This window comes from Streptomyces sp. YIM 121038, assembly GCF_006088715.1.
In the GTDB taxonomy this organism is placed as follows: domain Bacteria; phylum Actinomycetota; class Actinomycetes; order Streptomycetales; family Streptomycetaceae; genus Streptomyces.
Map to the genome: position 1 here is coordinate 4946285 of NZ_CP030771.1, position 113452 is coordinate 5059736.

The window sequence follows — 113452 nt, forward strand, 5'->3', positions numbered from 1 at the left end:
GAACGGGCGGCGCGGGGGCGCGAGGGCTGCTCCTCCTGCGGCGCCTCCGCCGACTCCGCGCGCCCTGGCGACAGCAGGGCTTCAACCGGTGCGAGAGGTCCCGGAATCGGGGTGCTCGGGTGGGGAACCTGCGGCGGGTGAGCGGTGTGGGGAGAAGTAGGCGCGTAAGCGTAGGCGCGCTGCGCCGAGGAGCCCGTGACCTGTGAGAGGCCGCCCTCCGCCGGTGCGGTCGGGCGGGGGGATGCCGCATGGTCGGGTTCGGAGGGGAGCGGGGTGTGCGCAGGGGGAGTGGGCGGCTGCGGGGGCGCCTGCGTCGGCGGGGGCAGATGGAAGCTGCCGGTCTCCGACATGGGGGGATGCGGAGGGAGCGACGGCGGTGGCGCGAGTGGTTGAGACGCGGGGGGTGCGGAGGGCGTGGAGGGTGTGGCGGGCTGAGGTACGGGTGGGGGTGGTGTGGCGGGGCGCTGCGGTGTGGACGGCTCCGTCATGGGGAGCTGGGGCAGGGGCGGGTGGCCCACGGGCGGTTGGCCGGTGTCCGGTTGGCCCGTAGCGGGCTCGGCCATGGCCGGCTGGCCCACGGACGGTTGCCCCGTGGGCGGTCGCGGTACGGACGGTGGCGTGCGCGGCTGGGAGACGGACTGCTGGGCGCCGAGCGGGTGGGCCGGTGGCTGGTGAGGCGGCGCCTGATGGCCTGCGGGCAGCTGAGCCGAGGGCAGTTGAGGCGCGGCGTGCTGCGAGGCGGCGTACTGAGAGGCGGACGGCTGAGACGAGGTGTGCCGAGAAGCGGACGGTGGAGCGGCGGTGTGCTGGGAGGCTGGGTGCTGAACGGCGGAGTGCTGGGCGGCAGGGTGCTGAACGGCGGCATGCTGCGAGGAGGCATGTTGAGCGGCGGCATGCTGCGAGGCTGCGTGCTGGGCGGCGGCGTGCTGAGCGGCGGCGTGGTGCGAGGCAGCCTGCTGGGACGAAGGCGGCTGGGGCGGTGGCGGCTGGGGCGGTGGTGGCTTGGGCGCGGGAGTGAGAGGACCGTCGGGGCCGAACCCTTCGGGCAGCGGCCCCAGTTGGTCGAAGATCTCGACGAGCTCGTCGTCGGGCCCGGGCTCCGGCAGCACCTCGGTGGCGGAGGCGAGCGCCTTGCGCGCCCCCGCGGCGGTGCGGAAGCGTGCCTGCGGATCGGGTTGCAGCAGCGTCGCGATGACCTGCCACAGCGGCTCGGGCACGCCCCGGGGAGCTCCCGGGGTGCCGTGTGCCGCGAAGTGCTCGATGAGGGCCTTGGCGTCCGGCTTGGCGCCCTGCAGCAGATAGAGGGCGACGAGGCCGACGGCGAAGAGGTCGGCGGTGAAGTCCGGCTCGGCGCCCAGCATTTGCTCGGGCGCGAAATATCCGGGCGTGCCCACCACGTAGTCCGTCTCGGTCAGCCGTGGCTCGCCCTTGCGCATCGAGATGCCGAAGTCGGACAGGCGCAGATGCGGGCGTCCCGTCCCGGTGGCCTCGAGGAGTATGTTGGCGGGCTTGATGTCGCGGTGCACGACGCCTTCCGCGTGCACCGCGGCGAGACCGGCGAGGAGCTGATCGAGGAGCGTGCAGCAGAAGCGGGGCGGCAGCGCTCCGTAGTCACCGATGACATGGGCGAGCGAGCCGCCGGTGACCAGGTCCATGGTGAACAGGACCTGGTCGTCGTCGGCGGCCCAGCTGGCGGGGGCGAGCACATGCGGGTGGTCGATCCGCAGTGCCTGCTCCCGTACGAAGCGGAGCAGCGTATGGGCGTTTCTCTGCTGCAGGACCTTGGCGGCCACATACCGGCGCCGCCGCTGGTCCCAGGCACGCCACACGGCGCCTACTCCCCCGCGGCCGATCGGGTCGACGAGTTCGTACCGGCCGGCGAAGACCTCACCCATGGTCGTGCCCCGCTCCCCTTCCGGGCCGCCCGGCAGCGGCCCGGCCGACGGCTCAGCTCTGGTGCGCCTCGTAGTGGGCGACGGCGTCCGCGGTGCGGCCCGCCCCGTACACCCGGAGGAACTCTGCCAGTTCCGGGTGGGTCGGGGCGAGGGAGTCCGCGGCATCGATGATGTCGCCCGCCGCCGCGACGGAGCGCAGCAGCGACTGGATCTCGCGCACCACGCGCTTCACCGTGGGGGCGCCCGAACTCGACGTGGTCTGGGTGGTGTTGGTCAGTACGGAACCCCCCTGGGACTTCTTGATCTCGTCCATGCGGTCGGTTGCCTCGGCGGCGCTCACGCTGCCGTCCGCGACCTGCCCGGCCAGCTCCTGGAGCAGCTGGACACGCTGGACCACGGCCGGATTGCCGATCTTGGCGCGCTGGCCGCTCATGAGCTGGGACAGCATGGGCGCGGACAGGCCGAGCACCCCGGCCAGCCGCGCCTGGTTCAGGCCCAGGTCGTCAATGAGGCGACGGAAGAGTGCCCCCAGCGGCTCCCCGTACCAATTCCGCTGGAGTTCCCGTGCTCTTGCGGTTGATTCTTGCTGTGCAGCGTCCATGTTGCGTCTCCCCATCGCTTCCCCATTGGACTGCGGTTCGCTGCCGCGAACCACGTCGAGCATCTTACGGAGAGTGGTCGCGCACGGGGACCCCCAATCCTTTTGCGAGATCCCCGGTGGGACCCGGTACTCTGGTCTGCGACGCTCCCCGGGCCGTGATCTTCACGTACCGGTGTCGTTGTCCGGGGCCTTAGCTCAGTTGGTAGAGCGCTGTCTTTGCATGGCAGATGTCAGGGGTTCGACTCTCCTAGGCTCCACAGAAGGTAAGCCCTTCCGACCTGCGGAAACGTAGGTCGGAAGGGCTCTTTTGTTGCTCCTGGTGGGCACGAGGTGGGCACATCACTTCGATTACGGTCTTCCGCATGGCCTACATCGAGACCAAGGAACGCAAGGACGGGGACTCCACCTACGTCGTCCGCTGGCGTGCAGGTGGAGCCCGGACCGGAAAGCGGGAGTCAGAGCCTTTCGACGACCTGACCTCGGCTGAGCGGTTCCGCGACCTCGTGAAGGGCCACGGCGAGCACTGGCCGCCGGGCTGGATCAAAGGTCACGGTTTTGTTGCGGATCGACGCCGTCAGGAGACGATGTTCGAGCCGTTCGCCCTCGCCTACGTGGACCGGCTCACAGGTATCCAGGGCGACACCCGCAGTAAGTACAAGAAGGAAATATCCGAGAACATGGCGCCCTGGTTCGGGCCGTACTCGGTGGAGGACGGCGAGGGCAGCCTCGTCCGGACGATGGTGCAGGACTGGGTGAACGACCTGGAGGCGGGACGGCTCGCACCGCTCGACCCCCGCGACAGGAAGCCCCGAACCGCGTACGCACCGAAGACCGTCCAGAACAAGCACGGTCTGCTCTCCGCGATCTTGCAGTCCGCTGTCGATGCAGAACCGTCGCTACGTGCGTCCAACCCGTGTGCGAAGACCCGCCTCCCCCGCCTCGACGGCGCCGAGGACGAGGAGGAGATGGTCTTCCTCGAACGCGAAGAATGGGCCTGGATTCACGAGTGCCTCAAGGACGACGCCAAGGAACTCGGCGAGACCATCGCAGAGACCGGCTTCCGCTGGGGCGAGGCCACGGCGCTCCAGCCCCGGGACCTCCGGCGCCGGAACGGCAGACCCGCCATCCGCGTCCAGAGGGCCTGGAAGAAGGACGAGGACGGCAAGTCCATCCTCGGTCCGCCCAAGACCCGGAAGTCCCGCCGGACGGTCGTCATCACCCACAAGCTGGACCGGATGCTCCGGCGCCGCGCCAAGGGCCTGGCTCCGGACGCCCTCCTGTTCACCGGCCCGGAAGGCGGCAAGTGGGACCCCGGCACCTTCCGCCGGCTGCGGTGGGTGCCCGCGATCAAGCTGGCCGCAGAGAAGTACGGGCTCATCAAGCGACCGCGCATCCATGACCTTCGCCACTCCCACGCGTCGTGGCTCATCGCTGCAAAGGTGCCCCTGCCCGCCATCCAAGGACGGCTTGGCCACGAGTCCATCACCACCACAGTGGACCGCTACGGCCACCTCCTGGACGCCCTGGACGACGAGGTCATGGCCGCCGTCGAATGGGCCATGGACCCGACCGCCCCGCTGCCCGGCTTCCTTGCGCACTCCGGGCTCGCGGCCGCGACGGACGGGCTCCCCCAGGTACCTCGCCAGCACTCCGGCTTGGCCCCGCAGACCTGGAAGGACGCGAGCGCCATGGCACAGGACGGTACGGAGTACGACATCGAGCCCGTCTTCGTCGTCACGCTGGATGGCCGCGAGGTGCCCTTCGCCGACCGTCAGCACGCCCAAGACGTCGCCGACCAATGGAACGACGACCACGCGGAGACGACCGAAGCCATGCGGGCAGAGGACTGGCCCGAGGACAAGATCATCAGGCGCGGCGCCGTGGGCCCGGAGGAACGCGACCGATGGACTGGGGGCGGGGGCGTCTGGACCCGGATGCCGGACCGCGAGTTCGTACACTCCGCCCTGGCGTCGTACGGCCCAGACGGAGACCTCTCGTACGAACCCCTCCCCGTAATCAGCCGATGGGCGTGGGAGTTCGAGCCCGACAGCTTCACCACCAGGGCCGCCGAATTCCGCACCGAGTTCAGACCTGACGGGAGCACCGAGGCTCACGCTCGTGGAGTGAACAAGCTCGCCGTGAAGAGGGCGTTCGAGCAGGCCCGCATGGACGCCCTGAAGGTTTGCTCGCAGAACCCAAACCTGGACTCAGCGGACGTCACGGCATGACGGGGCTGTCGTAGGCTGAAGCCGACATCACGAAGCCGATGTATGGGTCAGGCCCGCTCCGAGGAGCGGGCCTTTCTCATGGCGCAGCCGATCAGATGGCGGATGCCGGCCAGTCGAGCCGCATGGCGCTCGGGCCTGGCGGCGCAGACTTTGATCGGAGCCTCAGCGGTGCTGGTAGGCCGTCGCGCGGAGTTTGTTCCTGGGAGCGCGGCGGCCACAGTCTCGGCCTGACTGTCCAGGCCGACGCGAAGCCGCCGGGGGAGATTCAGGGTGCTTCATGTCTATATGAGCGTTCATGCCACAATTCAGTTCATGGACGCGAACGAATGGAAGAGGAGCGTCACTGGCGGCCACTGCCCGTCGTGGTGCGTGTGTCGGCATGATGACGAGGACCCCGAGATCGATTCGATCGTGCATGAGTCGAAGCCGTCCACGATGCAGCTGCCGCCGCTGGTTAACGGGACGGTCTACACAGTCTCCTTGTCGCCCTCGGCAAGTGAGAACTTTCAGGACCAGCAGCGGAGCACCCAGCTCGACCTTGCGGTGATCGACGACGGAGGGCGAGGCCAGCTTGGTGACTATGTTCCGGTGACCAGCCGGCACCAGGCGGATGCGCTGGCGGATGGTCTAGAGGCCATGGCGGCGCAGATCCGTGCCTGGCGTGATCTCTTGCCTGACTAGTACCACCGCCTGGCCCCTCTTGGATCACTCGCGTTGGCCCGTGGTTCCGTTGGTGGTTTCGGCGGCTCACCGGCAACCGTTCAGCTCGCGAAGCTAAACAAGGCTGTGAGTCCGATCATCAGCCCGGCGTAAGCCAGAACGATGAGCAGGACGCAGAGCAGCAGCAGCCACCCGGTCACGATGGCGAGCAGGGCCAGGCCGCGGTCACGGCCGCCCAGGCGCTTGCCCCGGATACGCCCGAGGTGGCCGGCTGGGATGGCGACGATGCCGAACACGGCCATGAAGAACGTGTAGTACTGCCCGTACATCAGCCAGAACATCGGCGTCATGAAGACCGCGACGATCAGGCCGACGCCCATGGCCGCCGACCAGAAGGCGACTCGGGCCGGGGTGTTGCGTACTTCAGTGGTCGGAGCGTCTGCCTGCTGTGTGCTGCTGGTCATGATGGATCTCCCCCGCTTCGTCCAGTCACCTTACGGTCGGGCAGGCCGTCAGCTTCGGTCGTGTGCCACCCGGTGATCCGGTAGGGCCGGAGGTAGTGCTGCACTGTGAATCCCATCGTCCACTTCACCCCGGCCGAGTCGATGACGACCAGGCGCGGGTCGGTGTTCTCCTTCGGCCGGAACAGCCCCATCGGCACCGGGACGGGGCATTCGCCCAGCGTCGCGGACTCCGCGCGGAAGACCCGCTCGGTGAGCATCCGCCCGGTCAGTAGACCGGTGCGGTGGTACTGCGCCTCAACCATCCGGAGGATGCCGTCCAGCTCGATCGCCACCGTGCGGGGCACCGGCTCAGCGGCGGCTTGCTCGCACGGACACGGCTTCTCGTACGGGGTTCCGTCCGAGTAGGTCGGGCGCTTGGCCCGGAGCCACTGGAACTCGGCGCACACGCGCTTGGTGTGGCACGGGCAGTTCGGGCAGTCGGCAGACCGCGGGCGTACGTACTCGGGGCCGAAGGGCTCAGGGAAGGGGTAGTCGTCCATCATGCCTTCGCCGCCGTCGCGCTCTCGGCGGGGTAGCAGACGGTCCTCCACCGGTCCGGCAGAACGCCCTTGGACCAGCCGTTGACGGTGTCCGGCTTCGTCAGCTCAGCCGAGTCGATGGTGTACCCGGCTTCGATAAGCCGGTGCTCGAACAGGGCGGGGATGAAGGGCTCCTCCGCTGGTCCAAGGTTGCGGTGGACGAGGAACCGTACGGGGTTCCAGTCGGGTTCCCCCGAGGTGTTGCCAGCCTCCGCGTCGAGCGGAGTCACCATGAGGAACAGGCGTTCCTTGTTCACGTACACCAGGGCGCGATGCGGGCCGGTGCTCTTCAACGTTCTCTCCCGGTCATAGGGGTGGTTGGTGGTGTCCGTGTGGGTCACCACAGGCTCAGGGGGCGGCCTGCCGTCGCCGCCGAGCGGATACGGAGGGCGATCTCCGCCTCGGACTCGCCGTTGGCCCGTCCAGCCCGGATGGCCTCAGCGATGGCCCGTGAACGGCTGGCCGGGCCGCGCAGATCAGCCAGCGGGCTCCCCGGGTTGCCGCGTCTGCTCACCCACTCGGCCCGGTTCTCGGCCGGGGTCCCGAGCCGTAGGTGCTGCGGCTGCTGGCACGAATGGCTGTCGCACGTATGGCAAACGGTCGGGCTGTCGTTGTCCCAGCCCAGCCGGGGGATCACACCGTGCGCGAGCTGATAGCCGTACAGATGTCCCGGAACAGTGCCCCGTCGAGTCCGGCCCGGCAGCGATGCCGCCCGGAAGGACGCGTGACCCGTGCTGGAGACCCCCGCCGTCCAAAACCAACAGTCCGACGGCGAGGCCGTTCGGTGGACCTTCGCCCAGTAGCGGGCCCGGACCGACTCATCGGCCAGCCACGCCGTCCACTCAACGGCCGGGATGCGAACCGGCGACGGCTCCCCGATCAGCGCGAGCTGCTCGGGCAGGTCCTCGACCGGCACCGGCCCGGACCGGTCCACCGTAGAAAGGGGGAACAGTCCGGGCTCGGAGTCATCCTCACGCCGCATCGGCGCGGCTGGCATCAGGGGCGACAGCCGACGGGGAAGTAGCGGTCAACGGCGCTGATTCCTGTGTTTCCGCCGCACGGGCCGGTTGCGCACGGCGGCTCCGCGGACGTCCCGCGCGAGCGCGCAGCGACTCGATGACCTCCTTGGCCCGAGCGGCGGTAACAGGCTTCGCCTCCCGCTCCAGCTCCTCCGCCGGCACACCGAGCAGCTCGGCGACCAACTCGACGTCGTTGCCGAACAGCCGCAGGGCCGCCGCAGCTGCCTCGCGCGCCGCTACGTCGGCCTCGTCCTTGGCCGCCGCCGCCTTCGCTACCGCCTCCCGTGTTGTCAGGACGTTCTTCGCGGCCAGCTCGCGCGTCTTCGCCTGGAGCGCCTCTATCTCCCGCACGCGGCGCCGCAGCTCCGCCGCGCTCACCCCCGCCGTGGCCGTCATCGGTCTTCCCCAACGAAGTGCTGCGGGGCCGCCGCGGTTGCCACGAGTACCTTGTTGGCCGCGTTCACCAGGCGCCCGGCGAACGCCTCCGCCGCTTCCTTCAGCTCGTCGTCCGTGACCTCCCCCATCTCCTTGTACGACGGGTGCCACATGCCGTCGGCAACCTGGTGGTGGACGATGTCCTCCATCTCGCCCACCAGGCCCTGGACGGCTTCCTCTATCTCTGCACGCTGCTGCTCGGAGTACCTGCTCATGGCGCGCACCGTAGGCATGGGTCCGGGAAGTTCTCGAACCTGAGTGGGTACGCCGGCGTTAGAGCTTGATGCCTCCGGCGGGTCCTCCTCGGAGGGGGAGGGGGCCGGTCGGTTGGGTGCGGCGTCGTTGTGGTTGAGGTGGTGGGGGCGGGGTTCCCTCCTCGATCGGCCGTCCCAGCTTCGCGCACCGCGCCGCAGGGGTGTGCAGTCGTTCGTCCGGGTCCGGGACTTTCCTCGTACCTCAGAAAGTCCCGGCTTCCGGGCGCTCCACCGCACACCCCTGCACCACGGCACGCCGGGGCAGTGCCGTCCGACCGAGGAGGGAACCCCGCCCCGGGCCCCGTTGTGGCCGAGGCCCCAGCCCAGCCGGACCCGGAGCGCGCGGAAAAGTCCAGGTCAGAGCCCCTGTCCAGCTTGATCCGAACCTCAAAACATGGTTTAATTAGTGATGTCGGAAGGGGAGGGCAACACCCCAGCCGACACCCCGCAGGGCCGACCGGCCCGGCGGAACTCTCACCAGGAACAGGGCCATGAGCACCGAGAAGAAGAACCCCAAGCTGGACACCATCCGCGCCCTGCTGGCCAGGGCCGAGGACCCCTCGACCACCGAGGCGGAAGCCGAACTGGCCCGGAAGCGGGCGTTCGAGATGATGGCCAAGTACGGAGTGGAAGAGGCCATGCTGAGCGACGGTGAACCCTCCCGCGACGCCATCAGCGACCGGTACGTTGACCTCCCCAATCCCTGGTCCATGTCCCGCGTCCGCCTCATGGGCTTCATTGCCAAATCTGTTGGATGCGAGGCCGTCTCTGTCCGCCCGAAGGGCGCAGGCGGCGCCCGCCGACTTCACATCGTCGGGTACGAGTCCGACATCCAGCGTGCCGAAGTCCTGTACGCCTCACTCGTGCTTCAGATGTTCAGCGGGCTTGCCGCGCAGACCGTCCCGTGGGACGTCAGCAACGCCCGAGCGTGGCGCAATTCCTGGCAACTGGGCTTTATCGAGCGGGTCATTGAGCGGATCAAGGCGACCGAGCAGGCCGCCCGCACCGCAGCCGAGGGCGAGACATCAGTTACCGGCCGCAGCGGCGCGCTCGTACTGGCCGACCGTGCCGCCGTTGTCCAAGCCGCCTACAAGAAGGCGCACCCGCGCATCCGAACCTCTCGCGGCTCGTACAGCGGCAGCGGGTACGGCGACGGAGCCGCCGCAGGCAGCCGCGCCGACATCGGCGGCACCCGCCGCATCGGCGCCGCGACCGCCGGAGCGCTCGCAGCCTGACCGCCGCCCCTCCGCCGGGGCGGCAACCCGCCGCCCCGGCCCCTGCCCGCCGACACCAGGAGCAACGCGCCGTGCCCATGGACTGGATCAGATTCCCCAAGGCCGACGAGACCGGCCGCCACTACTTCCAGAACTACAGCGTCCCCCAGCGCTGGAACGCCGCCACCCCGAAGGAGTACGGCACCGGCCGGATCTCGGAGGCCGCCGCCCTTGCCTACTCGATCATCAGCCCGGCCGGATTCCAGTGGCGGACCGAATGCCACTGCTGTGACTGCACCATCGCGGCCCGGTCCGCCGACTCCGCCCGCCCTTGACCCCCGCCCCGCAGGAGGAAGCGCGATGCGCATCGGCAACCACGAGGTACTGACCCTTCACACCGACCCCCGCAACGGCCAGCGCACGGCAGTGCTCCACAACGGAGAAGAGTGGGTCACCGTCGTCGTCCCGAAGTCCTTCGGGCCCACCCCCACCGAATGGTGGCACGGCCACTACCACGGCGAGAGCCACGGCGACGCGCTCCAGGACTTCCTAGCCCGATCCAAACTCACCACCAGGCACCAGGAGTTGGCCCGACAGGCTCAGTCCCTGATCACCGAATGGGAAGCCGACGCCGACCCCGACATGGAGCCGGACGAGCGCGACCAGGAGGACGAGGAGGCCGCCGCCAACTCCTTTGAAGACAGGGTGATCACGCTCCTGTACGAACTCGCCGACACCCTGTGACCCCGCCCAGCGAACCGACCGCAGCCGCCCAGGAGAGCACCATGCCGCCCCGCAAGACCCCTGCCACCCCCGCCCACATCCTGAACGCCGCCGCCGACCACATCGAACGCGTCGGCCTGTACCAGGGCGAACACCTCTGGCAGCCGGGCAAGATGGGCGACACCGCCCCGTGCAACGTGCTGCACGCATGGGACCAGGGCGTCAGCGCGGCCAGGCCCCACCGGTCCGTGCCCGCCGGTCTGGCGTGGGACATCTTCCACAGCGCGCTCCGGGACTCCCTGATTATGGCCAGCGACCACGTTGCGGGGGGACCCATCCCGCCCGCACGGTGGCAGGCCCTTGAGATGGTCGAATGGGCCTACCGCCGCACCACGCTGTGGAGTTGGGGCGACGAGCCCGGCCGCACCGCCGTGGAGGCCGCCGCCATGTTCCGCGCCGTCGCAGCCCCGGTCACGAGTGACCGCGATCACATATGGCGTTCTTGATCGCCACCCCAAAACATGGTTTAATTAATGGTGTCGGAAGGGGGAGGGCAACACCCCCGACCGACACCCCCCGCAGGGCCGACCGGCCCGGCGGAACCTCTCACCAAGGAAGAGCAAGCACGATGAGCAATGCCACGGCCCAGGCCGGCGTCCAGGTCACCCCTGCCCAGTGGGACACCCTTCCCGTCGCCCAGCTGACCGCCCACCCCGGCAACGTCCGCGACATCAAGGTCCCCGCCAAGTTCCAGGCCGACATCAAGGCCAACGGCGTGCAGGAGCCGCTGTACGTGGTCCGTACCCACGGCGACGTGCCGCAGGTGATAGACGGCTTCCGGCGGCTGGCCGCCGCCGTCGCCGCCGGACTGGAGACCGTGCCGTTCACGGCCCGCCCGGTCATCCGTATCGACGCGCTCACCCCGCACCCCCAGAACGCCCGCGAGGAACTCGACATCAACGCCGCGTTCGTCGAGTCGCTCCGCTCCGAGGGGTGCCGCGTCCCGGTCAAGGTCCAGAGGCTGGACGGGGGAGTCGTCCAGGTCAACGACGGGAACCGGCGGTTCTTCGGGGCCCAGGAGGCAGGACTTACCCACCTCCCGTACGAGTGGGACGACGACGACCGCGACGCGGCCGGGCAGTTCCTCGACATGATCACCACAGCCCAGCACCGCAAGGCGCTCAGCCACGGCGAGATGACCGCCGCCATGTTCAGCGCGTCCGAGGCGGGCGCCCAGGTGGGCCGCATCGCCAAGGCGGCCGGGGTCCGGCAGAAGGACGTCAAGGCCGTCGTCAAGGTCAAGGGCGACAAGGCTCTGAGCGACGCCGTCGCCAGCGGCACCTACGCGTGGACGTTCGATCAGCTTGCCGCCCTGTCGGAGTTCGCGGACGACGCCGAGGCGCTCGCGACGATCACCGAGGCCGCCGAGGAGGCCGAGGACGACGACGCCGACGAAGTCGATTGGGCAATCCGGATCGAGCGGACCAAGCGCGAGAAGCGCGCGAAGGCCGGGGCTCACCGCGCCGAGCTGGAGAAGGCCGGGCAGAAGGTCCGGGACATGGCGGAACTGTCCGACCGGGCTACCCCGGTATGGCGGCTCAAGACCCCGGACGGGGGGCGCATCACGGCCGAGGGGCACGCGGAGTGCAAGGGGCAGGTGTGGGTACTGGAGGACGCCGAGGACGAGCAGCTCAAGCCGTACTGCACCTCCCCCGCCCTGTACGGCCACGCCGAGCCCGGCAGCCCCATGGGCGGCAGCGGCAAGAGCACCGCCCAGAAGGAGGCGGAGAAGGTGGCCCGCGCCGCCGTCAAGAAGGGCAACCTTGAATGGGACGCCGCCGAGACCCGCCGCCGCGAGTGGCTCACGGATCTGATCAAGCGCCGCAACCTCCCCAAGGACACCACCAACACCTTGATCGGCCACGTCAACGCGGCATTGCTCGGAGGGACTTGGGGAATCTGCGACGATCTCAACAAGGAGCCCACCACCAACATCCTGGCGGGTCTGCTCGGCCTCACCGGCGACAAGGCGAAGCACCGCACGGACTTCCCCGAGCACGTCGCAAAGGACCCCCGCCGGGCCCCTCAGCTCCAGTTCGCCGCCGTCGCCGCCGTCCGCGAGAAGAACGCCCCCCGGGCGGCATGGCGCACCGACGACCAGCGTGCCCCCTGGTACAGGACCCCCACCGGCAAGTGGTTCGCGATCCTCGAAGCACTCGGGTACCAGCTCACCCCGATTGAGCAGTCCGTGAAGGACAACGAGCCGTACGACCCGAACAAGAAGAAGCGCGCCGCGATCACCGCCGCCGAGCCCGAGCAGGCCGACCAGGCGCCCGCCGACGACGCAGCCGCCGCCTAAGACCCTCAGCCGCACGACGCCGGGGCGGGATGACCCGCCCGCCCCGGCCGCCCCAGGAGCCCCACAGTGACCCGTACAGCCCCGTTCGAGACCCTCACCGACGACCACGGTTGTGGCTGCATCCCCGCCCCCGCCGAGCCCGACCCGAGCACCACGGCCGACATCATGCAGGCCCGCGCGATTGCGGCCGGTCTCGCGGAGTTCGGTATCGGGCCCGCCCGCTGGAGCGCCGCCTACGACCACGAGGCCGCCGCCGTCGTCCTACGGGTGGACACCCCGCGCGGGCTGTACGCACTCGCCATCCCCGCCCCCGGCCAGCCGTTCCCCGTCCGCCACCGGGGCGAGCGCATCGGAGCCCTTGACTGCCGCCGCACCTACGGCACCGCCGACAGCTACACCGCCGCCCTGTTCGCCGCGTTCCTCCGGGACCGCGCCGCACTGGAAATCCCCGGCCGCGACGCTTTCCCTTTGCCTCGAAACATGGTTTAATTAATGGTGTCGGAGGGGGAGGGCAACACCCCCTCCGACCACCGGGCCGCACGCGGCCCGCCAGGTCCGGCCGAACGCGGAGGGCAACCCGCCCGGCCGGGCGCTCAACTTCTCTCACCAGATGGAGCACCCACGATGATCAGCGCAGCCATGCGTTTCGACGTGCCCGCCACGTCCGCCAACCACGTCCGTCAGCTTGTCGAGGCCACCAACACCCGCGCCGCCGTCCACGGGCTCACGGCCTACTCGCTCGATATCTCCGCGCCGTTCCTCGCGGACTACAAGGACCCGTTCGACGGCCGGGTTGTCGGCCAGCGTTCCATGGTCACCGTGACGGTCTTCGGGGAGATCCCGCGTCACAGCGGCTGGACCGTCGTGGCCCGGCTGGACCACGACGAGGAGGGCGAGACGCTCCTCAGCCTCTTCCCCGGACTGCCCGAGCAGCTTGCCGCCGAGGCGAGCGCACAGCGCGTGATCGCGAACTTCTGCCACGGCTGCAAGGTCGCCCGCCACCGGACCGCGACCTACCTTGCCCGCCACGACAGCGGCGAGTACCGGCAGTTGGGCACCACGTGCGTGGAGCCGTACACCGGACTGCCCATCAAGGGCCTTGAGGCACTGTGGCGCTTCGGCAAGCTGAAGGACTCCGATTGGGACGACGACAGCGGCGAGCAGGGATACCCCGCCGACCTCCGGATCCCGGTGGCCGAGGTACTCCGGGTGACCGCCGCCATCGTCGCCCAGGACGGCCGTTACTACAGCCGCGCCGAGGAGTGGAAGAAGACCCAGCCGACCGCCGACGGCGTCGAGGCGTATTTCTTCAGCCGCAAGGCCCCGGCCGAGTGGCGAGCCGGAATCGACGCCGAGCCCGACGCGACCGCCACGGCCGCCGCCGTCCGCGAGTGGGCCGTCCAGGGGTACGGCAGCCTGAACGACTACCGCCACAAGGTGGGTCAGTTGGCCAAGGTGGAGACGGTCGCGCCCCGCCACCTCCCCACCCTCGTCTCCGCGATCGCGGGTTGGCACCGCGACCAGGAGAAGGCCGCCGCCGAGCGCGCCGCCCAGAACTCCCAGCCGCAGGGCACCAAAGGGGAGCGGCTCACCGTCACCGCCACCGTGACGACCGTGATCGAGCTGGAGGAGCGGTTCTACGGCTACCACGCCCAGCGCCGCCGCCTGATCAAGTTCCAGGACACCAGCGGCAACGTGTACGTCTGGTTCAGCAGCGCGGCCACCGTCCCCGACAAGGGCGACGAAGTCGAGTTGACCGGCACGGTCAAGGACCACAGCACCTACGGCGAGGTCACGCAGACCGTACTCACCCGGTGCCGCATCAAGGAGCGCGAGCTAGCCGCAGCGTGAGCAGTCCGGCCGGGCGGGGGAAACCGCCGCCCGGCCGGACCCCGGCCGCCGGGGCCGTGGCGTGGGCGGCATCGAGCCGCCCCCACCACGCACGCCAACCGCCGGCGAACCCACAGAGCCAGTGGCGGCCGTCGCACCGGAACGCAAGAAGGACGTCCCGCGGGGACGGCTCAGCGCGGCCCGGCTCGCGTCCGGCCGGAGCGTCCAGGCCGCAGGCGGCCCTCCCGCCCCGTCCGGACGCCGGGCCAAGGGCGTGCCCTGCGGGCACGACGGCACTGTCCGTCGCGCTCCGCGCGACCAAGGCGGCATCCCCAGGTCGGAGTGCGGCGCGCTCCCCGACCGCACCACCCAGACACCAACGAGGAACACCCCATGTCCGAGAACGCGTGCGCCGCACGCCCGCAGGAACCGGGCGCCCCGTCGGGGGCGCCGTCCCCGCAGACCTGCCTCCAGGTCGCCAGGCAAGCCGCGATCCTGGCCGTCACCGCCGCCGACGACGCTATGACCGCCGTGTGCCACAGCCGATCCGGTGCCGCCGCCCGTCTGGAGGCGGTCATGCAAGCAGCTCACCAGGCAGCGGTCGAGGCCGAAAGCTGGGCCGACCGTGCCGAGGAGTACGCCGCCGATCCCGCCATGCCGAGCAGCTCGCTGGCGTACTGCGCCCGAGAGGCTGTCGCCCACGCCGTCCGCGCCCAGTCGGCGGCCGGGGTCGCGGAGACGGCCGCCGACCTGCGGGCCGAGCTGGAGCGGAAGTTGACGGCGGCCGAGTACGCCGAGCGGGAGAGCGCCCGCCGCCGGGAAGAGGCTCAACAGGAAGCCGAGGAGCGGACCGCTACTGGCATGGACCGCGAGAACCGCGACCGGGCGGCGCTGAACCGGCATCTTGCGGAACGGCACGTTGCCGAACTCGGCTGGACGGCCGGGCACGTCCGCGTGCTGGAGGCCGCCGAGACCGGCCGTCTGTACTGGCGAGGCGGGCGAGCCCGGCAGGCAGCACGACGCGGTGCTTGGGCCGGAGGCCGCAGGGTCAGCCGCGAGCGGACGCAGGCGCTGTACGCAGCACGGTTCCTTGTCGCCGTCCGCCAGGACGACGACACCCGCGTGCTCACCCCCAGCCCGATGGGCCAGGCCGCACTGGAACTTGCGCGGCTGCACCCGGCCGGACTGCACGCCGCCGACCAGGCCGCCTACGAAGCTCGATTCGCCAAGGTCCGCCGACACCACAAGCGCCGCGACGACCAGAAGGCCGCCGCCCGCCGCCTGCCGCCGCTGGAATCCAGCGCACGGCGGCTGTACCAGCGGCCGGTCACGCTCGCCGAGCAAGAAGTGCTTGCCGAGCGCGCAGCGGCCGACCAGTGGGAGGACGAAGGCGGCCACTGCCCGGGTGCAGGCACCCCCCGCCCCGCGTCCAGGACTATCAAGTCCGCTCCAGAATCATGGAGTTGGGCGGAGATAGGTCCCGCGGTGCAGCCCGCCTTGTGGTGATGCCGGGCGCCGGCGTTAGAGCTTGATGCCTCCGGCGGGTCCTCCTCGGAGGGGGAGGGGGCCGGTCGGTTGGGTGCGGCGTCGTTGTGGTTGAGGTGGTGGGGGCGGGGTTCCCTCCTCGATCGGCCGTCCCAGCTTCGCGCACCGCGCCGCAGGGGTGTGCAGTCGTTCGTCCGGGTCCGGGACTTTCCTCGTACCTCAGAAAGTCCCGGCTTCCGGGCGCTCCACCGCACACCCCTGCACCACGGCACGCCGGGGCAGTGCCGTCCGACCGAGGAGGGAACCCCGCCCCGGGCCCCGTTGTGGCCGAGGCCCCAGCCCAGCCGGACCCGGAGCGCGCGGAAAAGTCCAGGTCAGAGCCCATATCCAGGTTGACCCGGACCCTGAAACATGGTTTAATTAGTGATGCCGGAAGGGGAGGGCAACACCCCAGCCGGCCCCGGAGCCGCGCCATCCCGGCACGGCCAACTCTCACCAGGAGAACCGTCATGGAGCAGAAGCCTTCCGTCGTCGCGCTCGCGCACACCATCGCCCTCGCACTGAACGGCGACTGGCGACCCGAGCAGGTCGGGTACGGGGCGGAGAGCTATACGCACGCCGCAGCGCTCATCCACCCCGACGGCCCGGTACTCCACCTCTCCGAGCGGTGGGACGAGCCCGGTTACCTCCAGGTCCGAGGGGCGTTCCCCGTCACCTCCTACCCGTTCCGGCGCGGCGACCGCGACAGCCTCAAGGTCACCATGGAGGACACCCCCCAAGCCGTCGCCGCCCTCATTGAGGAACGCCTCATGCCCGGCTACCGCGACGCGTTCGGCAGGGTCGAGGAGTACAACGCCGAGGAAGCCGAGATGCGCGAGCAGGTCGAGGGAATGGCCCGCGACTTCTCCGACCGGCTCCCCGGAGCCCGCACCAGGGTGGACGGCACCAACGCCATGGTCACCCTTGAACTGGAGCCCGGAGACATCCGCATCGGTATCGAAGGGGGCAAGGTAGACATCCTCCTGAGTGACGCCCCGGCGATCATCGCCGACGCCGTTGTATTCGCGATCAGCCGATTCCTGCCCCATGTCCAGACCCCCGCCGACGAGCACGGGCGCCCCGTCGGGTACTGCGCGCACTGACCAGCGAGCGGGGGCGCTCCGGCGTCCCCGTCCTCCCCCTGCACCAGAAAGACCGCCATGAGCGCAGACCTCTACGTCATCACGCCCGGATGGACCGTCCAGGCCCCCTACGTCCGCACAACGCTCCGCCGAGCCCTTGAACTCCAGTCCGCACAGAACGTGTGGAGCGGCACCGAGCACATCAGCAACGCGCGCGGCCTACTCCACGGCGACGAACTCCCCGACTCCGGCCGGTGGGCGCTCAACCGATCCCAACTCACCACCCTTGTCATCGCGCTGAAGTGGCGCCGGGCCAAGCGAGGCACATGGGAGGCGACCACCCCGCCCGACGTCATCGCCCATTACGAGGAGATCGAGGACGCCGTAACCCAGGCGTACCGGGCAGCCTGCCACGCCGAAGGCCGTTACTGGATCTAGAGGCTTGATCAAACCCTAGAAACATGGTTTAATTAATGGTGTCGGAGGGGGAGGGCAACACCTCCTCCGACACCACGGGGCCGGTCGGCCCCGGTGCTCAGTCGATCTCACCAGGAGGAAACTGCCATGGCCCGCAAGCCCAAGATGAGCCAGGACGAACGACGCGCCTACTCCGCGCAGATGCGCGCCGATCTCGAAGCCGTCATGGACCGCGCATACGTCGGCATGGTCGCCAGCGAGCAACTGTGGGCCGAGGTCATGCGCACCGCCGCCGTCCTCCCTGACCGCAGCCCGACCAACGTCGTCGCCATCGCAGCCCAGTGCCCCGGAACCACGCGCGTGCTCAGTGCCGGAGACTGGCGTAAGGCCGGTCGCCACCCCGCCAAGGGCTCCACCTCCCTCCGCATCTGGACCCCGATCAAGCGCCGGTCGGCCGAGGCCGCCGAGGCGCCCGAAGGGCCCGGCGACGCCCAGCAGGCGCCCGCCGAGGGCGCCGCCGAGGACGGCCCCCGCAAGGTCTCCGGCTACAAGGCCGGACCCGTATTCGACATCACCCAGACCGAGGGCGACGACTACACGCACCCCGCACCCGCCGCACTCCCCGCCCCGGCCGTCCGCGATGTCCTGATCACGCAGTACCGCGAGACCTACGGCGAGGACCCCGAGACCGCCGGGGGATTCGACTTCACCCAGCACGCCCCGGACAACGCCGCCCGCATCCTCCTGTACGGCCACGCGTTCCGCCGCATCAACCCGGCCGATGCCCTGGTGCCGGACCAGCACGCCGCCGAAGTCGCGTCCGCCGCCCACGTCTCCGCCCTCATGCTCGGCATAGCCCCCGGACCGGCCGTCATGCCCCCGCTCGCGGGCATCATCACCGGCGACAAGAAGCCCCCCGTGCACGGGGCCGCAGTCCGCGCCATCGAGACCGGCCGCGCCATCGCGGACGCCGTCCGCCCGGCCGTCGAATCCGGCACCCGCGAACTTGCCATGATCGGTTGACCGACCCCCTAAAACATGGTTTAATTAGTGGTGTCGGAAGGGGAGGGCAACACCCCGACCGACACCACACCGGGGCCAACCAGCCCCGCCCCTCTCACCAAAAGGAACACGCGATGACCACCGCCACGCAGACCACGAAGCCCACCGTCCAGGACTTCCCCACCGCCACGCTCGTACTGGCCGGACCCTGGTTCCAGGGCCATCAGCTCGACGCCCGCCCCGCCATCGTCGTCGGCCCCTTCGGCGAGCCGGAGACCACGACGACCGTCCTGGTCTGGTACTTCACTATCGGCGCCCCCGAGCCCGGCGACAGCGTCCAGGCCATGTTCCCCAACGAACTTGTGCCGCTGGACGACACCTTGACCACGATGCACGCGGGCACGTTCAAGGACCTCATGGTCAGTCTGCGGCGGGGCCGGTTTGCCTACGACCACGGAGACGCGCTCCGCGCCGCAGTGCTCCAGGCATGGCGCGAGCGGGCCGGTCTGGCCGACGCCGCCCCGGAAACGGGCTACACGCTCCACCGCAGCTGACCACCGCCCCGCCGGTCCGGGGGAGGGCAACACCTCCGGACCGGCGGCCCCGAAAGGGGAAGCGGACACCCCCTTCGGGGGCGACAGCAACAAGGCCCGGTGCGTTCACCGCCGCTGACCGACTCCGCCGCAGGCGGCTCCGCCGGCCACCGACGGGCACCGGGACGGACGCGCCCCGCGGGGGCGCGGCTGCCTCTGCCGTCGCGCAGGGCGCGACGGCCCGCGAGCCGCTCGTCCCTCCCGGCCCGCGCCTGTGGCACAGGCCGCATTGCAAGGCAACGTTCCGCCCTTCGGCCGGAACGAACTCTCTCACCAGAAACGACAGTTCAATGTCTCTTGAGATCAAGCACTCACGCCGCGAAGGAACCCTCATCGAGGGCACGAGCCGGAATGACGGCTCGAAGGAAGTCCTCCGCACCCGCCACTACGCATCCGGCTACACCACGCTCGCCAAGTGGTCGCGCAACCTCGGGTGCTGGTACCTCCCCTACAGCCGAGACAAGCGCACCTCCCGGCCGATGCTGGAGGCACTCGCCGAGCGCCTCCGCGCCGAAGGCTTCGAGGTCACCGTCACCATCGACGAGACCGACCGCCGCACCTTCGCCGAGGCGGAGCAAGACCGTGTTGAGCGGGCCGAGGACCGCGCCGAACGCTTCGGCCAGTACGCGGACAACGCCGCCACCAGGTCCGAGTCCGCGTGGAAGCGCAGTCACGAAATCTCCGAGCGCTTCCACATGGGCCAGCCGATATTGGTCGGCCATCACTCCGAGCGTGGCGCCCGCCGCGACCACGAGCGCATGGACACCGCCATGCGGACCAGCATCGGCGAGCGGGAGAAGGCCGGTTACTGGGCCGACCGGGAGAAGGCCGCAGCCGGATACGAAGCCTTCCGCAAGAACCCCGGCCGTACCCTGCGCCGGATCGACAAGCTGAACGCCGAACTCCGCGCGGTGGAGAAGTGGCAGCGCGGCGAGTCCGCTTGCGGCCAGTTCAGGAACATCGACAACCCCGACATCCGCCAGGAACTAGAGCTCCGGCACCAGGAGCTGACCGAGGAAATCGCCTACTGGCAGGACGTGATCAAGGAAGCCGAAGCTCAGGGCTTCAAGGTCTGGTCACGAGCCGACTTCCAGCGCGGGGACTACGTTCGCGCGCGCGGTACCTGGTACGCCGTCCTGCGCGTCAACCCGAAGTCCGTCACGGTGCCGCACATCTTCAACAGCACCGGCCGCAACGTCGTCCACGCCGAGGGCAACCACTACCAGGGGACGACGACCGTGCCCTACGACAACGTCACCGGGCGCAAGAGCGCCGCCGAGATGCAGCAGCCGCCCCAGGTCGAGGCCGACGAACACCAGGAGCAGGCCGAGCAGTCCCCGCCGATCGAGGAGCCGGAACCGGCGGCCGAGACCTCCCCCATGTCCCACTCCAGCCAGTGGCCCGCGGAAGTACGCCGCTGGGCTCACGGTCACCACGCCCCCGAAGGGAAGCCGACGCCTGCCGAAGGAGCGAACTGGCAGGAGGGCATGGCGCTGGTGCTCATCGCCTCGAAGAACACCCGCCGCTCCCGCAAGCGCGCTCTGTGGGCGATGACCCGCCGCGAGGCACAGGCCGTGTGCGGCGACCCCCGCACCTCCGGCCGCTCCTACATGCTCACCTGGACCGAGCGGCCCGGCACCGAAGGCGCCGACTGGGAATGGGTCCCGGACAACGGCAGCCACGCCCCGGTCCTTTCGGACCTGGGCATCACCCCGCGCCGTGCATGGACCGCCGCCCCGCAGGCCCCGGCCGCCGCGTAGCGCCCCGCCCGCCCCGGCGGCTGAGTACGCCGGGGCGGGCTCCCACTCTCACCAGAACAGGGCACCATCATGACCACTCAACTCCTCGACCGGCCCGCAACCGCCACGGTCCCCGGCCAGCTCGACCACCCGACGACCAACCAGGGGGCAGACGTCACCACGGCCGCCGTGCCGTACCGCATCGGAACCCCGGACGCTGCGAGCCGCTACCCCGTGATCGTCGGCGAAGACTGGGTGATCGGACAGGCCCACCGCTGGCACCGGGATTGGTGGACCGACTCCAGCGCGGGGGAGCACAACCTCCGCCGCCCGCCCAAGGGCACCCCGGGCATCGACATGGCCGCCGCCTACCTCGCCGAGGAGTACGCCGCCGGTCGCATCACAGCCGTTCCGCTGGACCTGGTACGCGCCGAGGCGCCCAAGCCGGTGTGCGGCCCGGTGCCGCTGCTGCACCCGCGGATGCCCGTCACGGACCGCAACATCAAGAGCGCCCTCACCGCGTTCGCCGGGCTCGCGGCCCACCACTGGCGGGCGGTCCTGACGGGATTCCCCGGAAGCGATAACCACTGGTACCTCTCCTGCCTGCTCTGCGGCTGGGAAGGCCCGAAGTTCTGGAGCCACTTGCGGGGCCGCAACGGCGCCCCGCCCAGCGCCCACCGCCACGAGGGCGGGTGCGTCGGCGAGGAAAAGGTCCGCGAGCTGATCACCGCCTACCAGCAGTAGCCCGACCTCCCCGGGGGCGGCGCGACGCCGCCCCCGGGTCTCTCCCCGAACGGACTTCCTCATGCCGATCCGCTACAGCCCCGAAAGCGTCCTCATCCCCACGGACCCCGTCGAGATCCTCCAATGGGCCGCCTGCCACATCGAGAAGGTCGGTCTCCACCAGGGCCGCGACATCTTCGCCGGCGCCGGACGCACCGTCACCCTCGCGTGCTCACCCCGCGGAGCCATCGACGTCGCCGCCGGGGACGCACGCCGCAGCAGCAACCGCTACTACGACACCGACGCCATCCGACGAGGACGCGCCCGCGCCCTCCGGATCTTCGCCGAGCATCTCGCGGGACACCCGCTCGAAGCCCGCGACCCCCACGACGCCGAGTACCTCCACCGTGGCGTGATCGACCAGTGGAGCAACGCGCCCGGCCGCACCACAGCAGAAGCCGCCCAAGCTCTCCGCACCGCCGCCGACCCCGCCGCACACCTCTTCTGACCGGGCCCGCCGGGGGCGGGCACAGCCCCGTCCCCGGCGCCGCCAACCACTCACGACCACAAGGCCAGCACCATGCACGCGACGAAGGAACCCGCCACCACCGCACCGGCACCGCGCACGCCGGCCCGGCGCGGCGCCGCTCAGCCCAGCCGGGACGGCATCGCCCGGATCGGAGTCCCTCTCCAACCCCGGCTCAGTGCATCCGAACTCACCCGCGTACTCACCGCCGCACCCGCCGAACACGACCTTGCGACCCTCGACCCCGTCGCGGTCCGTGCCCTTGTCGCCGACGTGCTCACCCAGCACGGCTACGACGTACTCACCCGGACCACGTACGACCGCAACGACGACCGCCACCAGGACGCCCGCCGCGCGATCCGCCGAGCCTACGGCCACCGCTTCACCTACGCCCCGGACGAACAAGCCTTCCTCGCGGACCCCCTCCTTGACGTCATTCGTGCCGACCTCTTGGACCAGCCGTGACACTCCCCGAAATCCTCGGCGCCCGCGCCCGTCAGACCTACTACTGGCAAGTGCGCAACCAGCGCAGCCGCAGGCGCTCCGTACACGGCGTGCACGCGTGCGAGACATGGCACATCCGCCACGGACACCCGGGCGGTGCCTACTCCGACTTCGGCCACGACCTCACCCCGCCCGACCACCACAGCCCCACCCTCCTCACGCGGCGTACTTACGGGCGGGACGACGACCAGTACCGAGGAGGCTGCCTCTCCTGCGACTGGGAGGGGAACGTCGCCGTCGGCCCGGAGCACGAGGCGTTCAACACCGCCATCGAGGACGCCCACGATCACGCGTTCCCCGACTGGCGATCGCTCCCGATCACCACCCACCGCGCCGAGCTATGGGACCTGCCCCACAACCAACTCCGGTGGGCACAGATAGCCAGCGGGTACCCCCGCGGATGGGCCGAAGCAGGGGCCCCGCTGGTCGTCTGGCGACACCGCCGAAACGACCTCCACCAGCCGCCGCACCGGCGCCGGCCCCGGTACGAACTCCAGGTCGCCAAGCCCCCTCGGCAGCTCTCCGCCACCGCAGCCGGGCAAGCAGAGCTGTTCTGAATCTTTCGGCACGGCGCCGAAGGCGACGACTCACCGGCGACCGTCGCCGTCCCCCGCCTCACCCCGTCACCGCCCGACGCCGGGCGACGGCCGCTTTCCCCAGCCCCGCCCCGGCGCGCAGCGCCACCGGAACCCCGCCCATGGCGGGCACCACCGTCATGGACAACCAGTCACGAGCCCCACCACCGCAAAGGTGGTTTAATTTCCTCCCTGGTGCCGGGGAGGGCAACACCCCGACCACCACACCGACCGACGGCGCCTGAAAAGACCGCCAAAAGGCGACGGCCAGCGCACGAGTGGCAACAAGGCGCTGGCCGTCAGTGTTCTCTCACCAAGAAAGAACCCCACCATGCTAAGCGACCAGCACCCCGACCGTCCCCGCCCCGGCGACTTCGCCCAGCTCACGACGGGTAACAGCATCGGGGCAGACCCCGGCCGCACCTTCGTCATAGTCGAGGACCTCCCGCCCCACCAGGAGCACATCGTCCTCAACCTCCCCGCCGGTCATCCGGAGCGCGACGACTGGGCCGCCGCCATCGACCTGGACGACATCGCCACGCTGACGCGCGTCACTCCCGAAGGCGCCCGCACCTGGGCACCGAACCCCGATCCCGAGGCCCGCGCGTGACCGCGCCGACCACCTCCCCGCCCGACCATGAACAGGAGAGCACCGTGCACCGCGACACCGGCGGCACGCTCTACTCGCGCGCCGAACTCAAGAAGATCCACGGCATCAGCGAGCCCACCCTCCAGAACCTCTGGAGCGACCGTGCCAACAACGGTCACCCCGAGGCCGTGGTCATCGACGGAGTCATGCACTGGTACGGGGGGAAGTGGATCACCTGGTACCACGAGCTTCAGCGGCAGCGTGCTGAGGCTGTCACCACAAATTCCCCCAACCTCTCCGGCGACCCCGAGGACGAAGTCGGCCCCGCGGAGGCCGCCCGCATCTGCGGGTTCGCTGACACCACGACCATCTCCCACTATGTGAAGAACCCGCCCGAGGGCTGGCCCGAGCCGTCCACCCACGACGTGTTGCCGAGCGGACGCAAGCGGCCGAAGTGGAAGCGGTGGCAGATGTGGGAGTACGTCGCCGAACGTAAGGGACGCGGGCACGCCGGCGGACGGCCCAAGGGCCGCCGCGGACTGGCGTACCCCTACCAGGGGGACGAGCGGCTCACCCTCGCCCGGCAGGCCGTTGCTGCCAACCCCGGTGCGACGAACGCCGAGCTGATCCCGGACCTCCAGACCCAGACGGAGAAGCTCTACTCCCGCCCGACCTGGAATCTGATTCTGAAGTCCGCCCGCGAGAACCCCGAGGACTAGTCGTGACCGCCGTCCCCTGTCCGCGATGCGCCGGGCCGCTCGGCGAGCGGCCCGCCCGATCCCGCCTCACGGCCGACCGTGACGTGTGGATCTGCACCCTGTGCGGCACCGACGAAGCCGTACGTGAAGCCACTGGCCGGACGCCCGTTCCCTTCGGTGACTGGCCCGTGCGTCCGTAGTACCTACCGCTTGCCGGCCCCGACCCCCGCTCCCTCGGAGCGGGGGCCGTTCGCGTACCCGGAGCCGGAGGGGCAGCGCTCAGACGTTTCGGTCGTGATGCCGCTGGGCCATCCCCTGAACGAACGCGGCGGCCAGACCGGTGGCCAGCCCGATCCCAAGTGCCGTCCCCCACCGGGCCCCGTCCGGATCGGAGAGCAACGGGTGCACGGCGAGGGTGACCACGACCAGGGTGATGAGTGAGACGGCGAGCGGCGGAACGCGGTACCACCACGGCGTACGTCGGCCAGTGCTCATAAGCCCTCCCCAGCGATCCCAGCGTCCTGGTGATCACCCTAGTGATCACCAGGACGACCAGGCCCGGATCTTGCCGAACGTCACCAGCGCCCCAGGCTCCCCACTCAGCGATTCCCGAGAGCCACCGAGGTAACAGCGTCCCCGCAGACCCAGCGGGCCCAAGTCAAAGCCGCAGCCAGGAATCACCCTCCGAAGCAGGAGCGACTACCCGCTCCCCATGACCGATCTTGAAATTTGAGGACCAAGGTATCGTCGGTTCCCGACGATACAATGATCAAAGACGACCGGATCTGACCGAGCTGACCGGAGGGGGTGGGCGGGCCGGTGGGGTGGGTGACGATGATCGGCCCGTCTGACGGACAGGTCGAGTACCGCCTGACCGGAGGCCACGGCTGCGGCAAGGCCACCACCGTCGATGCGGCCCCGCTCGTTGCCGCCATCGAGGCCAGGGCCGAAGAAACCGGGACCACCGTTCCCGCGCTGCTCGGCTCCACCGAGGCGAAGAAGGCGTTCTACCGCGCCCGCACCCAGCTGCGGAACTCCAAGAACGCCCGGTTCACCGGGTTCGACGCCGTCGAAGTCGCGGCAGCAGCAGGGCTGGAGGCCCACGAGCTGTACGGGGAGAACGTCCTTCCCGCCCCGGCCGCCGACGGCCAGGTTGACTACCACCTGGACGCCAGCGAGCGCCCCCTGATGTGGATCGGAGGCGGCCTCAGCGAGTTCGGCATTACCCCCGGCAGCGTGCTCGACCCGGCCCAGTTCCCGGCCGCCCGCCGCCTCACGCGCGGCGAGGACCCGTACTCCGGCAAGACGCTCGTGGAACCGAAGCTCGCCATCGCGCCCACGGCCAAACTGCCCGCCGCCCCTCTCGTCCGGGCCATCCGCCGAAGCGCCGCCGAGCGCGGCGTGAAGCCGGAGGCGCTGCTCAACTCGAAGACCAAGAAGGCCGAGTTCGGGCGCATGGAAAGGCAGCTCACCCGGTTCGGCGAAGCTCACCGTGTCCCCGCGTCCACCCTCCTCAAGTTGGCCGGCGCCGTTGGCGTCGAAGCCGCCGAGCTGTACGGCGAAGAGGCTCTGGAGAAGGCGCTCGCTGCCGAGTCCGGTGGGCACCTCGATGCCCGCGTGCTTCTGCGCGCGGTCGAGGACAAGGCCCGCCAGGCCGGACAGCAACCCGCCGACCTGTTCACCGCAGAGAAGATGAAACGGCGCTACGCACAGACCGAGGTCGAGGGCGGCCGACGTCTGCGCGATCTTCCCATGGCCGTGCGCGAGGCGGTCGCCATGGCCAAGGCCGCCGGGCTCGCCCCCGATCAGGTGTGGGACGCCGAAGAGATCAAGGCCGCCATGCGGGAAGGCCGCGTCGAAGTCGGCAACCGCGCCGCGGACGTCACCTTGGACCTTCCCAAGTCGCAGTCTGTGTTCCTGGCCTACGCGCCGGACGAGATGGCCGCCGAGATCGAGTCCATTTTCACGTCCGCCGGCCGCGAGTCCATCCAGGCCCTGGAGGACTGGACCGCGTACGCGATGCGCGGCCGTCACGGCGACGGGGAGGAAGCCGACACGATCAAGACGAGCGGGTTCTCTGGGTGGATGATGATCCACCGCGCGGCCCGCCCCGTCGGCGGCGCCCCGTACGGTGACCCTCACTTTCACCTGCACTTCACGCTGGCCAACATGGTCAAGGCCACCGACGGCAAGTGGTCCACCGTGGCCGCAGGCGGCCGTGACCTGCACCGTCACGCCCGCGCCACGCAGTCCCTGATGAACGCCCGCGTCCGCCGCGAACTCGCCGACCGCTACGGCATCCGCTTCCGCCGCGAGGAGCGCACCGGGGCCTGGGAGATCGCCGCGATCCCCGAGGCCACTATCCGGTTGTTCAGTAAGCGCGACAGCCAGGTCCGCCAGATGCTCACCAAGCTGGGACTCGACTACGACAGCGCCACCCTGCGCGAGCGCACCGCCGCGTCCGCCGTCTCCAAGTCGGCCAAGAACGGCGAGGCCGCAGGCGTCGCGGACGATGTCCTACGCGGGTACTGGCAGGCCGAAGGCCAGGCGGCCGGGGACGACCCCGAAGCGATCGCCACCGGCGCCATCCACAACGACGGCCAGGAGCCGAACCCGGACCTGGACGAGCTGTGCGGCATCGTTTTCGACCCGAAGACCGGCCTCACCAGCCACTCCAAGGAGTTCACGCACGCCGCCGCCATCGCGGCCGTACTCGACGCCCTCCCGTACGGGATTGGCACCGCCGCCGAAGCCGAGCGGCTCACCAAGTCGGTACTCCGGCACGCCGGTTACGCGGTCGAGCTGAACCCCAAGGGCGCGCAGCACTACGCACACGCCGCCCGGTACACGACCGCGGACGTCGTCGCCGCAGAAACGCTGATCGTCTCCGAGACCACCCGCCGCCTTGGCGAACAGACGGCGGTCGTCAGCGGCGACACGGTCGCGATGACCCTGTCCACCGTCGAGGCCCAGCACGGCGGGGACTTCGCGTTTTCCACCGAACAGCGCGCCGTACTGGAACGGCTTCTCACCGCCGGACACGGTATTGACGCCGTTGTCGGCGTCGCAGGCGCGGGCAAGACGACCATCATGGACGCCGCCCGCCAGGCGTGGGAGGCCCAAGGACTCGTCATCGCGGGCGCGAGCACGGCGGCCGTCGCCGCCGCCAACCTCAAGGCGGAGGCCGGGATCACCTCCCGCACCGTCGCCTCCTGGCTCACGGGCATCCGCAAGGGCAGACGCGGGCTCATCGGTGTGGACGTTCTTGTCGTGGACGAAGCCGCCATGTGCGACGACCGCGACGTTGCCGAGCTCCTCGCGCACGCCGCGAAGACCGGCACGAAGGTCGTCGGCATCGGTGACCCGAAGCAGCTGCACTCGCCGGGCGTCGGCGGCCACTTCGCTGCCGTCCACCACCTGGTGGGCGGGCTGGAGCTGACGGAGAACTTCCGGCAGAAGGACCCTGTCGAACGCCGCGCACTCCAGTTCTGGCGCGACAACCAGCGCGTGGAATCGCTGCGGACCTTCGCCGGCACCGGCCGTGTCCACGCGCTCGCCAACAAGGACGAGACACTCGCCGCGATGCTCACCGTGTGGGCGGACAAGCGCGCCGCGCACAGTGACGACCACACCGCTGTACAGCAGCTCCTCATGCTGGCCGCCACCAACGAGGTCGTCGAGGAACTCAATCTCGGCGCCCGCGCGCTGCGCAAGGCGAACGGCGATCTCGACGGCCCGGAGCACACCTACGCACTCGCCGGGGGCAAGGAACTCACCCTGTCCGTCGGCGAGCAGGTCCTTCTTCGCACCAACGACTACCGGGGCAAGCGGAGCCGGGGCGAGCACGAAGACGTCCTCAACGGATACCGCGGAATCGTCCGCGCCGTGGACGACGAGCGCCGCGTCCTGATCGAGTGGCGCGAGAAGACCCCCGATGGCCACAAGGACCACACCGAGTGGGTCGATACCGACTACATCGCCCAGGGCGGCCTGAGCCTCGGATACGCGATCACCGGCCACAAGAGCCAGGGCCTCAGCGTCCAGGAAGCCCTGGTCTACGGCCCCGGCGCACAAGCCAACGCCCTCTACACGATGATGAGCCGCGACAAGAAGGAGAGCCACCTCTTCCTCCCGCTGTCCACCTACGAGACGGACGCCGACCGGGCCCGCGCGGGCGAGCCGGAAACCGAGCAGGAACAGCTTGACCGCGCCGTCGCCGGGCTCATCCGCGAGATCGAGAACGGGACCGAGGAGGGGATGATCCTCACCGAACTCCCGCAGAATGCCGTGCCCGCACACATCCGCGAGGCCGTGGCCGACCTGCCCATCCCCCGCGCGCCCGGCTCCGCCGAACCGCAGTACGACGAGGTCCCGGAGACGGTCACCGAGCCCGCCGACCGAGGAACCCGCACCACGCCGAACCGCCCCGCGGAACCCGCTCCACAAACGCCCACGCCGAGGAGCGACCGCCAATACGCGCACCTCAGCAACGAGGCCCTGCGCGACGCCGTCCGGAAGGCCGCCACCGCCACCCGGACGACCCGAGCAGCAGCCGAGAAGGCCGAGGCGAAAGCCGACCGAGCCGAACAGCAGGCCGCAGCAGGCACCGGCCCGAACGTCCTCGCGCTCCACCGCCGGGACCAGGACCTCACCCACCGGGCAGAGGCGATTCACGAGGTCCGGACCCTGACCAACACCATCACTCAGCACACCCAAGTGCAGCGCGGCACGGACGAGCGGCTGCACCAGCTTGAACAGCAACTGACCGCCACCAGCCGGTTCGGACGCCCCGCACTGCGCGGTGACGACCGTGCCCGTGCCGAAGCCGAGCGCGACACCCTCCACCAGCACCGTGCCGACGGCGTCCGTGAGCTGGAGGCCCTGCACGCGGGGCTCCGCGAGGTCTCGGCCATCGCGGGCCCCGTCGAAGAACACGACGACGTCCTGACCGAAACAGCGACGCTCAAACGCGACAAGACCGCTCTGCTCCGCCGCGCTCACGAACAGGACAACAAGGCCGCCAAGTCGCTTCGTACCGAAGCGACTAAGGCCCGGAGCACTGCTCGCGGTGCTGCTCACCGAGAAGCCGGCCTCCGGGCCGAGCACTCGCGGCGCGTACAGCCCGGTGCTCAGGCAAGCCCCGAAACAGAAGAGACCCCTAGGCCCTCAAGGGCACCGCAGGCCAAGTCCCCGTACGCCAACCGAAACGCGATGGACTTCGTACAGCCCAGCCCGCCGCCGGACAGCGCGCAGGACGCACCGCCCGCATAGAAGGTGCCAGCCCCGGGCTCGCCTCATACTCCGGAGGCGGCGGACCTGCGCCGGATGTGCTTGCACCGGACACCGCGCTCGATGTCCTGAAGCGAGGGTCTGCGACGTGCCCCGCAATCGATGCATTCGCTGTCCCAGGGCATCGAACGTGCGCCGGGGTACGGCACCTTCGGGTTGTAGCGGGCCTCACGCATCAGCTTCTCGGCGTCCTCCGCATCGACTTCATAGACGGGCGACACGGGGGCACGTGGGGGCTCTGATGCCGACGGTGGGACCTCGAAGACCGGGGAATGGCCCCCGAACACCAACCCGAGGCTTACCCATCGTCTCGGCTGCGAAGGGGTTCCCATGGCATGTCCCGTCTCGTCTGTCCTGGTCAGGACGACCAGGGGGCGTTAGCGTCATCGTGGTGCGGCTGGCCGGTCGGCTCATCTGCCAAGGACGGCCTCCCGCGCTGCACGGGACCAGATGGACTGTTGGCGGAGAGTGAAGCCCATTCGGTTCCAGTGGAAGAGGACATGACGTGCGAGGATGCCGCGCTTACCGAGGCTGAGCGCTCCGCTCTCTGCGGCTTCTTCCAGGGCTCGCCCGCTGCGTGCCAGTCCTTCGGCCCAGCCGCGTACATGGGCAAGGGGGCCGGAGTCGAGCGGGTGGACATCGGTCAACAGGAGACGGCGCATGGGTTCGACCATGGCGCTCACCTGCTCTGGGGTCACGTCTTCGGCAAGTGGGCGGCGTTCTTCGATCCGCCCCCACACGTCACCCTGTTCGCCGTACTCCAGCCGTGCGGCGCGCATCAACAGGGACATAGCCAGGAGAGACGTTGTCTTGGCGTCGGGCCTTCCGGGAAGGTTCTGGGTCGCGGCTCGGAAGTAGTCGAGCACGCCGACGCTGTCGGTGTGGAACAGCTCGTGCGCGAGCGTCATCCCGGCCGCCCCGCCGAAGGCGACGGTCTCTGGTTCGTATGGTGCGGGTCTCCAGTCCACGGTCACCCCCCAGGAGACGGAACTGTCGAGTGCTTCGGTGACGTGGGTGACGGCTTTCTCGGGGTCGGTGTCCGGGGCGGGGAAGTAGCGCAGGCGCCAGTGTGGGTGCTTGCGCACGAACCACCAGGTGCCGACTGACCCGGTGTGCAGGGCGGGCGCGAGGTAGGCGCGGAAGGCGCGTTCCGCGGTGGGGTAGTCGGCGAAGCGAATGTTGACCTGGTGCCAGCCGGAGGGCTGGGCGTCGAGTACGGCCCGGCCGGCAGCCCGGTATCTCTCGATCGCCTCGACGAGGCGGGCAGGCGAGGTGTCGGCGGCACGGGCGGCTTCTTCGACGGCCGCGCCGCCGAGGACGGCCAGGACAGCGTCCTCGATGCGGTCGGCGTCGTACGGCACGGATGTTCCTTTCACGTCAGCAGGAGGCAGGTGTCCCACTGCCCCTGGGGCTCAGTGCTCGATTCGGCGTCCTGGAAGGCGAGGGCGGCGCCGACTTTCCCGGTGAGGAACCCCGTCTCGTCCGGGGCATCCACGGTCAGGACCCTGCCGGTAATGAGGCTGATCCGGTCCCCGAAGATGGCGGGGGCTTCGGCGTCTTGGGCGACGCGCTGCGCGGTACGGAGGAGACCGCCGAACCCGTGGCACAGACCACGGTCGGCAACCTTGTCGAGCTGGCCCGGGTCGCTCAGGCAGTGCAGAAGAGCACGTTCAGCCATCCGCTTGCGATCGCCGTCTTCGAGAACGATGCCGACGAGCTGTTGGGCACGGGCCAGGCCCGGGGTGCCGTAACACCACGAAGGGGTGGTCGGTTGCGCGGGCGCGGGTCCGCGATGGCTGATCCAGCGTGGCCAGCGGGTTCCGTGGTAGTCGCTCTGCCGTATCTGGTCGAGCCACCGGCAGATGCGGAGCATGGTGGTCTGGTGGCCGTCCACGCTGACGCCCGCGCGAAGGGCGAGAGCGAGAAGGGCGAGAGGGCCGGTGATGCCGTGCGCCAGCCCCGCGTTCGCGTGTCCGCCAGGGGTAGCTGTCGTGTCACTGGCCGGGGCGTGGCCGACCCACCAGCCGGGCAGTGTCTCGCCCGCCGCGGTGATGGGCTCGGTCAGGCGCACCAGGTACTCCAGGATGCCTTTCAGCTCCGCACCGTGGGGATCGCGGCGCAGTAGCAGCGCGCCGATCCCGGTCAGGCCACGGAACAGGTCGTATTCGGCGAAGGTGGGGCGGCGCCCGGCGTCGATGCGTGCGTGCGCGGCGGTGAGTCGCTGCCGGGCGTGCGCGGCCACGACACCGTCGAGCGTGTGCAGAGCGCCCGCGTAGCGATCGGTGCCGTCGGCGGCCAGGTGGAGCACGAGGGTCATCGCGGGGGCGCCAAGAAAGAGGTTGGCGTCCCTGCCGTCAATCAGCGGCCCGATCTCCGAGAGGGCACGGTGCACCTCGATCCAGTCTCCGGTGCCGCGGCGGGCCCGCTCGACATGCAGCAGAGCGGAGCCCAGGGCACCGTGGGCGAGCGACTGCCGGGAGGACAGGGTGGCGTCGGGGGACGGTGGGGCGGTGGTCATCGCGCGACTCCTTGGGGGCGGACGGTCCAGGCCAGGGCTGCGGCACGGGCCATGCGCCGGCAGAGGGCTTCGGCGTCGGAGTCGATACCCGCGACGCGGTTGTGGTGCATGTGCAGCAGGGATGGCAGGACGCCGGACGGATCGAGCCCGGCGGTGTCGAGCGACTGGCGGTAGTGGACGAGGGCTTCTCGCCGGTGCTGCCAGGCGTCTAGGACGGCGTCGCCCCTGGGGAAGTCGGCCAGGGCCGGGCCTGCGTCGTCGCTGTCGGTGAGCCGGAGCACGAGGGCCTGCGTGGGGCGGGGGGCCGTCGCGCCGTCGCCGCGTAGAAGGTGCTGGGTCAGCCAGGTGTGCCCTTTGCCGGGGGAGCCGAGGAAGCCGGTGGCGATGTCCACGTACGACGCGGCAGTGACCCCCGGGCGGAGGTCAGCCGGAAGGCCGAGCCCTATCTGGGCCAGGGCCGCAGTGGTGTCGGCGGCGAAGTACCGCTCCGCGGCGGCCAGCACCGCGCCGGTACCGTAGCGGCCGGTCTCCGGCTGGTCGGTGTCCCACTGCACGCGCTGGATCAGGCCCTCCTCGCGCAGTTCGTCCGCCCATTCAGCAACCGTGCCCGCTGCGGCGCCGAACGCGTCCGGGGACAGCAGACGCAGCCGGACGCGCAGGTGCGCCTCGGGGTCCGCGTACCGGATGAACCACGCCTCCGACGACGTCGCCAGTTCGTTCAGCAGACGGGGTAGATGGCTGGTCAGGACTTCGGTGGCGCGGGCCTCGCTGCCGTAGACCTTCAGGTAAGTCCAGTCCGTGGCGCCCGGCAGGCGCCCAGCGGTGCGCCGGGCCACCGCCCGGCGGGCTGGGGCCGGTACGGGTTGCTGATCGGCGGCGAAGGACATGGTCACCTCGTGGGCCCGCCCGATCCAGCCGTAGGCGCTCTCTTCTGGCGCCTCGTGTACGGCGAGGACGAAATGACGATCCAGCTCGGCTCGAAGCAGGTCGAGGTGACTGGGCAGGTCGAGGTCAAGGCGAAGCTGCTGGTCGGCGGAGCCGACGTACACGGCGCGCGGGACGCCGTACCGGACGCGCCAGTTGGTGAAGTCCTCCGCCCAACGTTCGGGGTCGGGGAGGTCGCGGGCACGCAGCCGCCAGCACGCCGCCGACAGGACGGTGCGGCCGTAGCGGACTTCCGGGAGGAACGGCAGCCGGCCCGCGGCGCCCCAGGCGAACGGGGCAAGGATGGCGGCATGGGAGCGGTGCACCTCGGTTAGGAACCTCACCAGGGGATGAGTCGCCGTGCTTAGTTCGACGGCGCTCATCACGGACGGTTCGAGGCAACGACCGGAGGAGAGGGACACGAGGTAGAGGCGCCCGGAATCGGCGACGACGCCCAGGTCGTTCAGGTCGAGGGTGGCGTCCGGGTTGTGCTCTCCGACGGCCAGCGCCTCGGGAACGACGAGGGGTGCTCGCCCGACGTTGTAGGTCTTGTGCCGCAGCGGGGGCGCGGAGATTTGAGTGCGCGCCGCGCCTTCGGTCAGGGTGGGCAGGGTGGCGTACTCGGCCGCCATCCGGGCTTGGTCAGCGGGTTCCATCATCGGCAGGAAGCGGCCGGCGAGCGTGCCAGCGGCGAGGGACAGGCCGACGGTGGAGAGGGTGAAGCGGCCTTCCGTCAGCGCACGGGTGGACTGCGCGAACACGCTGAAGCACAGCTCGACGTGAGCGGGGACCGCCGTTGGTTCTCCGAGGGACAGGGCCTCGATGTCCTCCTCGGTGAGGACGATCTCTCGCCTGTCGGTGAGGGCTGCGTCCTGTGCGAGGGCGAGGAGGTGTTCGTCGCGGGGCGTCGTGGCGAGGATCGGCCGGGGCAGTACCGTGCCGCGGTAGCCGACGGGGAATCCCAGGCCGGTGTCCGGATCGGTGAGTTCGAGGACGGGGACGACGGTGCCCATGCTGTAGCGCTCCAGAAACCGCGTCCGGTAGTCCTTCCAGGCGGCGGAACCGTGCGGGTAGGGCGTGATCCTGGCCATCAGACGCAGGGCCTTCTCCGCCTCACGGACGACCGAGTGAGGCAGGGTGATGTCGCAGTCCGGGCGGACGTTAACCACGAGGGTGCACTCGGTGACCCCGGTCAGTGCGGTCATCACCTCGGTGGCCTTCTCCCGCAGGTCCCGTTGCCCCTCGGGCAGAGCGCGGTCGTGATTGTCCAGAAGGCCGTGGACGGTGCGGAGTCGAGCCGCCCTCGGTACGTCGGCGCCGGTCTCATCGAGCCGGGCGACGAGGTGGCCCAGAGCATCCGGGCAGGTCATCGGTGACTGGAGTTCGGTCAGCAGGACCCGGTGCGCGACGAGGTTGCGCACCATCTCCTCGATGGCGGCCTTCGAGGCGTCGGGGTACTCGATACCGAGCTTCGCCACCAGGACGTGAGCCGGAATCGGTGAACGGGCCAGCTTCAGCGCGTCCTCGGCGGGCCGGGTACGCCGGAGGCTGGTGTCGGTGGGACCTTCCTTGCCAGGCTGGTTCATGACGAAGATGCGGGAGCCCCGCACGACGTGGGCGGGGTCGGCGAGCACCGTCAGGTACCGCAGGACGGCGAGGTCGCGTTCCAGAGCGGTGGTGATGTCGTGCAGCCATGAGGCATCAGCGCGCGCGAAGGCCCGGTTTAAGGGGCCCCAGTGGACGTGCGTCTCCTGTCCGGTGTGCGCGGTGTTCGGGCCGGCGAACAGCCCGAACGGCGTCGCGCGGAATCGCATCCTCAGTAGGTAGCGGGCCAGGGCCCGACCGGTCCGGCGGATGCGGGACGGCTTGGCGGACCCCTCCACCACATCCCGGACCGCGGAGGCGAGGAGCGGGGAGGCATGGCCGATCGCCTCGGCCCGGGGGGCGTCCGCCCAGACCTGCTCCACCCACGCGCGGAGTTGCGCTACGTCGGCGCTCTCCCCCGGCCATACGGGAATGGGGGAGGCGAGCGGGAAGAGAGAGGTTCTAATCATGCTCGCGTCAATGTGGCGGTACATCCGTACTCCTTCAGATCGCGGCGCCCCCAGGGGTGGGCGGTCCCCCGCCCACCCCCGAGTCCCGGCAACTACGGGTGGTGGTGCCGCGGGTCAGCCACCGATGCAGGTGCTGTTCGAGCAGGCCGACGCGCAGGTGGACGTGCAGTTGTCGCTGGTGTCGTTCAGCAGTGCCCCGAGAACGGGGGCCGAGGAGACCGTCTCGATGTTCAGGTCGAAGTCCCCGCCGTCGGAACGGAAGTCCGTTGCCGCCTTCAGCGCGGTGCCGGACTTGGAGCTGATCTGCTGTGCCATCTCGCTCTCCTCCAGGGAGGTTGTAGGGATGTGCTGTGCTACCTGCCCGTGGTCCTTCTGGTGGCTACGGCCAGGTGATCGTGACCCGCGAGTGCCGTCGCTCGATGCGCCGTCCGTCAGCGGGAAGGCGGTCGTCCGGCGTGCCCGCCGGATAGACCTCGATGTGCGCCCGATCACCGCGGTGGTCGCGGTCCCAGGTGCGGATCTCCTCGACCAGGCGCTCGGCGAGCTGCTGCCCGCTAGGGCCGTGCCCGATGGCGCCCAGCTCGTAACGGTCCTCCTGGTCAGTGGCCCGTACGGTGCGGTAGGCGAAGCTGTCGCCGTCCACGAGCGTGGGGATGCCGAGCGGCGAGGCTGAGGCCACCAGCCCGCGCGAGCGCGCACCGGGCTTCGCAGCCAGCAGCGGGAGGTTGTCCAGCGCGGTGGTCAGCCACATGTCGAGGTGTTCGTTGGACTCGCTGCCTCCGAGCGTCACACCGGACCACTGCTCGTTCCGCGACATCGCCAGGGCCTTAGTGAGGGCGGCGGTGTCCGGCTCGGGGTGCCCATCCACGCGCAGGCCAACCTCCGCACCCTCCTCGTCGTGCAGGACCACCAGGCGCACCCGGTTCTCTCCGATGCCCTGCATGGGCACGAAGCCGCACAGCTCGAACCCGTCGCTGACGAGCCGGTCGCCGTCACGGACGAAGGCCACTGTGCGCGTCAGGCCGCGCATCCGAAGCGGAACGACGAGGCGTCCTCCGTCCTTGAGTTGGGCGATCCAGGCCGGCGGGATGTCGGCGGCCTGGACGGTGACGATGATCCGGTCGAACGGCGCGTGGTCGGGGGCGCCGTGCTCCGCGTCGGCGGTGAGCACGGTGACGTTGCGGTAGTCGGTCTCCTTCAGGAAGGCCGTGGCGCGGCTGGTCACCTCCGGGTCGATGTCCATGGTGACCACGCGACCTTCTGCGCCGACGACTTCGGCGAGGTTGGCGGCGTTGGGGCCGCTGGAACCGATCTCCAGCACGGACATCCCGGGCGCGATGTCGCCCTGCTCCATCTGCATGGCTTGGACGCGGGGCGCGGAGACGGAGCTGATGTCCACCCCGTGCTCGTCGGTCTTGGTGATCGTCGCGACCTCGGCGTTGTACGTCGAGGCCATGTCGGCCTCGGGCGTGGCCAGGTGCCGGCGGACGGTACGGAACGCAGCCACGACACGGGGGCTGCGGGCCGCTCCGATTTCGATGAGTTTTGCCGCCAAGGCGTCGCGCAACTGCTGTTCCGTCGGGGCCTCTTGGCCATCGGTGTTGGTCGTCATGTCGGGGACGTTATCCACGCGTGTTCTCCTCCTCGGCGAGTTTGCGCCGAGCTGGTTGAGCGGATCTACGGACCGGCGCGGGGCCACCACGCCGGGGTGGTTAACCGCCCGGCGGACCGGCCCGTCACATCCGGTCCGCCGGGCGGTCGTCTAGGCGGCGCGGGACGATATCGCCCCGACGGGCCGATGCGGTTCGATGACCTGCCCGTCCGGCAGCAACTCCCCGGTGTCCTCGAAGAGGACGACCCCGTTGCACAAGAGCCCCCAGCCTTGAACGGGCCAATGCACCACAAGCGTGGCAGCCTCCCGGTCGGCGGAATCGGCCGTCGGGCAAGGTGGCTGATGTCGGCACGACAGGTGCGCGGATTTCATGACAACTTCCTCTGAACAGTGGTGAGTTCCAGCTCCAGATCCACGGTGGTGCACTCGTTCAAGGTGATGACCGAACGGGCCGCGAGGGTCCACCGGATCAGCGGGTCATCGAACCCGACCAAGGTGAGACCGTCTCGTTCGTCGCTGAGTATGGGAGTGAGGGTGATCGGGTCGTACACGATGCCCGCGACACCCCAGTACGGGGTATAACCCACCAGCGCCGCCGTGGCGCCCTTGCGCAGATGCGGGCAGGAACGAAGGGACTCATGTGCGCAGGGCTCACAAATGGGGGGCGACGTCGTCTTCTCGCCCTCTGCGATCGGCCCCTCCTCACCTTGGACTAGGAAGAGATGACGCTCGTCGTCGCGACCGAACGTGGAGGTTCCGCAGACCTGGCACAGCAGATGGGCCATCGCCTGTCGCTGTCGCAGAGCGTGCACCTCCGCGAAGAAGGGCTTCCCCCTTCCGCGCGTGACGCCGGCCCTGAGCCACAGGACGCCGTGTCTGCGGTCAGCCCGGCCGTACTCGTCGGCGTAGGCGATCCCGTCGCCCTCGGGGCCGGGCCGCCGCACGATGGTGCCGAGAGGCATCGACTCACCCGACCACGGCGCGATGAACGGCACGTGCAGGCCGCGCCAGTAGTGCTGGCGCGGGGCCCCACCCTCCTTCGCGCCAGGGGCCTTGGACGCTGCGGCGACGGACATGGTCTCGCTCACCCCCTCGCTGTTACCTCTGCAACGGAAGCCGTATCGGCGGGCCGATTCGTGGCTGACTGCAACTTGTCCTGGTCGAACAGCGCGATCTCGGGACGATGGTCGGAGATCCGTTCCAGCTCATCGCTCTTGCAGACCTCGTAACCGGTGAGGGCCTCCGCGATGAGGCGTGACGCGTATCCCCGGTCGATGGCCTGTTCCCCGCCCTGGAGATGCTTGGGCCGTCCGTACCCGGCCGTAGGCGCAAGAGCCTCCAGTTCTCCACGCTCGGCGGCGTACCTGGCCAGGTCGAGGTAACCGGCCGCCAGCATCTCGCGGTCGGGGCGGTCGTCGGTGTGCCTCTTGCCGTCCTGAAGGTAGGTGCGGTTCGCGTAGTACGCGGCGTCGCCGACGTGTCGCCAGTTGATCGTCGTGTCCGTACGGACGGAGTTCCAATCCCCGAAGATCACGGCCAGCCAGCCCGGTTTCGCGAGTGTCGAACACCAGTGAGCCTCGATCAGGCGGACATCGGCGGACCAGTAGCAGGTATGGATGCTCACCAGGCTGATGGGGTGCTGACCGACTATCCCGTCCGGGCCGCGGTGCCAGACGGTGATGTTCGCGGGCGCGTGCCATGGCGCCCAGGTCTGGAAGTGCTCCTCGTGGAAGAGGAACGGCCCGTTGGGCCTCACGAAGATCGCGTTCTCGTTGGGTGAGCGTCCGACCTGCGCGGCGAGATATCCCTCCATGCCCAGACGCTTGCTGATCTTGTCCAGCTGCTCGGCCTGGACCTCCTGAGCGAAGAAGAGGTCCGGCTCCTGGCTACGCACCCAGTCGGCAGCGTCCTGCCAGCGACTCCAGTGCTCGACATTCCAATTGATGATCTTCACGGGATGGGTCATGGTGTCGGCTCCTGGGGAGGAGGGGCCATCCGGGATGGCGCGGACGAAGACGAGGGGAGGAAAGGCCGGCCGCCGCAAGCACCCCTGCTGCGACGGCCGGGGCCTCTGCGTGTCCCTGCGATCGGCTGGACGCAGGACACGCACGCTGGCCGCCCTCCGCTAGCCGTTCGGCAGAAGCGCGGCCGGGGGGATGTGAAGCTCGCGCGGCTGCCGGAGCAGAAGGCCCGGCTGGTTGGTCGTCTCCACGGAAGGCTCGGGGGACACCGCCGTGGAGACGACCGGCACTAGGTCTCGGGCGAATCCCGAGTAGGGGGCGCCTTGCGGCGTTTGTCGTCCACGATGATCAGTAGCGCCATGGCGCCGGTGATCAGCACTGTGATCACGAAGCCGCCCATGCGGAGACCCCCTTCCCGAACGTCACGCGAAGGGGATCATCCGGGGTGAGTAGGCCCGCCTGGTGTCCCCGGTACACGGCATTCGCCGGGCCACTTGCGCTGAGGCGGGAGCAAAGGAGAACGAGCAACTCCTTCACCTCCATCAGGATCATGTCGTCGCTCTTGTCGGCGTACTCCGCGAGCCGGAGCCCGGCCGCCAGGGCGCGGAGAAGGTCGAGCTGGAACTCGGGCAGAATCACCGACTTGGTCCGGCGGACAGTGACCACGTTGTGGATGACGGCCAAGTGCACGATGCGGGACCAACGAACGATCTCCCCGCCACTCAGAGCACCACCAAGCTCTGTCACTCCCCGCCAAACGGCACGCTCGCTCGGGTATAACCCCTGTCTGACCAACCCCTGAACGTCGAGACCCTGTGCCATGAAGTCGAGCACTTTTCGTTCATGGGCGGTGAACATGAGCGTCGTCGGAGTCATCGCTGCGCCTCCTCGACCAGCGCGTCCGTGAGGAAGACGAGGCGGACATTCCGCTGTCTGAACCAGGAGGCCATGTAGCTCTGAGCCTGCTCGTACTCCACTTGCTTCGTGTACGAGCTGGGCGAGAGCAGTTCCTCGGGAGACGAGACCACCAGGAGTCGGACGAACCCACCCTCAATTCGAGCAACGATCTTCTGCCAGTTGGGGCGCTGACCGAGCGGGACATCATGAGATCCCACGTCATGGGCGTCAACGACGACCTCGCCACCGACGCGGGCGCACTTGATCCACAGGCGGCTCAGCCAAGTTCGGACCACACGGTGATCGGCCGGCGTGAAGTTGGCGTAGACCGCAGCGGGCTCCAAGGCCACGGAGGCGCCGATCGCGGCGGCCCCCAGCTCGCCCAGCCCCTGGGCCGGAACGTACTCGGGGTCAACAACGAAGGGCTGGAGCCTCTCCGCCGCGTGCGTCAAGGAACCCAACTGCCGCTCCAACAACGGGACTGTCAGAATCTCTCTCGCCGAAGCAACGGCCACTGCCGCCGCCTGCGTTGCGGGAGCCCCAACCTGGTCGATCGCGGCAGCAAGAAGATCACTCAGTTCGGAAACGAGGTCGCTGGTAGTCGCATCGTCGCTCAGCCCCGCGAGCACACGGCGTAACAGCGTGGTGGACCGATCCGGGGTCCATCTCCTTCCGACCTCGGGCTTGGATGCACCGGGGTAGCGGATGTCCATGGGGAGAGCAGGGGAGGGCAGCATCGGCGAAGTCCTTGTCGAGGGGGCGACAGCACTCACAGAGTGATCACGCAGGGCGTGGAACTGGGTGCCCTCGGTGGCGATCGGGTAGGAGTATGGCGCTGGGATCTCCCCTGGCGTAACGCTCGCGGCGGAAGTGTCCGCATGAGCGTTGCGGGCCGAACTCCGGCCGTAACTCTAGGAGTGTTCCGCCGTGTAACTTCCTTGTGGCTGCTACGCGTTAGCCACGAAACTGGCCGCACTCGCCGAAAGGGAGCGCCAGCATGACGGACACTCCGACAACACCGGATGCAACGAGCGTCACGGCTGACACGGGGCCAACGGCCCGCCGTCGCCAGCTCGGGTTTCGGCTGCTCGCCCTGCGACGGGAACGCGGTCTGTCAGCCGAGGAGGCTGGAGAGCAGGCCGGCATGTCGAAGGCCAACGTCAGCCGGTACGAGCAGTCCAAGGGCAACGTGCGATGGAACCAGGTTGATGCACTCTGCCGGGTGTACGGCGTATCGGACACCGAGCGGCAAGAACTGATCGACTTGGCGAAGAACAGCAAGGTCAAGGAAGGCTGGTGGGTCCCGTATCACGGGCGGCTCTCCGCTCCGATGCAGATGCTGCTTCCCATCGAGAACGAATCGTCGCGCATTCGCCAGCTCGCCACCAACGTTGTGCCCGGCCTCTTGCAGACCCTGCTGTACGCGCAGGCGATCAAGACAACCCCGGGGAAGACGTTGGAGCCGGAGGACGCCGGTGAGTTCCTGGACATGCGCATGTACAGGCAGAAGATCCTTGACCGTGCATCGCCACCGGACTATCACGTGCTGCTTGATGAATCCGTGCTCCGGAGGGCTGTCGGCGGTCCGGCTGTGATGGCTGAACAGCTCGATCTCCTGCTGGAGCGAGGCCAAGACAGCAACGTTCAGATCCAAGTGCTCCCGTTCGGCGCGGGAGCATACAGCGCAGCGCTGAGCAGCTTCATCGTGTACGGAGGGCCCGATCCCCTGCTTGATGTCATCTTCATCGAGAACACCGTTGGCTCCCTGTTCCTGGAGGAAGAGGGCGCTCGCGAAGCCCATGTGGGCGGATTCGACTTCCTGTGCCGGGAGGCACTGGACCCCGACTCCTCGGCCGAACTGATTGCCGAGGCCCGTAAGACGCACCTGCGAAACCGCAACTAGCGAGGACTATCCCGTGGCCGAACAGCCCCAACATGACTGGTTCAAGAGCAGCTACAGCGCAAATCCAGACGCCGAGTGCGTGGAGTGCCTCCGAACGCCGAAGGTTCTCTGGGTGCGAGACTCCAAGCGGCCCCATGCCCAGTGCATTGCCTTCTCGAACGCAGCGTGGGGCACCTTCGCGGGGAACCTCAAGGATGGCGGCACCTTCGTGAAGAGTTGACTCCACCGTCGCCCCGACGCCTTACCCGGCCCGGACTTCAAGGAGGCTCCGGGCCGGCGGGCAGGCGGCGCACCACCCGCGGATGGGTAGAGGGGCGTGCTCGCCACCTCCTGTAACACCGCATGGAGTGGACGACCGGTCAAATCTGCAAGAAAAGTCTGTGCAAGCGCCTAGCCATGCGGACAATCAGAAGCCACAGGCGTTGTCCGCATGAGGGTGCCGAGGGGAAGGCCATGTCACAGAAACCGAAGCCCCTGGACGAGACCGAGTCAGCACGAGCTTGGTGGGGCAAGGAACTCCGCAACTGGCGAAACGTCCGGCGTCTATCCACACGGGCGTTAGGCGAAAAGGTGCACCTCAGCGCCACCGCCATCGAGCGCATTGAGAAGAACGAGCGCTCCTGTAACGCCGCTCTCGCTGGCCTGCTGGACGACGCGTTGATGGCCGGAGGGGCCCTACGACGGCTGTGGCGATTCGTCGAGGAAGAAGCCGACAGGGACTCCAACCATGCGGACAACCGCGCTGCACATCCTGACGAAGACCGCTTCACTGCACAGGCAACGGGCATGCTGGCTACGAACCCGCTCGTACATTCGGATCGGAGTCTGTCACCTGTGGAGCGCCGCGCCTTCCTCAACCTCGGTCTCGGCGGTTTAGCCGCACTCGCCCCCGGAACATTCACCGACCTCCTTCCCCGGCTCGGCCAGCCTCCGCTCCCCAAGGTCGTTCGGCCCGACGACATCGAGCAGGTACGCGCCGCCTCCGCCACCCTTGCCAGCTGGGACAACCTGTACGGCGGAGGTGGCATCGTCCGCAGTTCGTCAGCCGGGCAGCTGATCTGGGCAAAGGGGCTACTAGGAGTCAACTGCCCGACGGAACTGGAGTCCGAACTGCTGACCGCGGTCGGCCGTCTGGCCATCGTGATGGGAGCAAGCGCGTTCGACGCTTTCGAGCACGATGACGCAACCGGCCTGCTCACGTTCGGGACCTGGTGCGCGGAGCAGGCGTCGAACTGGCATCTGCGTGCTACGGCGTACAACTGGCGGGCTCGACACGCAATTTGGTGCGGAGCCCCCGACGCGGGACTGACCCACGCGGGTAACGGACTGGTGCGGGCCGATCTACTCAGCGCCCGTGAACAGTCCATGCTGCACAACGCCAGGGCCAGGGCCTGGGCAAGGATGCAGAACCCCCGGGAGGTGCTCGCCGCGATCGGCCAGTCCGATGACGCGTTCTCCAAAGCCAAGGCAGGCGAGGACGTGGTCTGGATGAACTACTACGACGAGGCACAGCACTACGGCGACACCGGGCACGCCGCGTTCGACATCGCACTCCTGCCCGGCCAGTCGTCCAGGATGGCAACGGACAGGCTACAAAAGGCTGTTGATGGTCACACGGAGGCGTATGTGCGCTCCCGCGCCCTTTCCCGTACCAAGCTCGCCACGCTGACCATGGCCACTGGAGATCCCCAGCAAGCGGCTGCCGTCGCCCACCGCGCCTTGGACGAAGTGGGTCGGCTGCGCTCGAAGCGGGCCCTGGAGGACGTGAAGGACCTCCGCAAGGCATCTGCGAAGTACGCCCGGAAGGCCGAGGTGGCCGAACTCCGTAGGCGGATCTCCACTACCGTCCTCGCATGACGGCAACCCGTACCGAAGAGTCCTTCGGCCTCCTCCAGGAGGTGACGGCTCTCGTCGATTGGTCGCCCGCGGGGGCCGAACCCATCCGGCTTGCCGAGAACGATCTGTGGCGTCTACAGAACGACACGGTGGTCCGCATCGCTCGCGCCGGCCAGCGGATGGCTGCGGCTCGTGAGGTTGCTGTGGCCCGGTGGCTGGCGGACAACGACGTTCCCGCAGTACGGCCGCTTCCCATCGAGCAGCCGGTCTGCGTACGAGATAGGGCAGCAACCTTCTGGGAGCTACTCCCCCCTCACGTTCACGGCACCGAAGCCGATCTTGCGCCACTCCTCCGCCGCCTGCACTCGCTGTCGAAGCCCCTGTTCCCCATCGGTCGGCTACAGCCCTTCGTGCGCATCGCCGAGCGGCTCACTGCGTCGGAGTCCCTTCAGGGTGATGATCGGCAGTGGTTGTTTTCTCGGCTTGAGGAACTTCAACAGGACTGGGATGACCTCCCCGCAGGCCGTCCCGAGTGTGTGATTCATGGCGACGCGTGGGGCGGAAACTGCGCGGTCACCGCTGAGGGCGCCCGGCTTATGGACTTCGAGCGAACGTCGGTAGGACCGCCCGAGTGGGACCTGACATCCACTGCGGTCGCGTACGACACGTTCGGGAAGCTCACCGCAGCCCAGTACAAGACGTACTGCGACTTGTACGGCTACGACGTGAGGAGCTGGGCGGGCTACCCGACGCTGCGAGGCATTCGCGAACTCCGACTCGTGACCTTCGCTTTCCAGATTGCTGATCACGACGCGAACGCATTCGGTCAGGCGCAGTACCGCGTGCAGTGCCTACGCGGACTTCGGGGCCCGCGCCCGTGGAACTGGGAGGCCGTCGGCGGATGATGCCGTCAGGCGCGAGGAACGTCGTCAGGGACTGGCTCATCATGTCCGTCGTGCCTGCCGTATCGGTGTGCGTACGGCGGGCGTGGTGATCCTTCGCTCTCTTTGATCGCATCGGGTGTGGATGCAGTCGGCTGTTCAGGGGCTGATGACTTGCCCGCGGTCATCCGCGTGAAGACCTGGTCTGCTTCGGCCAGCCGGAGCCGCATCGTGCCGTACGGTCCCCGTAGGTAGCCTGCTTGGTGCCCGTGCCGGTGGAGTTCTAGTACCGCCTGCGCTCCCGCGTCGGACGGGTCTGTGTCGTCCGGCGGGGTCATTGCGTGGAGGTGTTCCTCCCACTGCCAGCCGAGATCACGGAGCACCGTCGGTGCCTCGGATTGCCCCCGCCCGCTCCGTGCCACCAGGCCGTGGGCGGGGTCCGCGTCGAAGACGATGTCTGGCTGTGGGCGCATCACACCAGCTCCTCAACAGGCTCGACGGACAGCTGTTCGTCAGCCTCAGCCGGAGGCCGCGGGGGCCAGGCGTCCAGCTGGAAGCGTGCCGGGCGAGCGTCGTGCTTGCCCACCCGGCAGTCGTCGCCGGCCTTGCCGAGCATGTTGTTCATCCGGGTGACGAAGCGGTCGTACTGCTCGTGCCAAACGACCACGGACCCGGCGTCGTCGTAGGCGTCGAGGCGGGCGAAGGCGAAGGCCGCGATCTCGTAGGGAAGGTGCTCGTGCTCGATCCAGCACGGCGGGATGACGTACTGGGGTTGCCAGGCGTAGGTCTGGTTCAACCAGCGGCACACCGCGTCGAGCCACTCAGGAAGCGGCTCGATCAGTTCCTCGGTGAGGGCGCCGATGTCCCACGGTGCCGGGCCGTCCACCACAGCGTCCTCCGCGCTTCTCGCCGCGATGTAGTCGGCGATGAGGGCGGGCGGCTCAGGGAAGGGCGCGAAGCGAGCGAAAGGGTTCATCATGCGGCAGCAGCTCCCTGACGGCTCGCCCAAGCGGCAGCATGGGCTTCGGCCTGGCGCCTCTTCTCGGCATCCTGCCGGAGCCGTTCCTTCTCGTTCGCCCGGCGGAGGTCGTGAACGTGGCCTTCGATCTCAGACCATGAGTCCCAGGTCCACATGCCGTCGAGGCGTGTGATCACCGGAGGCAGGTTGTCTGCCAGGACGAGCGCGTGGCCCGCGTCCAGGGCCTTGATCTCGTCACTGCGTAGAACGGGTTCGAGGGCCACGTGCGTCGCGGTGGATTCGCCCCCGCGGTCGCCGCTGGTAGTCGTCTTGGTCGTTCGGACGCGTTCGACCTGACCGCAGAGGTCGGACATGTCGCGCAGGAAGACGGGGTCCTTCGCGCCGCCGAAGACGACGACATGGTTCGTGAAGGAGGCCAGCTCGTTCGCGGTGTCCTCGCCGAAGCGGGCGCGGGCGGAGGCCCAGCCCTGGAGTCCGTAGATCACGGTGATGCCGCGACCGCGTCCGTCCGCGACACGCTGTCGCAGCGACGGAATGGGCGCGATGTTCGGTGCTTCATCGAGCGCGGCCAAGAGGGCAGGGTCCAGACGCCCGGCGGGAGAGGCGATGGCGTGCGCCTCCGCGATGTCCAGGAGGTCTTCCGTCACGGCCGTGGTCAACGGCGCGATGGAGTTGACCTCGGAGTCCTTGCCCAGGAGGTAGATGGTGCCGCCCGCGTCGAGGAACTCGTGGAAATCGGTGGGCTCCTCGCCCTTGCCCTGGAGGGCTCGGACCACCGACTCGTGCATGAGCGGCTCCAGGGCCGCGTCCAGCGTGACCGCCGTGTTGCCAACGGTCCTGCTGTCGCCCGTGGTCGAGGTGCGGAGCATGTCCGCCCAACCGGGGCCGGCGCCGGGGTGAGCGGTCAGGATGCTGAGCGGAGCTGGGTCGGTGAACTTGCGGGCCCACTTCAGGAATTGGTCGAGGCTGGCTCCGTCGAGAGCGGCAGCATGTAGGAGCGCGGCCAGGACCTTCGCCGCCTGCCCCTTGTAGAAGGAGCTTCCCTCGGAGGACTGGGCTGCGGACCCCGGGGTGCGCGAACCAGCGACGAGTGCCTTGGCCCGCATCATGGCGATCTCGGTTCCCGCCGCTCCGGTGATCGGCGACCAGCGGAGCCGGGGCAGAGATGGCGCGATGTTCTGCGGGTCGAAGACCAACACCGGGCGCCCGTCACGCTTTCGCGCGTCCAGGGTCAGTTCGACAAGGTCCGGCTTCGTTGAGGTGGCGAGGACGGGGCCCGCCCACCGGCGGATGGTCGGGGCGAAGAAGCGCAGCGTCTTTCCGCTGCCCATGGGGCCGATGACTCGGCAAGCCTTGTCGGCGCGTGACCACAGGGGTACGCCCTTCGGGCGCTGGGAGACGCCCAGCGAGTAGCCGAAGTCGAGCGGGTCGAGCGTGTGGTTCATGTGGTGCTCCGGAACGAGGTGCTGGAGGAGGTGCGCGTGTCAGGAGGCGCAGGACCGACGAGGCTTGGAGAGGTCAGCGGCCGAGGTCTGGGCGGAGGTGCGGCCCTGATCGGTCAGGGAAGGGCGGATCTCGGAGGCCCGCAGGACGGCCTTGGCTGACAGCTGGCGCTTGAGGTGTGCCTTGGAGGCGAACCCGGCGTTGCGCCGACTGCGGTTCGAGACGAGCCACAGAGCCAGCAGGCCCAGGCCGCAGACGGCGACGACGGCGTACAGGGCGACGGACAGGCCGCCGGGCAGGAGGTCCATTACTCGCCCTTCTTCGCAACGCGAGCGGCGAGGTAGCGCATCCGCCGGCCGCACAGGCGGGCGAGTGAGGCGTCCGGTCCGGCACAGCGTGGCGGCGCGTGGTGGAAGGCGGTGTGGAGGTCCTCCGCTGCCCGCCAGACGTGGCCGACTGCGGCGCGGACACGTCCGCCAGCTGCGGAGTAGTCGCCGCGGTCCAGTACCGCGGCGAGCCGGGCAGTGCGCTGGGCGAGGTCGAGGAAGTCGGCGTGAAGCTGGTCGATGTCGTCCCGAACGGTGTGTCCGTACGTCGGGAGCGCGGCGGGGTCGAGGGCCAGAGCAGTCATGGGGAGGGGTTCCGTCTCGGGGTGATCGCTGGAGTCGGGGCGGGGGCGTGGAGCCGCGCTCATTCCGGGTCCGGGGAGGTGCTGGCCAGGTCCGACATGGAGCCGGAGGAGAAGCACAGGTGCTGTTCGGCCTCGGTGAGGAGGTGCTGCACGCCGGGGTAGATCACTTCGCCGACGACCCAGAGCGCGATGCCGCGACGCAGGCGCGTGATGTGCTCGGCGGTCCAGGCGGGCAGGCCGAGGCGCCGGACGGTGTCCTCGGCTTCGGATTTCTTCATCGAGTAGACGACGATGGTGTCCGCCATCTTCAGCGCGGCCTGTGTTTCCGGGCTGTCGTCGATGTCGCTCAGGTGGTGGACGATGAAGATGCAGCTCAGCCCGTAGCCGCGTGCGAACTTGAGGAACTTCTCCAGCAGCGCGGCGAGTTGGGGTGTTCCGAGGATGTGCCAGGCTTCCTCGCACACGAGGATGCGCTTGCGCTGCGTGTAGCGGCGGCAGCCCGATTCCGGGTTGGGGCCGAGTTCCCAGGCGCCGGAGTTGGCGTCCACGATCCGGCGTTCGTGCTGACTCGGTTCGGTGCCGCACTCGCACACCGGCCGCAGCCAGACTTCCTCAAGGAACACGGCGATCACCGCGACGAGGATGGTCATGGCGACGCCGCCGGACGGGACCTTGGTCAGGTCGAAGACAACCATGTCCGCGTCGAGATCGACGCCCAGGCTGGTCGGGCCGTCGAGCATCCCGATCAGGTCCCCGGTCGCGTCCTGATCAGTGCCGCACAGACGGTCCAGGACGTAGGAGGCTTCGAGCCCGTCGTTGAGGAGTTCGTCCCGGGTGCGCTGCTTGGCGGTGGCGTCCGACTCTTCGGGAGCCCGCAGTGCGGCGGCGACGTCCGCCAGGACCGGGGTACGCCCGGCGTCGTTGGCGCGCTGGTGGGCTCGGCGGATCGCCAGGCGCAGGGCGGAGCCGGCGAACTCGTCCAGGGCACGCCCCAGGCCGAGTTCCACGATGGTCCGCACGAGTTCGATCTGTCGCTTGCCCGCGATGGCGGGGTCCATCGGGTTGATGCAGGAGGCATCCCGGCCACCGCCGGGCGTGAACTTGATCGGCGCTTTGCCGGTCAGGGACCGGCCCAGCGCCGCCCACTCGCCTTCCTCGCGCTCCTTCTGTTCCTTCGTGTCGAGGACGATCACCTTCCTGCCCAAGCGGATCTGCCGGGCGGTGTAGGTCTTGGTGAGCGAACTCTTGCCACGGCCGGTGTCGCCCATGACGATCATGTTGCCGCCGGGCAGGCCGTCCCCGAATGCCGAGAAGGGGCAGTAGATGAATGCCTTGCCCGAGTACAGCTCACGGCCGATGACCGCTCCCGCTGTGCCCAGGGTGGGCGGCGCGATGGGCAGGTAGAGGGCCTGGCTGGTTGTGGTCTCGGTGTAGAGCGGTCGCCGGACGGTTTCGTGCAGCGGGGTCAGCGGGTTGAGGGTGAGAAGGTCACTCACTTGATGCCTCCGGCGAACGGCAGGGTCGTGGCGAACGCGCGGGCGTGCTCAAGGTCGAGCCACTCGATCCGCAGGTGGGCATTACGGGCGCGGGAGGCCGTCGTCCTCTTCGTCTTCTCCAGTTCCTCGCTGCTGCGCGCGGAGATGGTGATGTAGCCGACGACCGCGGAACCGGCCGCGCCGGAGGAGGCCAGCGCCATGCCGCGCGAGCCCGTGGCGTTGGCGGCGATCAGGTCGCGGGGGTCCAGGTTCTTGCCACGCTGGCGGTCCCGGTGCATCTCGGCCTGATTGTTGGTGTCCTCCGCGAGCATCCGCTCCACGGCCTTGTCGTTCGGCTCCAGGTTCTGGGTGATGCTCATCGTGCGGATCACGTCGGGCATCCCGATCAACAGGGGTGACAGGAAGTCAGGCCCCACAGGCGTGGTGGGCCAGGAGACGACGGCGGCCGTCGCGTGGAACCACTGGTCCGTTGACCCGGCGGCCCGCGTCGCGACGTGCGCGCCGTCGCGGACATCGACGTTCCGGGGGAACGCGTGGGCCTGGGGCAGGTCGGTGTCCCAGATAGCGTGATCGGGGTCGTAGCTGTTGCGGATGAACGCGGTCATCCGGCCCTCATCGAGCGGCGCGATCACCGAGAGGTCGGCGTCCTCGCACCGGGACCACAGTTCTTCCAGGTACGCGGCCATCGCGGCGGCGACACCTTCGTCACCGGTGCCCCGGGCGGCGCCGTCAGCCGCCAGGTCGCGGGTGAACTTCGCGTGGGCGGTGATGTAGTAGCGGTGTTCCTCCGCCGAGGTGGACACGGCGTTGGCCAACGTGTCGTACGAGTCCTTCAACCACTGCGGCACCTCGTGCGTCGCGGCGGACTCGTCGCGCTGGGCGACGAACCGGCGGTGCGCGTGCGGGTCCGACTTCATCTGACGGGCGAGGACCTGAATGCGCTTGACCGGGTGTTCCTCGGTGTTGCCGAACGCGTCGAGCAGCTCTCCCCACCGCTCCAGGGCGACGACTTGTTCGCCGACCTCCTTGCCGCCCAGGCCGGGCGAGGCGACTTCCAGCGTCGCGGTGACGCAGCCCGCTTCGGGCTGGAGGACAACGACCGCTTGCTGACCGCGGACCGTCACCGGCACCCAGGTCATCCCGGCGACGCCCTCCGGCTCGGTGAGCGCAGCGTCCGGCGGCGTGCCGTCACGGCGCACGCCGGCCTCGACCGCAGGGGAGACCCACACACCGCCGGTCCGGGCCAGGGCCTTGCGGTGGTACCGCTTGATCCGCCACCAGCGGTAGAGCGTGCGGCGCTGTGCGGTCCCCTTCGGCCGGTAGGGCGCGTACACCACGACCAGCGCGACCACGATGGGCAGCGCCAGGCCAAGACCGGCCAGCACCGGGACACCGCTGAAGAGGAAGCCGGACATGATGCCGAGCCCCGCTCCGCAGCCCAGGACGACCTGTTCGCCGAGGTCCCGGCGGCCCACCAGGCCCGTCGGCCGGTGCTTTCCGAACTGATACGTACGAGTAGACATGGATCACTTGTCCTTGCTGGTGGGCGGCTTGATGGGCGCCCCGCCACCAGTCGGCTTCGCTGGCGGGTTGGGAGTGGTGGACGGGCCGGTGCCCGCAGTAGTGCCCGAGGTGAAGGAGGGAGCCGGAGGCCGGGGGGCCGACGGTGCGGGCCGGTTCCCGGACTGCCCAGGAGGAGCAGGCACAGGAGACGGCCCCCGGCTGGGGGCTCCTGCGTTCGGGGTGACGACGGGGTTCGTCGTCCCGCCGTGGCTTCGGGCGGAGTCCGGTACGTGGTCGGCCGGTGCCCCGTTGCCGTCGCCGGCCGGAGGCGTCGGAGAGCCGGAGCCGACGCTCGGGTCCGACTGCGCGCCGGAGGTGCGTGCCGAGGGCGGAGGACTCGGAGCCTGCGAGTCCTGGTTCCCGTGGTCCTGCTGGGACTCGCCGCCGTTCCCGGCGTCGGTCCCCTGCGCACCCGGCGAACTCATGGCCTTGCCCTTCACCGCATCGGTACCGGCCTTCGCCAGGGCGATTCCGGCACCGACCGGCCCGGCCGCTGTGCCCATCGCCGCGCCGCCACCCTTGCCGCCGCCGACCAATGCGCTCTGGATATGGGAGTTGAGAGCGCGGTTCGCGTGCTGCCCCGGTCCGTCCACAGCGGCAGCGGGGCCCGAGGACTGGGCCGTCTTCCGCCCGTGGTGCAGCTGGGCCATCTCGTCGCCGAAGGCCGGAACCCACTTGTAGAGGGTGGCGGAGGCGAACACGGCGAGAAGGAGGATGAGGGCGCCGACGAGGATCTTGGAGACCGCGTCGGACATGCTGCCCGTCGAGTCGCTCAGGATCGCTCCGCCGAGCCCGAGAAGCGCGAACAGCACCGGCTTGGACAGGCCGATCGCGAAGATCGCGCCGATCCACTTCTTGGACTTGCCCCACAGGTCCCGGTCCACCAGGCCCGCGTTCACGACCGGCCCGAGCGCCACCGCAACGTAGATCGCCGCGCCGCGGATGAGCATCTCGACCCACATCAGCAGGGCACCGCACATCATGATCAGGTTGACGACCAGGAGCTGACCCACGCCCTCGGAGGGGTTCGCGGCCATGATCTTGAGGAGGTTCTCCAGGAAGGGTTTGAAGTTCTCCGTGGCGTATGGCTCGAAGACCTTCGTGACCTCGTCAATGGCCCGCATCAGCAGCGCGATAGCGCCGGGGGTCAGGGCGTTGACGAGGAACTGGAGCAGCAGGAAGCCGATGGCCTCGCTGATGGCTTCGGTCAGGCCGACCCCGCGTACCGCGCGCTTGGCAACGGCGATGAACCACAGGGCCGCTGTGATCAGCGACGAGGCCGCGAAGATGATCGCGTACTGCTTCAGGAAGCCCTGGCTCGTCAGATCGACCTTGGTGGTGTTCTGGATCAGCTCCAGCATCTTGCGGAGGAACCAGATGTTGGCCTCCGCGAGTTTCTGCAGCAGGAAGCCCAACGGGTCCTTGACGAAGTCGATCGCCGCTTTGGCCTCGCAGACCATCGGGATGTAGCAGAACGGGTTGGCGACCGCCGACGGGACGAAGATGAACCCGACGACGACGTTGACCCACACCAGGGCCTGAACCCGGCGGCCCCAGCCCCGGCCGGGCCCGCTCCGCTCGATGGCGAGCAGGCCCGGGGCGTCCTCACGCAAGCGAAGGCGCATCGGTGACACCCCCCACGTCCGCGAAGCTGCTGGCCGGCGCGGCCTGCTCAGCGGCGGGCGGGGACGGCACCAGAGGCTCCGACGGGGTGACCGCCGTCGTCTTCCAGGTGCCGTCAGCCCAGGTGAGATCGACCGTCATCCGCAGGAAGCCGACCTGCGGGCGCTGCGTCTCGTCCTTACCGGCGATCCCGCCCATGGACGCGGTCCACAGCTCGATGCTCGCGCTCTGGTCGGTGTAGGACACCGCGCGGGTGGCCAGGGCTGCCGTCCTGGTGACCAGGAGCCCGCCGTCCGCCGTCTTTCCGTCGTCCCCCAGGGCACGGTTCTCGACGACCAGCCTCGCCGTCGAGTCCGTCTCCGACTTCACCCGCTCCAGGACGCTCGGCGCTGCTGTGGAGGCCAGCATCTTGTGCCGCCAGTCGGTGCTGGTGAAGAACCGCGGATCGCCGTACAACATCACCGCGCTGGTCGCGGCGGCGCGTGCGCCGTCCTCGTTGTGTTCGTAGGCGGCAGGGAAGCCGCCCGCGCCGGTGCTGCCGCTCAGGACCGGATCGGAGGCCCCGGCGGGTATGTAGTCGGTGAAGTCGCCGGTGACGTTGGTTGCCTGCCGGACGTCGATCGGCGCCACCAGGCCGCTGCTGTCCGAACTCCCGGACAGCTTCCAGTCGTTGTTCTCCCAGACCAGGTTGACCGTCACCGAGCGGAATGCGGCCTTCGGAGTCGCGTGGCCCGTCGCGCTGCCGCGCACGGTCGTTGTCCACAGCCGGACCGTGGCCTTGTGGATATCGAAGCCGAGAGTGTGAGCGGAGAGGACACCGGTGCGGGCGATGGCCTGCTTCGGGTCGAGCTTGGCGTTGTCTCCCTTGAGGTCATGCGCGGCCTGACCGGCCGCACGGTCGGCCTGCTGGACGGCCGTCGAGGCGGAGCTGTGCGTGGCCATGACGGACACGGCACGGTGTCGCACGTCCTTGTTCGTCAGGTAGGCGGAACTTCCGGCAACGGTCGTGTAGTTGGCGGCAGCGGCTTTAGCGCCGGCCTCGGTGTGGGGGTAGCCGACGGGTACCCCGTTGTTGGCCCGGCTGCGGGGCTCGCTCGCCTTGGGCGCCGCGTCCGCCGGAGAGGAGGCGGCCGGTTTCGGGGCGGTGTCGTTGCCCGTGGTCAGGCTCACGACCAGTCCGGCGACGGTGACCACGGCGACCGCCCCGGCGGCGATGCCCCAGAGCTTGGCTCCGGACTGCGCCGGTGCGCGGCCGGTGGTGGAGGAATCCTTCCTCCGCTGTGTTCGGGCAGCCATGGGTCACACACCCATGCCGTAGGTGATCGTGAAGATCGTGCCGAACGAGGCGACGAGGAAGACGACCACCAGGCCGCCGACCATCATGCCCTTGCCGCGCGAGCTGTCCATGGTCGAGTGGCCGTCGCCCACCCAGCCCTTGGACTTGGCGAGACCGGCGAAGAAGGCACCGGCGCCGACCACCAGGACGAGGGCGGCGAGCACGCCGAGCAGGACCTTGGCGGTCCCGCCGAGCTTGCCGAACGGGCCCCAGTCCGGCTTCACGCCGGACACCACGTCGGCACCCGCCGCAAGGGTCGTGTGCAGGGTCGGGTCGGCAGCAGCAGAGAGAAGGTTGTGCATGGTATTTCCTTTTGTGCAGAGTGAGTTGATATGCGGTGTTTTGATCGGATTTAGCCGACGTGGCGCATCGCGATGAGCTGAGGCGTCCAGTAGCTGAGGGGCTTGATCCGTACCTGGGCCCCGGTGTGCGGGGCGTCGATGACCTCGTTGTTGCCGATGTACATCCCGACGTGCTCCGGTCCGGCGGAGCCAGGGACGGTGAACAGCAGGTCACCGGGCTGGAGTTGGGACACGCTCTTGACGGCGGTCCCGGCGTGCACCTGGTCGTAGGTGACGCGGGGAAGGTTCACCCCGGCTGAGGCCCAGGCCATCTTGGTGAGCGAGGAGCAGTCGCATCCGCCTTGCCCCTTGTAGGGCGAGACGCAGTCGCCGCCCCACTGGTACCAAGTCCCCAGGGCCGTCTTCGCGGCGGAGATGGCGCGAGCGGCACCCTTGCCCGCGGGAGCGTCGGGGCTGACCGCCGCCGCCCACTTCGCGGCCAGGTCCCGGATCTCCTTCACGTAGCCGCGCGTCTCGGGGTACGGGGGAATGCCGCCGTACTTGATCACGGCCCCGCCGCCCGCGTTGTAGGCGGCCAGCATGTTGTCCGTGCTGTCGCCCGGGACGTTCTTGACCTCCTTGGCCAGGACGCAGTCGTAGTTGGCCTGCGCGGCGATGGCGTCGGCCGGGTTGAAGATGTCTTTGATGCCGTCGCCGTCGCCGTCCATGCCGTACTGGGCCCAGGTGCCGGGCATGAACTGGGCGATGCCCAGGGCCCCCACCGGACTCTTGGCCTTCGGGTCGAAATGCGACTCCGTGTAGAGCTGCGCGGCCAGCAGCGATGCGGTGACCTGCGGGCACTTCCCCGCGTGCTTGTCGATGATCGTTCGCACCCAGCCGGGCACCGGTGAGTCCGGCGTGAGACCGCCGCCGGGACCGTTCTCCTGGGCGGAGGCGCTGTCGGCCCCGCCGAAGGTCGTCAGCAGCGCGACGCCGCTGATGACCATGGCAGCCAGCAGGCCGAGGATGATCTGTACGGACTTCTTCATCGCGGCCGCCGTCAGCCCACCGGCAGCGCGGTGACGCGCCAGCCGTCGGCGGTGTGCTCCAGGCGCAGGGCGAGCTGTTCGCTGCTGTGCCGCGCCGGCCCGGACTTCGGGGTCGTGGTGAGGGTGTAGGCGACCCGCACGAGCGCGGACGAGGGCGTCGCGGCCGGGGCGCCGTCCGGCACCACAGCGGACGTGATCTTCGCGGTCTGCCTGGCCTGCTCGGAGCGCAGTTCCGCCCACGGCGCTTCCTGGCCAGGGCGCTTCTGGGCCAGGACATCCACCAGCTCGCCGCTGGCGAGCTTCGCCGCGCGAGCGCCCGCGTCGGCGTACGACCGGTCGCCGCCGTTGGTGGCGTCGTGCTGGGCGTAGGCCACCGTGAAGGCCCGTGCGACCTTCTCCACGCCGGCGGGCAGGGTCTTGCCCGGCGCGGAGTCGGAGGCCCTGGTGGTCGGCGTGGCCGATGCGGTGATGCCCGCCGAAACGGAGTGGGGGCGAGCGTTCTTCGATGCCGAGTCGTCGCCGGTCGAGCTGGAGCAGCCGGACGCCAGAGCGGCCACGGAAACCGCAGCACATATTGCGGCCGATATCGGTATGAATCGGGTGGAGCGAGGCATGACGAAACCACGACCTTGGTGCAGGAAGTTCAAGTGAGAGAGCGGGTGTTGCGGCCCGGGGGGCGAGTTGGGCCGCAACACCCCTTCGCAGGAGCGAGCTGGGGGAACTACTCCTGCGGGCTGTTACCGGCGTTGGCCGGGGACTGCTGGCGACGGCGGGTCATCCACACCGTTCCGCCACCCACCGCGAGTAGGGCGGCAGCGCCACCCGCGGCCCACGGCGCCATCTCGGCGCCAGTCTTGGCCAGGGAACCCGAGCTGGGGGTCTCCGGCGGCGTGCCGCCGCCCTTGGCCGGCGGAGGAGTCGAGCCCGGCGTGGACGGGGTCGGCGTCGGCGGCGTGGGTGGGGTCGGGAGCTTGCTGTCCTGGGCCCGGACGGTCACCTCGGAGTCCGCCCGCGCGGTGAAGCTGATCGGCCGGGCCAACTTGTCGTAGCCGTCCGGCGCCTTGGTCTCGGTGAGGAGGTACTCGATGCCGTCCTCGACCGTGGCGTCCAGCTTGATCGGCTGGGACTTGCCGTCAGCGCCAGTGGTACCCGACGCGACCTTCGTTCCGGGCACCTTGTTGCCGGACGGATCGACCCTGACCGTGGCGATGTCGAAGCCCATGCCGCCCAGGACCTTGCCGGACTCCTTGTCGGTCTTCAGCACGCGCATGGTCGCCGGGATCGGGTCGTTGGTCAGCGTCAGGTTGACCACCGCACCGGCCTTCGCCAGGAAGCGTTCCGGGGTGCTGTTCAGCTGGTAGTGCGCCGGGGCCTTGACCTCCTTGGCCCAGTACGCGGACCCGGCCTTCACATCCACGCCGAGCTTGAGCTTGGCCAGGCCATCCTTGCCGGTGGTCACATCCGTGATCTTCTTGCCGGGCTTGTGCTTCCCGGCGCCGTCCACGTCGTCCGCGTCGATCTCGATGACCGCGTTGGCCAGCGGCTTGCCCGTGGCCTTGTCCACCTTCTTCAGGACGAGTTCAGCGTCCTTGAACGGGTCGATCACCGTGATCGGCTTCGCCGACCCGGACTGCCCGGCGACGATCAACACATCCTGGTCGGGCACGAGTTCGTGGATGTCGTCGCCCGTCGAAGACTCGTGCAGCCGGTACTTCCCCGGAGCCACGCCCTCGAACGTGAGGACACCGTCCTTGCCGGTCTTGCCCTCCTTCACCACCTTCCCCGCGGAGTCCAGGAGCTGGAAGCTCACGCCGACCAGGCGGGAGCCCTCCGGGTCCTTCTTGTGGATCTCCACGCCGCCGGTGGCGGGCTTCACGGTGACATCCGCAGAGTCCTGCGCTGTGGTCGTGTCTCCGGCCAGCAGCATCCGCTGTGCCCGCTTGTCGTGCGGGTCCAGGGTCTTGAGCTGCGAGCCGGGCAGGCCCGTTGCCGTTCCCTTGACGGCGGTCGTGCCGGTCTTCGAGGCCGTGAAGGTCCACGAGGCTCGTCCGTCGCCGCCGGTGGTGACGCTGCCCTTGGAGGAGTCTGCGCCGAGGTCCACCTTGACCCCCGGGATGTGCTCGCCCGACAGCTTGGACGTGACGTCCACGTCCACCGTGACCTTCGTGCCCTCGGTGGTCTCCTTCACCTTCGGGCGGACGTGCAGCTCATACGGTCCGGCCAGCTTCTTGGCTTCGGCGAGATAACCCATCGCCATCGACCGGGAGTTGGCGGAGACATTCGGGTAGGAGAGGCGTTGCTTTCCGCGTGAGCCGTTGATCCCGTACGTGCCTCCCGCGAGGAGTTCGTACGTGGCCGCATCGACCGCTGCGGCCTGAGCGTCGGAATGCGTCTGGCCGTACTTGCCGATGATGTACGACGCGTACGCCACATTCGCGTCAGGGACCTTCTGACCGGTCTCCGAAGAGGTCCATTGCGAGACCGGCTTGGGCCCGAAGTACCCGCCGGCCGCGTCCGGTCCGCGCCGCGACGGGTCAGCACAGTACGTTTCGTTGTCGCCCCAGACGCGGAGTCCGGGCGGCCCGTAGGCGCCGATGTGGCTGGAGGCGGCGTGCCCCTCGGAGTCTGGAATCTGGAACCCCGGCCCGTACTTGTCGGCCGCTACCGCAGTGGGGACCCAGGCCAGGGTGCCCACCACCCCGGCGGCCACAGCGACGGCGGCCAGCCGGGAGGGGGTGGGTATGCGTGAACGCATGAAGTCGTGCTCCTGCTTACGGAAGCCCCCGGTATGCCGGAGAGCTTCAGAGTCGGGAGCCGGACTGCATGGTGCCTTGAGTCGGGACCGGCTCCCCTTGCGGTGCGCGTCCTCGGACATCTCGTGTCCGAGGGCGACTTCTGAAATGCGGCCGGGTCTCAAATTCAGACGAGTTCCTGTCGGCCGCCTCGCGTCATATCAAGGTGAATCAGCCCCTCCCTGTGCAGGGCAGATTCCGGGTATACGGAATCTGCACGGCCGCAGAACGCCTTTGGCGTTGGGCCGTGCAGAGAGCCTGACAGGGGTGTGGGAAGAACTCGAATCTGAATTAATGTAGGAAGTTTCTTCTAGGAATTAACTTCCTAGTTATTTCCGTATTCCTCGACGGGGGTTCCCGGAGAAAGGTGGCGGATAGCCGTGCTCAGCCAGGGCGCCGCAGGCCCGGCGATGAGGAGCGGGGCGCACACGCTGTACGACAGCACCAGCTCATGGCGGGCAGGGGTGACCGTGATGCCGGTCAGGAGCGCGTGGTCGAAGGGGAGCCAGGTCGTGGGCATCCCGGCGGGGTTGATCCGGAGACCGGAGGAGGTGAGGACTACGCGAGCCGGGGTGCGGTCGCGCCACTGCGCTTGCGCCTCGGCTTCCGCCTGCTGGCGGCGCCGGGCGTCGAGCTTGTGGTTGGGGACCCATTGGCGGCCGAAGGTGGGGTGATCCTCGTAGTACCCCGCCCCCTGCTGATAGGGGATATCGGTGGCGTAGAAGCGGGCCGTCGCACACATGACGTCCGCGTACGCGGTCTCCTCCGCATCGAGGACCAGTCCGGGCACCGGAACCGGGGTGAGTGTGCCGCCGGCCTGAAGGTGCAAGGCAAGAGCGGACGCTGCTTGGTCCGCTTCGTATCGGGCAGCCGCGTCCGCTGTGTTGTCTCGGCGTCGTCGCACGGCCGTTCCTTTCTGAGCACCAGGGCCTGACGGCTGCTGCGACGGGGAAGGCCCGCCGCAGCAGCCGTCAGGGACTTACCTATGGAATGAGATCACCAGAGCGAGCTGGAGCCGCCAGCGGGAGCAGGCTGCCGGGCCATCTCCTCTTCTTTCCGCAGCACCGCGAGCAGTTCGCCGAGCCGGTCGTTCCCGATCGGCTGGCGGGCCCGGACGGCCTGCCCGACGACGTCCCGGCTGATCCGTCCGGCCTGCCGGGAAGCCTCCCGCGCGATCGGGAGCAAGTCCGTCAACCACTCGTCCACAGCCTCCCGGTCCTCGGGCGCTTCGTGTTCGTCCGGGACGGAGGCCGGTTGCTCGTCCGAGAGGTCGTCCGCTTCCCGCGGACCGGGTGAATCTTCCCCCGCCGGGCGGTCAGAATCCGGGTTACCGTCCGGGAAGGTTTCACCGTCCGGACGGAGCAGTCCGTGCTGTCCGTCCGGGTGGTCCTGGCCGTCCGTGCCGGTCGTCCAGTCGCGGAGGTGGACATCGTCCGCGGCGTCCTCGGTCTGGAGCACGACCGGGGTAAGGGCCTTGTCCAGACTGAGCTGGGGCCCGTCCGCCGGGCTCCCATCCCGTCCGTCCGCCGTGGACGGACCGGGGACGGCGACCAGTTCACGAGCCGTTGCAGGCCCGGCCGATTCACGTTCGAGCCGTGCGGTTGCCGCACTCGGACGGTCATCTCCGGCGCCGTCCGGGAGCGGTCCCGGACGGCTCACGGGGCGGTCCGGGACGGACGACTCGGCCGTCCGCGCCATGATGATGTAGAGGTGCACCGAACCCGCCAGGGCAAGCGGTGCGAGCGTCGAAAGGACGCCGACGACGTTGTCCCCCAGGTGCAGCGGGGACTGTCCGGACTGCGGTCCGTGGTTGAGCGTGATCGCGTGCAACGCGTTGGCCCACAGGCTCGATCCCGTGGCCGCCAGGAAGAGGAACCAGGCGTACAGACGGGCGCCGAAGTCGCGGTGGCGCAGCAGGACCAGCGCCCTGACCCCGTACGCAATGAAGCCGTCGATGAAGACCGGGAAGAGGTACGAAAGCTCCGGCCGGGCGTGAATGGCGATGGCCACCTGACGAAGCGCGTCGTAGGAGAACGCGAAGCCGGCCGCGCCGAGCGCCATGATCGCCGCGCGGTCCCCGAAGGCCATCCGACGCAGCTTGTAGGAGGTCTGTACGGGCGCCGAGGACGGCGGGTCTATGTGCGTGCTGGTCATCCCTGAGCACCGCCGTCCCGCGGGTTGATGGCCTGCCAGGCGGGGGTCTGGGCAAGCAGCCGACCAAGGTGTTCGAGCGAGGTCACCTCGTCCACCTGCTGACTCGGGCACGAGATGCACGAACGCCTCAGCACGAGCCGTTCCGCGTCTTCCCCGTCCCCGCTGTAGTAGAGCTCAAGATGCTGACCGGCCACCGTGTCCAGCGAGGCGAATGCCTGGAGGTGTTCCTCCAGGCGCAGCACGCCAAGGGCCTGCCAGTCGAGGGTGACCGCTTCATCGCCGAGCAGACGGCGGGCGTACTTCGAGGCGGCCGTGACTGACCTGGGCGCCCAGGTCCGGAAGGCGTTCTCCCTGATCGCCGTGCGCCGTTCCTCTTCGGTGACGAGCCGCTTGGCCGCCGCGAACATGATCGGGTGAGTCATCCGGAGGTTCCTTCCAAGGAGCAAGTGGTGCTGCGCTGCTCGGATTCGCTGGCCAGGCGGAGCAGGACATCGGCGTGGCAGGGAGCATCGAGCGGGCAGGTGCACACGAGGTCGAGGCCCCGAAGGGCACGCGCGAACCGCTCGGCATAGCAGCGGCCCACCGGGCCCCGGAGCGTGGCGGCGAAGAGATCCACGGCCTCTTCTGCCGTCATCGGTCCCCGGCACGGGGTAGGGCTTGGGTCTCCGGCCCTGAACGGGTTGGCGTAGCGGCTGCCTCTGCCGACGTAGACGGCGGAGCCGGAGAGCGTCGAAGTGGCGTGAGCGGACCCACGGCGACGGATCGGCATCAGGCAGCCCCCCGGCCCCGGCGCCGGTCGTCACCGATCATCGGGACGAGCGCGGTCACCATCTCGGCCAAGCGGCTGGCCACCCGGTCACCCACGAAGTCCGTCAGGTCCGGGCCGTCCGCGTCGCGAGCGGGCAGGTTGGACGTGATGATCGTAGGGAGGCAGTGGTTGTACCGGTGGTTGATCAGCCGGTAGGTGACCTCTTCGGTCCACTCGGAGGTCTTGGACGTCCCGAAGTCGTCCAGGAACAGCAACTGCACCGTGGACAGGCGCTTCAGCTCTCGCTCCGAGGCGCCCATGACCTGACTCGGCCGCAGCTGGCCGTACATGTCCGCGCTGTTCACGGCGATCAGCTCGAACCGGTCCGGTCCGCCGGCCGCGATGTGCCGCAAGGCCCCGTACGCCTGGTGCGTCTTTCCCGTCCCCGTGAGACCGGTCAAGAGCATCGCCCCCGCCGTCGCCGGGTCAGCGAGCGCGCGGTCCGCCCAGGCCCTGACCTCCGGGAGCGTCGCCTCAGCGTCGCGGAACCGGGGCGGGGTAGCAGTCTCCCAACGCGTCATCGCGTACTCGACGCGCGCGCTGTGGTGCCAGTTCGGGTCACCGGGGCCCGCTTCGTCACGGGGAGGTTCGACGTCAGACACGAGGCGGATTCCCTTCTCAGCAATGATCCGTTCGATCGCACGCATTGACCCGGCGTGGCCTGCGCGTTGTGGCTCAGCCATGGTCAAAATCCGTTCTGGTAGGCGCTGGACTTCGCCGGGTTGCGGAAGGGCTTCCATCCCGCGGACTCACGCCGGAGCGGGACGACGTTGCCCTTCGGCGCCTCGGCAGGGACCTGAGAGGGCAGGTCGTCCCAGATGCGCAGCAGGTAGCGCGCTGACTGCGGGGGCCGGGCCGGGTCCCACCGCCGAGCGATGACCTCGACCAGCCGTTCCGGGCCCCAACGGGCCGACAAGGCTGTTACCCGCTCCCACTCGGGCTCGGAGAGCCGCCACCCGACGAGCATCCCGGCGGCCTCCAGGGCTGCCACAACGTCTCGGGCCCCAGCCGGAACGTCCACCGAGGCGGGGCCCCGCTCGTTCGCTGAATCCCCGGAGGGAAGCGAGCTAGCTTGCTTGTTGGTGGTGTTAATACTCCCGTAGGGAGTATTAACACCATGTGCGCGCGAGGAAGAAACTTCCCCCTTTGTTGGCGCAGACTTCCTAGTTTTCTGCTCGAACTTCCTAGTTTCGGAAGTGACTTCCTGGAAGTTGCTTCCACCTTTCCGCAGGTCCTGATCCGGTGCCTGCGGGGTGGTAGCCGAGCTGGGGAGCGTCCCGAGGAGGATCGAGTACCGGTTGGGGTTGTGCCTGCCGCCCCCTGCCTCGTACTTCAATTCGCCCAGCGTGGACAGCTCTCCGAGGCAGGTAGTGATGGCGCGTGGAGTGAGGTTGGTGAGTTTCGCTATGTCATCCAGGCCCAGCTTCGCTTCACCCCGGTCGTTCGCCTCGCGTGCCAGGGCGAGCATCACGAGACGCGCCCCCCTTCGCGACTGGGAGAACTCGTAAACCAGGTCAGTGGTAACCGTGCTCATCGGACACCGCCGTCAGCCGTGGCGACGTAGCGAGTGGGGGACATGCCGAACGAGCTGTCGTCCTCCGGGACATAGCCTTTCTGGACAGGCTCAGGTGTGAGGTAGAGGCGCCCGCTCGGGACATGGAAATCGTGGGCATAGCGCCAGTCGGCAACTGAAGCGAAGTGCTGGCGGATCATCCGGGTCAACTGTCGCTCGATGTCACGGTCTACGAGCAGCCGCCAGAAATCGCCCTCAAAGATGTAGGTAACAGCACGCGAGACCGGAAGGATACGGACCAGGACGGCCGTTGGGGCCAGGGCGCGTACGGTATCGCTGAGCCCAGTGCAATGCATTATCGGCAAAGAGTTTTTGGGCATGGGAGGACTCCCGAGGAAATGCAAGGAAAGCCTTGCAGGAAGAGTGATGTCCCTGGAATGGCAGGGAGGATCAGGCGGCATCCGCCTCAGATGGAATCGCAGTGGAAGGCGCCGGCGCCGCACTCTGGTTGTGCTCGCGGACCAGTTGCCATAGGTATTTACGGGGGATGCCAAGGCCCCAAGCGACGTGATCGGCGTTCAGTGTGGGATCACCCGCGAAGCGTGAGATGACCTCTCCGCGCTCCGTCTCGTTCAGTACGACGGGGACCCCACGGAGGACAGCAGATACAGCCTCAGCGTCGATCCGGCGCTTCCAGGAGTCCCGCAGCGCTGAGCGCTCCGACGCCAACAGGCCCGCCCGAATGCCGTACTCGTCATCAAGCCGCAAGGACTCGACCAGGCACTGAGCCGCTACCGCCAGCGGGCAGGACGCGCAGAAGTTCAGCGGACGATTCAGCGCGATCCCCTGAAGCTGTCGTACTTCATCAGGGTCTTCTCGTGGGCCGTCCGAAAGCGGGGTGAAGAGTTCGGGGTCCTGCCCCGAACACCGCGCATTCTCAGCCCAGTGCTTCCCCGACTCCGGAATGGCCGCCTCAAGGAGAGGGCGCCAGTCGCCCTCGCGGGCCGCCTCGATCAGACCGCCTATCCCCGGGGTCACTGGGAACCGTCCGAAGCTGAAGCGCCCCCGACGTACCGGGCATACACAAAGAACTCATCGTTGACGGTCTTGGACTTGGCCTCGAAAGCGCCTGCCGGGCGGAAAGCAGCGAGAATGCCATTCCGTATCTGGTAGGCGGCCGTGGCTGCGTCGCCTCGCTTCTTTCGCTTCTGGACACGACACCACGCATGGGGCTGCGCCTTGAGTTTCTTCGCGGTATCCGCATGGCGAAAATCAGAATCGGAAGGTCTGCGGGTAGACGGGGGAAGGTCTTCAAAGACGATGTGGTACGCCACCGGAATTACTCCTGGAGAATCGCAGGAAGCTGCGGAATCCTGAAATGGAAATCAAGCGCGCGAACGCGAGCGGGAACGCCGGGACGGCGTCAAGGCCGCGACGTTTGCGTTCCGGCTGTGCGCGCCAGGACCCGAGTCGATATCAGGCCGCACGGCATACATCTCAGAAATGGCCTTGAGGTCCTCATCGGCGAAACCGACGAACTTGCCCATCTTCCGGTGGGGGAGCGACCCTATGCGCTCACGCAGCCACTTCTCAGGAATGTTGAGGCGTCGTGCCGCCTCGGCGTAATCAACGTGAAGGGTGTCGAGCCGACGCATGAGGGAATCGGCATCCTCGCCGCTCGTAAGCAGCCTCAGAACCGCGGTGAGCCCTTGGAGGTCGAGGCCGCCGGAAACGGCTGTACTCGTGACAGGTGTCCCTGCGGGGTGTCCCATGAGACAATCACTCCTTGAGCAGACAAGGCATCGCCCTGCCTGCATCAGGTGACACCGAAGCACTGCTCCGATGTCACTGCCGAAGTGCGACCGCGAGGTTTACTAGGCCCGTGCGGTTCGCACTGCTTCTTCGGGGGGCTGAGCCTCCCAAGTTCGGCTCACCGGTTTGGAGTTGGCGCTCCTACCGGTGGGCCGAATCTGCTCTCCGGGGACTGTTTGGCGACAGCCCCGAATCGCGATCTCCCGGACGGTTCCCCGCCTGGCGACATGATCACTATACCATCATTTCCAACCCATCATTTTCTTCTCTTGACTCTGCTCGCGATCTTCGAGCGGGGGTGGCTGGGATACTGGCCGCGTGAAGAGCGTCCAGGACTTCAGCCCGAACGCGTTCCGCGCCGCCTACGAGGCGCGGGGCTGGACCCAGGCTGACGTAGCGAAGGCCATCGGGACGACGGTCAACACCGTCGGCCGGTGGGTCAGGGGCAAGGGTGCCCCCAGCCCCCGCCTGTTCTCGCTGCTGTCCAAGGAACTCGGCGTCGCCCGGTCGCAGCTACTGCTGCCGCTCGCACCGGACGCCGACCTGGCTGTCCTTCGTACGCGCGCCGGCCTCCGCCAGGAGGACGTAGCCGATCACCTCAGCGTCCAGGCGTCGGACATCTCCGAGATGGAGCTAGGCACCGGACGCGTGAGAGATGAGTGGGGAGTGCCCCTCACGTACCTCTATGACGTGTCGCTCGACCAGCTCGCCAAGGCGGCCGAAGTCACCGAGGAGCGTTGGCGTGCGGGGTTCGAGGCCAAGCGCCACCAGGCACCTTGATCATTAACCGCGCGGCCACCGAAACACCCCTCCCGTACTGAAGCCAACGGGCCAGGAGCTGAGTGCAGAGCGGCTTCAGCAAGCGAACCGTTGACATGTCACCGCCAGTAATTGGAAGTGGGGACGCGGTGCGCCACCGTGCCATTTACCGGCATGGCTCCTTCTTCCTCTTTGGCCTGGTCGGGGGGCCTGTGAGGGATCTCGAAGCGATCTGAAATGTATGTGTGCTCAGCGTGAATAGTCAAGGTGAGTTAAGTTTGTCCGGTCGCGCTGCATGCCCATGGTCGTGAAATTGCGCGTGGCGCAAAATCGCCAGATTGCGCGTGGCGCAATTTGGTTTCCGTAATGCTCAGAAAGACCGTGGAGGTACCTAGTGCGCGCCGTTGTGATGGAGAACTACGGGGGGCCGGAAGTCCTTGAAGTGAAGGACGTTCCAGAGCCCGAACTCCACCGCGCCCACAGGCGGATTGAGGTCACCCGGGCCGGAGTGAACTTCGCCGATCTGCATGTCCGTGACAACAGCTACCTCGCGGGCGTTCCGCTGCCGTACATCCCCGGTAATGAGGTCGCCGGACGAATCGACGGCGAACGTGTGGTGGCCCTCACAAGGGGTGGCGGATATGCCGAGGTTGCCCAGGCGAGGCGTCTCACCACTTTTTCCGTTCCGGACGATATCGACGACGACACCGCCCTGGCCCTCACCCTCCAGGGGCAGAGCGCATGGCACCTGCTCAACACCGTCCTGCGTCTCCAGCCGAAGGAGACCGTGATCGTCCCCGCGGCGGCCGGCGGACTCGGATCGCTAGCCGTCCAGCTGGCCAAGCGCCTTGACGCCCGTGTCGTCGCCATGGCCAGCACCGATGAGAAGCGGGCCCTGGCGCGCGATCTCGGGGCCGACGTCGTGGTGGACAGTACCTCGGAGACACTCGCCGCCGACCTCAAGGAGGCGGCCGACGGTGGAGCCAACGCAGCCCTGGAAATGACTGGCGGGGACACGCTGCACGCCACCATGGAGGCCCTGGCGCCCCTCGGGCGCATGGCTGTTTACGGCGGCGTCAGCGGAGTCGAAACCCTCGTAAGCACACGGGACTTGATGTCTCTGGGGAAGTCCGTCCAGGGATTCTGGCTCCCCCTTCTATACGGCCAGCGAAACGCCCTGAATGGCGCTATGGAAGACCTGTACTCCGCCGTCCGGTCGTCCGAGATTCAAGTTTCTCGGGTAGCCGTCTATCCGCTTAGCGAGGCGGCCCGCGCGCACGAGGACTTGGCTGCTCGCCGCACGACTGGAAAGGTCGCGCTCGACCCGAGCCGCTGACCCTCGACACAAGGGGCGGAGGTCCCGAGAAGGATGGGGCCTCCGCCCTCGATGTAGATGGAAAGTAAATAAGGATTTCTGAAGGGCGTGAGTGAACCCTTAGCGTTAAGGGCCCGTCTAAGACGGCGTCCAAGTCAGCACTGCGCGAGGATTCACACGGTGGTACAGGAACGGCCCAAGGGAACCAGTCACGCCGATCGCGTCATGCGAGTCCTGAGAGCCTTCCGCGAGCTGCCAGGCGACACACAAGCACTCGGGGCGATCTCCGAAGCAACCGGATTCGATCCCTCGGTCTGTCACCGGATTCTTCAATCCTGCGTGGCAGACGGCTACGTGGAGCGACTCGGCCATGGCCGGTACCGACTCGGCAGCGACGCAATCCAGGCAGGGATGCGAGCCATGGCCGGTGTAACCGAGCACCTCGACCAGCACCAGATCCTCCTTGACCTCCAGGAGGCTCTTGGCGGGATCGTGGTCTTCTACTCCCTGGCCCCGGTCGGCGCCCGGCGCGTCGCCACCGACTACGCCAAGGGGGACTACAACCCCAACGACTTCGGCATGACCGCCTTCGACATGTTCACGGTCGGATGCTCGCTCCGAACCGGAGCCTCCGGCCGCGCTCTGCTCGCCTACGTGCCGGAGGACATCCGCGAGATAGCCCTCGCTGAACCCATTCCCGCGACGGCCGGCCCCGGTGCGATGGACAACGAGGAGTTGTTGGCGAGCATTGAGGGGATCCGCGCGTGCGGATACGCCATCGGGCGGCAGGAATGCCTCCCCGGCTGGAACTCCGTTGCCGTTCCCGCCCTCTGGGGCAACACGGCGCTCGGCGTCGTCCTCTGGCTCCGGCCCGCGGACGAAGGCCCCGGCGACGTCACCGACTACGTGGAAGACGTACGCAAGGCGGCCGAACTCATCAGCTTCGCGGCCACCGCAGGCGGCCGGAACCCTGGCCCTTCGGCGTAGGCGGTTGAGGAAGCCGTGACGCATATCACTATGTCGCAGACGGCCGCGGAAGCCGTCGAGACAGTGGAGCGTCTCTCTGCTGGGGAGGCCATCTGTCTCCCCAGCCTCTCCCGCCACTTGCATGGCGTCCAGGTCCTCCTTGAACCGGAGAACCGGACCGTGTGGTGGGTGTTGCCTGACGGGACCGAGTGGGCTGTGGAAACCACCCGGCCGGGGGAGGCGCTCGATCGGATCAGCGAACTTGCCGATCCTGCATGGGCCGCCCACTCGGCAGCCAGTTCCGACTACCACTTCATCGCCAACCTGCTCCTGCCTGCGCCGCCGGAGCGGTGCCGGGGGCGGGGTGCTGACGCCGAGCGCGCCCTCAGCCGCCCGCAGCTGCGGGTCTGCCTGTAGGCCCGCCGCCATGCCGAGCGGTCGTCCAGGGGTAATGCCGGGCGATCTGCCGGAATCCTTCAGCGGCCTGCCGCCGGGCAGCTAGGCTTCTCAGAGCACGAACCGAGATTTGCGCAAACTCCCCGGGTTGAGACTTCTCAACACTTGGCGTTGCAGGGGTCTGGGGTCCTGTCGATTACTTCTGCAACTGATCGGCGAGGTGTGCCCACGAGTGGGCACACTTCTCCGGCGGAGGCCGATCGAGCCGGATTCAGCCGGATCGAGGAGGACGGAAAAGTCCGGGTTTTCCGCAAAACCGCAGGTGAGAAGGGTCTCAGTTTCGGGTTCGACTCCCCTAGGCTCCACACATTTGCGCCCCCCTGACCTGCGGAAACGCTGGCAGGGGGTATTTTTATCCCGATTTTCCGTGCTGACGTGTCAGCACGGTGATGCTGACAAACGGTGGGCGGATCCCTTGTTCACGGGGGCTGAAGCCTCTCTTCCTCCCCCGCTGGATCCCCCGTGTACTACGCGGTGCAGTGGGGGCGGTTCGGGTGGGCCGCGCTCAGTGTCGGGGCGCTGTCGTAGGTGGGCGGTATCGTCGGGCGTATGTGGGAGCGCTGGGGCGATGAGCGGGCGGCGATGGTGGTGCTGCTCCGGCGCGCTCGCACGGAGCGGCAGGAGCGCGAGACCGTGGCGCGGGTCGTGGAGGTCGGTAGCGCTTCGCAGCTGCTCGGCGAGGAGCAGCCGTCCCTCTTCGGCGGTGCTGCGCAGGACGAGTTGCCTGCGGCCCGTGCGGAGTTGGAGCACTGGGCGAGTCAGAGCATTGGCGTGTACACGCTGACCGAGCCGGATTATCCGCAGCAGCTGAGCAGCGCCTTCGACGCTCCCGGATTGGTCTTCACCCGCGGAGTCCTGCGCTCTGAGGATGCGGGCGTCGCTGTCGTCGGCTCGCGCAGTGCTTCCTCGGGAGCCCTGGCCGATGCGGAGGCCCTCGCTCGCGGCCTCGTCGCGCGTGGACTGAGCGTGGTGTCAGGGTTGGCGGCGGGCATCGACACGGCGGCGACGGAGGCTGCGCTGGACGCGGGTGGACGTGCGGTCGGTGTGATCGGCACGGGCGTATACCACGCTTATCCGCCGGATAACCTCGGCCTGCACCGCCGGGTGGTGGCGTCGGGCTTGGTGCTGTCCCCGTTCTGGCCGGACACCCCACCGTCGAAGACGACCTTCCCTCGTCGGAACGGCACGATGTCGGCGTACTGCCGGGCCACGGTGATCGTGGCGGCGGGGCCACGCAGCGGTACGCGTATCCAGGCCCGCAAGGCCGTTGAGCACGGCCGCCCGGTGATCTTGCTGCGTTCGGTTCTCAAGGGCAGGGACTGGGCCCATGAGCTGCAAGGCTGCCCCGATGTACATGTCGCCGACGGTGTCGATGAGGCTCTAGCGGTGCTGGATGAGATCGTGCGTCGCCCGGCGGAGATGGACCGGCTCCTGCGGGACATCGTCGGCCTGCCGTGATGCGATATTCGGGAGACGGCAGGGCTGCTCGGGCTGCCGAGATCATCGCCCGTACCCGGTTCCCCGACCATTTCCTGGCTCCGGTCCGTACGACTCGCGGCATCTGTGCCGTGTGCGCGGGGCCCCTGGAGGATGGTGGTGCGAGGTGTTCTGCGTGCTCGGCGCATCGGCGTCAGGCGCAGGCGCTTGGTGTGGAGACGGCGGATGAGGTCGTCTTCGTCGCGTACTCGATCGCGGGCCGCCAGTCCGACTGGGACATGCACCGCTACAAGGCTGCCTCGCCGGGCCCGGCCAATCCCTCGTGGATGCGGACGGCGGGCCTCGCCGCGCACTTCGGCGTTATGCACCGCACATGTCTGGACGCCGCGCAGTCCGGGCCGGCGGATGCCCTCGCAGTGGTGCCCTCTCTGAGTGGCCGATCGGGGCCGCATCCGCTGGAGACTCTGGCGGCCTACCTGCTCCCCCGGCTCCTGGCTGGTGCGCTGTCAGCCGTTTCCGGCGATTGGGTAGACCGGGATCAACGGCGCGTGTTCCGGCCTGGCTTCTTCGCAGTTCCGGACCATGAGGCGGTGCACGGTCGGCATATCGTGCTCGTCGACGACACCTGGGTGACCGGAAGCCACCTGCAGTCCGCCGCGGCGGCTCTGCGGGAGGCGGGTGCCGTCCGCGTGACGGGTCTGGTCCTCGCCCGACGGCTTCGCCCGGACTGGGGGACCAACGCCGACTTCATCGACAAGCAGCTCGTGCGGCCCTATGACGTCGCGTTCTGCCCGGTGGGCAGGCACGTCGGATGAGGGAAGTCCTCCGTAGCCACTGATGCCCACGGCTGAAACCCTCGCATCCGCCGAGTGGTCCCATCTCACCCCGTAACGGCCGATGAAAACCCGTGCAAGACAGGGGAGTTGGTCACCTCGTCGGTATTGTGGGTTGTCGTGGCATGTGGATAGCGGCTAGCCTGTGAGCAGGCATGGGGCTCGGGACAGGACCTGAGCTACCGCCGATCACTTCGAGGCACGGAGCGTCGGAACGCGCCCTCGCTACCGCCTCCTTCCGTATTCGACTCCTTGGGGGCCGGGATCTCTGCGTCCCGGCGGCCGGAAGGTGCCCGCATGACCATCTACTGTCAGCACGCCAACCGTGGAAAGACGCAGATTCTGGCCGTCTACCGGAATGGCGGCGATGCCGAGTCGTCGACCGTGACAAGCCTCGACAGCCCCGACCTCGCAGCTCCGGTTGTTGATGCGCTCAACCGGATCTCAGCTCTCGCTACCGTCCCAGTGAGCATCTTCGATGAGCGCGAGCGGCGCGTAGCCAGCTATCCCACGGAACACCTGGCGGCGCTCACCGATCGAGCCGCACGCGCTGACCTCCTCAGCGGAGCGCATAGCCTGTGGTACGAGTCGGTCTGCCTGGAACTTCATCAGGCGCTGGCTGATCTGGACGATGCACTTGCCGTTGTACCGCAGCCGGTCCGGGTTGCGGTCGAGGCGGAGCTCGAGATGGAAGCGCGCGAGCTGCGCGATGCGCTGGACGAGTACTCGGAGGCAATCCCTTCACCGGAAGGGAACAGGCGTAGCTGGGATCATGAGCAGCCGTTCGTTCCCTACGGCGGCGGATCGCCGCTGCTCAGAACCGCCGCACGCGAGCAGTTGGACCGCGAAGAGGAGGGGCTCACCGCCGAGCAGCGGGCGGACGCCGTGGCGAATCTGCGGGTACTGGTCACGGCCTTCGAGGAGAGCCCGGCTGCGAGGGCCGGTTCAGGGGTCTTCTCAGTCGAGTATCCGGAGATCTTTGCTGAGCCGTACGATGCGGACCACCTTTTCTTGACCGTCCGTGTTCCGGAGCCGGACGGGACGGGCAAGGGAGCCTGGTGCATCGAAATCTGCCGCTGGGAGCCCGACGACCCGGACGAGGAGGGAGAAGACGAGTACAGCAGCGCCACCGGAGAACCCGTCCTCGAGTGCAGGCTCACCGCCGTGCCGCGTCCCGACGACATCAGTGGCCTGCTCTCCCGGCTCGTCGCAGAGCCTGAACTCCTCCCCGTGTGGGCCGAGACAGAGGTGGGAGATCCGCTCGTGGGGACGAAGTTCGTCGTCACCACAGTGAGCCGGTAGCACATCGCTGAACTGTAAGAATTGCGCTAGCAACGACCCTGGTGGCCGTGCTGACGTGTCAGCGCGGGACGCGAACCGAGGCGGATCGAGTGGGATCCAGGAGGATGGAAGTGGGGGTATTTGCCCAGATTTTCCGGTGAAACCGCAGGTCAGCGAGGTAACGATTTTGGGTTCGACTCCCCTAGGCTCCACACTGGTAAGCCCGGTCTGACCTGCGGAAATGTTGGTCAGGCCGGGTTTTTATGTGCTGACATGTCAGCACGGCAGTTCTGGGGGAGAACCCTCCCCTAGGTTGGATTCGCGGTTGCGTGTCCTTCGGTGCGGGTGTCGTGTGGATGGCTGGCCGAGGTGCTCGCCGGTCGCACCGACGTGCTGTGGTGGGAGGTGAGCGACGAGAGCGAGGCGGTGCGGCTAGGGATGCGCGGTACGCCGATGCTGGGGTGACGGTGCCCTGCGGGAGCTGGTGAAGCGGTGCGGTCAGTGGACCGCCGTCGTACGCCATGCTGGACGCCGCAAGGCGGCTCCCGGCCGTAGCGCCCGCGCCCATCTGCGCGCTCTGGCCCGCAGCGATGGCGACGCGGGTCCGGCGGTCGAGTCGGGTTCCGCCTCTGGTGCGGTGCGGATGGAGCGGATCGCGGCTGACCGGGCCGGGCTGCCTAGTGCTGCGTTCTCGTTTGAGTGGGTAAAAGTGCTGGTGGCATGGCGAGTGTGGGTGCTCGGAGTGCTGGACGGTGGCGTTGTGGGCGCGACCCAGCCGCGATGAGGCTGAGCGGAAGGTCGTGAACCGGCTGGTGCGAGCTCGGAAGGTTCCGCTTGATCTGGTGGTCTGGGCCCGGATGGTGCAGCTGAGCTGGTCTGGGCAGCGGGTGCCGGCGTTCGCGGACATGCTGGGGTGCAGTCCCAGGATCATGCGGTGCTGGCTGCACCGCCTCAACCGGACGGGCGTGATCCGGCGCTTGCGGCCCTGCCCGCCCAGGTCCTCAAGACCCGCCGGTCGACGAGCTGTGGGCACCGGATGAGTTGGGGCCGACGGAGTGGCTGGCCGCCGCGGCCCAGGCCGAGGGCATTCAGGTCGGCCGCTCGCACGTGCGCCGGATTCTCCTGGCCGAAGGGGTGCGGTGGCGCCGTCCGCGTTCCTGGGCACGTTCGGCCGACCCGGACTTCGTCCCAAAAGGACGCGGATCATCAGCCTGTACACCGCTCCGCCGCCCGACACGACGGTGATCTGCGCGGACGAGCTCGGGTCGGTGATCCCGCGGACCTTTCCGCCCGGGCCGGGCTGGTCGCCGGGCGGACACCGAATCAAGTCCGAACTCGACTACGGCCGGGGGCCGGAGAAGACCTGGGTCTTCGGCGGCCTGCGCGTCCGTGACGGCATCGAGGTCGCGATGACCGCGCCGTCCCGCAGCAGCTTCTACTACCAGCAATTTCTGGAGCGAGTGGAGCAGGCCAACCCGACCGGGGCGATCTGGATCGCCATGAGCAGGCACTCACCGTCACCTGGCGGCGGGGCTCGAAGGGGGCCCCATGCAGGCTCGGTTTGTGTTCCTGTGGTGCCCGGTGTTCCCGAACGCCGCAGCTACGACTACGTCCGGGCCGGCACCACGACCCTCTTCGCCGCCCTGGAGGTCGCCACCGGCAAGGTCATCGGCTCCCTCCACCGCCGCCACCGGGCAGCAGAGTTCAAGAAGTTCCTGACCAAGCTCGACAAGGAAGTCCCCCAAGGCCTCGACGTCCACCTCATCCTGGACAACTACGCGACCCACAAGACACCCGATATCAAGAAGTGGCTGCTGGCCCATCCCCGGTTCCACCTGCACTTCACGCCGACCAGCGCGTCCTGGCTGAACCTGGTTGAGCGGTGGTTCGCCGAACTCACGCAGAAGAAACTCAAGCGCGGCGTCCACCACTCCGTCCAGGCCCTCGAACGCGACATCCGGGCCTGGCTCGCTGACTGGAACGAGCACCCCAGACCGTTCGTCTGGACGAAGACAGCCGACGAGATCCTCGACAAAGTCGCCACCTACTGCCGGCGAATCTCTGACTCAGGTCACTAGGTAGGGCCCGATGGCAAGAAGCTCTACGAGCCCGGACGTCTCAGCCCCGGCTACCCGGGCCACCTCCGTCTGGAGGCATCGAAGAGCTTGAGCGCTTGAAGGTCGCCTTTGCAAGCAGTCGGGACCACACTGCGGCAGGGTAGGAAGATCCAGCGCATGCGGAAGAACAAGCCATTCCGCTTAAGTTGATACCCGTGTTCACGATTCCGTTTCGTAATGTCCACGCAATCTACCTGGTTCACCGCTCCCAGGGCCCCAGTGCCGAGAGATTCCGGTTACTTGCAGCTTCCAGCCAACCCTGAGGATCCTTTCCGATTAGCACCTGCGAAAGGTGCAGGCCACGCTAAAGTGATCGAGCACTCACGCACCGCTGTCTAAGGGGGCGTCTAGCCGGGCCCATGAGCATGACACGCATAGGCTTTAGCGGCCGCGCAGCCCTAGGTGTGCCAGCGGAGCGGGGTGGCTGGTGCCTGCGGCGCGCACTAGTCGTCGAAGACATTGCCATGAAAGCGAGGCTCAGCATGTCAAGACCGTTAGGTGTCAAGCGAGTTGTTCTCGTTGCTGCAGTCATGGTCTCAGCTGTGGCGGCTACGCCGTACGCTGTCGCCTCGGACGTGCCAGGTGTGCGCGTTGCGGTGGATGCCAATGCGACTACGAGGGCTATAGCGCAGACGGAACCGCAGGCCGTGGAGGCAGCCGCGACAGTTTGCGGGGCTGGCTACACGTTGCGGAAGGCTGTGCCTCTGCCCCTGGGGGACCCACCCGACGAGCGTCTGGGAACGCTGTTTGCATACGAGAACAGTGGGAAGGGTTGCGCCATCCTAGACAACAATGTCGGCAGTAAACAGTATATGTACCTTAAAGTCTGTAAAGTGGGCGGTTCCAGCTGTGATACCGACTCCGGCAATTTCACCGAGTATGCGGGGCCGGTGCGCGTCTCGAACTTCGCATGTGCTCCAGTGACTGCCAAAATGGCGAAAACATCCAGCAGTACGCCGTACATCGACTACAAGTCCGACTATGTTTTCCCTTGTGGATAAACGACCGTCCGGCGGACGCCGGAAAACTACGCCGCCCTTACTCTTCGTAGCGGCCGCGTCACTCATGCTCACCGCCTGTGGAACTGAGGGCTCAGAGAAGCCCACTGCCAGCAAGCCTTCTGCAGACTCAGCGATCTCTGGGGGAGAGGGCCAGGCGAAGTCAGGCAACGGGAAAGCCTCCGATCGGGAGCAGGATCCCCAGGTCAGGAGCGAGATCGAGAAGGCTCGGAACAAGCGGGCGAGAAACGCTGCGAGTGGAGTGCCAGTCAAGCCGACCAGAACTGGTATTCCCAAGCCTGAAGATTACGGTTTCGGGCCCGCTGTCACCAAGGCCCAAGGTGATGAGGTCGTCGCTTACCAGCCGCGGCTGCAAGATGGCCGACTGGTCGTACCTCTTACCGTCAGTAACAAAGGCCGCAAGCGGGCCGCTTACAAGGTCATCGTCACGGTCAAGGGAACGAAGCGAACCGTTCCAGCGCATTTGAATATTCCCTTTGTCTACCCGAGCACGACATGGCCGACCCAGGTCGATGTCACTGCTGCAGGAGGAACTGGACCCAAGAATGTGAAGGTCACCGTGAAAGCGACCAAGAAAGAAGATCGCTGGTCATAAGACCACGATGACCTGGCAGCCTCACGCGTAGTACTACTAGCACGGCAGGCCACGCTATCGTTTCACACAACGTGGCCTGCCGAAATCCGGGTAACCGTTGACGAAAAACTTCTTTAGCTCGGAGAATTCCTCTCGGGGTGCTTACTCGCCTCATTCCCATCTGATCGCACCCCAGCCTGCGTTGAAAAGTACCGAACCTCAGGCAAGTGAGTAGTTCTTTACGCGAGCCACAGCTTCCGGAGTGCTGTAATTCTACTGAACAGGAGAAACTTGTGGCCGATGAGATGGTCCGGAAAGCGCAGTCATTCGTTAACAACACCTATGACGGAAAACTGGGAATAGGGAGGCTTCCAGAGGACGGGAAGACCAGTTGGAGTCTAATGTTCGCGCTTACGCGCGCGCTCCAGTATGAGCTCGGCATAGCGAACCTGTCGGACGCCTTTGGGCCGACGACTCTGTCCGCACTTACCTCTAAGTACCCTCTATTAAATGAGGGAAATATCCCCTCTAAGGATTTTGCCCGGATCATCCAATCTGGTCTGTATGCTAAGGGGTACGATGGAGGTGACATTGACGGAAGCTATAACTCCCGTGTGAAGGCTTCGATGAGCAAGCTGAAAGAGGACATGGGAGTCGACTTCGCATACCCCGGCAGTTACCTAACGCCAAAGGTGTTCAAGGGCCTCTTGAACATGGATGCGTACGTCACGGTCAACAACGGCTCAGAGGCAATTCGAAGCGTTCAAAAGTGGCTGAACGGTCAGTACGTCCAACGCAGAGACTTCTTCATTATCCCGTGTGATGGGCATAACTCGCGAGATGTCTCTAAGTCCATGCTGTTCGCCGTTCAGTACGAGCTGGGTATGGCAGATGGAACGGCAAATGGTGTATTCGGTCCAGGAACGCAAGCCGGGCTGAAAGAGCACCCCCTATCTACTGGCTCCAGCGGACCATGGGTTTACCTATTCACTGGGGCCATGGTGCTCAACAAACGTCCAGTCTCTTTCTCCTCCAGCTTTACAAGCAGTCTGTCCGAAGCTGTCGGAAAGTTTCAGTCGTTCGCCAAGCTGCCGACCACTGGCAAGGGCGACTTCCAGACCTGGGCCTCCCTTCTGGTGTCCTATGGCGATCAGAGCCGCAAAGGCGAAGCATGTGACGGGGTCACGAAGATAACATCAGCGCGTGCACAGGCGCTGAAGGCTGAGGGCATCAAGTATATTGGCCGTTATTTAACAAATCTAAGCGCAACTTCCCTTCCAGAGAAGGCGATCCAGCCTGGAGAGCTACAGACCATCGCTGACCATGGGTTGCGCTGCTTTCCTATCTACCAAACCTTTGGTCGTGATGCCAGTGGATTCAATTTTTCCGCTGGAAGGGCTGCTGGCTATGCAGCCATTAACGCCGCCGTAGACCATGGATTCAAGTCGGGGACTCGAATCTTCTTCGCAGTCGACTTTGACGCACTCGATCAGGACGTTACGAACAACGTCCTGCCTCACTTCAAAGGGATATCGGACTCAATGTCCGACGCCGGAAATCCTTATGAGGTCGGAGTATATGGTCCGCGCAATGTCTGTACTCGTGTTGCCGAGGCCGGGCATTCAACAGCGAGCTTCGTTTCCGACATGTCGTCTGGTTTCTCAGGAAACTTTGGATATCCCTTGCCCAGCGACTGGGCCTACGATCAAATCGTCACCCGAACCGTAGGCTCTGGTGACGGGAAGATCGAGATCGACAATAACATAGCCTCCGGCCGCGACACCGGGCAGGGATCATTCAACAAGCCTCGTGGCGTCATACCTGACGTCCGGTTTAACGGTGGTTATCTAACCGCCTTAAGCGGTGATATCAGCAAGTACATGCGATCGATCGGGTTCCCGGACGATGGCGGCTCGGGTAGTGACGCAAGGCTTTTCACGCACAAGCAGTGCTTTGAAACCGTCATGAGTCAGGATGAGCTGATCACGGACCTTTCGCACAGATATAAGATGCGAAAGGCGCTGATCCAGACGACCACCTACTGGGAGATGCGCCACTACGACTTGGTCGACCAGGGTGTGGACCATGCAGTGGCTTTGTACCACCTTCAGGGAATTGGAAACAGGCGGGATTCCTCCACGGGCATCGCGCAAATCAGTGGCGAGGTCTGCATCCGTGCCTGGAATCATGGTATTAAGAAAGGGTACGTGGAAGGCCCCATCCTCGACCCTGCCAAGGACGCAGATATTTGGACGATGTGGCAGAAGGTCAACAAGGATCACTCGTTCAGCGTCACGACAGTTTCGCTAATCCACCTCTGGGGCGTGGACGGGAAGCCGGGAGGCGAAAACCCCCCGGGGGGCGAAACCACGCTCCGTTCAATGCGCTTGGACTATACCGAGGGGGAGATCTACCAGGTTCTTCGCCGGTACCAGGGCTGGGGCAACATGGCGGAAGAGCATGCCACTAAACGCATGGCTCTCTATCAGATCCTCGAAAAGTACAACGGTATCGTTCGGAATCTGTGAGCAGAATGACTGCATCCGATCCCTTTGAGGGGCATAGTTCCGCCGCTCTAGTGCTAATCATCCTGTTCGGCCTGGTAGTGGTTCCTAGTCTCACCGTCTACGGCTGTTCGACCGTGGCCAGGTTCGGCGTTAAGCACACAGGAGCAAAGGGTCTTCTCCGTAGCGCCGCAGCCCTTACTGTAGCCGCAGCTGTCGCTATGTACGTGTGGGGTGTCTGCCAGCTGGCATTGATGGATGACAAGGACAAGGTCCAGGCATGCAAGGACGCGGTGGGACGAGCACGCGCAGCCGAGGTGGATAGATATGAACCCAGCTATGTCCCGTTGCGCCTGGGCTGCCACGTAGCAAAGGGCGATACTTACGCCGCCGGAGTCCCCAGCTACGTAAACCCCGCTGCCCTCGGACTTGCCTTGGCCGGCGCGGCACTCGCCGTTTCATCAGCCCTTGCGCCGGAGTACCGCGTCAAAGAGAGCTCCATTAAGGAGAGCCCCAGGTGAACACTCCGCACTTATCACGTCGCACGGTCCTCGCGCGCACAGCTGTCATTACTGGTGCTGCCGTTGCGGCATCATTTCCCGGATCGCAATGGTTGTCTTCTCCCGCATACGCGGCAGGTACTGATCCAACACCGAAAATGGTGCGGGAGGCTGTTCGAAGGGCGGAAGCACGCAACAGACGCGTGATGACTGGAAAGCCGTCCCGCAACGGTTGGGAGATGGAACGAGTAGCCGATGACGGCGGCAACATCTATACCTGCCCCGTACCCGGCACCCCCCTCACAGATGTTCAGGTGCGTATGGGGGATGTCGAAGTGGTCCTCGTCCACGTCATTCGACGTTTCCACTACGAGATCGATGAGTTGCGCAAGGGTGACGTCGTCGGCTGGCGTTCCCCTGGATCCGTACGCAAGGGTATGCCGGAGTCCAACCAAGCATCCGGCACCGCGGTTCAGATCAGACCCGGCTCCTACCCTTCGGGCACCAATGGGGGTTTCTTCTCCAGCCAGAGAATCGTGCTCCGCGACATCCTAGCCGAACTGGATGGAATTGTTCGCTGGGGCGGCGATGACACGAAACCAGACGAGGCCCTCTTCTACATTCAGGTACCCCCCGGTGACAAGCGTCTGGCTGTGACTGCCGCCAAACTTCGAGGCTGGCATGACCGTCCCGGGGCTGGCGCTGGTTCACCGGTAGACGTATTCAACTCCAAGCGACGCATCGCAGCTGAGAAGCTGGAGCAACGCCAGCAAGCAGCTTAGGGCGATGAAGCTGGCGTCTGGATGGTCCACTCCTGAGGCATTGCACCTAGCTCACCATTTCATCGGGCAGATGAAATAGAGTCGCCGCCGTATTCGTTGTGGCTGTCCAGGCCGCAATCCCAGCTTCATGCTGCATCACTACCTGTGTGGCGGTTACTGACACAAGAAGGTCGAATTTCCCTAGTCCGCAGCGTCTGGACAACACCATGTAAGTGGCGCGACAATTCTGTATGCGCTTGCCGCACCAGGAGCTTGTGCGCTCCTCAGCAGGGCCCCGACTCAATTAACCGCACACGCCGGAAGCCGCCGCGCCCGGCCATGCCTGAAAGGATGTCAGATTTATGAGGCGTCGTATTGGTTCGCTCATCACGGCGGGTGTCGTCACAGCCAGCTGCGCGCTGCTGTCCGGAACAACTCCGGTTCAGGCGGCGGCGGTGCCCTGTACGGGCAAGGAAGAGAACTTGAAGGTGTTAGCTGGGAGTAATGCAAACCGTGTCGATGTGAAACTGTGTGGGTGGCGCACTGCGGATGAAGACACGGTGCAGGGATTCTCCGAGGTTGACTGGCTTATAGAGGACCCAGAAATTGTCTTCTCAAAGTTCAAGATTCAAACAAGGATTGAGAAGCGAGCAACGGCGGACGGCAGAGACATCGTGGTCGACTCCGCGACATGTGACTTCGCCAAAGCGCTCAACTCGGCTGCGAAGCCTCGCTACCCCGAGCAATGCCACCCGGCAGCGGTGGTGGATTATGACGCGAACTACTGGTGGTCGACTGACGCTACGGTGACGTACGACGTCGAAGGGGATGGAAAGGGCGAAATCGCTTGGGAGCTGAACGGCTCGCCGTTGGTCCATACCCCGCCGCTGGTCCACATCCGGTGAAATGGCATGGCCCGATGTGCCCCTGGACCGTTGGTGGTTCGGGGGTACATCGCAGGTAACTCGGTTGGGCTGGCTCATCACTCAGCGTTTTAGAACGGATAACACAATGACTAGAACTGTCGGTGGGTGATGAGAAAGCAGGCCAGTTTGAGGAAGACTTTGTGAGTGTCGGCTCGGCGTTCCCATCGGACGCGGAGTCGTCGGAAGCCGTGCAGCCGGGCGAAGGGCCGCTCTACCACCCACCGGTAGACGCCAAGTCCAGTGTTGTGTCGGATGTTTCGATGGGCGATGGCTGGCACGGCGCCGTGGGCATGGACCGGGTCGGCGAGCAGCGAGTCCGGCTTCCGCCGGGGGACCGACGTGGTCGCACACAGGCGGGGTTGCGTCTAGCAGGGGCATCATCTGGGTGACATCGTTGCGGTTGCCGCAGGTGAGGATGACCGCGAGCGAAGTACCGTGCCGTCAGTGATCAGGTGATTCTTGGAGTCGGCCCGGACCCCTGTCGACCGGCGACGGGTCCGCATAGAGCCCCTTCTAGGGCCCTGACGTGGGAGGAGCCGACGACGCGTGGGGCCAGTCCAGCCGGGACGCGGTGTGCAGCTCGGTGAGCAGAACCTCATGCAGCCGCTGACAGACGCCGGCCTCGTTCCAGTCCCGAAGCCGATGCCAGCAGGTCATGTCCGAGCCGAAGCTGAGCTGCTTGGGGAGATGTTCCCACTGGATGTCGATGTGCAGGACATACATGATCCCGCACAGCACCCGGCGGTCGGGGACCGGCAGACGACCGGGGTAGCGAAACCGGCGCTCCCTCTTCGGCACCAACTGCTCGATCCGCTCCCACAAGTCGCCTGTCGCGATCCATGGCGAAGTCCCCACGGCCCGGGCAGCGCCTAACTCGCCCGTCAGGCGCGGCTACCAGGAGCGCTACACCTCATTGTGTCAGCTGTTCTTAGCCTTCCCGCTCTAGGGTGACGACCGAGGCGGCGATGGATGACATTCGATTCGAGCTGCATCGGGAATTGCAGAATGTCGGCCATTGCATCAATCGTGCGGTCGAGAAGTGCCAGGACAGCAGTACCGGAATGGTGACAAGCATCTGCCCCTGGAAATCTCCGAGTTCTGAAACTGTCGTGACTGAAGAGTCGAGAATGCCACCACACCATGATAAGCAGCCGGTTCAAGAAACCCCCAGGTAAGGGAGAGAAGTTATGCACAAGGCAACCGTTGGTGCCTTACTCGCGGCAAGCGTCCTGGCTGGAGGCGTAGTACTGGCTTCCCCTGCTCAGGCCGCCGGTTCGTGCGTCGGCCCGATCAAGAACGACTTCAACGTAACGATTCCGGGTCCGCGACCTGACTTGACCTTCTACATCAAGAATTGTGCAAACGTCATTGATAACGAGGTCACCGGCTACAGCTTGACCTCCTGGGGGCCGATCGATCCTCAAGGGCGCCTGGAAGACAAGCGGTTCACCAGCTTCGTGATCACGACGAGGATCGAAGCAAGAGAGGGTGTGCCCGCTCCTTTCAACAAGGACAAGGTCATCACATCCAAGAGCTGTGATCTGACAGCCCTGGTAAATAAGCATGTCGAATTTGTAGGCCGAGAGGATGACTTCGAGGACCCGGTGAGTCGTTGTGTCGCACCGGCCGCCACCTTTGACAACAACTTGTGGTGGTCGGCAGACTCGACGATCACCTATGACATTGAAGGGGACAGCCAGGGAACGATCACCCAGCAGGTGAACGGCTCGCCACTGCTGAATTGATCACTACGAGGCGGCTGTCGTTTAGCTGTCGGTGACATCATGGTGTGACGGCCATCGACTTTGCGCTCGACGGCTTGGCTGCGTAAGCCGGTCACGACGCTGGCATGCTCGGAGTCGAAGGCGACCTGGGTGAACGGCCGAGGGCGCCGCGGGGGCGAGTTGGTCGGCTTCGCCGCCGTAGGTGATTGCCTCGATTCCGTGGCCCGGCACCCACACTGCGTGGGTGCCGGGCTCGTCCTGGGCGACGGCGGTGAAGGCGGAGAGGCCTATCGCCTCGTTGAGGTCGAGCCCGCGGTATGTGATCTGGTCAGCGGCAGCCTGTTCGCCGGGGGCCGCGAGGCCGTTGCCGCCGAGAGGGTCAGAGGTGGTCCAGGTGACTCAGGCGTCGATGACTGCGGCTGCCAGGACGTGCTCCTTACGGCCGTCGCCGGTGGCGAATGTGGAGGGTGCAGGGCTGGGCCTCGGGGCCGGTGTGGACGATGCGGTTGCATCCGGCGCTGGCTTTGCCGGTCACGGTGGTGCTGTAGAGGACCTTCTCAGTGAGGGTGTGTCGAGTGGCTGCAGGTACTGCTTGGCCCAGTCGCCGTCGCTCGGGTAGGTGGTGCTGTCGGTGCGGGGCCAGCCAGTGGACGCGAGGAGCTTTTCGGCGGCAAGGTCGATGAGCTCGGCCTAGGTTGAGAGGAGACGGACGTGGACCCACTGGCGCACCGCGGACCCGGCAAGACCTGCGGTAGACGGCCGCGTTGAATCAGGTGGGCGGCTGAGGGCACGCCGATCGGTCCGTTGCCGATCAGCGCGGTGGGCAGAGGGGCGGTGCGGTTAACCGGCATCATGGAGCTGATCGTGATGGTGCCGTGAGCTGAGGGTTCGCGATCCGCTGCCTGCAGGATGTTTGCGCAAACTGCAAGTACGTTGCGTGTCGATATGCGCAGCAGGCCTGTGATGGGCTTAGTCATTGCGTACGCAATGACTGAGGTCGCCGTGCTGACACGTCAGCACAGGGGAATGATCGAACGGGATCCAGTGGGGTCCAGCGGGACGAAGACGGGGGTGTTTGTCCCGGTATCTCATTAAAATCGCAGGTCAGGAAGATAACGATTGTGGGTTCGACTCCCCTAGGCTCCACCCCTGGAGAGCCCCTTTTACCTGGGGAAACGTAGGGTGAAGGGGCTCTTTTGCGGTGTTGGTCAGGGCGGTGGGGCGGCGGGCCGGGTGGCGAGCCGGATGCCGGTGGCCACCGTGCAGGTCAGGGCGAGGCCCGCCAGGGGGACGGCCCAGTGACCGGCGAGGCTGCTGGCCAGGACCAGGACGGCGCCGACGGGCAGGACGGCGTGCTGGGCGGTGCCGCGCTTGAAGTGCCGGGCGTGCACGGCCCAGGTCGTGATCATGAACAGCGCGGTCGGCAGGGTGACGGCGAGGGACGCGGCGAGCGTCGAGATGTGGGCGTGGTGGGTGGCCTGCTCGACGGCGACCTCGATGCCCGCGCCGATCGCGGCGGCCGAGCCGAAGATCACATAGTGGCTGTAGGCCCAGAGGAACGGGTGCTGGTGGGTGGCCAGGTACTCGTGGATGGGCACGGCGAAGTAGATCCAGAACGCGGCGAAGACGATGAGCAGCCCGCCGGCCGCGATCGGCAGCAGGTCGTCCAGGGCCGCGGACTCGTCCAGGGCCGAGCGCACCGCGACGGTGGCGGCGGCGATGGTTTCGCCGAGCACGATGAGGGTGAAGAGGCCGTAGCGCTCGGCGATGTGGTGCGGGTGCCAGGTGGTGCGGTAGTGCTGCTCGGCGAAGGCGGGCACCGCGAGGTCGGCGGCGGCCAGCGGCACGAACCCCCACCACCAGGCGGCGTCCGGAAGCAGCAGCAGGACGACCCAGCCGACCTGCACGACCACGAGGCCGACGGCGTAGCGCAGGGCGGTCTGCCGGGCGGCCCCCGTCTCGCCGCGCGCGGCGCGCAGCCACTGGAAGGCGAGCGCCACCCGCATGATCACGTAGCCGGTGATGGCGACGGCGTAGTCGCCCTGGTCGAAGGCCCGGGGGATCCCGGCGGAGAGCACGAGGACGCCCACCATCTGCACGAACGTGGCGATCCTGTAGGGGACGTCGTCGGTGTCGTAGGCGGAGGCGAACCAGGTGAAGTTCACCCAGGCCCACCAGATGGCGAAGAAGACCAGGAGATAGCCGCCGATGCCGTGGCCGGGGTCGCCCTCGGCGATCGCGTGCACGAGCCGGGCGCCCGCCTGCGCCACCGCGACCACGAAACACAGGTCGAAGAGCAGCTCCAGTGGGGTCGCCGTGCGGTGCGGCTCGTCGCGGCTCCGGGCCGTCATGCGCACGAGCGGTACCACTGACCGGCCGTGCCCCACGCCTGACGGGGTGTCCTCGCTCATCGTCGTGCCTCCCGCGCCCGGGTCCGGCCGGATGACGGCCGTTTGCTTCCAGAATGTCCCGGGACGGGGTGGGCCGCAGCGCGTCGGTGGGTGAGTGCAACGTAGATGTTCGCTCGCGCAATGAACGTGGGGCCCGCCTTGAGGTGTCAAGGCGGGCCCCATGTCGATCTTCGTGGCATTTCCGCAGGTCAGAGTCGTTTGGTGGGGTGGCAGTGTGGCCGCTGACCCTGGTTCAGATCATTACGCTCGGTCACCGAATCGGCGGTTCAGACGCCGCACGAGCACTCCGGCCCCGATGAGGAGGCCGCTCGCGGTGACGAGGGCGACGGTGCTGCCGGAGCCGGTCTGGGGCATCTCCGGCGGCCGAGAGGTGCTGGGCGAGGGCGACGGCGGCCCCGAGGTGGGCGGCCCCGAGGTCGGCGGCTGCGACGTCGGGGGCTGCGACGTCGGCGGGGTGGAGGTCGGGGGCTGCGACGTGGGCGGCTGCGAGGTGGGCGGCTTCGTCGTCGGAGGCGGGGTCGTGGGCGGCTTCGTGGTGGGCGGCGTGTGCGACGGCGGCGTGGAGGGGGTGTCGCCGTAGCCGGAGGGGCCGTGGTCGTCGCCGTAACCGGAATCCTCGGGGCCGCCGTAGCCGGTCTCGCCGCCGTCTCCGTAGCCGTCCGCGTAGCCGTGCTCGTCGGTACTGCCGTAGCCGGAGCCGTGCTCGTCGGTATCGCCGTAGCCGGAGCCGTGCGTGGTGTCGTCACCGTCATCCGGTGCGTTCCCGTGGTTCGTGGAGGGCGTGTCCGCGTCGGGGCCGTGGTGGCCGTATCCGCCCTGGTGGTCGTATCCGCCCGCCGATGACGGGGCGTCAGCCCGCTTGTCGGTGGCGGATGCTGGGGCCTCGGCTCTGTCGGCGGCGGCGCTGTCGGAGGCCGTGCCGCCGGCGGGTGACTCGGCCTTCCGCGCGGTGGACCCCGCTGGGGCAGGTGGTGCCGCCGCGGCCGGGGGTGGCGCGTGCACCTCGGCAGCTCCTGGCGTCTGATCGGCGTCCCCGGCCAGGGCCGTGCCGCACGCGACGCCGACGGCGCAGGCCGTACCGACGGCCATGGCCAAGGCCGTCCCGGACTTTCTCAGAACTCGCATGATCGGATCCCTCCATGCAGACAATCTGGTTAATCCGCATCCAAACAGGGCACTTTTGCTCCGCCGCCGATGACTCGCGGAAGGGGATGCGTGCCGCTCGCGCCTTCACCCGACCGGAAGACGAGCGGCGGGCGTGGCGCCGCCGAAGACGCGTTCGGGGCCGGCCACGGCGGTGGCCGGCCCCGAACGGTGGCGGGAGGGAGGAGGCGTCAGTGGTTGCCGGCGCCGTTGCCCGAGAGGATCGGGATGTCGCTGAGGATGTGCGACAGCGGCTCGTCGCCCTTGGCCTGCGTCGAGTTCTCGACACACTGCTGGTTCTGCGGGGCGGACAGGACGTTGATGTCCTGGACGGCGACCGGGACCAGGCCGACGATGGAGCCCGCGTTCACCTTGGCCGGCAGGCCGATGCAGGGCTTGTTGAGCGAGCCCTGGACGAGCGACATCTGCGGGCTCATGTTGCCGTGCGTCGCGGAGTTGCCGAACGCCTGCGAGGCACCGTTGCCGCTCTTCGAGGTGGTGCCCGAGTCGTTGCCGATGGCGAGGGCCTGCGGGGCCGCGACGGCCGACATGCCCGCGACGGACGCGGCGATGGCGGCGGAGGCCAGGACCTTCTTCATGTGGGTTCCCTTCGGAAAGTGGCTCCGTTACGGAGCGCGTGATGATCAACTGAGTGATGGCGCCGGAGTTGCGCCCCTCGACCCGGTCGGACCATTAGTGAGGTCATCGCTCAAAACGTGGAATCGTGGCACCGACCGGGTGTCGCTCGGGTATTACAGGGGTGTCGCCCGCGCGTATCCGAAGCGACCACCCGCTGTTTTGCCGGGCGGGCAATCAGGTACGTAGGTCAAGTACGCAAAAGGCGATCGAGTACGTAAGACAGCGAAAGCTTCACGGTGTCGAGGTGAGGGCATGAGCAACCCTGGCGGAAAATGGCAGAGGCAGGGTGTCATTCCGGTCAGCAGGCGTTCCTCGGAATGCCGCGTTGAGCCGATCTATGAATCACTTCTGCACAAGTGGAGTGCTCAGGGAAAGACAGTTCCGGGCCGACCCGATCAGGAGTGGCAGAAGCTCGTGGGACGTGACTTCTGGCCCCGGTCCTGAGTCGGCCCGGGCCCGGTGCGGGGCGCCCCCTCACAGCACAGCGGGCCGCCGAGGAGAGCGTGGCGGCCCGCTGGTACCGGGGGCGACGGGCGGACGTCAGTGGTTGCCCACGCCGTTGCCGGACAGGACGGGAATGTCGTTGAGGATGTGCGACAGCGGCTCGTCGCCCTTGGCCTGCGTCGAGTTCTCGACACACTGCTGGTTCTGCGGCGCCGACAGGATCGGGATGTCCTGGACGGCGACCGGGACCACGCCGACGATCGAGCCCACGTTGGCCTTGGCCGGCAGGCCGATGCAGGGCTTGTTGAACGAGCCCTGGATGAGTGCCATCTGCGGGCTCATGTTGCCGTGCGTGGCGAAGTTGCCGAACTCCTGCGAAGCGCCGTTGCCGCTCGCCGAGGTGGTGCCGTGGTCGTTGCCGATGGCGCTCGCGGTGGGTGCCATCGCGGCGGTCATGCCTACTGCGGAAGCGGTGACCGCGGTCGCGGCCATTACCTTCTTGAGCACAGGATTTCCCTTCTGATGAGCCCCGTCTCAGCCCCTTCCAGGAGCACTTTGGGTAACTACCGCTATGGCCAGTGGTTGCTCCGGTTCACTCGGATGGCCCACCTGCGGGATATGAACCTCCTACTTCCCTGCAGAGATGGGTGGAAGTAGAAGAAATGACAAAAGGACAAGGGTGGTGCGATCAGCTGATTTCTGTGCTGCGGACGTGTTGTCGGTGCGGTGTCGAGTCCTCTCCGGGAAAAGGATCCGATGGGGTGAACGTGCGCAACCGTGCGCCTGGTAGGCCTGTTGAACCGGGCTGAAGCAAGCCGTGTCTCTGTCCAGGAAAAGGAACAGGAAATGCTTAAGAAGTCAATGGCAGCGGCCGCGGTCGCCGCGTCCGTCGTCGGAATGTCTGCCGCCGCCGCGCCCACCGCGCTGGCCATTGGTGACGACAACGGCACCCACTCGATGAGCGGCAACGACGCCAAGCAGGCGTTCGGCAACTCGGCCACGCACGGCCACATGAGCCCGCAGCTCTCGGCCGTCCAGGGCTCGCTGAACAAGCTGTGTGCGGGCGTGCCGATCAAGGCCAACGTGGGCTCGATCGTCGGCCTGGTCCCGGTCGCCGTCCAGGACATCCCGATCCTGTCCGCCCCGCAGAACCAGCAGTGTGTCGAGAACTCGACGCAGGCCAAGGGCGACGAGCCGCTGTCGCACATCCTGGACGACATCTCCGCGCTGTCCGGCAACGGTGTGAAGAACGGCTGATCGCACCGCGCTTTCCCGGGTCGCCCGGGCCGCCCGTACCTCGTTTTCGGGGGTGGCGGCCCGGGCGGCCCTTTTCTGTGCCCGTGTGTTGTGCGGCTGCGCCGTGCGGGCTGGGCTTCCGATCCTTTCGGACGCTTCGGTCCGGCTTTCACGCATGGCGTGTTCAACTCTCCCTGCTTCAGGGCTTCTTGGTCTGCTGAGTCAATCGAGTGAAATTCCGAATCGCGTCACCGTCTCGGTTTCCTCGCCCAGTTCCACTCGTTAACAGGACTCAGGTCACGGTGCGGGAAGCAAATATTGACCGCCCGGTTTCGACCGCCGTATAGGCGTGACCCGACAGAAGGGAAATGTTGTGAAGCTCAAAAAGAGCGCTGCCATCGTCGCGGGCGCGGTTCTGGCTCTGGGTGTGGCTTCCCCGGCGTTCGCCGACGCCGACGCCAAGGGTGGCGCGCACGGCTCCCCGGGCGTGCTGTCCGGCAACGTCATCCAGGTTCCCGTCCACGTTCCCGTCAACGTGTGCGGCAACAGCGTCGACCTGATCGCGCTGCTGAACCCGGCGTTCGGCAACACCTGCGTCAACGACTGACGCAGCCAGCCCAGCTGTTCAGGCTGCGCCTTCGCCGGCCTTGGCGTACCACTCGGTGCCAAGGCCGGCTCCACCGCACAGAGGAAGATCACTAGATTGCGACAGGCCCTCAGTAAAGGAATGCTCTCCGCCGCCGCGGCGTCGAGCATCCTGTCTCTGTCTGGCACCTCCGCCCTCGCGGCTGACGCGAGCGGAGCGGCCCACGGTTCTCCCGGCCTCCTGTCGGGCAACAGCGTGCAGGCCCCGGTGGAAGTGCCGGTGAACGTCTGCGGCAACACCGCCGATGCTGCGGCAGGCCTCAACCCGGCGACCGGCAACAGCTGCGCGAACACAGGGCGGTCGGCCCACCCCGAGCGCGTCGCCGCCGCCCGCGCGCAGCAGCAGCCGGTGGCTCCCGCCCACGAGACGACCACGCCCGCGCGTGAGGCGACGACCGCCGCCCGGGAGGTGAAGAAGCCCGCCCACGTGGCGAATCCCGCCGGGGAGAAGCCCGCGCACGCGGCGTCGAAGCCCGCCGGGGAAGCGAAGAAGCCCGCCCACGAGCGGCGGACGGCTGCGACCCCGAAGGCGCGGAAGCCCTCGGCGGCGCACGGCTACGGAGAGCGCTCGGAGGCGCACGACCGCGCGGGCCACGCCGCCCGCGCGGACCACACCGAGCGTGCCGACCACACCGAGCGTGCCGACCACACCGAGCGTGCCGACCACACCGAGCGCGCCGACCGCTCCAGCCAGCGCGCGACGGCGCACCCCGCCCCGGTGTCCCCCCGGCAGGAGTCCCGGCCGCACACGTCCCCGCGGCACGCGGCCCCCCGGCACGCCGCCCCGCGGCAGGAGTCCCCCCGTACGCAGCCCCCGGCCGCCAAGCACGCGGCCAGGCCCGCGGTGGAGGCCGCCCCCAAGCCCGCCGCGCGCCCCGCGGCCGAGCACCCCGCGGCCGAGCCGGTCGCCGAGCGCACCGTCACGACGCCGCCCCCGGCCCCCCGGCCCGCCGGTTCGGGAGCCACGGCCACGGGTGAGGCCTCGGACTCGCCGGGTCTCCTGTCGGGCAACCTCGGTCAGCTCCCCCTGGAGCCCGTGCTGAACCTCTGCGGCAACACCGTGGACGTCGTCGCGGCCCTCAACCCGGTCTTCGGCAACCGCTGCGAGGAGGACTCGACGCCCACCCCGCCGCAGGAGCAGCCGATGCCGCCGCGCGGGAAGCCGCCGGTCCGCCCCGCCGAGCCCACGGCGCCGGAACCGAAGGCTCCGCCCCGGTCGGTGACGCCGCCCGAGGCCCCCGTGCCGGTGCACGAGGCCCCTGCCGTGCCGCCCGCGCCCCGGGTCGACACCGTCCCTGCCCCTCGGGCCCAGCTCGCGCGGACGGGCGCCGAGCCCGGCCTGCTCGGTGCCGCGGCGGCGAGCGCCGCACTGCTCGGCGCCGGCGCGGTCCTCTACCGACGCGGACGCGCCACGGCCCGGCCGTAGCCGCACGGTCACCACGGGAAGCCTGGGGGGCCGACCCGATCCGGGTCGGCCCCCCACGCTTTTCGCATGTCCGGGCCGCTCAGCTCCCGAGCCGCTCCGGTTCCCGTACGCCGGTCCGTGACGCCGGTACGGCACGCGCGCGTACGCGTTCACGCAGCCGCCGCGCGACATTGCGGCCCCACAGGCTGCGCAGGGCCGTGCCGGGGGCGCGGTCGTCCGGGGCGTGCCAGGCCAGCTCGCGCGCCGTGCTCTGGTGCGGGAGGAGCGCGCTCAGCGGGGCGTAGTTCTCCACCAGGAAGGTGCGGCCGGGCAGGGGGCGCGGCGTGGACAGGGGGCGGTGCGTCAGGTCCAGGTGCAGCGCGCGTACGACGTCGAGCTCGGCGCCGTCGGCGAAGAGGCGGAACTGGGCGCCGGGGCGCGGGTTGAAGTCGAGCAGGTGGTACGTGCCGGTGGCGGCGTCCTGGCGGAAGTCGAGGTCGAAGACGCCCCGGTAGCCGACCGTCGTCATGAGCCGGGCGGTGAGCGCCTCCAGGGCGGGGTTGGGCACCCACTCGCCGCGCACGGTGATGCCCGCCGCGCGGGGCCAGGCGCGCAGCTTGCGCCCCGTGCCGCCGCCGTGCACGCGGCCGTCGCGGCCCACGTACCCGTGCACGAACCAGTCGCTGCCGCCGCCCGCCGCCACGAAGGCCTGGAGCAGCAGGGGGCTGCCCGCCTCCGCACCGCGCTCGAACAGGGCCGCGGCCTCGCCGGGGGAGCGGACGACCACCGTGCTGTGCAGGCCCGCGTCGCGGGGCAGACACCAGGGACGGCTCCACTTCGCCACCGTCGCCGGGCCGAGGCTGCGGGCGACCGCAGCGGCCCGGCTCGCCGAGTCCGGCAGCTCGGTCCGCGGGTGCGGTACTCCGGCGGCCGCGCACAGCTCGGCGAGCGCCGCCTTGTCCGCCACGCTCTCCGCCGTGCCGGGTGCCATCGCGGGCAGCAGGAACCGGTCGCTCAGCTCGGTCCGCAGGGCGCTGACGGCCAGGGCGCCCGCGTCGTCCAGGGGGATCAGGACGGCGGGCCCGCGCAGGGTGGCGGCGACGCGGAGCAGCGCGGCGGCCACCTCCGCCGGGGGCGCGGCGGGCCCGGGCGGCGGGTGCATCCGGTGCAGATAGCGCGAGCGGGCCACCGGGCTGTGCGCGTCGGCTGCGACCAGGTGCACCTCCACTCCCGCACGCCCCAGGGAGCGCACCGCGCCCAGCGTTCCGTGGTGGAAGGAATTCCTGTCGATCCGCAGCAGGACCGCGGGGATGCGTGTATCCAGACGCTGCACTTTCGCCCTTACTGTCCGATCGCCCAAAGGGGCGATCTGTCGGCGCGGAGGATTAGGAGCTCGATTGGCGCAATAAACATAAAAATGACTGAGCGTCAGTAAGCGGAGGCGGAATCGAGGAGCAGGCATGAGGACCCGACACAGTCATCGACGCGGTAAACGCGCGGTCTTTATCGCCGCCGGAGTCATTATGTCGGCCGTGCTGGCCGCCGGGCCGGGATACGCGGTGGACGTCCGGCGTGCCGACGACCCGCCCCCGCCCGCCACGCCTGCGCCGGCCGCCCCGGCGACCCCCGCGACCCCGGCGACCCCCGAGACTCCGGCGACCCCGGCCACCCCTGTGCCCGCGAGCCCGGTCGCTCCCCGGCCGCCCGCCGCCCCCGCCGTGCCGTCGCCCGCCGAGCCTGCCGAGCCTGCCGAACCCGCGGGAGCGAGCACCTTCGGCGCGTACGTCGACTACGGCTCGCGCGGCCCCCGCCGGATCAAGGAGCTCAGCGAGTGGCTCGGCGGCGCGGAGCTGCGGGTCGGGCACACGTACCTGCCGGGGGACCGGTGGAGCAACATCGAGGGCGCGCCCGACTTCCTGGAGAGCTGGGCGGACTGGCGCAAGGAGAAGGACGACCGGCTCTTCGTGCTGAACGTGCCGATGCTCGACCGCAACGAGGAGGGCGTCGGTGACTACGCGGTGCGCTCGCTGCTGCGCCGGGGCGCGGCGGGCGAGTTCGACGAGCACTACCGGGTGCTCGCGCGGCGCCTGGTCGACCTCGGGGTGCCGGACACGGTCCTCGTGCTCGGCTGGGAGATGAACGGCATCACGTACACGCACCGGTGCGCTCCCGACCCGGAGTCCTGGAAGGCGTACTGGAAGCGCATCGTCACGGCCATGCGCGCGGTGCCCGGGCAGAAGTTCAGGTTCGACTTCACGCCGAGCCGCGGCCGGGACGCCGTTCCCTGGACCGAGTGCTATCCCGGTGACGACGTCGTCGACATCATCGGCATGGACTCGTACGACCAGCCGCGGGGCATGGCGTTCGACGAGCAGGTGAGCGAGCCGTACGGGCTCCAGCACCACGTCGAGTTCGCGGCGCGGCACAAGAAGGCCATCTCGTATCCCGAATGGGGTCTGTTCCGCAACGGGGACAACGCGGAGTACATGCGTCGCATGCTGGCCTGGATGGACGACAAGCAGCCGCTCTACAACACCATCACCGACTACTGCCCGCACGGCGTGTGGCAGTGCTCCACCAACCCCCGGTCCTCGCGGGTCTACCGCGAACTCCTCACCGGACGCGGGGACACGCCGCCGAAGCCGACCGAGCCGAAGCCGACCCCGACCGAGTGTTCCCCGCTGGACCTCGGCGACTGGGTCGAGTACTGGCTGGGAGGCAAGCTGTGCCTGCGCTTCGACTGGTGGCGCAGGGACCGCTGAGGCGGACCGCACAGTCGGTCGCGGTGGCGCGGACCTACTCGGGGGCCGCGTCACCGCGACGCTCACGCCGGGCGTCGAGCAGCCGCTTGCCCCAGCGGCGCCCGGCCGCCGAGGCGGCGGCCGCGGCGAGCAGCGGGGCCGTGCCGGTACCGGCCAGCAGATAGCGGCGGTTGACGACCGGGTCGGGGCGCCAGTGCCGCTTGTAGGGCTCGGTGCCGCGCAACAGGCTGAGCGTGCGGGGCCGTTCGCCCGCGGTGTGCCGGGTGCAGGCGTCCAGGAGCATGGTCGCCACGTCCGCCTTGCGCTCCCGCAGCAGCGGATGGGCGCCGTACAGATAGCCCCCGGCCAGGCCGCCGGACAGGAGGGTCAGATCCGCGGCCATCACCTCGCCGTCCAGGCGGAACTCGGTGACGACCGCCTCGCCCGCGGCGACCATGGGCCGCACCGAGCGGATCAGATGCTCCCGGAAGCGCGGCCGCAGGTGCTCGGTGGTCACCTTCCGCCCCTCCCACTGGAGTTGGTGCAGGCGCAGCAGCGTCGCCAGGGACTCCGGTACGTCCTCCGCGGGGACGACGTGTGACTCCACGCCGAGCTTCGCGAGTTTGCGCAGCTTGGCGCGGGTGCGCTGGGCCCGGGGCGTCGGCAGCCGGGCGAGCAGCTCCTCCATGGGCAGCGGGGGGAGCTCGAGGCACGGCGAATCGTCCACGACGTGCCGGGGCCCGCGCCAGCGCGCGTGCACGCGTTCCACACAGCCGCCCGGGCGGACCTCGCGGAAGTCGAGCAGGGCGCCGCGCGCCAGGCCCGCGAGGCCCTCGGTCAGGGCGTGCAGGCCCTCGTCGGCGGCCGTTTCGTCGAGCAGTACGTCGGTGAAGTCGGAGATGGCGCCGCCCAGCGGGGTCAGCACGGGCAGCGGGCCGCGGGCCCGCATGAGGGGCGCCGCCGCGACCAGCTCCTCGCCGTCCCGTACCAGCAGGACCCGCAGCCGCCCCCGGGTGCCGTACGACTGCCACCAGGAGGACAGCCAGGCGTGGCTCTGGAACGGCGTCGCCGCGTGGCAGGCCCGGTAGAGCCGCCCCCAGGGCGCGCCCAGGCGCTCGAACTCCTCCTCCCGTACGCAGAGTTCGACCGCCATCCGGCCGGCCGTCGCCGTCACACCGCGTCCCCGGCCAGGACCGGAGTCGGCGCGGGCACGGCGGCCGTGCCCGCCCGCGCGGCGGGGCGCCGGGGCCTGACGAGGAGGGCGAGACCGCCGAGGAGGCCGCCCGCGCTGGTGCCGACCAGGGCGCTCACCGGCGTGGACACCGACGAGGGCGCGGTGGGCTTCAGCGCGCGCGAGAACGGGAGCAACTTGATCTGGGTGCTCTTCTTGGTGTGGTTGGCGCTGACCGTGAGGGAGCGCGCCACGGCGTTGGCGGTGAGTGCGGCCTCGCCCGGGTGGGCCGAGGACGCGGTGATGGCGATCATCGGCGCGTCCGGCGAGGTCGCCACGCGCACGCTGTCCTTGAGCTGCGTGGGCGACATGCCCGCCGCGACCTGGGCGTCACCGAGGACGGCCAGCTGGGTCGCGACCCGGCCGTAGGCCTGCGCGTAGCCGATGGCCGTCGAGGGGTCCGCGCGCTCCTGCGGCACGGCGATGACGTAGCTGGTCGCCGCGTACTGCGGGGTGTGCAGGACGCCGTACGCGCCGCCCGCGGTGGCACCGAGCAGCGCGCAGGCGGGCAGCGGCCACCAGCGGGGCAGCCGGGCCAGACGGGCGCGCGCGGCACCGGACCGGGCGGGGAAGGGGTTACGCATCGAAGGTCACCTCCGAGGTCGAGCCGGAGAGGGCCGACTCGTAGACGTTCATCAGCTGCCCGGCGCTGCGGGCGACGCTGTAGTGGTGGGCGGCGGGCGGTGCCGGGCGGGGCGCGGTGCCGCGCGGGCGCAGGGTGTGCAGCGCGCGGGCGAGGGCGTCCGGGTCGCTCGGGCAGGGCATGGCGAGGCCGCGCTCGGCGCAGGGACGGGCGTCGATGGCCGGACAGTCGGCGTAGAGCACGGGAAGCCCGCTGGCCAGGCCCTCCAGGAGGGCGAGCCCGAAGGCCTCCTCGGGCGAGGGGGAGGCGAGCGCGTCCATGGCCGACAGGAGGGCGGGCAGGTCGGTACCGTCCGACGGGGTGGCTTCGGGCTCGTGCCGGGCCTCCCCCGCGAAGCGCACGCGGCCCGAGATCCGCAGCCGCTCGGCGAGCTCCCGCAGCTCGGCCTCCTGTGGTCCCGTGCCGACGAGCACGGCCAGGACGTCCTCCGGGAGCTGGGCGACGGCGCGCAGCAGGACGTCGAAGCGCTTGCCGGGCGTGAGGCGGCCCACTCCCCCGACGACGTAGGCGTCCTCCGGCAGGTCCAGACGGCGGCGTGTGATCGCGCGGGCGGCGGGGTCGAAGCGGAAGCGATCCGCGTCGATGCCGTTCGGTACGACGCTGATGCGCTGCCGGGGCACTCCCCACCGGTGCAGACGCCGGGCGACCGCGGGTGACACGGCGACGGTGACGCGGCCGAGGCGCTCCCCGGCGAGGTACAAGGCGCGTACGCCGCTCGTCAGGGGCCGCCCCTCCATCTGGGACTCGCCCAGCGAGTGCTCGGTGGCCACCACCGCGCGAACGCCCGCGAGGCGGGCGGCGATCCGGCCGTACAGACAGGCCCGGTACAGATGGGTGTGGACCACGTCGTAGTGCCCGGCGCGGATCAGCTTGGTGAGCCGGGGCAGGGCGGACAGATCGCGATTGCCCGACATGCCGAGGTGGGTGACGCGGGTGCCCTCGGCCATGATCTGGCGGGCGACGGAGCCGGGGTTGGTGAGCGTGACGACGTCGCAGCTGGCGGGCAAGTGCCGCAGCATCAAACGGAGTTGCTGCTCCGCGCCGCCCATGCCGAGGCCGGTGATGACGTGCAGGGCCCTCACGGTTTCACCGTCCTGGGTGGCGCGGCTGCCGTGTTCGAGGTGCCCCGAAGGTCGGACGTCGTGTTCGAGGTGCTGCGAGGGTCGGCCGCCGCGCCCGCCGATGTTTCACGTGAAACACGCGCACGCGTGGCTGTTTCACGTGAAACATGCCCGCAGGGCGCACCCGTCGAAGGGCTCCCCGCCGTCGGCAGTGTCCTCCCCCGCGCCTTGTTCAGGCGCTCCTTCAGCCACAGCCGTACGCCGATGTCCTGCTGTCCGATGTGGACGCGCGGCAGGGCGAAGTCCCCGGTGAGCGGGCCGGAGTCGATGGCGCAGGCGTAGCGGTACCCGGCCGCGCGGACCGCGTCCCGGACCCGGGCGTCGACGTACCCGTACGGATAGCAGAAGCCGTCCACGGGGGCGCCGATGAGCTGGACGAGGGCGCTGCGGCTGCCCGCGATCTCGTGCTGGAGCTGCTCGTCGTCGGCCCGGGTGAGGTCCACATGGGTCAGGCTGTGCGAGGCGACCTCCATGCCGCTGTCGTGCGCGGCGCGGATGCCCTCGGCGCCGAGGAGGGGCTTGCGCGGGCCCAGCGGGTCCCAGGCGTTGTCGCCGTCGAGGCGGCCGGGCAGGACGAAGAGCGTGGCGGTGCAGCCGTGACGGTGGAGCAGCGGCAGGGCGTTGTCCACGAAGTCCTGGTAGCCGTCGTCGAAGGTGAGGCCGACGAGCCCGTCCGCGCGGCCCTCGGCGCGGGCGCGCAGCAGCTCGGCCATGGACACCCCCGTGAGGCCGCGGCGGCGCAGCCGGGCGAGGTGGGCGTCGAGGCGCTCGGGGGTGACGGTGATCCGGTACGGGTCGTCGGGGCAGCGGTCCACGGAGTGGTACATGGCGATCCACGACCGTGTGGAGGCGGTGCGGGCGGCGGGTCTGGTGTCAGCGGTCATGACGCGAAGCCAGCTTTCGTAGGGCGGGGCCGAGGGCGGAGACGGCGGAGACCAGCGGGCCGACGCGCAGGAACCAGGCCACGAGGACGAAGGCCAGGAACACGGTCGGACCGCAGGCCAGCAGGGCGGGCACCGGTGCGGTCAGGGAGCGTGCGCAGAGCGCGCCCAGGAGCGTGGCGACGGTGGCGGCGATGACGAGCCCGGCGAGCTCCGCGACGACCTTGGGGATGCGGATGGGGACGGTGCGCGGGCCCATGCCGCGCAGCAGCAGTGTGGCCGTGAGGGAGATGCCGATGGCGTTGGCGGCGGCGATCCCGTACACCCCGAAGGTGCCGACGCTCAGTACGCCGAGGCCCGCCGTGGCGACGATGCCGAGGCCCATCGCGGTCAAGGGCGCCCAGGTGACGCGGCCCCCCGCGAAGTAGGAGCGGGCAAGGGCGCCGACGAGGGTGTGGCCGAGCAGCCCCAGGGAGTACACGCGCATGACGGAGGCCGTGGCGGCGGTGTCCTCGGGGGTGAACGCGCCGCGCTCGAAGAGGAGTTGGATGAGCGGGTGCGCCCCGGCGATCACGGCGGCCGCGCCGAGCAGCACCACGCACCCGGCCATCACGACGTCCCGCTCCACGCGGTCCCGTGCCTTGAGGGTCTGCCCCTCGGCCTGCCACCGGGCCAGGACGGGGAACGTGACGGTGCACAGCATCAGGGCCAGGGCCATCGGCATCTGCGCGACCTTCTGCGCGTAGTTCAGATGCGAGATGGCGCCGCCGGGCAGCGACGACGCCAGGAAGCGCTCGATGAGGACCTGCGACTGGCGGCACAGCGCGAAGAGCAGCACGGTCCAGATGACCGTGGTCCGCAGCCGGGACGACGTCGGCCCGGTGAGCGTCCGGGCGGTGTCCGTGCCGCAGTCGCGCCGCAACTGCCGCCACAGCGAGGGAACTTGCGCGACCACCATCAGCGCACCGCCCAGCGCGACCCCGGCCGCCGCCGCCCGGACCCCCCACCGCGCCGCGAGCAGGGCGAGCGTGGCGATGATGGCCGCGTTGTAGACGACGTAGATCAGGGCGGGAACGGTGTAGCGCTGATGGGCGCGGAGGGCGGCGCTGCAGTAGCCCGCGAGGCCGAACGAGAAGGCGCAGGTCGCCGTCAGCCTCGTACAGTCCACGGCGAGCCGCTGGTCCGGCAGGCCGGGGGCCAGGGCCGCCACCACCCAGGGCGCCGCGAGGGCGAGGGCCAGGGCGGCGGCCGTGAAGCACAGGCACATCCGGGGCAGCGAGGCGGTGACGAGGGCCCGCACGGGGTCGCGTCCGGCGCCGCGCCCGCGCTGGGCGAGGGCCAGACTGAACGCCGGTACGAGGAAGAAGGCCAGGCCGTCCTCGATGAGGAGCGTCGCCGCCATCTCCGGCACGGTCCAGGCCACCAGGAAGGCGTCGGTGTCGGTCCCGGCGCCGAAGAAGTGCGCGAGCGCCTGGTCCCGGGCGAGCCCGAGCAGCGACCCGGCGACGGACAGCGCGGCGGTGACGAGCGCGGCCTTGGCGAGGAACCGCCCGCCCCGCGCGGGCTCGGCAGCGGCGGAGGCGGACCCGGCGTCAGCGGGAGCCTTCCCCCGGCCGTCGGGGGCGGCGGGCACTGCCTGCCGACCGTCGGCCCGCTCCCCGGCGGGCCCCTCGTGCGGTCGTACGTCGACGGGTGCCTCCCCGGGAGGCCGCAGCGCTCCCGTGTCCCCGCCCCCGGAGGCCGTGATCATGGTGTCGGCACCTCCTGCCGCCGCATGTGGTCGCCGACCCCCCACCAGGCCGCGACCCCGAGGACGATGGCCGTGAGGACCGTGGAGGGCCCGCCGATGTCGGCGTACAGGAAGTCGACCAGCTGCCACACGAGGAGGCCGCAGGCCAGGAGCGCGCAGTCGAGGCGGTCGCCGGGCGCGGCCGCGGACGGCGCACGCGTGCGGGCCCAGCGCCGCAGCCCGCAGGCCAGGAGTCCCGCCCAGCAGCCCGCGAGGGCGCACAGGCCGAGCAGCCCCTGTTCGCTGAGGATCAGCAAGTACATGTTGTGCGGGGACAGGAGCGGCTGGCGGGCGAAGCCGTGGCCCGCGCCCGCGGTGTCGCTGCCGGAGGAGAGCGCGACGGAGGCGTGGCTGTCGCGGTACTCGGGGAAGCCCTTGAGGCCCACGCCGGTGACCGGGCGCTCGCGCCACATGTCGAGCGAAGCGGCCCACATCGTGTACCGGTCGGTGACCGACTGGTCGGGCGCGTCGGCGACCTCGGTGATGCTGCCGAGGCGCTGCTGCAACATCTGCGAGCCCACCCCGAAGCCGCCGACGAGGACCACGGCCGCGGCGGTCGCGGCGAGCAGCACGCGCAGCGCCCGCCGCACCCCGGCGAGCACCAGGACCACGCCGCAGGCCGCGGCCGTGGCGATCCACGCGCCCCGGCTGAAGGACAGGGCGAGCGGGACGAGCAGCAGCACCGCGCAGGTGACCGCGGTGGCGCGCTGCCGGGGCGCGCCGTCGCGGAAGGCGAGGGCGAGGGCGCAGACCACACCGAACGACACGACGGTGGCCATCCCCATGACGTCGGTCGGCCCGAACGTGCCGACCGCGCGGATGTCCTCGCCCATGTACGAGGCGCCGGTCCCGGTGACGTACTGGTGCACGCCGAGCGCGCCCTGCCACCCGGCGAGCCCGACGAACGACCAGGCCACCAGGCGTACGTCACGGCCGTCCCGGAGCAGCGCGAGGACGGCGAGCGGCACCAGGACGAAGACCTGGAGGTAGCGGGCCGCCCCGGCCAGCGCGGCGCCGCCGGTCGGCGCGGCGCACGCGGCGGCGGTGACGCCGACCACGGGCAGGCCGAACAGGAGCGCGGCGGTCCGGGTCAGCGGGCGCCGCGCGGAACGTGCGGCGGTCAGGACGCACAGCGCCACGACGAGCCCGGAGGCCACGTCGGCGACCGTGATCTGCGGTCCGTCGCCGGAGGCCCCCGCGGGCACCGGAAGCGCGAGCAGCGCCACCACGGCGACGATCGGCAGCACGGGCGCGGCCCGCCGCACGGCGGGCACCAGTGCGGCGAGGTACGGCGGCGCGGGGACCGACGCGGGCGGCGGCGCCAGCGCGTGATCAGCGACGGGCACCGTGGGTCAACTCCCCGAGTGTCGTACGAGACAGCCCACCGTGCGCAGCAGGATGCACAGGTCCTGCCAGAACGACCAGCTGTCGATGTACGCGTTGTCGAAGCGGCACCGGTCCTCGATGGAGGTGTCTCCGCGCAGGCCGTGGATCTGGGCGAGCCCGGTGATGCCGGTGGGCATGCGGTGGCGGAGCGCGTAGTCGGGGTACTTCTGGCTGAACTGGGCCACGAAATAAGGGCGTTCGGGGCGCGGCCCGACCAGGCTCATGTCGCCGCGCAGCACGTTCCACAGCTGCGGCAGCTCGTCGAGGGAGGTGCGGCGCAGGAAGCGGCAGTACGCGCTCATCCGGTGCTCGTCGGCGACGCTCCACCGGGTCGCGGCCTCCTGCGGGTCGGCGGGCCGGTGGGTGCGGAACTTCAGCAGGGTGAACGGACGGCCGCCCTTGCCGACGCGCTCCTGGCGGAACACGATGCCGGGGCCTTCCAGGCCGCGCAGGAGCGCCGCGCACACCAGCAGGACCGGCGCGGCGAGAACGAGGAGCGCGGCCGACACCAGCACGTCCAGGGCGCGCTTGCGCAGGCTGGTGCGGAGCGGACCGCCGGGCGGCAGCGGGCGGCACGGGAACCCGGCCACGTGCTGGTGCCCCGCGGGGGCCGGCACCGGGGCGAGCTCCCACAGGTCGCAGCCGAGGGCGCGCAGGGCGGGCAGCCAGTGCTCGCGGGAGTCCGTACGGCCGGTGGCGATCAGCACGGTGCGGACGTCGTTCTGGATGGCGGCGCGCTGGAGTTCGTCCAGGGTGGCGAGCACCGGCAGGCCCGGTGCCGTCTCCTGGCCCTGGGCGGCGAGGTCGGCGGGGTCGCAGACGACACCGACCGGGCGCATCCCGCACCGGGGCTGGCGCAGCAGCGCGGTGGCGACCGCGCGGGCGCGGGGGCCGTGGCCGAGGACGAGCACGGGCCGCGGCCCGCGCGCGAGCGCCCCGCGCAACCGCGCGTACACCAGGGCCCGGCCGACCGTGCTCAGCGCGCAGTGGGCCGCGCACGCCGTCACGAGCGGGACGGGCGACGGGGAGGCGAGCGGGGCGAGCGACGGCAGGACGGGAAGGCCGGACAGGGAGGCCGCGCACGTGGCCGTCACGCACCAGGCGACCGCCACGCGCCCGCCGAGCGAGGGCAGTTCGTCGAGCGCGCCGGGCATCCGCGCGGGCCGGTACAGACCGCCGTGGGCGTGCAGCGCGACGACGGCCGTGGTGAGCAGCGCCATCGTGGCGGCCCAGGAGACGAGGGTCCAGGGAGCGGCCGCCGCCCAGTCGGCCGCGGCCCCCGGCAGGGGCCGGGACCCGGCGGCATCGGACACGGCGTACGCGCACACACCGAGTGCCGCCGCGGCCCCGTCGACGGCCAGCAGCGGCCAGGCGACGCGCCGTCGGCGCGCGGGCCGCCACGGGCCGTGCCCGACGCGCTTGGCCAGCGCCTCCCGGGGCGCCACGACGACGGCCGCGGCCGGGTCCTGCTGGTGCTGTCTCAGCTCCCCTGACGAGGTGACGACGGTTCGTTCCGCACTCACGGGTTGGTGCACTCCCTGTCCTTCGTGGCGGCCGCGTACGTGGGGGGTGCCGTGCCGAGCAGTTCGCGGTAGACCTCCTCGATCGCGCGGGCGGTGTGCCGCACGTCGTGGTGGTCGAGTACGTGGCGGCGCGCCCGGTCCCCGAGCCGGTCGCGCAGCGCCCGGTCCCCGAGGAGGGCGATGAGCGCGCGGGCCAGGGCGTCCGGGTCCTCCGGCGGCACCAGGGCATGGGGCACGAGGTCGGGCGGCAGGCTCTCGCGCGCGCCGTTCACCTCGGTGACCACGACGGTCCTGCCGCACGCCATGGCCTCCAGCGGGGCCAGCGCCATGCCCTCCCAGCGCGACGGCTGGACGACCACGTCGGCCGCGCGGTACCAGGGCGCCGCGTCCGGCACCGCACCGGCGAAGAGGACCGAGCCGTCGGCGCGCCCCCGCAGGGCCTCGGCGTCCGGCCCGTCGCCGACGAGGGCGAGGCGGGCGGCGGGCAGCGCCGCGGTGACGGCAGCCCAGGCCCGGAGCAGCACGTCCTGCCCCTTCTGGCGGCACAGCCGCCCCACGCACACCACCAGCGGCGTCGCGGCGTCGCGGGCCGGGGGCAGCGGCAGTTCGGCCCGGCTCGCCTCCCTGCTCCGGGGCGGGAACCGGTCGACGGCGATGCCGTTGGGGACGACCCGGGCGGTGCCGCCGACGCCCGCGCGCAGCCCGGTGTGCCGCTCGGCCTCGCTGACGCACACGAGCCGGGCCGTCCAGCGCGCGCCGTGCCTCTCCCAGGCGCGGGCGAGCACCGCCGTCACCCCGCCGACGGCCTCGAACGACCAGGCGTGCGGCTGGAAGACGGTGGGCACGCGCCCGCGCACGGCGAGCCGCACGGCGAGGCCCGCCTTGGCGCTGTGGGCGTGCACGAGGTCGGGACGTACGAGGGTCACGACGCGGTCGAGCTCGCGGACCTCGGACCACAGCGAGGGCCCGGGGGAGCGGCTCGCCGCCCAGGCGTGCCCGCTGCCGCCCGCGAGCACGCCTCCCGGGCAGGCCACATGGACGTCGAGGCCCGCGGCGCGCTGGGCCTCGACGAGGTCCAGGACCACGCGCGCCACGCCGCCGTCCACGGGCTGGCTGACGTGCAGGACACGCGGGGGAGGGAGGACCGACGGCTGCGGCATGCGCGATTCCTCTGGGTGGGTGCGAGGCAAGGTGCGTTACCGCCGCGCGTCGACGGCCGCGGTGGTCCCGGCCCGGAGGGTGCCGCGCGGCCCGGAGGGGCGAGGGCCCCCGAGGGGGCGGGGTCCGATGGCGGAACGGGCCCCGGCGAGGCGGCGGCGGCCCGGTGCGGCCGTCCGGGTGACCGCCCGGCGGTAGGTGATCGCGGGGGCGGCGGCGCGTACGACCGCTGTGCGGCGCGGCGCGTGATACCTCTTTGCCGACCCACCGTGTTTCTCCCCGCCACCGGGTGGCGCGGCCGCCGCGTGCCCGGACACCAGCGGGAACGCGGTGCACGGCAGCGGGACGGCGAGGACGCGACGCGGGCCCGGGGAGTGGCACATGACGGCGTTGGCCTTCCGGAGTGGGAGGAGCGGAGAAACGCTGGAGCACGGAGGCGGGCGTGAGGGGGAGTGCGGGGGCGAAGGCGGGGCTAACCGGGTGAATATGCACATTTGTGGCATGAGCACATCTATGGCTGAAATTCCTCAAGAGGAAGCGCAACTGTAGCGGGAGCCAAGAGCCTTCTCCGTGACCCGGCCGCGTGTGTCGAAACTGTGAAGCGGGTGGTCAATTCGCTGGCTGGAGAGGGTTCGTGGACGTGAGCCGCCGGTGTGAGTAACACGGCGAGGCAACACGGTGACACGGCTGTCACCGAAATGGCTCGCCCCATCCATCACCCGTCCGGGGCACAACCGACCGTCAGGCATGGCCGTTGATCCACGCGCCGGGCATCCCGCACGGCACAAGCGTCATTTGACCAAGGAGCAACTCTCCATGTCGCGTACCACCAAGGCTCTCGCCCTCTCCGCCGTCGCGGCCGCCGCCGTGGCCGGTGGCGCCGGTGTCGCCGCCGCCGACAGCGGCGCGCAGGGTGCCGCCACCAACTCCCCCGGTGTCGTCTCCGGCAACGTCATCCAGGTTCCGGTGCACGTGCCCGTGAACGTCTGCGGCAACACGATCAACGTGATCGGCCTGCTGAACCCGGCGTTCGGCAACACCTGCGTCAACGACTGAGCTGACGCCTTCTTCGGTACGGCCGCCCCGCAGCCTGTGGGGCGGCCGTTTCCATGCGCCGGCGACGCCCGCGCCCCGTGCCGCGTCCGGGTGAGCGGCGGAGGTGGCCGTTCCGGCGTGTCGGCCCCGCATCGTCGGCGTGTCGCGCCCTCCGGCGCGTACTCGAATGGCGGGTAGCCGCAACGCCCAAGAGCCGCCCCGCACTTCCGCTTCCGACCTGCGTAAACGTCCAGTTGACCCGCAGGGGCATGTGACGCGGCGCGCCCGCTCGGTTGCGGAGGGCGAGCCTCCCTTTCACGGTGAGCACAAGATCCGACGGACCACCGAAAGGGAACGACCTATGCGTGCTCTACCCGCACGGCGTATCGCGACCACCACGCTCTGCGCGGCGCTTCTCCTCGGCACGGCCGGACCGGCCATAGCCATGCAGGCGGAGGCCCGCCAGGAAGCCACCGCCGTGAAGGCCCCCGTCCCCGGGGCGGACGCCCTGCTCGGCCAGGTGACGGCGCTGGGGGACCTGGGCTCTGTCCTCACCCCCGTCACCGACCTTCTCGAAGCCGCGCTCAAGGCCGACAACGGCCAGCTGCCCGTCGCCGACGCCACCAAGCTCGTCGACGCGGTCAAGGAAGCCATCGCCAAGATCACCGCAGGAGCGCCGGTCGCCCCGCCCGCCGCCCTGCCCGCCGTCCCCCAGGCCCCGGCCGCCCCCGCCGTGCCCCAGACGCCGGCCGCCCCCGCCGTCCCGCCGGCCCCCGCCGTGCCGCAGCTCCCCGCCGCGCTGCCGAAGCTGCCGCTGGGCGGCCCGCAGGCCGCGCAGGTTCCCCTCGACGTCAAGGACGACGCCCTGAAGGCGCTCCAGACCGCGGTGGACACCCTGCTCAAGGCCGTCACGAGCGGCGACCCGACCCAGGTCGTCCCGGCCGTCACCAGCGTCGTCACCGGCCTGGTCAACGTGGTCGTCGCCACGGTGCTCAGCGGCGGTCTGCCGATCCCGAACCTGCCGGGCCTGCCCGCTCTCCCCAAGCTGCCGACGGACGCCCTGCCGCTGCCCAAGCTGCCCGTACCGCTCCCGTTGGAGGAGTAGCCGGGGAAGCGAGCGGACCGGGAAAGCACGCGTCCCTTCCGGGGCGTGCATGACGAGACCCGCCCCACCGGCACGTTCCGGTGCGGCGGGTCTCGTCATGCACGCCCCGTCATGAGTTCGTCAACTTCGTGTGTGCGTAGTCCAGTTGATATGAGAAGAATGCGGGTTCCCTTCCATCGAGTGGGTTCCGGGAAGTTTGAGTTTCAGGGGTTTCCGTGCCGAGTTCCGCTCGTTAGGACCGGTGAGAGAGACGACAGGCAGAAGTAATTGCCTGAGCAGTGAAGCCCATTGGTGACCCGGCCAACGGTGACAAGAGTTACCAAGAAAGGAACACGATGAAGCCCCTGAAGGCTGCCGCTGTCCTCGCTGGATCGATGGCGATCGCCGGTGCCGCCGCGCCCGCTTTCGCCAACGACCTGACGCCCACCAGCCTGAACGGCGGCCTGGACACGCTGCTCAGCCAGTCGACCCTGGACGCGGCGCCGCTGAACACGAACATGCTGGACACCGAGAACAAGAACTCGGTCGTCAACACCGTCAAGCAGGCCACGGACGGGCTGAACGCGAGCGGCGGCCCGACGCAGCTGCTCGGCGGCCTGCCGCTCGCCAACTAGTCGCCCGAATTCCCGGTTCCCTTCGGGTGGGCTGAGCCGAACGGGAAACCGAAATTGCTTGGGCGTGTTATTCCAGGAATCCCCTGAATTCCGCCCCTAGGCTTCAGCCAAACCCTAAGGGAAGGTTTGATGATGAACACTGCCAAGAAGGCCGCTCTCGCCCTCGCCGCCGCCGGTATGGCCGCGGGCGCCGCGTCGGGGACCGCTTTCGCCGACGCCGACGCCGCCGCTGACGCCGCGCACTCCCCGGGTGTCGGCTCGGGCAACATCGGCCAGATCCCGGTGAACGTCCCGGTCAACGTCGTGGGCAACACCGCGAACCTGATCGGCGCCCTGAACCCGGCGTTCGGCAACAGCGGCGCGAACAACTGACGTTCGCCCACAGCACGTCGCGTCCCGGCTCGACGCCATGGGGCAGCGCCCGGCGCTTTCGGTGATCTCGGTGCTTCCGGCGTCTCCGGTGCACTCCGGGCGAACGCGGTACTCAAAGGCCGGTCAGCGGAACCCTTTCCGCGGGCCGGCCTTTCGCGTGCCCGCTCGCCTGCAGAGCACATTCGGGAGCCCTGCCCCAGCGCACTCGTTCGACCGACTCCCCCTTCGTGTGATGCGGAACGGCCGTTCGGCCACTTAGGTGACAAGCGCGAAATCCCCGCCGTGCGCGTCGCTACGGTTTCGCCCATGACCACGAAACCGAGCGACCAGCGTCCTTTCCGTGTGGCCGACATGGGCACCCTGGGTGTCATCGCCTGGAGCGGTGAACACCCCGAGGAGGAAAAGGACATGGCCTTTCTCATGGCCTATCCCCTGGGGGACGCCGAGGGCGGTCCGGACGCCTCGGCGGAGGCGGTCGGCGCGCTCCTGCACAACTCCGGTCTGCCGGTCGGCGGCCCGCTCCTCGACGGCGCGCGCAACCCCAGCCTGCCGGTGACCCTGCTGGTCGAGGCGGGGCAGGCGGTCGTCAGCATGCCGCACGTCAACGCCCAGTGCGTGGTCCCGCCCGAGTGGCTCGCCGCCGTACAGGAGCGCGGGCACGCGTACTTCATCATGACCACGCGCGCGTGGCCGGAGGGTACGCCCGGCGCACCCGTGTCGGAGGACAACCTCAGGTCCTTCGCGGGTGACGAGGAGACCCTGACCAACGCCACGCACTGTCTGCTGCCGGTGCAGCGGCTGCGCGGCTGAAGGAGCGCCACGGCCCCGTCCCGGAAGGATCCGGAGGGGTGGGCGGGGCTGTGGGATCCACGCTCCGAAGCCGAAGCCGAAGCCGAAGCCGAAGCCGAAGCCGAAGCCGAAGCCGAAGCCGGATACGAAGCCGAAGCCGTACGGGCCTTTCCCGGTGAATTCGACCGGCCCCGCACACCGCGGAACTCCGGCAAGGAGATCAGTCCAGGGGATCATCCGTTAAAGCGAGTATTCGGTTGCTCGGGCGAAGTTTGTGCTGGTGCGCGGGGCGGGCTCGTTGAGCCTGTGCGAACCGAGTGGTCGCCGTGAGCGAAAGGATCCGAGCCATGAAGCACACCACGAGGGGGGCCATCGCCACGGCCCTCGCCTGCACCGCGGCAGCCTGTGCGGCCTCGACCGCGGCCGCGGCGGACCACCCCGGCGTGACCGTGCCGCTGGACGGGGTCAAGCACTCCCTGGGCCTGCACACCCCCGAGGTCACCAGCACCCTCCCGGTGCCGCTGCCCGGCGGCGACTTCGAAGGCCCCCGTTACGTGGAGGGCAAGCTGCTGCCCGAGCGTGCCGTCCCGCAGATCCCGGTCGGCAACGCGCTGCCCGACGTACAGATCACGGCCCCGCTGACGGACGTGATGGGCGAGGACAGCCTGAAGAGCGTGGACCTGTCGGCGCGCGGCTCCGACGTGTACGCCCTCACGCCGGGCGCCACCCTGGAGGCGCCGCTGGGCACGCCGGGCGCCGACGGCACGGCCCTGCCGCCGCTCTCCCTGCCCGGCGGCGGTCTGCACCAGCCCCTGCTCAGCGCACAGCCCGCCGCGGACCTGGGCCTCAACTGACGCCCGCAGGACCGGTGGCCGGGGCGGCCCCACGCCGGTGCGACCGGGCCCGCGACGGTCAGGCCCGTAACGGACCGTGGGGGTCGGGCGGTTAGAGGTCCAGCAGCACATGGCCGCGGAAGAGGGAGCACATGAGCGCAGCGCCCGGTACGCCACTGACCCACCGCCTCGGGCGGCGCCACCTGCTGGGCGTCGCGGCCGCGGCCACGCTCGCCGCCGTGGGGGTGATGCGGGCGAGCGGGGCGCGGGCCACCCCGCCGGGCGCCGCGGACGAGGGCTCGTTCGACGAGATGTACCGGGGGCGGCGCATCCAGGGCGACCCGGTCCTGGGCGAGCGGGGCGCGGGCCGGGACCGGTGGCGCGTCACGGTCGACGGCCGGCGGCTCGGCCTCATGCGCCGCGCCGACGGCACCTACCTGACCATGGTCGACCACTACGGGTCGTACGCGACCCCGCTCGCGGCCGCCCGCGGGGCCGTGGACGAGCTCGGGGTGACGGCGCGGCTGAGCGGTCACACCCACTGACGGGCCCCGACCGCACGGGGCGCTCGGGATGGCGAAGGGGGCGCGCGTGGCCTACACACGCAAGAACCAGAACCGGCTGACCGGGGCCGAGCGGCGCAGATTCGTGGACGCCGTACTGAGCCTGAAGCGCCGGGGCGAGTACGACGAGTTCGTGCGCACGCACATCGACTTCTACGTGGCGGACGGCGAGGAGCGGCTCCGGGTCGCCCATATGACGCCCACGTTCCTGCCCTGGCACCGGCGCTTCCTGCTCGACTTCGAGGAGGCCCTGCAGCGCGTCGACGACACGGTCACGGTCCCGTACTGGGACTGGACGCGGGACCGCTCCCCGGCCGCTTCCCTGTGGGGCGAGGACTTCCTGGGCGGCAACGGGCGCGAGGGCGACCGGCAGGTGCTCACCGGCCCGTTCGCCCGGCGCAACGGTCACTGGCGGATCAAGGAGAGCGTCACCGACGGCGACTTCCTCACCCGTGCGTTCGGCAACCCCTCGAACCCCATCGACCTGCCCACGCCCGCCGACGTGGAGTGGGCCATGAAGGACACCCGGTACGACGTCCCGCCCTGGGACTCACGGGCGGACGGCGGCTTCCGCAACAAGCTGGAGGGCTGGACGTCCGGCGTCGGCACCGCGCGGTGGCGCAACCACAACCGTGTGCACCGCTGGGTCGGCGGACACATGCTGGGCGGCGGCTCCGTGAACGACCCGGTGTTCTGGCTGAACCACGCGTTCGTGGACCTGCTGTGGAGCCGCTGGGAACGGGAGCACCGCAGGGGCGCGCGGTTCCTGCCGGAGCACCCGCCGGGCCTCGGCGAGCCGGGGCACGGCCGCGTCGTCGCCCGCAACGAGCCGATGCCGCCGTGGCGCACCACCCCGGGCGACCTGCTCGACCACGAGCGGATCTATCGCTACGTGTGAACCAGTACGTGTGAACCGGTACGGGAGAACCAGTACGGGATAACCGGTACGGGGGAATCGGTACCGGAAATCGGTACGGGGAACCGTACGCGGGAAACGGGAAGCCCCCGGCGAGATGCTCGCCGGGGGCTTCTCCTTGGTGGCGTGCTCAGTGGCCGTAGCCGCCCTCGCCGCCGGTGCCGCCGTTGTTGACGCAGGTGTTGCCGAACGCCGGGTTCAGCAGACCGGCCGCGTCGATGGTGTTGCCGCAGACGTTGACCGGGACGTGGACCGGAATCTGGATCAGGTTGCCCGAGAGGACACCGGGGGAACCCTTGGCTTCGCCGTGCGCGCCGGCGTCGGCCGAGGCGAGTCCGGCGCCACCCAGCACGACGGCACCCGCGCCGAGCGTAAGGGCGGCTGCCTTCGCGATGCGAGACATCACGTTCTCCTTCGAATTGGAAAGCACGGCCGCGTGGGTGTGGCCGCGATTGTTCTAACGCGCCGCTCTGATGTGAAGTAACGGCGCGAATTCGTCGATGATCTTCGGGAGATCGAACAGGTGCGGCGATTCGAGCAGTACTTCTGTAGGCCATTAGTGCCAGCGGTGGGCGGAATGCGGCGCGTGCCCGTGTCCCGCGGGCGGCTCCGCCGTTGCTGAGGGCATGACTTCAGCGCGACGAATTCTGGCCGCCGTGTCCCTCGCCGCCGGTGCGGCGGCGCTCGTGGCACCCGCCGCCCACGCGTCCACCGGCGCCCAGCAGCCCAAGGAGATCTCGCCGATGGCCACCATCGACGAGCTGGGCCGCATGCCGCTGCCCGAGGCGCAGCACGACGCCGTGCCGACGGTGTCCAGCCAGCTCGGCGGCCTCCACCGGCTGAACGAGCTGCACCAGATCACCGACCTGGTGCAGCCGGTGACCCAGCTCGTCCCCGCCGTACAGACCTGAGCACGCGCCGGGCCGCGCGCTAGGTGAGCCGGACCCCGCGCCGGGCCAGATAGCCGACCGGGCTGATGTCCGAGCCGTAGCCGCGCCGGGACCGGATCTCCAGGTGGAGGTGGGGGCCCGTGGCGCGGCCCGTGCTGCCGCTGCTGCCGATGCGGGTGCCGGTGCGGATGCGCGCCCCCTGCCGCACGGAGATGCGGTTCAGATGCGCGTACAGCGCGTAGTGGCCGTCCGGCATCCGGACCGTGACGGCCTTGCCGTACGCCCCCGACCAGCGGGCGAGCACGACCACGCCCGAGCCGACGGCGTACACCGGGGTGCCCCGGGGCACGGCCAGGTCGATGCCGGTGTGGTGGCCCGCGAGCCAGTTGCCGCGGATGCCGTAGCGGGCGCTCACGCGGAAGCGGCGGCGCAGCGGGCGTGCGAAGCGGCGTGGCGGGCCCGTGAGCGCGCGGACCTCGGGGACCGCGGCGTCGGCCGCCGCCAGGTCGTCCTCGAAGTGCGGGTCGTAGCCGACCACGCAGTCCTCGTGCGGGTCCGCGGCGCCGTCGAAGCCCATGACGTCGTCCGGATCCCCGAGGCCGTCGGAGCCCTCGGGACCGTCGATGTCAGCGATGTCGGTGGGGTCGGCGATGTCGTCGATGCCGGTGGGGTCGGTGGTAGTGGCGTCAGGATCGGTGGGGTCGTCGCGGTCCACGACGTCGTCCGGCGGGGTGCCCGCCATGCCGAGCGCTCCTGAGGCGAGCAGGACCACACCGATCCCCAGTGCGTCACGTCGTGTTCTGCCCGCTGCTTGCGGGCCGTCTATGTGGGAGCCCATGTCCGACAGGACAACGGGGGCGGCGTGGTGGCGCACGCCCGGTTGCGCCACCTGGCGTAACGCGCGCGGGCGCGGCACCGCCCCGGCCGGACGCCGTTCCCGCCTTCCTGCCAAGGCCCTGGTGGTTCGCTAGGCTCCTCCCTGTGACGGCTCATCAGCCCCCGGCGGCCTCCGGCGAGGATGCTTACGCGGTGGCGGCCATCGCGTCGTCGGCCGGAGGGATCCACGCCCTGGGCGTGCTGCTCGGCGAGCTCGGCGAGGACCTGCCGGTGCCCCTCCTGGTCGTCCAGCACCTGGACCGGCGCCACCGCACGGTCATCGCCGACGTGCTCGGCCGCCGTACCGAGCTGAACGTGAAGCTCGCGGAGCAGGACGAACGGACGGAGCCCGGCACCGTCTACATCGCTCCGCCCGACCGGCATCTGCTGGTGGCTGCCGACGGCGTCCTGACGCTGTCGAGCAGCGCGCTCGTCCATTTCGTGCGCCCCTCCGCGGACCTGTTGTTCGAGTCGGTGGCGGGCGCGTACGGGCCGCGGGCCATCGCCGCCGTGCTGACCGGGACGGGTGTCGACGGCGCCATGGGCGTGGACGCGGTGAAGTCCCGCGGCGGTACGGTGATCGTGCAGGACCCGCAGTCGGCGGAGTTCAAGAGCATGCCCCAGACGGCCCTGGGTACAGGAGCAGTGGACTTCGTGCTACCCCTTGAGGAGATCGCCGCGGTGATCCGCGGACTTGTCGAGACCAAGAGGCACTGATGGGCGAAACACACGACTCCGAGACCGACGAGGAGCTGGAGGACCTCCTCGGGTTTCTGAGGGACGCCCGTGGCTTCGACTTCACCGGATACAAGCGCTCCTCTCTTGGCCGGCGCATCCGCAAGCGGATGACGGACGCCGGAGTCTCCTCGTACGCGGACTACCGCGACCGCCTTGAGGCCAGCGCGGACGAGTTCGGCGCGCTCTTCAACACCATCCTGATCAACGTCACCTCGATGTTCCGCGACCCGGACGCCTGGACGTATCTGCAGCGCGAGGTCCTGCCCGAGCTGCTCGCCGCGGCCGGGGCCGACGACGAGATCAGGGTGTGGAGCGCGGGCTGCTCCAGCGGTGAGGAGGCGTACTCACTGGCGATCATGTTCGCCGAGGCGCTCGGCATCGAGGAGAGCCTGAACCGCGTCAAGATCTACGCGACGGACGTCGACGAGGAGGCCCTGCGCGAGGCCCGCACCGCGCTGTACACCGCCAAGAGCCTGGAGGCCCTGCCGGTGGACCTGCGCGACAAGTACTTCGAGCAGAACGGCGCGCAGTACAGCTTCCGGCCCGATCTGCGGCGCCGGGTGATCTTCGGGCGGCACGACGTGACCCGGGACGCCCCCATCTCCCGGCTCGACCTGCTGGTGTGCCGCAACACCCTGATGTACTTCAACGTCGAGGCGCAGACGCAGATCATCGACCGCTTCCACTTCGCGCTGCGCGACGGCGGCTTCCTCTTCCTCGGCAAGGCCGAGATGCTCCTGAACGACGCCGACCGCTTCCAGGTCGTCAACATGCGCCAGCGCCTCTTCCGGCGCCGCCCCGGGGGCTCCGGGCCGCCCTACCACCCCGCCCCGCTGAAGGTCCGGGCGGGCGTCGCGTTCGAACCGCGCTCGGCGGCGCGCAACCGCCAGATGCGCGACCTCATCCTGGACGCCCTGCCGGTGCCCGCGGTCGCCGTCGACACCGAAGGCTCGGTGACACTGATCAACAGCCAGGCGCGCGTGCAGTTCGGCCTCACCACCAACGACTGCGGCCGGCCCTTCCAGGACCTGGAGATCTCCTACCGGCCCGTCGAGCTGCGCTCGCTGATCGAGCAGTCCACGCACGAGCGCAGAACGCTGCGCGTCAACAGCGTGGAGCGCCGCGTCGGCGACGACCTCCAGTACGTCGACATCCTGATCCAGCCGCTCACCGGATCCAACGGACTACCGGCGGGCACCGTCATCAGCTTCTCCGACGTCACGGTCCCCACCCAGCTCAAGTCCGAGGTCAAGCGCGTCCGGGAAGAGCTGGAGACGGCGTACGAGGAACTCCAGTCCACGAACGAGGAGCTGGAGACGACGAACGAGGAACTCCAGTCCAGCATCGAGGAGCTGGAGACCACGAACGAGGAACTCCAGTCCACGAACGAGGAATTGGAGACGACGAACGAGGAACTCCAGTCCGGCAATGAGGAACTGGAGACCATGAACGAGGAGATGCGGATCCGCACCGAGGAGCTGGACGAGGTCCGTGCCTTCCTCGAAGGCGTGATGAGCAGCATCGCGGCCGGCGTGGTGGTCCTGGACGCGGACACCAAGGTCAAGAGCTGGAACCGGGGCGCGGCCGAGCTGTGGGGGCTGCGCCGGGACGAGGTCATGGACGAGCTGTTCTTCGGACTCGACTTCGGGCTGCCCACCGAGGAGCTGCGGCCCGCGGTCCAGAAGTGCCTCGACAGCCGCAAGCGCACCGGCCCGGTCTCGGTGTCCGCGGTGAACCGCATCGGCCGCCGCATCACGTGCTACGTGGTCTGCTCGCCCTTCGAGGGCCACCACGGAGGCGTCGTCCTGCTGATGGAGGAAGGCAACGCCACGGCGGAGGAGAGCGTCGGCACCTCCACGAAATGACGTGTTCCGCTTCGTACGGTCACGGTACGGGAACCGTCCGCACCCGAGCGTTCGAGTGCGTCTCTTCTCGTGCTGGCGTGCGAGGCCCGTCCCTCTTGTGATGACGAAAGGCCCGGAACAGCCGCCACCGCTCACAAGGGCGGGCGTAGGCTTGAGGCATGACCTCGGGCGAGGGCTCTGTGGGCCAGGCCCTGGCGGCTTGGCGTCGAGCCGCGTCCGCGCGGACACGGGCTGCCCGTGCGGAGGAGGCTGCGGCTCGACACGAGATCCTCGCGGCGACGACAGGCCGCGAGATGCATCTGGACATCGCCGCCGCGCTGCATTCCACTGCGGGATGTCACCGTTCGTCGGCCCAGTTGCAGGAAGCGTTCGCGCGCCGCATGACGGGGTGGGAGCAAGGTGACGGCCCCCGGCCCCGGTTCATGAGCGGGGTCGCCGAAGCCTGCGGCACGAGCAGCGCGGCGCTGACCCTCGTGGACGGCCGGCAGCGGCAGCTCGCCGTCGCCGCGTCGGACGCACCGGCGCGGGCGGCGCAGGACCTGGAGTTCATGCTCAGCGAAGGCCCCACCAGGGACGCCACCCGGTGCCGGAACCTGGTCTTCGCCTCGCACGAGGCCATCGAGACGCGCTGGCCCTGTTACGGCCCGGCCCTGACCGCGCTGGGCATCCACGAGGTCGCCGCGGTCCCCCTGGACTCCAGCGACCGGTGCCTCGGGGCGCTCGCGGTGTTCGACCCGCGCCCCGGCCTCGTCGGCACCCGGATGTTCACGGAGATCGTGGAAGCGCTGGCCCGCACCGTCCTCCTCGACCCCGACGCCGACCCCGAGCTGTACGGCGGCACCGACCATCGGGACGTGGTGCAGCAAGCGGCGGGCATGCTCTCCGTGTACGTGGGATGTCGTGTCGAGGACGCCCTCGCGCTGATCAAGGCGCGGGCGTACAGCGGCGCGGAGAGCCTGGAGGTGCTCGCGGGAAAGATCGTGGCCGGTGACTTGAAGATCACTCCGGGAGAGTCGCCATGACGATGTCACAGCAGCGCCTCGCCGAGGCCTTCGTGGAGCTGGCGGGCGGTGCGCCGGGTGAACCGGTCGATCCGCCCGCGCTCCTTGCCGCGCTCGCCGAGCGCAGCAGCGAACTCCTCAGCGCCCGCGCCTGCGCGGTCCTCGGCGTGCCGTCCGAGACGGGCGAGGAGCAGGTGTACGCGTCCGGGCCCGAGGCGCGGGACCTCGTCCTCGGCCACCACAATCAGGGCGAGGGACCAGCGGCGTACTGCCGGGAGACCGGCCGCGCCGTGCCCCTGACGGACCTGGAGAACCCGGTCGTCCGGCTGCGGTGGCCCCACTACGCACCGCGTGCGCTGGCCCTCGGCTGTACGCATGTCGCGGCTCATCCGCTGCGGGGCCGTGAGCGGACCGTCGGCGCGCTGGTGCTCTTCGGCTCCGCCGAGGAGCCGGTCACCGACGAAGGGCTTGCCATCAGCCAGTCCCTCGCGGACATCGTGGCCGCCGCGCTCCAGCGGGAGGACGAGCTGCGCCGGTCCCACACCCTCGCCGGGCAGCTCCAGCACGCCCTGACCAGCCGTCTCGTCATCGAGCAGGCCAAGGGCGTGCTCGCCGCGAGCCGGGCGCTGACCATGGACGAGGCGTTCGCGCTGCTGCGCGGCTACGCCCGCTCGCACCAGCGGAAGCTATCGGGGGTGGC

Annotated in this window: 112 protein-coding genes, 1 tRNA gene and 3 pseudogenes (2 of these 116 cut by a window edge); 59 read left to right on the forward strand and 57 right to left on the reverse strand. The window is 69.0% G+C overall.

Features of this window, described 5'->3' with window-relative positions:
- Nucleotides 1-1895, reverse strand: the 5' portion of a protein-coding gene (locus C9F11_RS20925; protein WP_138960711.1) for a serine/threonine-protein kinase. 124 nt of this gene lie to the left of the window's left edge; only the first 1895 of its 2019 coding nucleotides appear in the window; the start codon lies at nucleotides 1893-1895; the stop codon falls past the left edge of the window.
- A 52-nt stretch (nucleotides 1896-1947) separates the two neighbouring features.
- On the reverse strand, nucleotides 1948-2496 hold the full coding sequence (locus C9F11_RS20930; protein ID WP_138960712.1) for a DNA-binding protein: 549 nt from the start codon (nucleotides 2494-2496) through the stop codon (nucleotides 1948-1950).
- Between the two features lie 184 nt (nucleotides 2497-2680).
- Here C9F11_RS20930 and C9F11_RS20935 point away from each other — a divergent pair.
- The 3 genes from C9F11_RS20935 to C9F11_RS20945 all read left to right on the forward strand — a co-directional run bounded on the left by C9F11_RS20935 (nucleotide 2681) and on the right by C9F11_RS20945 (nucleotide 5405).
- Nucleotides 2681-2753 (forward strand) — tRNA-Ala (locus tag C9F11_RS20935).
- A 105-nt stretch (nucleotides 2754-2858) separates the two neighbouring features.
- Nucleotides 2859-4724, forward strand: coding sequence for a site-specific integrase (locus C9F11_RS20940; protein WP_138960713.1), 1866 nt, complete (start codon nucleotides 2859-2861; stop codon nucleotides 4722-4724).
- A 312-nt stretch (nucleotides 4725-5036) separates the two neighbouring features.
- On the forward strand, nucleotides 5037-5405 hold the full coding sequence (locus C9F11_RS20945; RefSeq protein WP_138960714.1) for a hypothetical protein: 369 nt from the start codon (nucleotides 5037-5039) through the stop codon (nucleotides 5403-5405).
- An 80-nt stretch (nucleotides 5406-5485) separates the two neighbouring features.
- Here the strand turns inward: C9F11_RS20945 and C9F11_RS20950 are convergent, their stop codons facing one another.
- From C9F11_RS20950 to C9F11_RS20975, 6 genes are all read right to left on the reverse strand, one after another.
- On the reverse strand, nucleotides 5486-5848 hold the full coding sequence (locus C9F11_RS20950; RefSeq protein WP_138960715.1) for a DUF4190 domain-containing protein: 363 nt from the start codon (nucleotides 5846-5848) through the stop codon (nucleotides 5486-5488).
- Entirely contained in the window at nucleotides 5845-6180 is a 336-nt protein-coding gene (locus tag C9F11_RS20955; RefSeq protein WP_138960716.1) for a hypothetical protein, read from the reverse strand. The genes C9F11_RS20950 and C9F11_RS20955 overlap by 4 nt, the downstream gene beginning before the upstream one ends.
- A gap of 206 nt (nucleotides 6181-6386) precedes the next feature.
- Nucleotides 6387-6719: a hypothetical protein gene (locus C9F11_RS20960; RefSeq protein WP_138960717.1), complete on the reverse strand. Its 333-nt coding sequence runs from the start codon at nucleotides 6717-6719 to the stop codon at nucleotides 6387-6389.
- A 44-nt stretch (nucleotides 6720-6763) separates the two neighbouring features.
- A complete protein-coding gene (locus C9F11_RS20965) occupies nucleotides 6764-7342 on the reverse strand; it encodes a hypothetical protein (RefSeq protein ID WP_249401809.1) in 579 nt (192 codons plus the stop codon).
- Between the two features lie 55 nt (nucleotides 7343-7397).
- Nucleotides 7398-7841: a hypothetical protein gene (locus tag C9F11_RS20970; protein WP_138960718.1), complete on the reverse strand. Its 444-nt coding sequence runs from the start codon at nucleotides 7839-7841 to the stop codon at nucleotides 7398-7400.
- Entirely contained in the window at nucleotides 7838-8095 is a 258-nt protein-coding gene (locus tag C9F11_RS20975; protein ID WP_138960719.1) for a hypothetical protein, read from the reverse strand. Before C9F11_RS20975 ends, C9F11_RS20970 begins: the two co-directional genes overlap by 4 nt.
- Nucleotides 8096-8625: 530 nt before the next feature.
- On the opposite strand from C9F11_RS20975, the gene C9F11_RS20980 reads away from it, so the two are divergent.
- The 19 genes from C9F11_RS20980 (at nucleotide 8626) to C9F11_RS21070 (ending at nucleotide 24253) form a co-directional block, all read left to right on the forward strand.
- Entirely contained in the window at nucleotides 8626-9369 is a 744-nt protein-coding gene (locus tag C9F11_RS20980) for a DUF2786 domain-containing protein (RefSeq protein WP_138960720.1), read from the forward strand.
- 71 nt (nucleotides 9370-9440) lie between these two features.
- Nucleotides 9441-9683 carry a hypothetical protein gene (locus C9F11_RS20985; RefSeq protein WP_138960721.1) on the forward strand — a complete coding sequence of 81 codons (243 nt, stop codon included), beginning with the start codon at nucleotides 9441-9443 and terminating at the stop codon, nucleotides 9681-9683.
- Between the two features lie 25 nt (nucleotides 9684-9708).
- Nucleotides 9709-10092 carry a hypothetical protein gene (locus tag C9F11_RS20990; protein ID WP_138960722.1) on the forward strand — a complete coding sequence of 128 codons (384 nt, stop codon included), beginning with the start codon at nucleotides 9709-9711 and terminating at the stop codon, nucleotides 10090-10092.
- Between the two features lie 41 nt (nucleotides 10093-10133).
- Nucleotides 10134-10577, forward strand: a complete 444-nt coding sequence (locus C9F11_RS20995) for a DUF6197 family protein (RefSeq protein WP_138960723.1) — start codon at nucleotides 10134-10136, stop codon at nucleotides 10575-10577.
- A gap of 122 nt (nucleotides 10578-10699) precedes the next feature.
- Complete coding sequence (locus tag C9F11_RS21000; protein ID WP_138960724.1) at nucleotides 10700-12430, forward strand: ParB N-terminal domain-containing protein; 1731 nt, start codon at nucleotides 10700-10702, stop codon at nucleotides 12428-12430.
- 66 nt (nucleotides 12431-12496) lie between these two features.
- Nucleotides 12497-12919 (forward strand): hypothetical protein, encoded by a 423-nt coding sequence (locus tag C9F11_RS21005; protein ID WP_138960725.1) that lies wholly within the window; start codon nucleotides 12497-12499, stop codon nucleotides 12917-12919.
- Nucleotides 12920-13054: 135 nt separating this feature from the next.
- A complete protein-coding gene (locus C9F11_RS21010; protein ID WP_249401810.1) occupies nucleotides 13055-14281 on the forward strand; it encodes a hypothetical protein in 1227 nt (408 codons plus the stop codon).
- Between the two features lie 372 nt (nucleotides 14282-14653).
- Nucleotides 14654-15766: a hypothetical protein gene (locus C9F11_RS21015; protein WP_138960726.1), complete on the forward strand. Its 1113-nt coding sequence runs from the start codon at nucleotides 14654-14656 to the stop codon at nucleotides 15764-15766.
- Between the two features lie 488 nt (nucleotides 15767-16254).
- Nucleotides 16255-16887 carry a hypothetical protein gene (locus C9F11_RS21020; protein ID WP_138960727.1) on the forward strand — a complete coding sequence of 211 codons (633 nt, stop codon included), beginning with the start codon at nucleotides 16255-16257 and terminating at the stop codon, nucleotides 16885-16887.
- 57 nt (nucleotides 16888-16944) lie between these two features.
- Nucleotides 16945-17304 carry a hypothetical protein gene (locus C9F11_RS21025; RefSeq protein WP_138960728.1) on the forward strand — a complete coding sequence of 120 codons (360 nt, stop codon included), beginning with the start codon at nucleotides 16945-16947 and terminating at the stop codon, nucleotides 17302-17304.
- 126 nt (nucleotides 17305-17430) lie between these two features.
- The gene (locus C9F11_RS21030; protein WP_138960729.1) at nucleotides 17431-18306 is read left to right on the forward strand and encodes a hypothetical protein; all 876 of its coding nucleotides are present in this window, start codon (nucleotides 17431-17433) and stop codon (nucleotides 18304-18306) included.
- A 113-nt stretch (nucleotides 18307-18419) separates the two neighbouring features.
- Nucleotides 18420-18839, forward strand: coding sequence for a DUF6409 family protein (locus C9F11_RS21035; RefSeq protein WP_138960730.1), 420 nt, complete (start codon nucleotides 18420-18422; stop codon nucleotides 18837-18839).
- A gap of 329 nt (nucleotides 18840-19168) precedes the next feature.
- The gene (locus C9F11_RS21040; RefSeq protein ID WP_138960731.1) at nucleotides 19169-20638 is read left to right on the forward strand and encodes a DUF3560 domain-containing protein; all 1470 of its coding nucleotides are present in this window, start codon (nucleotides 19169-19171) and stop codon (nucleotides 20636-20638) included.
- A gap of 69 nt (nucleotides 20639-20707) precedes the next feature.
- Nucleotides 20708-21361: a hypothetical protein gene (locus C9F11_RS21045; RefSeq protein ID WP_138960732.1), complete on the forward strand. Its 654-nt coding sequence runs from the start codon at nucleotides 20708-20710 to the stop codon at nucleotides 21359-21361.
- A gap of 61 nt (nucleotides 21362-21422) precedes the next feature.
- Nucleotides 21423-21848, forward strand: a complete 426-nt coding sequence (locus C9F11_RS21050; RefSeq protein ID WP_138960733.1) for a DUF6197 family protein — start codon at nucleotides 21423-21425, stop codon at nucleotides 21846-21848.
- A gap of 72 nt (nucleotides 21849-21920) precedes the next feature.
- On the forward strand, nucleotides 21921-22331 hold the full coding sequence (locus C9F11_RS21055) for a DUF6181 family protein (protein WP_138960734.1): 411 nt from the start codon (nucleotides 21921-21923) through the stop codon (nucleotides 22329-22331).
- Nucleotides 22328-22927, forward strand: a complete 600-nt coding sequence (locus C9F11_RS21060; RefSeq protein ID WP_138960735.1) for a DUF6349 family protein — start codon at nucleotides 22328-22330, stop codon at nucleotides 22925-22927. Before C9F11_RS21055 ends, C9F11_RS21060 begins: the two co-directional genes overlap by 4 nt.
- Before the next feature lie 349 nt (nucleotides 22928-23276).
- Entirely contained in the window at nucleotides 23277-23555 is a 279-nt protein-coding gene (locus C9F11_RS21065; protein WP_138960736.1) for a DUF6211 family protein, read from the forward strand.
- Nucleotides 23552-24253 carry a hypothetical protein gene (locus C9F11_RS21070; RefSeq protein WP_138960737.1) on the forward strand — a complete coding sequence of 234 codons (702 nt, stop codon included), beginning with the start codon at nucleotides 23552-23554 and terminating at the stop codon, nucleotides 24251-24253. Before C9F11_RS21065 ends, C9F11_RS21070 begins: the two co-directional genes overlap by 4 nt.
- Before the next feature lie 258 nt (nucleotides 24254-24511).
- Here C9F11_RS21070 and C9F11_RS21075 read toward each other — a convergent pair whose 3' ends face one another.
- Nucleotides 24512-24727: a hypothetical protein gene (locus C9F11_RS21075; RefSeq protein WP_138960738.1), complete on the reverse strand. Its 216-nt coding sequence runs from the start codon at nucleotides 24725-24727 to the stop codon at nucleotides 24512-24514.
- Between the two features lie 339 nt (nucleotides 24728-25066).
- Between C9F11_RS21075 and mobF the strand changes: the two genes are divergently transcribed.
- Nucleotides 25067-29503: a MobF family relaxase gene (gene mobF / locus C9F11_RS21080; protein ID WP_249401811.1), complete on the forward strand. Its 4437-nt coding sequence runs from the start codon at nucleotides 25067-25069 to the stop codon at nucleotides 29501-29503.
- 428 nt (nucleotides 29504-29931) lie between these two features.
- Here the strand turns inward: mobF and C9F11_RS21085 are convergent, their stop codons facing one another.
- From C9F11_RS21085 to C9F11_RS21130, 10 genes are all read right to left on the reverse strand, one after another.
- Nucleotides 29932-30882 carry a thiopeptide-type bacteriocin biosynthesis protein gene (locus C9F11_RS21085; protein ID WP_249401812.1) on the reverse strand — a complete coding sequence of 317 codons (951 nt, stop codon included), beginning with the start codon at nucleotides 30880-30882 and terminating at the stop codon, nucleotides 29932-29934.
- Nucleotides 30883-30893: 11 nt separating this feature from the next.
- Nucleotides 30894-32039, reverse strand: coding sequence for a lanthionine synthetase C family protein (locus C9F11_RS21090; protein ID WP_138960741.1), 1146 nt, complete (start codon nucleotides 32037-32039; stop codon nucleotides 30894-30896).
- Nucleotides 32036-35017, reverse strand: coding sequence for a lantibiotic dehydratase (locus C9F11_RS21095; protein WP_138960742.1), 2982 nt, complete (start codon nucleotides 35015-35017; stop codon nucleotides 32036-32038). Before C9F11_RS21095 ends, C9F11_RS21090 begins: the two co-directional genes overlap by 4 nt.
- 114 nt (nucleotides 35018-35131) lie before the next feature.
- The gene (locus tag C9F11_RS21100; RefSeq protein ID WP_138960743.1) at nucleotides 35132-35332 is read right to left on the reverse strand and encodes an FxLD family lanthipeptide; all 201 of its coding nucleotides are present in this window, start codon (nucleotides 35330-35332) and stop codon (nucleotides 35132-35134) included.
- 64 nt (nucleotides 35333-35396) lie between these two features.
- Complete coding sequence (gene fxlM / locus C9F11_RS21105; protein ID WP_249401813.1) at nucleotides 35397-36629, reverse strand: methyltransferase, FxLD system; 1233 nt, start codon at nucleotides 36627-36629, stop codon at nucleotides 35397-35399.
- Between the two features lie 150 nt (nucleotides 36630-36779).
- Complete coding sequence (locus C9F11_RS48700; protein WP_138960745.1) at nucleotides 36780-37001, reverse strand: DUF5999 family protein; 222 nt, start codon at nucleotides 36999-37001, stop codon at nucleotides 36780-36782.
- Nucleotides 36998-37717, reverse strand: coding sequence for a hypothetical protein (locus C9F11_RS21115; RefSeq protein WP_138960746.1), 720 nt, complete (start codon nucleotides 37715-37717; stop codon nucleotides 36998-37000). Before C9F11_RS21115 ends, C9F11_RS48700 begins: the two co-directional genes overlap by 4 nt.
- Nucleotides 37714-38595, reverse strand: coding sequence for an endonuclease/exonuclease/phosphatase family protein (locus C9F11_RS21120; RefSeq protein WP_138960747.1), 882 nt, complete (start codon nucleotides 38593-38595; stop codon nucleotides 37714-37716). The genes C9F11_RS21115 and C9F11_RS21120 overlap by 4 nt, the downstream gene beginning before the upstream one ends.
- A gap of 379 nt (nucleotides 38596-38974) precedes the next feature.
- The gene (locus C9F11_RS21125; protein WP_138960748.1) at nucleotides 38975-39466 is read right to left on the reverse strand and encodes a hypothetical protein; all 492 of its coding nucleotides are present in this window, start codon (nucleotides 39464-39466) and stop codon (nucleotides 38975-38977) included.
- Nucleotides 39463-40200 (reverse strand): hypothetical protein, encoded by a 738-nt coding sequence (locus tag C9F11_RS21130; RefSeq protein ID WP_138960749.1) that lies wholly within the window; start codon nucleotides 40198-40200, stop codon nucleotides 39463-39465. Before C9F11_RS21130 ends, C9F11_RS21125 begins: the two co-directional genes overlap by 4 nt.
- Before the next feature lie 284 nt (nucleotides 40201-40484).
- Between C9F11_RS21130 and C9F11_RS21140 the strand changes: the two genes are divergently transcribed.
- From C9F11_RS21140 to C9F11_RS21155, 4 genes are all read left to right on the forward strand, one after another.
- On the forward strand, nucleotides 40485-41390 hold the full coding sequence (locus C9F11_RS21140; RefSeq protein WP_138960750.1) for a helix-turn-helix transcriptional regulator: 906 nt from the start codon (nucleotides 40485-40487) through the stop codon (nucleotides 41388-41390).
- A 13-nt stretch (nucleotides 41391-41403) separates the two neighbouring features.
- Nucleotides 41404-41610, forward strand: a complete 207-nt coding sequence (locus C9F11_RS21145; RefSeq protein ID WP_138960751.1) for a DUF397 domain-containing protein — start codon at nucleotides 41404-41406, stop codon at nucleotides 41608-41610.
- A 233-nt stretch (nucleotides 41611-41843) separates the two neighbouring features.
- Nucleotides 41844-43247, forward strand: a complete 1404-nt coding sequence (locus C9F11_RS21150; protein ID WP_138960752.1) for a helix-turn-helix domain-containing protein — start codon at nucleotides 41844-41846, stop codon at nucleotides 43245-43247.
- The gene (locus C9F11_RS21155) at nucleotides 43244-44131 is read left to right on the forward strand and encodes an aminoglycoside phosphotransferase family protein (protein WP_138960753.1); all 888 of its coding nucleotides are present in this window, start codon (nucleotides 43244-43246) and stop codon (nucleotides 44129-44131) included. Before C9F11_RS21150 ends, C9F11_RS21155 begins: the two co-directional genes overlap by 4 nt.
- A gap of 448 nt (nucleotides 44132-44579) precedes the next feature.
- On the opposite strand, the gene C9F11_RS21160 is transcribed toward C9F11_RS21155, so the two are convergent.
- From C9F11_RS21160 to C9F11_RS21265, 22 genes are all read right to left on the reverse strand, one after another.
- Nucleotides 44580-45086, reverse strand: coding sequence for a hypothetical protein (locus C9F11_RS21160; protein WP_138960754.1), 507 nt, complete (start codon nucleotides 45084-45086; stop codon nucleotides 44580-44582).
- Entirely contained in the window at nucleotides 45083-46531 is a 1449-nt protein-coding gene (locus C9F11_RS21165; protein ID WP_138960755.1) for a TraM recognition domain-containing protein, read from the reverse strand. Before C9F11_RS21165 ends, C9F11_RS21160 begins: the two co-directional genes overlap by 4 nt.
- Nucleotides 46532-46570: 39 nt before the next feature.
- Nucleotides 46571-46837 carry a hypothetical protein gene (locus C9F11_RS21170; protein WP_138960756.1) on the reverse strand — a complete coding sequence of 89 codons (267 nt, stop codon included), beginning with the start codon at nucleotides 46835-46837 and terminating at the stop codon, nucleotides 46571-46573.
- On the reverse strand, nucleotides 46837-47160 hold the full coding sequence (locus C9F11_RS21175) for a DUF6238 family protein (protein ID WP_249401814.1): 324 nt from the start codon (nucleotides 47158-47160) through the stop codon (nucleotides 46837-46839). The genes C9F11_RS21170 and C9F11_RS21175 overlap by 1 nt, the downstream gene beginning before the upstream one ends.
- Nucleotides 47161-47219: 59 nt before the next feature.
- On the reverse strand, nucleotides 47220-48656 hold the full coding sequence (locus C9F11_RS21180) for an ATP/GTP-binding protein (protein ID WP_138960757.1): 1437 nt from the start codon (nucleotides 48654-48656) through the stop codon (nucleotides 47220-47222).
- Nucleotides 48653-50179, reverse strand: coding sequence for an SCO6880 family protein (locus C9F11_RS21185; protein ID WP_249401815.1), 1527 nt, complete (start codon nucleotides 50177-50179; stop codon nucleotides 48653-48655). Before C9F11_RS21185 ends, C9F11_RS21180 begins: the two co-directional genes overlap by 4 nt.
- A 3-nt stretch (nucleotides 50180-50182) precedes the next feature.
- Nucleotides 50183-51844, reverse strand: a complete 1662-nt coding sequence (locus C9F11_RS21190; RefSeq protein ID WP_249401816.1) for a hypothetical protein — start codon at nucleotides 51842-51844, stop codon at nucleotides 50183-50185.
- On the reverse strand, nucleotides 51825-53138 hold the full coding sequence (locus C9F11_RS21195; protein WP_212767825.1) for a hypothetical protein: 1314 nt from the start codon (nucleotides 53136-53138) through the stop codon (nucleotides 51825-51827). Before C9F11_RS21195 ends, C9F11_RS21190 begins: the two co-directional genes overlap by 20 nt.
- Nucleotides 53139-53141: 3 nt before the next feature.
- A complete protein-coding gene (locus C9F11_RS21200) occupies nucleotides 53142-53480 on the reverse strand; it encodes a hypothetical protein (protein WP_138960758.1) in 339 nt (112 codons plus the stop codon).
- A 50-nt stretch (nucleotides 53481-53530) separates the two neighbouring features.
- Nucleotides 53531-54508, reverse strand: coding sequence for a bifunctional lytic transglycosylase/C40 family peptidase (locus C9F11_RS21205; protein WP_138960759.1), 978 nt, complete (start codon nucleotides 54506-54508; stop codon nucleotides 53531-53533).
- 11 nt (nucleotides 54509-54519) lie between these two features.
- Nucleotides 54520-55065: a hypothetical protein gene (locus C9F11_RS21210; protein ID WP_249401817.1), complete on the reverse strand. Its 546-nt coding sequence runs from the start codon at nucleotides 55063-55065 to the stop codon at nucleotides 54520-54522.
- A 164-nt stretch (nucleotides 55066-55229) separates the two neighbouring features.
- Nucleotides 55230-57263, reverse strand: a complete 2034-nt coding sequence (locus C9F11_RS21215) for a SpaA isopeptide-forming pilin-related protein (protein WP_138960760.1) — start codon at nucleotides 57261-57263, stop codon at nucleotides 55230-55232.
- 362 nt (nucleotides 57264-57625) lie between these two features.
- Nucleotides 57626-58090, reverse strand: coding sequence for a hypothetical protein (locus C9F11_RS21220; RefSeq protein ID WP_249401818.1), 465 nt, complete (start codon nucleotides 58088-58090; stop codon nucleotides 57626-57628).
- 206 nt (nucleotides 58091-58296) lie between these two features.
- The gene (locus C9F11_RS21225; RefSeq protein WP_249401819.1) at nucleotides 58297-59454 is read right to left on the reverse strand and encodes a DUF2637 domain-containing protein; all 1158 of its coding nucleotides are present in this window, start codon (nucleotides 59452-59454) and stop codon (nucleotides 58297-58299) included.
- Nucleotides 59451-59876, reverse strand: a complete 426-nt coding sequence (locus tag C9F11_RS21230) for a DUF6195 family protein (protein WP_138960762.1) — start codon at nucleotides 59874-59876, stop codon at nucleotides 59451-59453. The genes C9F11_RS21225 and C9F11_RS21230 overlap by 4 nt, the downstream gene beginning before the upstream one ends.
- Complete coding sequence (locus C9F11_RS21235) at nucleotides 59873-60223, reverse strand: DUF4326 domain-containing protein (RefSeq protein ID WP_138960763.1); 351 nt, start codon at nucleotides 60221-60223, stop codon at nucleotides 59873-59875. Before C9F11_RS21235 ends, C9F11_RS21230 begins: the two co-directional genes overlap by 4 nt.
- Nucleotides 60223-60864 carry an ATP-binding protein gene (locus C9F11_RS21240; protein WP_346347320.1) on the reverse strand — a complete coding sequence of 214 codons (642 nt, stop codon included), beginning with the start codon at nucleotides 60862-60864 and terminating at the stop codon, nucleotides 60223-60225. Before C9F11_RS21240 ends, C9F11_RS21235 begins: the two co-directional genes overlap by 1 nt.
- 83 nt (nucleotides 60865-60947) lie before the next feature.
- Nucleotides 60948-61796, reverse strand: coding sequence for a hypothetical protein (locus C9F11_RS21245; RefSeq protein ID WP_138960765.1), 849 nt, complete (start codon nucleotides 61794-61796; stop codon nucleotides 60948-60950).
- Complete coding sequence (locus C9F11_RS21250; protein WP_138960766.1) at nucleotides 61793-62155, reverse strand: hypothetical protein; 363 nt, start codon at nucleotides 62153-62155, stop codon at nucleotides 61793-61795. The genes C9F11_RS21245 and C9F11_RS21250 overlap by 4 nt, the downstream gene beginning before the upstream one ends.
- Nucleotides 62156-62225: 70 nt before the next feature.
- On the reverse strand, nucleotides 62226-62813 hold the full coding sequence (locus tag C9F11_RS21255; RefSeq protein ID WP_138960767.1) for a WhiB family transcriptional regulator: 588 nt from the start codon (nucleotides 62811-62813) through the stop codon (nucleotides 62226-62228).
- The gene (locus C9F11_RS21260; RefSeq protein ID WP_138960768.1) at nucleotides 62810-63109 is read right to left on the reverse strand and encodes a hypothetical protein; all 300 of its coding nucleotides are present in this window, start codon (nucleotides 63107-63109) and stop codon (nucleotides 62810-62812) included. Before C9F11_RS21260 ends, C9F11_RS21255 begins: the two co-directional genes overlap by 4 nt.
- 51 nt (nucleotides 63110-63160) lie before the next feature.
- Nucleotides 63161-63547 carry a hypothetical protein gene (locus tag C9F11_RS21265; RefSeq protein WP_138960769.1) on the reverse strand — a complete coding sequence of 129 codons (387 nt, stop codon included), beginning with the start codon at nucleotides 63545-63547 and terminating at the stop codon, nucleotides 63161-63163.
- Between the two features lie 358 nt (nucleotides 63548-63905).
- On the opposite strand from C9F11_RS21265, the gene C9F11_RS21270 reads away from it, so the two are divergent.
- From C9F11_RS21270 to C9F11_RS21340, 14 genes and pseudogenes are all read left to right on the forward strand, one after another.
- A complete protein-coding gene (locus tag C9F11_RS21270; RefSeq protein ID WP_138960770.1) occupies nucleotides 63906-64367 on the forward strand; it encodes a helix-turn-helix transcriptional regulator in 462 nt (153 codons plus the stop codon).
- A 373-nt stretch (nucleotides 64368-64740) separates the two neighbouring features.
- Complete coding sequence (locus tag C9F11_RS21275) at nucleotides 64741-65682, forward strand: zinc-binding dehydrogenase (protein WP_249401820.1); 942 nt, start codon at nucleotides 64741-64743, stop codon at nucleotides 65680-65682.
- A 399-nt stretch (nucleotides 65683-66081) separates the two neighbouring features.
- Nucleotides 66082-66648, forward strand: a complete 567-nt coding sequence (locus C9F11_RS21280) for an IclR family transcriptional regulator C-terminal domain-containing protein (RefSeq protein ID WP_249401821.1) — start codon at nucleotides 66082-66084, stop codon at nucleotides 66646-66648.
- A 15-nt stretch (nucleotides 66649-66663) separates the two neighbouring features.
- On the forward strand, nucleotides 66664-67044 hold the full coding sequence (locus tag C9F11_RS21285; protein ID WP_138960772.1) for a hypothetical protein: 381 nt from the start codon (nucleotides 66664-66666) through the stop codon (nucleotides 67042-67044).
- 588 nt (nucleotides 67045-67632) lie between these two features.
- Entirely contained in the window at nucleotides 67633-68541 is a 909-nt protein-coding gene (locus tag C9F11_RS21290; RefSeq protein ID WP_138960773.1) for a DNA-processing protein DprA, read from the forward strand.
- 191 nt (nucleotides 68542-68732) lie between these two features.
- Nucleotides 68733-69335 carry a hypothetical protein gene (locus C9F11_RS21295; protein WP_138960774.1) on the forward strand — a complete coding sequence of 201 codons (603 nt, stop codon included), beginning with the start codon at nucleotides 68733-68735 and terminating at the stop codon, nucleotides 69333-69335.
- A 315-nt stretch (nucleotides 69336-69650) separates the two neighbouring features.
- Nucleotides 69651-70655: a hypothetical protein gene (locus C9F11_RS21300; protein WP_138960775.1), complete on the forward strand. Its 1005-nt coding sequence runs from the start codon at nucleotides 69651-69653 to the stop codon at nucleotides 70653-70655.
- 836 nt (nucleotides 70656-71491) lie between these two features.
- On the forward strand, nucleotides 71492-71674 hold the full coding sequence (locus C9F11_RS49945; protein WP_346347454.1) for a hypothetical protein: 183 nt from the start codon (nucleotides 71492-71494) through the stop codon (nucleotides 71672-71674).
- Nucleotides 71675-72199: 525 nt separating this feature from the next.
- A pseudogene (locus C9F11_RS21310) lies at nucleotides 72200-72712 on the forward strand (IS630 family transposase); the annotation flags it as partial.
- Between the two features lie 1299 nt (nucleotides 72713-74011).
- A complete protein-coding gene (locus C9F11_RS21320; RefSeq protein WP_138960776.1) occupies nucleotides 74012-74365 on the forward strand; it encodes a hypothetical protein in 354 nt (117 codons plus the stop codon).
- 272 nt (nucleotides 74366-74637) lie between these two features.
- On the forward strand, nucleotides 74638-76872 hold the full coding sequence (locus tag C9F11_RS21325; protein WP_138960777.1) for a glycoside hydrolase domain-containing protein: 2235 nt from the start codon (nucleotides 74638-74640) through the stop codon (nucleotides 76870-76872).
- A complete protein-coding gene (locus C9F11_RS21330; RefSeq protein ID WP_138960778.1) occupies nucleotides 76869-77369 on the forward strand; it encodes a hypothetical protein in 501 nt (166 codons plus the stop codon). The genes C9F11_RS21325 and C9F11_RS21330 overlap by 4 nt, the downstream gene beginning before the upstream one ends.
- Nucleotides 77366-78130 (forward strand): hypothetical protein, encoded by a 765-nt coding sequence (locus C9F11_RS21335; protein ID WP_138960779.1) that lies wholly within the window; start codon nucleotides 77366-77368, stop codon nucleotides 78128-78130. The genes C9F11_RS21330 and C9F11_RS21335 overlap by 4 nt, the downstream gene beginning before the upstream one ends.
- 341 nt (nucleotides 78131-78471) lie before the next feature.
- The gene (locus C9F11_RS21340) at nucleotides 78472-79014 is read left to right on the forward strand and encodes a hypothetical protein (RefSeq protein ID WP_138960780.1); all 543 of its coding nucleotides are present in this window, start codon (nucleotides 78472-78474) and stop codon (nucleotides 79012-79014) included.
- Between the two features lie 110 nt (nucleotides 79015-79124).
- Here the strand turns inward: C9F11_RS21340 and C9F11_RS21345 are convergent.
- Nucleotides 79125-79890 (reverse strand): annotated as a pseudogene (locus C9F11_RS21345) (IS5 family transposase).
- A gap of 332 nt (nucleotides 79891-80222) precedes the next feature.
- Between C9F11_RS21345 and C9F11_RS21350 the strand changes: the two are divergent.
- Nucleotides 80223-80780 (forward strand): hypothetical protein, encoded by a 558-nt coding sequence (locus tag C9F11_RS21350; RefSeq protein ID WP_138960781.1) that lies wholly within the window; start codon nucleotides 80223-80225, stop codon nucleotides 80778-80780.
- Nucleotides 80781-81967: 1187 nt separating this feature from the next.
- On the opposite strand, the gene C9F11_RS21355 is transcribed toward C9F11_RS21350, so the two are convergent.
- From C9F11_RS21355 to C9F11_RS21375, 4 genes are all read right to left on the reverse strand, one after another.
- Nucleotides 81968-83170 carry a low temperature requirement protein A gene (locus tag C9F11_RS21355; protein WP_249401822.1) on the reverse strand — a complete coding sequence of 401 codons (1203 nt, stop codon included), beginning with the start codon at nucleotides 83168-83170 and terminating at the stop codon, nucleotides 81968-81970.
- Between the two features lie 240 nt (nucleotides 83171-83410).
- Nucleotides 83411-84295 (reverse strand): LPXTG cell wall anchor domain-containing protein, encoded by an 885-nt coding sequence (locus C9F11_RS21360; RefSeq protein ID WP_138960783.1) that lies wholly within the window; start codon nucleotides 84293-84295, stop codon nucleotides 83411-83413.
- Nucleotides 84296-84504: 209 nt separating this feature from the next.
- Nucleotides 84505-84912 (reverse strand): rodlin, encoded by a 408-nt coding sequence (locus C9F11_RS21365; protein ID WP_138960784.1) that lies wholly within the window; start codon nucleotides 84910-84912, stop codon nucleotides 84505-84507.
- A gap of 580 nt (nucleotides 84913-85492) precedes the next feature.
- Nucleotides 85493-85903, reverse strand: coding sequence for a rodlin (locus C9F11_RS21375; protein ID WP_138960786.1), 411 nt, complete (start codon nucleotides 85901-85903; stop codon nucleotides 85493-85495).
- 339 nt (nucleotides 85904-86242) lie between these two features.
- Between C9F11_RS21375 and C9F11_RS21380 the strand changes: the two genes are divergently transcribed.
- The 3 genes from C9F11_RS21380 (at nucleotide 86243) to C9F11_RS49950 (ending at nucleotide 88703) form a co-directional block, all read left to right on the forward strand.
- Entirely contained in the window at nucleotides 86243-86653 is a 411-nt protein-coding gene (locus C9F11_RS21380) for a rodlin (protein ID WP_138960787.1), read from the forward strand.
- Between the two features lie 328 nt (nucleotides 86654-86981).
- Entirely contained in the window at nucleotides 86982-87239 is a 258-nt protein-coding gene (locus C9F11_RS21385) for a chaplin (RefSeq protein ID WP_138960788.1), read from the forward strand.
- Nucleotides 87240-87359: 120 nt separating this feature from the next.
- Nucleotides 87360-88703, forward strand: a complete 1344-nt coding sequence (locus C9F11_RS49950) for a chaplin (protein ID WP_171075805.1) — start codon at nucleotides 87360-87362, stop codon at nucleotides 88701-88703.
- 79 nt (nucleotides 88704-88782) lie between these two features.
- Here C9F11_RS49950 and C9F11_RS21395 read toward each other — a convergent pair whose 3' ends face one another.
- On the reverse strand, nucleotides 88783-90015 hold the full coding sequence (locus C9F11_RS21395) for an ATP-grasp domain-containing protein (RefSeq protein ID WP_138960789.1): 1233 nt from the start codon (nucleotides 90013-90015) through the stop codon (nucleotides 88783-88785).
- A 127-nt stretch (nucleotides 90016-90142) separates the two neighbouring features.
- On the opposite strand from C9F11_RS21395, the gene C9F11_RS21400 reads away from it, so the two are divergent.
- Entirely contained in the window at nucleotides 90143-91444 is a 1302-nt protein-coding gene (locus C9F11_RS21400; protein WP_138960790.1) for a glycosyl hydrolase, read from the forward strand.
- A 34-nt stretch (nucleotides 91445-91478) separates the two neighbouring features.
- Here C9F11_RS21400 and C9F11_RS21405 read toward each other — a convergent pair whose 3' ends face one another.
- From C9F11_RS21405 to C9F11_RS21440, 8 genes and pseudogenes are all read right to left on the reverse strand, one after another.
- Complete coding sequence (locus C9F11_RS21405; RefSeq protein WP_138966805.1) at nucleotides 91479-92576, reverse strand: GNAT family N-acetyltransferase; 1098 nt, start codon at nucleotides 92574-92576, stop codon at nucleotides 91479-91481.
- A gap of 17 nt (nucleotides 92577-92593) precedes the next feature.
- Nucleotides 92594-93238, reverse strand: a complete 645-nt coding sequence (locus C9F11_RS21410; RefSeq protein WP_249401823.1) for a lipopolysaccharide biosynthesis protein — start codon at nucleotides 93236-93238, stop codon at nucleotides 92594-92596.
- Nucleotides 93231-94379: a glycosyltransferase gene (locus C9F11_RS21415; protein WP_171075806.1), complete on the reverse strand. Its 1149-nt coding sequence runs from the start codon at nucleotides 94377-94379 to the stop codon at nucleotides 93231-93233. Before C9F11_RS21415 ends, C9F11_RS21410 begins: the two co-directional genes overlap by 8 nt.
- A 194-nt stretch (nucleotides 94380-94573) precedes the next feature.
- A pseudogene (locus C9F11_RS21420) lies at nucleotides 94574-95302 on the reverse strand (polysaccharide deacetylase family protein); the annotation flags it as partial.
- Nucleotides 95292-97049: a lipid II flippase MurJ gene (locus C9F11_RS21425; RefSeq protein ID WP_138960792.1), complete on the reverse strand. Its 1758-nt coding sequence runs from the start codon at nucleotides 97047-97049 to the stop codon at nucleotides 95292-95294. The pseudogene C9F11_RS21420 and the gene C9F11_RS21425, both read right to left, overlap by 11 nt.
- Nucleotides 97046-98365 carry an O-antigen ligase family protein gene (locus tag C9F11_RS21430; protein ID WP_138966811.1) on the reverse strand — a complete coding sequence of 440 codons (1320 nt, stop codon included), beginning with the start codon at nucleotides 98363-98365 and terminating at the stop codon, nucleotides 97046-97048. The genes C9F11_RS21425 and C9F11_RS21430 overlap by 4 nt, the downstream gene beginning before the upstream one ends.
- 75 nt (nucleotides 98366-98440) lie before the next feature.
- The gene (locus C9F11_RS21435; protein WP_138960793.1) at nucleotides 98441-99997 is read right to left on the reverse strand and encodes a sugar transferase; all 1557 of its coding nucleotides are present in this window, start codon (nucleotides 99995-99997) and stop codon (nucleotides 98441-98443) included.
- Nucleotides 99994-101157, reverse strand: coding sequence for a glycosyltransferase (locus tag C9F11_RS21440; protein WP_138960794.1), 1164 nt, complete (start codon nucleotides 101155-101157; stop codon nucleotides 99994-99996). The genes C9F11_RS21435 and C9F11_RS21440 overlap by 4 nt, the downstream gene beginning before the upstream one ends.
- An 814-nt stretch (nucleotides 101158-101971) precedes the next feature.
- Between C9F11_RS21440 and C9F11_RS21445 the strand changes: the two genes are divergently transcribed.
- From C9F11_RS21445 to C9F11_RS21480, 8 genes are all read left to right on the forward strand, one after another.
- On the forward strand, nucleotides 101972-102211 hold the full coding sequence (locus tag C9F11_RS21445) for a chaplin (protein WP_030683987.1): 240 nt from the start codon (nucleotides 101972-101974) through the stop codon (nucleotides 102209-102211).
- A 340-nt stretch (nucleotides 102212-102551) separates the two neighbouring features.
- Nucleotides 102552-103295: a hypothetical protein gene (locus tag C9F11_RS47460; protein ID WP_171075807.1), complete on the forward strand. Its 744-nt coding sequence runs from the start codon at nucleotides 102552-102554 to the stop codon at nucleotides 103293-103295.
- A gap of 335 nt (nucleotides 103296-103630) precedes the next feature.
- On the forward strand, nucleotides 103631-103909 hold the full coding sequence (locus C9F11_RS21455; protein WP_138960796.1) for a hypothetical protein: 279 nt from the start codon (nucleotides 103631-103633) through the stop codon (nucleotides 103907-103909).
- 132 nt (nucleotides 103910-104041) lie between these two features.
- Nucleotides 104042-104281: a chaplin family protein gene (locus C9F11_RS21460; RefSeq protein WP_138966813.1), complete on the forward strand. Its 240-nt coding sequence runs from the start codon at nucleotides 104042-104044 to the stop codon at nucleotides 104279-104281.
- Nucleotides 104282-104587: 306 nt separating this feature from the next.
- Entirely contained in the window at nucleotides 104588-105091 is a 504-nt protein-coding gene (locus C9F11_RS21465) for a DUF5949 family protein (RefSeq protein ID WP_138960797.1), read from the forward strand.
- A gap of 326 nt (nucleotides 105092-105417) precedes the next feature.
- A complete protein-coding gene (locus tag C9F11_RS21470) occupies nucleotides 105418-105924 on the forward strand; it encodes a hypothetical protein (RefSeq protein ID WP_138960798.1) in 507 nt (168 codons plus the stop codon).
- A gap of 131 nt (nucleotides 105925-106055) precedes the next feature.
- Nucleotides 106056-106448 carry a tyrosinase family oxidase copper chaperone gene (locus tag C9F11_RS21475; protein WP_138960799.1) on the forward strand — a complete coding sequence of 131 codons (393 nt, stop codon included), beginning with the start codon at nucleotides 106056-106058 and terminating at the stop codon, nucleotides 106446-106448.
- 46 nt (nucleotides 106449-106494) lie between these two features.
- On the forward strand, nucleotides 106495-107364 hold the full coding sequence (locus C9F11_RS21480) for a tyrosinase family protein (protein ID WP_171075808.1): 870 nt from the start codon (nucleotides 106495-106497) through the stop codon (nucleotides 107362-107364).
- A 148-nt stretch (nucleotides 107365-107512) separates the two neighbouring features.
- Here C9F11_RS21480 and C9F11_RS21485 read toward each other — a convergent pair whose 3' ends face one another.
- Nucleotides 107513-107785 (reverse strand): chaplin, encoded by a 273-nt coding sequence (locus C9F11_RS21485; protein ID WP_138960801.1) that lies wholly within the window; start codon nucleotides 107783-107785, stop codon nucleotides 107513-107515.
- 223 nt (nucleotides 107786-108008) lie between these two features.
- On the opposite strand from C9F11_RS21485, the gene C9F11_RS21490 reads away from it, so the two are divergent.
- Nucleotides 108009-108293 (forward strand): hypothetical protein, encoded by a 285-nt coding sequence (locus C9F11_RS21490; protein ID WP_138960802.1) that lies wholly within the window; start codon nucleotides 108009-108011, stop codon nucleotides 108291-108293.
- Nucleotides 108294-108312: 19 nt separating this feature from the next.
- Here C9F11_RS21490 and C9F11_RS21495 read toward each other — a convergent pair whose 3' ends face one another.
- Nucleotides 108313-109014: a M23 family metallopeptidase gene (locus tag C9F11_RS21495; protein WP_249401824.1), complete on the reverse strand. Its 702-nt coding sequence runs from the start codon at nucleotides 109012-109014 to the stop codon at nucleotides 108313-108315.
- A gap of 239 nt (nucleotides 109015-109253) precedes the next feature.
- Here C9F11_RS21495 and C9F11_RS21500 point away from each other — a divergent pair, with 239 nt between their 5' ends.
- From C9F11_RS21500 to C9F11_RS21515, 4 genes are all read left to right on the forward strand, one after another.
- Nucleotides 109254-109865, forward strand: a complete 612-nt coding sequence (locus C9F11_RS21500; protein WP_138960803.1) for a chemotaxis protein CheB — start codon at nucleotides 109254-109256, stop codon at nucleotides 109863-109865.
- Nucleotides 109865-111751: a CheR family methyltransferase gene (locus C9F11_RS21505; protein ID WP_138960804.1), complete on the forward strand. Its 1887-nt coding sequence runs from the start codon at nucleotides 109865-109867 to the stop codon at nucleotides 111749-111751. The genes C9F11_RS21500 and C9F11_RS21505 overlap by 1 nt, the downstream gene beginning before the upstream one ends.
- A 380-nt stretch (nucleotides 111752-112131) precedes the next feature.
- Entirely contained in the window at nucleotides 112132-112773 is a 642-nt protein-coding gene (locus tag C9F11_RS21510) for a GAF and ANTAR domain-containing protein (RefSeq protein ID WP_249401825.1), read from the forward strand.
- Nucleotides 112770-113452: the 5' portion of a GAF and ANTAR domain-containing protein gene (locus tag C9F11_RS21515; protein WP_138960806.1), read on the forward strand. The gene runs 34 nt beyond the window's last position; only the first 683 of its 717 coding nucleotides appear in the window; it begins with the start codon at nucleotides 112770-112772; its stop codon lies beyond the right edge, outside the window. Before C9F11_RS21510 ends, C9F11_RS21515 begins: the two co-directional genes overlap by 4 nt.

Coding starts and splice junctions, on each gene's coding strand:
- C9F11_RS20930 (WP_138960712.1), bottom strand. CDS start 2,496: ATGGACGCTGCACAGCAAGAATCAACCGCAAGAGCACGGGAACTCCAG.
- C9F11_RS20940 (WP_138960713.1), top strand. CDS start 2,859: ATGGCCTACATCGAGACCAAGGAACGCAAGGACGGGGACTCCACCTAC.
- C9F11_RS20945 (WP_138960714.1), top strand. CDS start 5,037: ATGGACGCGAACGAATGGAAGAGGAGCGTCACTGGCGGCCACTGCCCG.
- C9F11_RS20950 (WP_138960715.1), bottom strand. CDS start 5,848: ATGACCAGCAGCACACAGCAGGCAGACGCTCCGACCACTGAAGTACGC.
- C9F11_RS20970 (WP_138960718.1), bottom strand. CDS start 7,841: ATGACGGCCACGGCGGGGGTGAGCGCGGCGGAGCTGCGGCGCCGCGTG.
- C9F11_RS20975 (WP_138960719.1), bottom strand. CDS start 8,095: ATGAGCAGGTACTCCGAGCAGCAGCGTGCAGAGATAGAGGAAGCCGTC.
- C9F11_RS20980 (WP_138960720.1), top strand. CDS start 8,626: ATGAGCACCGAGAAGAAGAACCCCAAGCTGGACACCATCCGCGCCCTG.
- C9F11_RS20990 (WP_138960722.1), top strand. CDS start 9,709: ATGCGCATCGGCAACCACGAGGTACTGACCCTTCACACCGACCCCCGC.
- C9F11_RS20995 (WP_138960723.1), top strand. CDS start 10,134: ATGCCGCCCCGCAAGACCCCTGCCACCCCCGCCCACATCCTGAACGCC.
- C9F11_RS21000 (WP_138960724.1), top strand. CDS start 10,700: ATGAGCAATGCCACGGCCCAGGCCGGCGTCCAGGTCACCCCTGCCCAG.
- C9F11_RS21010 (WP_249401810.1), top strand. CDS start 13,055: ATGATCAGCGCAGCCATGCGTTTCGACGTGCCCGCCACGTCCGCCAAC.
- C9F11_RS21015 (WP_138960726.1), top strand. CDS start 14,654: ATGTCCGAGAACGCGTGCGCCGCACGCCCGCAGGAACCGGGCGCCCCG.
- C9F11_RS21020 (WP_138960727.1), top strand. CDS start 16,255: ATGGAGCAGAAGCCTTCCGTCGTCGCGCTCGCGCACACCATCGCCCTC.
- C9F11_RS21025 (WP_138960728.1), top strand. CDS start 16,945: ATGAGCGCAGACCTCTACGTCATCACGCCCGGATGGACCGTCCAGGCC.
- C9F11_RS21030 (WP_138960729.1), top strand. CDS start 17,431: ATGGCCCGCAAGCCCAAGATGAGCCAGGACGAACGACGCGCCTACTCC.
- C9F11_RS21035 (WP_138960730.1), top strand. CDS start 18,420: ATGACCACCGCCACGCAGACCACGAAGCCCACCGTCCAGGACTTCCCC.
- C9F11_RS21040 (WP_138960731.1), top strand. CDS start 19,169: ATGTCTCTTGAGATCAAGCACTCACGCCGCGAAGGAACCCTCATCGAG.
- C9F11_RS21045 (WP_138960732.1), top strand. CDS start 20,708: ATGACCACTCAACTCCTCGACCGGCCCGCAACCGCCACGGTCCCCGGC.
- C9F11_RS21050 (WP_138960733.1), top strand. CDS start 21,423: ATGCCGATCCGCTACAGCCCCGAAAGCGTCCTCATCCCCACGGACCCC.
- C9F11_RS21055 (WP_138960734.1), top strand. CDS start 21,921: ATGCACGCGACGAAGGAACCCGCCACCACCGCACCGGCACCGCGCACG.
- C9F11_RS21065 (WP_138960736.1), top strand. CDS start 23,277: ATGCTAAGCGACCAGCACCCCGACCGTCCCCGCCCCGGCGACTTCGCC.
- C9F11_RS21075 (WP_138960738.1), bottom strand. CDS start 24,727: ATGAGCACTGGCCGACGTACGCCGTGGTGGTACCGCGTTCCGCCGCTC.
- mobF (WP_249401811.1), top strand. CDS start 25,067: ATGATCGGCCCGTCTGACGGACAGGTCGAGTACCGCCTGACCGGAGGC.
- C9F11_RS21090 (WP_138960741.1), bottom strand. CDS start 32,039: ATGACCACCGCCCCACCGTCCCCCGACGCCACCCTGTCCTCCCGGCAG.
- C9F11_RS21095 (WP_138960742.1), bottom strand. CDS start 35,017: ATGATTAGAACCTCTCTCTTCCCGCTCGCCTCCCCCATTCCCGTATGG.
- C9F11_RS21100 (WP_138960743.1), bottom strand. CDS start 35,332: ATGGCACAGCAGATCAGCTCCAAGTCCGGCACCGCGCTGAAGGCGGCA.
- fxlM (WP_249401813.1), bottom strand. CDS start 36,629: ATGACGACCAACACCGATGGCCAAGAGGCCCCGACGGAACAGCAGTTG.
- C9F11_RS48700 (WP_138960745.1), bottom strand. CDS start 37,001: ATGAAATCCGCGCACCTGTCGTGCCGACATCAGCCACCTTGCCCGACG.
- C9F11_RS21120 (WP_138960747.1), bottom strand. CDS start 38,595: ATGACCCATCCCGTGAAGATCATCAATTGGAATGTCGAGCACTGGAGT.
- C9F11_RS21125 (WP_138960748.1), bottom strand. CDS start 39,466: ATGACTCCGACGACGCTCATGTTCACCGCCCATGAACGAAAAGTGCTC.
- C9F11_RS21130 (WP_138960749.1), bottom strand. CDS start 40,200: ATGGACATCCGCTACCCCGGTGCATCCAAGCCCGAGGTCGGAAGGAGA.
- C9F11_RS21140 (WP_138960750.1), top strand. CDS start 40,485: ATGACGGACACTCCGACAACACCGGATGCAACGAGCGTCACGGCTGAC.
- C9F11_RS21150 (WP_138960752.1), top strand. CDS start 41,844: ATGTCACAGAAACCGAAGCCCCTGGACGAGACCGAGTCAGCACGAGCT.
- C9F11_RS21155 (WP_138960753.1), top strand. CDS start 43,244: ATGACGGCAACCCGTACCGAAGAGTCCTTCGGCCTCCTCCAGGAGGTG.
- C9F11_RS21160 (WP_138960754.1), bottom strand. CDS start 45,086: ATGATGAACCCTTTCGCTCGCTTCGCGCCCTTCCCTGAGCCGCCCGCC.
- C9F11_RS21165 (WP_138960755.1), bottom strand. CDS start 46,531: ATGAACCACACGCTCGACCCGCTCGACTTCGGCTACTCGCTGGGCGTC.
- C9F11_RS21170 (WP_138960756.1), bottom strand. CDS start 46,837: ATGGACCTCCTGCCCGGCGGCCTGTCCGTCGCCCTGTACGCCGTCGTC.
- C9F11_RS21175 (WP_249401814.1), bottom strand. CDS start 47,160: ATGACTGCTCTGGCCCTCGACCCCGCCGCGCTCCCGACGTACGGACAC.
- C9F11_RS21185 (WP_249401815.1), bottom strand. CDS start 50,179: ATGTCTACTCGTACGTATCAGTTCGGAAAGCACCGGCCGACGGGCCTG.
- C9F11_RS21190 (WP_249401816.1), bottom strand. CDS start 51,844: ATGCGCCTTCGCTTGCGTGAGGACGCCCCGGGCCTGCTCGCCATCGAG.
- C9F11_RS21195 (WP_212767825.1), bottom strand. CDS start 53,138: ATGGCTGCCCGAACACAGCGGAGGAAGGATTCCTCCACCACCGGCCGC.
- C9F11_RS21200 (WP_138960758.1), bottom strand. CDS start 53,480: ATGCACAACCTTCTCTCTGCTGCTGCCGACCCGACCCTGCACACGACC.
- C9F11_RS21205 (WP_138960759.1), bottom strand. CDS start 54,508: ATGAAGAAGTCCGTACAGATCATCCTCGGCCTGCTGGCTGCCATGGTC.
- C9F11_RS21215 (WP_138960760.1), bottom strand. CDS start 57,263: ATGCGTTCACGCATACCCACCCCCTCCCGGCTGGCCGCCGTCGCTGTG.
- C9F11_RS21225 (WP_249401819.1), bottom strand. CDS start 59,454: ATGACCAGCACGCACATAGACCCGCCGTCCTCGGCGCCCGTACAGACC.
- C9F11_RS21230 (WP_138960762.1), bottom strand. CDS start 59,876: ATGACTCACCCGATCATGTTCGCGGCGGCCAAGCGGCTCGTCACCGAA.
- C9F11_RS21235 (WP_138960763.1), bottom strand. CDS start 60,223: ATGCCGATCCGTCGCCGTGGGTCCGCTCACGCCACTTCGACGCTCTCC.
- C9F11_RS21245 (WP_138960765.1), bottom strand. CDS start 61,796: ATGAGCACGGTTACCACTGACCTGGTTTACGAGTTCTCCCAGTCGCGA.
- C9F11_RS21250 (WP_138960766.1), bottom strand. CDS start 62,155: ATGCCCAAAAACTCTTTGCCGATAATGCATTGCACTGGGCTCAGCGAT.
- C9F11_RS21265 (WP_138960769.1), bottom strand. CDS start 63,547: ATGGGACACCCCGCAGGGACACCTGTCACGAGTACAGCCGTTTCCGGC.
- C9F11_RS21280 (WP_249401821.1), top strand. CDS start 66,082: ATGGCCGGTGTAACCGAGCACCTCGACCAGCACCAGATCCTCCTTGAC.
- C9F11_RS21290 (WP_138960773.1), top strand. CDS start 67,633: ATGTGGGAGCGCTGGGGCGATGAGCGGGCGGCGATGGTGGTGCTGCTC.
- C9F11_RS21300 (WP_138960775.1), top strand. CDS start 69,651: ATGACCATCTACTGTCAGCACGCCAACCGTGGAAAGACGCAGATTCTG.
- C9F11_RS49945 (WP_346347454.1), top strand. CDS start 71,492: ATGGTGCAGCTGAGCTGGTCTGGGCAGCGGGTGCCGGCGTTCGCGGAC.
- C9F11_RS21340 (WP_138960780.1), top strand. CDS start 78,472: ATGAGGCGTCGTATTGGTTCGCTCATCACGGCGGGTGTCGTCACAGCC.
- C9F11_RS21350 (WP_138960781.1), top strand. CDS start 80,223: ATGCACAAGGCAACCGTTGGTGCCTTACTCGCGGCAAGCGTCCTGGCT.
- C9F11_RS21355 (WP_249401822.1), bottom strand. CDS start 83,170: ATGAGCGAGGACACCCCGTCAGGCGTGGGGCACGGCCGGTCAGTGGTA.
- C9F11_RS21360 (WP_138960783.1), bottom strand. CDS start 84,295: ATGCGAGTTCTGAGAAAGTCCGGGACGGCCTTGGCCATGGCCGTCGGT.
- C9F11_RS21365 (WP_138960784.1), bottom strand. CDS start 84,912: ATGAAGAAGGTCCTGGCCTCCGCCGCCATCGCCGCGTCCGTCGCGGGC.
- C9F11_RS21380 (WP_138960787.1), top strand. CDS start 86,243: ATGCTTAAGAAGTCAATGGCAGCGGCCGCGGTCGCCGCGTCCGTCGTC.
- C9F11_RS49950 (WP_171075805.1), top strand. CDS start 87,360: ATGCTCTCCGCCGCCGCGGCGTCGAGCATCCTGTCTCTGTCTGGCACC.
- C9F11_RS21400 (WP_138960790.1), top strand. CDS start 90,143: ATGAGGACCCGACACAGTCATCGACGCGGTAAACGCGCGGTCTTTATC.
- C9F11_RS21405 (WP_138966805.1), bottom strand. CDS start 92,576: ATGGCGGTCGAACTCTGCGTACGGGAGGAGGAGTTCGAGCGCCTGGGC.
- C9F11_RS21410 (WP_249401823.1), bottom strand. CDS start 93,238: ATGCGTAACCCCTTCCCCGCCCGGTCCGGTGCCGCGCGCGCCCGTCTG.
- C9F11_RS21425 (WP_138960792.1), bottom strand. CDS start 97,049: ATGATCACGGCCTCCGGGGGCGGGGACACGGGAGCGCTGCGGCCTCCC.
- C9F11_RS21440 (WP_138960794.1), bottom strand. CDS start 101,157: ATGCCGCAGCCGTCGGTCCTCCCTCCCCCGCGTGTCCTGCACGTCAGC.
- C9F11_RS21445 (WP_030683987.1), top strand. CDS start 101,972: ATGTCGCGTACCACCAAGGCTCTCGCCCTCTCCGCCGTCGCGGCCGCC.
- C9F11_RS47460 (WP_171075807.1), top strand. CDS start 102,552: ATGCGTGCTCTACCCGCACGGCGTATCGCGACCACCACGCTCTGCGCG.
- C9F11_RS21455 (WP_138960796.1), top strand. CDS start 103,631: ATGAAGCCCCTGAAGGCTGCCGCTGTCCTCGCTGGATCGATGGCGATC.
- C9F11_RS21460 (WP_138966813.1), top strand. CDS start 104,042: ATGAACACTGCCAAGAAGGCCGCTCTCGCCCTCGCCGCCGCCGGTATG.
- C9F11_RS21465 (WP_138960797.1), top strand. CDS start 104,588: ATGACCACGAAACCGAGCGACCAGCGTCCTTTCCGTGTGGCCGACATG.
- C9F11_RS21470 (WP_138960798.1), top strand. CDS start 105,418: ATGAAGCACACCACGAGGGGGGCCATCGCCACGGCCCTCGCCTGCACC.
- C9F11_RS21475 (WP_138960799.1), top strand. CDS start 106,056: ATGAGCGCAGCGCCCGGTACGCCACTGACCCACCGCCTCGGGCGGCGC.
- C9F11_RS21485 (WP_138960801.1), bottom strand. CDS start 107,785: ATGTCTCGCATCGCGAAGGCAGCCGCCCTTACGCTCGGCGCGGGTGCC.
- C9F11_RS21490 (WP_138960802.1), top strand. CDS start 108,009: ATGACTTCAGCGCGACGAATTCTGGCCGCCGTGTCCCTCGCCGCCGGT.
- C9F11_RS21495 (WP_249401824.1), bottom strand. CDS start 109,014: ATGGCGGGCACCCCGCCGGACGACGTCGTGGACCGCGACGACCCCACC.
- C9F11_RS21505 (WP_138960804.1), top strand. CDS start 109,865: ATGGGCGAAACACACGACTCCGAGACCGACGAGGAGCTGGAGGACCTC.
- C9F11_RS21510 (WP_249401825.1), top strand. CDS start 112,132: ATGACGGGGTGGGAGCAAGGTGACGGCCCCCGGCCCCGGTTCATGAGC.